This is a genomic window from Methylobacterium sp. DB0501 (genome assembly GCF_011043735.1).
Lineage (GTDB): Bacteria > Pseudomonadota > Alphaproteobacteria > Rhizobiales > Beijerinckiaceae > Methylobacterium > Methylobacterium alsaeris.
The window spans coordinates 222,623-336,372 of the sequence record NZ_JAAKGV010000001.1; the positions used below are offsets into that span (position 1 = coordinate 222,623).

The following is a 113,750-nucleotide window of genomic DNA, read 5'->3' on the forward strand; positions in this document are numbered from 1 at the left end:
CACCCGCTGGCACCTCGTCGAAATACGGCCAGCCGGGGCTCGTCTAAGCAGGAGAAGACTCTTGCTGTCTCCGGCCGTCGTCAGAGAAAAAGATCATCATGGCCTATCACGACCGCCGCGGCCTGCCCGTCTCGACCCGTTCCACCCCGGCCGCCGAGCATTACCGCGAGGGCGTCGACCTCATGCTCGCCGCCTGGCCGGGCGCCGCCGAGGCGCTCGACGCAGCGATCGCCGCCGATCCGGGCTTTGCTCTGGCGCATGCCGCCCGGGCCCGCCTGCACGCGATGCGCACCGAGCCGGCGGCGGCGCGGGCCCGCATCACCGCCGCCGCCCGGCGGGTGGCGGACGGCGCGACCGAGCGCGAGCGGAGCCACGTCGCGGTGCTGTCGCTGGCGATCGACGGCCAGTCGGGGCCGGCGCTCGCCCGGGCGCTTGCCCATCTCGATGCCTGGCCGCGGGACGCCCTGATCCTGTCGCTGCCGCTCGGCGCCTTCGGGCTGCTGGCCTTCTCCGGCCGGCCCGACCACGACCGGGCCCGGGTCGATCTCTGCGAGCGCCACGCCCACGCCTACGACCCCGACGACTGGTGGTTCGCGGTCTCCCGCGGCTGGGCCCACACCGAGAACGGGGCGGTGGCCCGCGGGCGGGCGCTGACCGAGCGGGGCTTCGCATTGCGGCGCCGGAACGCCAACGGCGCCCACGCCCTGTCGCACGCCCTGTTCGAGGACGGCGCCGGACCCGAGGCCGAGGCGCTGATCGCCGGCTGGCTGCCGGGTTACGACCGCTCCGGCATCCTGCACGGCCACATCGCCTGGCATGCCGCCCTCTCGGCGCTGGAGCGCGGCGATTCCGGCGGGGCGCTGGCGATCTACGACGCGCATGTGCGGCCCGGCGTGACGGCGGGCCTGCCGCTCAACGTGATCACCGACACCGTATCGCTGCTCTGGCGCCTGACCGCCTACGGCCACGCGGTCCCGGCCGGGCTGTGGGACGAGGTCCGGACCTATTCCGCGCCGTATTTCACCCGGGCCGGCTTCGGCTTCGCCGACGCCCATATGGGGCTGCTCGCCGCCGCGACCGGCGACCGCGCGGGGGCGCAAGCGCGCATCGATGCCCTCACCGCCCTGGTCGAGGCCGGCACGCTGGCGGCCGGGCCGGTGGTGCCGGCGATCTGCCGGGCGGCCCTGGCCTTCGCGGACGGGGACGACGCGGCCTGCGCGCGGATCCTCGAACCGGTCGCCGCGGAGATCGTGCGCATCGGCGGCAGCGGCGCGCAACGCGAGATGATCGAGGATACGCTCCTCGTCGCCCTGATGCGCGCCGGCGAGGCCGGCAAGGCCCGCGCCCGCCTCGACGCCCGCCTCCACCGCCGCCCCTCGCCGCGCGACGCGCGCTGGCGGGCCCAGCTCACCGCCTGAAAGGCAGACGATGTCGAACTCCGCCGCCCCGCCCGCCTTGCCCGACGCGACCGGCACCGGCAACGTCCTGCGCCTCGCGGTCGCGCAGGCGCTCGCCGGGGCCAACTCGGTCGTGGTCTTCGCCACCGGCGCCGTCATCGGCAACCGGCTGGCGCCGGATCCGGCGCTCGCCACCCTGCCGATCTCGATCTTCGTCGTCGGCATGGCGGCCTGCACCCTGCCGGCCGGGCGCATCGCCCGGGCTCGCGGCCGCCGCACGGCGTTCCTGGCCGGCACCGGGTGCGGCGTGCTGGTCGGGCTCCTGGCGGCGCTCGCCGTGGTGCTGTCGTCGTTCTGGCTCTTCTGCCTGGCGACCTTCTTCGGCGGCGCCTACGCCGCCGTGGTGCTGTCGTTCCGCTTCGCCGCCGCCGATTGCGTCGCGCCGGAGCGCCGTCCGCGGGCCCTCTCGGCGGTCATGGCGGGCGGGGTCTTCGCCGGGATCATCGGGCCGCAGCTCGTCAGCCACACGATGGACCTTTGGCCGTCCCACGTCTTCGCCGCCACCTTCCTCGCGCAAGCCGCGGTCGCGGCCTTGTCGGCGGTCGTGCTCCTGGGCGTGCGGCTGCCGGGGCCGAGCCGGGCCGAGATCTCCGGCGGGCGCCCGCTGATCGAAATCGCCCGCCAGCCCCGCTTCGTCACCGCGGTCCTGTGCGGGGTGGTGTCCTATCTCCTCATGAATTTCCTGATGACCGCCGCGCCGCTGGCGATGCACCTGTGCGGCTTCACCCAGGACGACGCCAATCTCGGCCTGCAATGGCACGTGATCGCGATGTACGCCCCGAGCTTCTTCACCGGGCGGCTGATCGCGCGGTTCGGCGCGCCCGCCGTGGTCGCGGCGGGGCTCGCGCTCACGGCGGTCGCGGCGACCGTCGGGCTGTCGGGCCTGGATCTCGCCCATTTCTGGGCCTTCCTGGTCCTGCTCGGCCTCGGCTGGAATTTCGGCTTCGTCGGCGCCTCCGCCATGGTGCTCGAGTGCCACCGGCCGGAGGAGCGGACCCGGGTGCAGTCGCTCAACGACTTCGTGGTGTTCGGCACGATGGCGATCGGCTCGTTCTCCTCCGGCGGGCTGCTCGCGCATTACGGCTGGGACGTGGTGCTGTGGGTGTCGTTCGGACCCCTCGCCCTGGCGGTCGCGGCGCTCGGCCTGGCGGCGGCGTCGCGCCCCGCCCCGGCGGCGGGCTGACCCGTCAGCGCCGCTTCGCCGGCTCGCGGCTCAGGTTCCGGGCCGCCAGCTCCTCCTCGTAGCGCGAAAAGCGCGTCGCCTGCTCCTCGCCGAGGCGGCGCAGGAAGTCGAAGGCGTAGATCCCGGTATCGTGCATGTCGTCGAAGGTGAGCTTGACGGCGTAGTTGCCGATCGCGGCCACCGACAGGATCTGGACCTCGCGCTTGCCCGGGATCCACTTCCGCTCGGAGGGCGCGTGGCCCTGCACCTCGGCCGAGGGGCTCTCGACCCGCAGGTACTCCGCCGGCAGGGCGTAGGCCGCGCCGCCGGCATAAGCGACGTGGAGGGTGCGCTTGTCGCGCGACAGCCGGATCTCGGTCGGCCAATCCGCCTCGTCGGTCTTGTGGGTGTCGGTCATGGGTGCGTCTCCCTGCACATCAGGCACAACTTGCCCGTCATCCCGGGAGCGCTCATATGCAGGCTGGCATCCGGCCGCCAGAGCCGCGTCCCGAGGAAGTTGATCGCATGTGGGGTCCCCGTACCGACGATCCGATGCCGGCCGTGCCCGTGCCGGCCCGGCCGGCGCCGCTGATCGATCCGTTCCAGCGAGCGATCACCTACCTGCGCGTCTCGGTGACCGACCGCTGCGACCTGCGCTGCGTCTACTGCATGTCCGAGGACATGACCTTCCTGCCCAAGCGCGATCTGCTCACGCTGGAGGAGCTGGACCGGGTCTGCTCGGTCTTCGTCGCCCGCGGCGTGAGGAAGCTGCGCATCACCGGCGGCGAGCCGCTGGTGCGCCGGGACATCATGCGGCTCTTTCGCAACCTCTCGCGCCACCTCGAATCCGGGGCGCTGGAGGAGATGACGCTGACCACCAACGGCACCCGCCTGCGCCAGCACGCCGCCGAGCTGGCGGCCCTCGGCATGCGCCGGATCAACGTCTCGCTCGACACCCTGGACCCCGGGAAGTTCCGGGCGATCACCCGGCGCGGCGACCTCGACACGGTGCTCGACGGCATCGCGGCGGCGCGCGAGGCCGGCCTGAAGGTCAAGATCAACGCCGTGGCGCTGAAGGGCGTCAACGAGGACGAGATCCCAGGCATGCTCGACTGGGCCCACGGGCTCGGCATGGACATGACGCTGATCGAGGTGATGCCGCTCGGCGACATCGAGCCCGAGCGCGTCGACCAGTTCCTGCCGCTCTCGGTGGTGCGCGAGCGCCTGTCCGAGCGCTACAGCCTCACGCCGCTGCCCGACCGCACCGGGGGGCCGGCCCGCTACGTGCGGGTGGAGGAGACCGGCGGGCGCCTCGGCTTCATCACCCCGCTCACCCATAATTTCTGCGAGAGCTGCAACCGGGTGCGCCTGACCTGCACCGGCCAGCTCTACCTGTGCCTGGGCCAGGAGGACGCCGCCGACCTGCGGGCGGCTTTGCGCGCCTCCCCCGACGATGCCGTGGTGGCCGAGGCGATCCGGGAGGCGATCACCCGCAAGCCGAAGGGCCACGACTTCGTCATCGCCCGCGCGGCGAAGCCCGCGGTGCCGCGGCACATGAGCACGACGGGGGGCTGACGGCCGCCGTCAGATCCGGAACCCCATCCTGAGCGCTCCCCAGTGCCGCCCATGGACCCGGATGGGGCTCGCGACCTCGCGCAGGGGCGGCCGGCCGGCCTCGTCCTGCGGGCAGGCCTGGACCAGGAAGGCACGGGTCGAACGGGCGGCGGACAGGCCGATGCGGTCGTCGTAGAGCCGGCGCTGGCGGGCGTGCAGCGCGTTCCAGGCCGGGTCGCCGGTCCGCGGCACCTGCGACCGGGCGCGATTGTGGACCGGGGCGTAGCCGTTGCGGTCGACGGGGAAGCAGAAGGCGGTGCGCGGATCGGCCAGGAGCAGCGGCTCCAGGATCGGCGGCAGCAGATCCTCCAGGACCGGCACCGCGGCGGTGAGGTAATGCGGCGGCTCGATGCCGGCGACCGGGCGGTAGCTGGTGTCGAACAGCGCGTGGCGCAGGAGCCGGCCCTCGGCCAGGGCCTGCTCCAGGGCCGCGCCGACCGCCGCCGCGCCCCCCTGCGCCGCCGCGATGAGCGGCCGGTTCTCCTCCTCGACCGCCACCAGGGCGTCGCGCATCCGGGTCTCGGAGGTGGGATCGACGAGGGCGCAGTGCAGGCCGCGCGGGCTCGCCCCGGCGACCTGCACCTGCAGCCGGCCGATGCCCCGCACGTCGAGGGAGAGCCGGGCCCCGGCCGGCGCGCCGCAGCCCTCCGGCGGGGTCAGGAGCAGACCGCCCCGGCTCAGGTCGAGCACCCGCCCGAGGCCCCAATTGCCGACCCGCACCGCGAGGTCGACGGGATAGCGGTCGTGGACGCGCCGGTCGCCGATCTCCGCCTGGCGCAAGGACGCGACCGTGCGCAGGGCGAGTCCCCCGGCGAGGCCGGCGACGCCGGCGCCGACCGATTCGGCGGTCTCCATGCGCCGGGCCGCCTCGCCGGCGGCCGTCGCCGCGGACACGGCGTCCCGGCCGAACGCGTCGGTGGCCTCCGCGAGGTCTCGGGCGTCGTCGGCGAGGTACCGGGCGGCCGCCGCCTGGGCCTCGGCCGCCGCGCCGGTCGTGGCGAAGGCCGGGCGCAGGCAGGCCAGCGAGGTCGCGACGCTGCCCATCGCCACCGCGCCGGGGCCGGAGAGGCGGCGGCTCAGGGCCCGCACCTCCTCCACCGCCCGGGCCGCATCGGCCGACAGGAGCTTGAATTCCTCCGCCATGCGCCAGAGCGGCCCGCCGCCCGCGCCGGCACGCGCCGCCTCGACGGTGGCGTTGAGGGCGAGGCGATTGGCCTGCCGCGCCAGGGTGGCGGCGGCCTCGACGACGCGGGCGGCGTCCTGCGCGGCGCCCGCCATCTCGGCCTCGAGCACGCGGCTCTGGGCGTCGGTGCGGTCGAGGTGGCGGCCGGCCTGCACCAGCACGCCGGCGAGCCCCTCCGATTCGCTCGCGAGCCGGTCGGCCGAGACGCCGAGCGCCCGGCCGCGCCCGCCCGCCTCCTCGGCGCGATCCCCCAGGGCTTCGAGGCCGCGGGCGAGGGCGAGGGTGTCGGCGGCGACGGCGGCGGTCTCGGCGCAGCCGTCGCGGGCGGCGACCCCGACGGCGCGGGCGGCCCGCACCAGCTCCGCCTCGACCCGGTCGACGGCGTCGCGCCCGGCACGGCCCGCATCGCGGTCGGGCCCCTCGATCGCCGGCGCCGCCGCGGGGAGCGGCGGCAGGATCTCGACCGCGTCGCGGTCGCGGGACGATGGGGGCGGGCGGAAGCTCAGGCGCATGGCGGGATGAGAGCGCGGCGCGCTTAAAAGCCGGTTAACCCTGACGTAGGGTTATCGCCGGCTCTCCATCGGGCGCCCCGGGACGACGCGCGAGTTGCGCCGGAAGGCGAGGCCATGGCAGGGTCCGCTCACCGATCGACACGTCTTCCCCGTTTCATGAGAGACCGCCGCCGGATGAGCCGCCTGCTCTCCCGCCTCCTGCTCCTGTCGCTGCTGGCCGCCGGGCCCGCCCTCGCCGAGCAAGCCCCCGCCCCTTCGCCCTCCCCCCTCCCCTCCCCGGTGCGCATCGCCACCGAGGGCGGCCACCCGCCGTTCAACTACGTCGAGGACGGCAAGCCGGCAGGGTTCGAGGTCGAGCTGGCCCAGGCCCTGTGCGCGCAGGCCGGGCTCACCTGCACGATCGTGCTCCACCAGTGGGACGGCATCATCAAGGGCCTGGAGGCCGGCGAGTACGACGCCATCATGGCGGCGATGGCGATCACGCCGAAGCGGGCCGCCCGCATCGCCTTCACCAGGCCCTATCTGCGCATCCCGTTCACCTACGTGGCGCGGCGCGACGCCTCGCTGCCGCCCCCCTCGCCCGCCACCCTGCCGGGGCGGCGGATCGGCGTGGCGGCGCACGGGCCGCAGGTCGCCTACCTGGAGCAGCGGGTGCCGGGCGCCGAGATCCGCACCTTCGACAGCCTCGCCGACGCGACCCTCGACCTGCGGGCCGGCCGGGTCGACTTCGTTCTGGGCGACAAGCTCGACCTCGCGACATTCCTCGCCAGGCCGGAGGGCGAGGCCTGCTGCCTCCTCGTCGGCGACGTGCCGGCCGGCGAGCCCCTGCTCGGCGAGGGCGTCGGCATCGGCCTGCGCAAGGCCGACGGCGCCTTGCGCGCGGCGTTCGAGACGGCGCTCGCCGCCCTGATCGCCGACGGGCGCTACGACCGCATCCGGGCGAAGTACATTCCGTTCGACACGAAGTGACGGCCTCCTCGCCACGGGCGGGATCGGCCGTGGCGAGGAGGCGCGCTCGTTTGACGGGCACCGGGCCGGCTCACTACACCGGGGGCCGACCGCCGGGATAACGGCGTGGGAGGAACGAGCGCATGGCGAAGGTCGCGTTTCTGGGTCTCGGCGTGATGGGGGGCCCGATGGCCCGCCACCTCGCCGCCAAGGGCCACGACGTCACGGTCTACAACCGCACCAGGGCCAAGGCCGACGAGTGGGTGGGTGCCCATGGCGGCAAGGCGGCGGCAACGCCGCGCGAGGCGGCGGAGGGCCAGGAGATCGTCTTCGCCTGCGTCGGCAACGACGACGACCTGCGTCAGGTCACGACCGGGCCGGACGGCGCCTTCTCGGCGATGGGCAAGGGCACGGTCTTCGTCGACCACACCACCGCCTCGGCGGAAGTCGCGCGCGAGCTGGCGTCAGCGGCCGGGAAGGCCGGCTTCGGCTTCGTCGACGCCCCGGTCTCCGGCGGCCAGGCCGGCGCCGAGAACGGTGTGCTGACGGTGATGTGCGGCGGCGAGCCTGCCACCTTCGCGCGGGTCGAGCCGGTGATCGGGGCCTACGCCCGCGCCTGCCGGCTGCTGGGGCCGGTCGGCGCCGGCCAGCTCGCCAAGATGATGAACCAGATCTGCATCGCCGGCCTGGTCCAGGGCCTGTCGGAGGCGGTGCATTTCGGCAAGCAGGCCGGTCTCGACATCGAGGCGGTGCTCGACGTGATCTCCAAGGGCGCCGCCGGCTCCTGGCAGATGGAGAATCGCGGCAAGACCATGAACGAGGGCAAGTTCGATTTCGGCTTCGCCGTCGACTGGATGCGCAAGGATCTGTCGATCGTCCTGGCGGAAGCCCGCCGCAACAAGTCCAAGCTGCCGGTGACGGCCCTCGTCGACCAGTTCTACGCCGAGGTGCAGAGCATGGGCGGCGGGCGCTGGGACACGTCGAGCCTGATCGCGCGGCTGGAGAAGTAAGAGCGCGGTCGACGGGGTCGACTGCGCACAATAAGAGCCTCATTGTCATCCCGGGGCTCGCCGACGGTGAGAACCCGGGACACACAACCGCTGAAGATGCAGGCTTGAACGGATCGTGTTCCGCTTCGTCCTGGAACGTCGGCGGATATGGATCCCGGGTTCCGCTACGCGGCCCCGGGATGACTTAGTGGGCTGGAAACCTCGGCGAGACGATCCCTCTACTTCCCCACCAGGCAGCTCACCGCCTTGCGCCAGCCCGCCAGACGCCGCTCGCGCAAGGTCGGCTCCATCGCCGGGGTGAAGCGGCGCTCCAGGCGCCAATGGTCGGCGAAGTGCTCGGGCTCCGGGTAGAGGCCGCAGGCGAGGCCGGCGAGATAGGCCGCGCCCAGCGCCGTCGTCTCCTTCACCTCGGGCCGGTCCACGGGTGCGGCGAGCAGGTCGGCGAGGCGCTGCATCGTCCAGTCGGAGGCGACCATGCCGCCGTCGACCCGCAGCACCGTGGCGCGGCCGTCCCCGTCGGACCAGTCGGCCCGCATGGCGGCGAGGAGGTCCGCGGTCTGGTAGCAGACGCTCTCGAGCGCCGCGCGGGCGAGCTCGGCCGGTCCCGTGCCGCGGGTGAGACCGAACAGGGCGCCGCGGGCGTCGGGCTCCCAGTGGGGCGCACCGAGGCCGACGAAGGCCGGCACCAGATAGACGTCCTGCGCCGGGTCGGCCCGCTCGGCGAGCGCACCCGTCTCGGCCGCCGACTCGATGATTCCGAGCCCGTCGCGCAGCCACTGCACCGCGGCACCGGCGACGAAGATCGAGCCTTCCAGCGCATAGGTGCGCCGGCCGTTCAACTGGTAGGCGATGGTGGTGAGGAGCTTGTTCTTCGAGGCGACCGGCTGTGACCCGGTGTTGAGGAGGGCGAAGCACCCGGTGCCGTAGGTCGACTTGACCATGCCGGGCCGGAAGCAGGCCTGCCCCACCGTCGCGGCCTGCTGGTCGCCGGCCACGCCCCGGATCGGGATCGCGGCGCCGAACAGCTCCGGGTCGGTCTCGCCGAAATCGCCCGAGGAATCGCGCACCTCCGGCAGCATCGAGGCCGGCACGCCGAGGAGAGCCATCAGCTCGTCGTCCCAGGCGCCGCGATGGATGTCGAAGAGGAGCGTGCGCGAGGCGTTGGTGGCGTCGGTGACGTGCAGCCGGCCGCCGGTGAGGCGCCACAAGAGATACGAATCGACGGTGCCGAAGGCGAGCTCGCCGGCCTCGGCCCGGGCACGGGCGCCGGGCACGTTGTCGAGGATCCAGGCGATCTTGGTGCCGGAGAAGTAAGGATCGAGGATCAGGCCGGTCTTGGCCGTCACCATCGGCTCGTGGCCGGCCTCCTTGAGGCGGGCGCAGATCCCGGCCGAGCGCCGATCCTGCCAGACGATGGCGCGGTGCACCGCCTCGCCGGTGCGCTTGTCCCAGACCAGCGTCGTCTCGCGCTGGTTGGTGATGCCGATCGCCGCCACGTCCCGGGCCGTCACGCCCGCTTGTTTCATCGCCGCCCGACAGGTCTCGAGCGTCGTGCGCCAGAGATCCTCCGGCTCGTGCTCAACCCAGCCGGAGGCCGGGAAATGCTGCGGGAACTCGGCCTGGGCGAGGCCCGCGATCGAGGTATCGGGCCGGAACAAAAGGGCGCGCGAGGAGGTGGTGCCCTGGTCGATGGCGAGGATGAGGGAGGACATCGGAGGCTCTTTCGCGCGGTGCGTTAGAGGGGTGGCGGCTCCAGCGTGGCGAGGCCGATCGTGTCGGCCGCCCGGCGAAGCCGCGCATCGAAGGTGGCGAAGGGCAGACCGGTGACCTGGAGCAGCGCGAGATGCAGGGCATCGGGACCGCGCACGCCGAGGACGGCGTCCTCGACGATGGTGCGGGCGCGAACGAACATGTTCCGCGTGATGGTCATTGGGCGGCCGAGGGCCACCCGCCAGAACTCGAAGCGCGAGAAGATCGACCGAGCTTCAGCCGAATCCAGCTTGCGCTCACGGACCAACCGCGAAATCGCCGACGTAAATTCGAGAACGGTGAGGTCCGATATGACGATGGCGACGCTCGGATCGGCAACCCAGGCCTGGATGCGCACTGACGAGGCTTCCCGTACGAAGATCGCGATCACGATGTTCGCGTCGCAACAAACGCGGCTCACGCGCCTTCATCCCGCATCTGGCGGACGAGGGCGACCGCATCGATCGGCTCGCGCGGTGTCACGATGGTCTCGCGCAGCCAGTCGACTTCTTCCTTGGTCATCGGCCGCGGCTCGGTCGGTACGAGCTTGACGAGATCCTCGTCGAGGCGGGTGATGATCACCTCCTCGCCCTCGGTCGCCTTGGCAAGCAATTCGGGCAGGCGGGCGATGGCATCTTCCAGCGAGTAATAGGCCATGACAATCTCCGTGGCGGCATCGGCCGCCAGGATAGCGAAATCCGGCCGTCCGCGGACAGGAGAGCCGGGGCGCTGAAGCCCCGGCTCCCTCAGCTTCAGCCGCGCTTCGGCGGCGAGGCCGGCCAGCTCTTGATCAGGGTGTCGTAGTCGATCGTCTCACCCTTCGGCTTCTCGTCGGCGAGCTTGCGCTGGGGAGCGAGCGTGCCGTCCTTCTTGGCCTGCTCGTACCAGTGCTCGGCCGAGGTCTTGGGGTTGAGCTTCGGGCCGCACTCGCCCTGGACCTTCGAGCGCTCCAGGCGCGCCATCACGTCGTCCTGGGCGTTGGCGAGCGCGTCCATCGCCGCCTGCGGGGTCTTGGCGCCCGAGGAGGCGTCGCCGATGTTCTGCCACCAGAGCTGCGCGAGCTTGGGATAGTCCGGCACGTTCACGCCGGTCGGGGTCCATTGCACGCGGGCCGGCGAGCGGTAGAACTCGATCAGGCCGCCGAGCTTCGGCGCCCGCTCGGTGAAGGACTTGTCCCAGATGTCGCTCTCGCGGATGAAGGTGAGGCCGACATGGCTCTTCTTCAGGCTGACCGTCTTCGAGACGATGAACTGCTGGTAGAGCCAGGCCGCCTTGCGGCGCTCGAGGGGCGTGGACTTCAGCAGGGTGAGCGAGCCGGCATCCTGGTAGCCGAGCTTCATGCCCTCCTTCCAGTACGGCCCGTGCGGCGAGGGTGCCATGCGCCATTTCGGCGTGCCGTCCTGGTTCATCACCGGCAGGCCGGGCTTCACCATGTCGGCCGTGAAGGCGGTGTACCAGAACATCTGCTGGGCGACGTTGCCCTGCGACGGAACCGGGCCCGATTCCGAGAAGGTCATGCCGGCGGCCTGCGGCGGCGCGTACTTCTTCAGCCAGTCGACATACTTGGTGACGGCGTAGACCGCGGCCGGGCCGTTGGTGTCGCCGCCGCGCTCGATCGAGGAGCCGACCGGGCGGCAGCCCTCGATGCGGATCCCCCACTCGTCGACCGGCTTGCCGTTCGGGATGCCCTTGTCGCCGTTGCCGGCCATCGACAGCCACGCATCGGTGAAGCGCCAGCCGAGCGAGGGGTCCTTCTTGCCGTAGTCCATGTGGCCATAGACCTTGACGCCGTCGATCTCCTTCACGTCGTTGGTGAAGAAGTCGGCGATGTCCTCATAGGCCGACCAGTTGACCGGCACGCCGAGCTCGTAGCCGTACTTGGCCTTGAACTTCTCCTTGATGTCCGGACGGGTGAACCAGTCGTAGCGGAACCAGTACAGGTTGGCGAATTGCTGGTCGGGCAGCTGGTAGAGCTTGTTGTCCGGACCGGTGCCGAACGAACGGCCGATGAAGTCCTCGAGATCGAGGGTCGGAGAGGTGACGTCCTTGCCCTCGCCCTTCATGAAGTCCGACAGGGCGACGGTCTGGCCGTAGCGGAAATGAGTGCCGACGAGGTCGGAATCGTTGATCCAGCCGTCGTAGATGTTCTTGCCCGACTGCATCTGGGTCTGGATCTTTTCCACCACGTCGCCCTCCTGGAGGAGGTCGTGGCGCACCTTGATCCCGGTGATCTCGGTGAAGGCCTTCGCCAGGGTGCGGGCCTCGTATTCGTGCGTGGTCAGCGTCTCGGAGACGAAGTTGATCTCCATGCCGGCGAAGGGCTTCGCCGCATCGACGAACCACTGCATCTCCTTGAGCTGCTCGTCCTTCGACAGGGTCGAGGGCTGGAACTCGGAATCGACCCAGCGCTTGGCCTCTTCCATGCCGGCGAAGGCGTGGCCGGCGGCGAGGCTGAGCGCGAGGGCGCTCGCGGCCGTCAGCAGACGATGGCGTTTCATGATCGTGGTCCTCCCTCTGGTGGTTGTCGACCCGCCTGATGCCGGCTGGCTGCCGGACGTGGCGGCGGGGTCTCTACGCGAAGCGGAACATCACCGCCCCGTAAACGAGCGAGAGCGCGAGCGCCCATTCCAGGCTCGGGCCGACGAGGCCGAGCCAGGCGAGATTGATGAAGGCGGTCCCGACCAGCGTCAGGAACAGGCGGTCGCCCCGGGTGGTGGGGATGCGCAGGATCCCGACGCGCTCGGTCTCCGGGCGCCACACGGCGAGCGCCGTCATCAGGGCGAGCAGGCCGGCGATGACCGCGAAGAACGTCGCAGTCTGCCAGGTCCAGGCCATCCAGGCGAAATCGAGCATCGCTCAGAACTCCCCGATCACACCCGGCCGAGGGCGAAGCCCTTGGCGATGTAGTTGCGCACGAACCAGATCACGAGGGCACCCGGCACGATGGTCAGCACGCCGGCCGCCGCGAGCAGGCCCCAATCCATGCCGGCGGCCGAGACCGTGCGGGTCATGGTGGCGGCGATGGGCTTGGCATCGACCGAGGTGAGCGTGCGCGCCAGAAGCAGCTCGACCCAGGAGAACATGAAGCAGAAGAAGGCGGCAACCCCGATGCCCGACGCGATCAGCGGCATGAAGATCTTGATGAAGAAGCGCGGGAACGAATAGCCGTCGATCGCCGCGGTCTCGTCGATCTCCCGCGGCACGCCGGACATGAAGCCCTCGAGGATCCACACCGCCAGCGGCACGTTGAACAGGCAATGCGCGAGCGCCACGGCCCAGGGCGTGTCGAACAGGCCGACCGCCGAGTAGAGGTTGAAGAACGGCAGCGCGAACACCGCCGGCGGCGCCATCCGGTTCGACAAGAGCCAGAAGAACAGGTGCTTGTCGCCGATGAAGCTGTAGCGCGAGAAGGCGTAGGCCGCCGGCAAGGCGAGGCCGATCGACAAGACCGTGTTGATCGCCACGTAGGACAGCGAATTCAGGTAGCCGCCATACCAGCTCGGATCGGTGAAGATCCGGATGTAGTTGTCGAACGTGATGGCATGCGGCCAGAGCGTCATGCTGGTGTTGATTTCCTGGTTGGTCTTCAAGCTCATGTTCACGAGCCAGTAGATCGGGACCATCAGGAACAGCAGGTAGAGCGTCATCACGACGTGGCGCGGGCGCATCAGGCGGCCCTCCGGTCGAGCGGGATGGTGGTGGCGGGGGGCAGGCTGCCGACGGCACTCGCGTCGGCCGGGTCGCTGTCGGCCAGCACCGTCCGGTTGCCGGCATCCACGTTGGTCATCACGGTGTAGAACACCCAGCAGACGCTGAGGATGATCAGGTTGTAGACCAGCGACATCGCCGCCGCCCGGCCGAGGTCGAACTGCCCGAGCGCCAGCTTGACGAGGTCGATCGACAGGAAGGTCGTGGCGTTGCCGGGCCCGCCGCCGGTGAGCACGAAGGGTTCGGTGTAGATCATGAACGAGTCCATGAACCGCAGCAGGACGGCGATCAGCAGGACGCGGCGCATCTTCGGCAGCTGGATGGTGCGGAAGATCGCCCACTGGCTCGCCCCGTCGATGCGGGCGGCCTGGTAATAGGCGTCGGGGATCGACTTGAGGCCGGCATAGCACAGGAGCGCGACGAGGCTGGTCCAGTGCCAGACATCCATGGTCACGATCGTGACCCAGGCGGCGAGCGCGCTGCCAGCGTAATTGTAGTCGATGCCGATTCTATTGAGGAGCGAGCCGAGGAGCCCGATATCGGTGCGGGCGAAGACCTGCCAGATCGTGCCGACGACGTTCCACGGGATCAAGAGCGGCAGGGCCATCAGCACGAGGCAGAAGGCGACCGAGCGGCCCTCCCGCGGCATCGAGAGCGCCACCGCGATGCCGAGCGGCACCTCGATCGCCAGGATGATCGCGGAGAACAGCAGGTTGCGCCACAGAGAATCGAAGAAGCGCTCGCCGAACTGGGTCGACGGGTCGAGCAGTTCCTGGAACCAGCCGAGGCCGTTCCAGAAGAACTGGTTGTTGCCGAACGTGTCCTGGAACGAGTAGTTGACCACCGTCATCAGCGGCAGCACCGCCGAGAAGGCGACGACGGCGAAGACCGGCAGGACGAGGAGCCAAGCCTTCTGGTTAACGGTCTTGGTCATGCGGCGCCTCCGGGCAGGCCGGGCACCAGGGCGCCGTCGGCGTAGATGTGGATCTGGCGCGGATCGAGGGTCAGCGCCGCCTCGGCTCCATCGAGGCTCTGGCCCTCCGCCACCGTGGCGACCAGGGGCCGGCCGCCGAGTTCGACCCGGGCGAGGCGCTGGCGGCCGATATCGTCGATGCGCTTGACCTGCACCGGCAAGCCGAGGCCCTTGGGCGCGAGGTGCACGTATTCGGGCCGCACGCCCAGCTCGATGCGCTTGCCCACCGGCAGGTCCGGATAGTGCCGGGCGAGCGGGATGGCGTGGCCCTCGATCGTCGCGGTCGCGCCCTGCACTTGAGCGGGAAGCAGGTTCATGCCCGGCGAGCCGATGAAGTGGCCGACGAAGGTGTGGGCCGGGCGCTCGAAGAGTTCGTCCGGCGTGCCGGTCTGCACCACCGCGCCGTCATGCATCACCACCACCGTATCGGCGAAGGTCAGCGCCTCGGTCTGGTCGTGGGTGACGTAGATCATCGTCAGGTCGAGCTTGCGGTGCAGCTCCTTGAGGGTCGAGCGCAGCTGCCATTTCAGGTGCGGGTCGATGACGGTGAGCGGCTCGTCGAACAGGATCGCCGCCACGTCCGGGCGCACGAGGCCGCGGCCCAGCGAGATCTTCTGCTTCATGTCCGCCGTCAGGTTGTTGGCGCGGCGGTCGAGCACCCGGGTCAGGTCGAGGAGGCCGGCGATCTCCTCCACCCGCGACCGGATGGTGGCCGGCGCCACGCGGCGGTTCTTGAGCGGGAAGGCCAGGTTCTCCCGCACCGTCATGGTGTCGTAGACGACCGGGAACTGGAACACCTGGGCGATGTTGCGCCCCTCGGTCGGCACCGTGGTGACGTCGCGGTCGTCGAACAGGATGCGGCCGCGGGTCGGGACCACCAGGCCCGAGATGATGTTCAGCAGCGTGGACTTGCCGCAGCCGGAGGGGCCGAGCAGCGCATAGGCGCCGCCCTGGCGCCAGACGTGGTCGATCTCCTTGAGCGCGTAGTCCTGCGGGCCTTGCGGGTTCGGGCCGTAGGCGTGGGCGAGATGGTCGAGGGTGATGCGGGCCATGGATCCCCTCTCCTTCAGGCCGCCGCCGGCAGGTCGAGGGCGGCCGTGCGGCCGCTTTCGTCGAACACCAGGGCGTGGCGGGGGTCGAGGTAGGTCGTCACCGCCGTGCCGGGCTCCAGCCGGCGCACGCCGGCCACCAGAGCGATCAGGCGGCTCTCGCCGGCATCGACGTGGACGAAGCTCTCCGAGCCGGTGATCTCGGCGACCGAGACGGTGGCGGGCAGCGCGATCGCCTCGCCCGGCAGGGGATCGAGGGCGAGGTGGTGGGCGCGGAATCCGATCGTGTAGGCGCCGTCCGGCACGCCCGCGAGGGGGCCGGTCGCCCTAACCTGACCGCCGGTCGGGAGCGAGACCCGGCCGCCGGCCTTCATGACGCTCAACGTGTTGAGCGGCGGGTCGGAGAAGACCTTCGCGGTGACGAGGTCCTGGGGCCGGCGGTAGACGTCCGGTGTCGGTCCGACCTGAGTCACGCGGCCCTGGTGCAGGGTGGCGGTGCGCCCGCCGAGCATCAGGGCCTCGGCCGGCTCGGTGGTGGCGTAGACGAAGATCGCGCCCGTGGCCGCGAAGATGCGGGGCAGCTCCTCGCGCAGTTCCTCGCGCAGCTTGTAGTCGAGGTTCGCCAGCGGCTCGTCCATCAGCACGAGGTCGGCGCGCTTGCACAAGGCCCGGGCGATGGCGGTGCGCTGCTGCTGCCCGCCCGACAATTCGAGGGGCTTGCGCTTCAGGTAGGGCGTGAGCCGCAGCAGCCCCGCCGCCTCCTGCACCCGCGCCTCGATCTCAGCCTTCGCGATACCGGCGACCCGCATCGGCGAGGCGATGTTCTCGTAGACCGAGAGCGACGGGTAGTTGATGAATTGCTGGTAGACCATCGCGACGTTGCGGCGCTGCACCGGCAGCCCGGTCACGTCCTTGCCGTCGGCGACGATCCGGCCCTCGGTCGGCGCCTCCAGTCCTGCCATCAGGCGCATCAAGGTGGTCTTGCCGGCCAGAGTCTGGCCGAGCAGCACGTTGAGCGAGCCCTTGGGCAAAGCGAGGCTGACGTCGCGGATATGCGTCTCGGGTCCGACCCGCTTGGTGACGCTCTCCAGGATCAGGGTCATGGCGCCCTCCCGTCTCTTCCAGTCAGGCCGCGTTGGGGGCGGCGGCAGTGAGGCGCATGTAATCGTCGAGGGCGGCGGCCTCGGCGGGGGTGACCCTAAGGCCGAGCTTCGAGCGGCGCCAGAGCACGTCCTCGGCGCTGAACGCCCATTCGCGGCGCATCAGATGGCGCACCTCGCGCTCGGTGAGGTCGGCGCCGAAGAGCCGGCCGAGATCGGCGAGCGAGCGGGCGCCGCCCAGGATCTCCCGCGCGTCGGTGCCGTAGGCCCGCACCAGCCGGGCGACCAGCGCCTCGGGCACGCCCGGATGCTGGCGCACCAGCCCCGCCACGACCTCGTCGTAGCCCTCCTTCGGGAAGTTGCCGCCCGGCAGCACGGCGCCCGAGGTCCACGGGTCCTTCCGGGCCGCCGGCAGGTGGTCCTTCAGGCGCTCCAGCGCCGATTCCGCGAGGCGGCGATAGGTCGTGATCTTGCCGCCGAAGACCGAGAGCATCGCCGGCTGGCCGTCCGGCGCGTCGAGGGTCAGCACGTAGTCGCGGGTGGCTTCCTGCGCCTTCGAGGCGCCGTCGTCGTAGAGCGGGCGCACGCCCGAATAGGTCCAGACCACCTCGTCGCGGCTCACCGGCTCGCGAAAATACTCGCTGGCGGCAGCGCAGAGATAGGTGATCTCCTCCTCGCTCGCCTTCACGTCGGCGGGGTCGCCCTTGTAGTCGCGATCGGTGGTGCCGATCAGCGTGAAGTCGCGCTCGTAGGGGATCGCGAAGATGATGCGCTGGTCGGCGTTCTGGAAGATGTAGGCGCGGTCGTGCCGGAACAGGCGGCGCACCACGATGTGGCTGCCCTGGACGAGGCGCACGCCCTCGGTCGAGTTGGCCCGGGCGACGCCGGTGAGGACGTCGGCGACCCAGGGGCCGGCGGCGTTGACGAGGGTGCGGGCCCGCACGGTGTCGCGGGCGCCGGTCCGGCGGTCCTCCGCGGTGATCGTCCACAGCCCGTCGGCGCGGGCGACGGTGACGACGCGGGTGCGGGTGCGGATCACCGCGCCGCGCTCGGCGGCGTCGCGGGCGTTCAGCACCACGAGGCGCGAATCCTCGACCCAGCAATCCGAATATTCGAAGGCGCGGCGAAAGCCGGGTTTCAGCGGCTGGCCGGCGGGATCGCGCGTCAGGTCGAGGGTGCGGGTGGCGGGCAGGCGCTTGCGGCCGCCGAGGTTGTCGTAGAGCAGGAGACCTAAGCGCAGGAGCCAGCCGGGCCGCAGGCCGGAATGGTGCGGCAGCACGAAGCGCAGGGGCCAGACGATGTGGGGCGCCATGCCCCACAAAACCTCGCGCTCCATCAGGGCCTCGCGGACCAGGCGGAACTCGTAATGCTCCAGGTAGCGCAGGCCGCCATGGATCAGCTTGGTCGAGGTCGAGGAGGTGCCGCTCGCCAGGTCGTTCTGCTCGAACAGCACCACCGAGGCGCCGCGGCCCACCGCGTCGCGGGCGATGCCGCAGCCGTTGATGCCGCCGCCGATCACCGCGAGGTCGAACACCCCGCGCTCGTCGCCGGGCTGCTGCCTGGGGGCCAAGGCCACCTCCCTGTCGGAGCCCTTCGGCTCTTTCGTTTGCATCCTGGCGCGAATCTAGCCGCAGCCGGACGTTGACGCAAGCGAAACCGAAAGTAGGAAGGCGCGAATGAAAGCCGGACTCTTTCGGTTTGGCGACGTTTCGGTTTCGGCTATTCCGCAGCGTCGGAGGTCTCGTGCGCGGCCAGCCCGGCCTCGACCAGCTCGACGCGGTTCAGCGCGCACATCTCCCGTAAGGAGGCGGAGGGCATGGCGTCGGTGACGAAGTAGTCGAGCTCGCGCAGGTGGCCGACCCGGATCGGCGCCGAGCGGTCGAGCTTCAGCTTGTCGGCGACCAGGATCACCCGGCGGGCATTCTCGATGATGGCGCGGGCGACCCGCACCTCGCGGTAGTCGAAGTCGAGCAGCGTGCCGTCCTCGTCGATCGCCGAGGCGCCGATCACCGCGTAATCGACCTTGAACTGGTTGATGAAATCGACCGCCGCCGAGCCGATCACCGCCCCGTCGGCGCGCCGCACCGGCCCGCCGGCAACGATCAGGCTCATCTTCGGGTGGCGGTAGAGCAGGGTCGCGACGTTGAGGTTGTTGGTGATGACCAGAAGGTCCTCGTGGTCGCCGAGCGCCCGGGCGACCTCCTCGGTGGTGGTGCCGATGTTGATGAACAGGGACGCGCTGTTGGGGATCAGCCGCGCCGCCGCCTCGCCGATCGCCCGCTTCTCGCCGTGGGCGACGAGACGGCGCGCCTCGTAGGACACGTTCTCGACGCCCGACGCCACCACGGCGCCGCCATGGATGCGCGACAGGAGCCGGCTGTCGCACAATTCGTTCAGGTCCTTGCGGATCGTCTGCGGCGTCACCTCGAACCGCGCCGCCAAGTCCTCGACGCTGACCCGCCCGTGCAGGCGGGCGAGGGCGAGGATGTCCTGCTGGCGCTGGGAAACCTGGTCGATCACGGCGCGCTGCCTTGTTCTTGCCCGCGGGGGCGATTCTTGCCCGCGGGGGGGCGGGGGCGGGCATTGTCGGGGCAAGCGGAGGCGGGCGCAATCGGGGGTGGGGTACGGAGAGGCGCCTCGACCGGCTCGACGGGATTCATGCCCTCCGCGTCATTCCGGGCTCCGCTGCGCGGCCCCGGAACGATCCTGTGGGTGTCACCGACCGGGAGAGCAGAGGAAGTCCCCCTCACACGATTCCCCACGCCCGGTACCGCCGCCGCTCCGTCAATTCCCGCGGCCGGGCGGGCCCCAGCTCCGCCAGCATTCCCTCCACCGCCTGCGGGGTGACGGCGAGCGCCCGGGCGGCGCTCGCCACCGTGACGAGGGGCGTGGCGACGAACAGGTCGACGAGCTGCGGCAGCCGGGAGGTCCGGCGCTTGGCCACGCAGGCGCGCAGCATCACCTCGCGGGCCAGGGTCAGGCGGTCGAGGTCGCGCCCGGCGGCGCGGGCGGAGGTCTCGACCGCCCCGAGGAGGCCGGCCAGCCGGTCGGCGGGCGGCAAGGCCCGCGACCAGCGCGCCCGGCCCTCGCGCAGGCCCAGCGACAGGGCCGGCAGGTGGGCCCGGACCTTGCCGCGGGACCGCAGCAGGGCGGAGGCCGCGAGGGGCCCGCGATGGCCCAGGCGCGGGGCCGGATCGAGCACCAGCCAGGCATCGAGCGTCACCGCCGCGGCCAGCACCGCCGGCAGGTCGTGGGTGTCGTCGAGGACCCGCCGCCACGCCGTCATCGGACACGTCACGACCGGATTCTCGGGGAGCGGGCGCGAGGCCGGCCCGCCCGCCTCGACGCGGGCGAGAGTGCGGCTGGTGCGCAGGAGCAACCGGTCGATGGCGGCGAAGGCCGAGTCGGCGGCCTCGGCCCATTCGAACGCGTCCTCGTCCTCCGGCTCGGGCTCGGCCGCCTCGGGGTCGGGCCCGGCGAGCAGCGACCAGCCGGCGGGCGAGAAGGCCCAGCCCGGCGCGGCGGCCGCGAGGCGGCGGCGGTCGGCGAGCAGGGCGACAGCGCGGCCGAGCGCCAGGGTCGGGCGGCGCACATCCATCGCCGCCTCGTGCAGCACCAGATCCTCCAGGGCGACCAGCTCGCCGTCGAGATGCAGCGCGGCCTGGGCGTCGAACAGGTGCGCCCGCGCCCGCGCCCCGTCGGCCAGCACAGGCTCGGCCCGGGCAAGGCGTTCGTCGAGGCGGACCAGGGCATCGGAGGCCGATTCCAGCGGGCCGGCGAGGCGTCGCCACGCGGCGGGCAGGCGAAGCGAGTCGACATCATAAACCATTGCGGCGGCACGATACGGAAACGCAGTCCCAAGGGAAGTGCCCGTTCGCTTGGTCGACAGACGAGTGGCCCGCCGCCCACAGGCCGGGGGCACCGGCTTGACGTGGGCAATATTCCCACATAACCGGGGACCCGGCCGTTCGGCGTCCCGCCGGGACGGCTCCGCCGCAATTTCGCTGCCCGGCCGGCGCATGGACCCAACCCGCTCCAACGGCCCCAACCGCGACGAGGCCCCCGTGACCCACCCCGACGCCGCGCCGGATGCGTGCGTGCGCCAGCCCTCCGCCGGGAGAGCCTGCGAGACGATCCTGCCGACCTCCCCCTCGCCGGTCGCCATCGGCATCACGGTGTTCCGGCCGACGCCGGAGCAGGTCGCGGCCCTGCGCGCCCGGATCGAGGCGGAGCCGCGCCCGACGATCGTGTTCGACAATGGCGGCCTGCCGGCCTCGGCCGCGGCCGACCTTGCCCGGCGCGGCGCCCGGGTGCTGTCGGCGGGCGACAATATCGGGATCGGCGGCGCCCTCGACGCGATCGCCCGGGCGGCCACCGAGGCGGGCGCGGCCGGCCTTCTGCTCCTCGACCAGGACGCCGCCTTCACGCCCGCCCAGGTCTCGGAGCTGGAGGCGGCGCTGGCGCGCCTGAAGACCTTGAGCCAGCCTCCGGCCGTGGTCGGCCCCCGGCCGGAGGCGGCCCCCGGCCGCAAGGCGCCGGCCTATCCGCGCCGGCCGGAGATCCCGGATTTCGGCTCCCTCGTGCCGGTGGCGTTCCTGGCCACCTCCGGCTCGCTCATCGACCTTCAGGCCTATGCCCGGATCGGCCCGTTCCGGAGCGACTTCTTCATCGACGGCGTCGACCTCGAATGGTGCTTCCGGGCTTGGGGCCTGGGCTACGGCTGCTGGATGGAGACGCGGACCGCCCTCCCCCACCATGTCGGGGGCGGGGTGATCCGCTCGCGGTGGCTCGGCATCGAGATGCCGCGCCAGCCGCTCTTCCGGATGGCGGCCTACCTGCGCAACAGCGTCTATGCCTGGCGGCTGCCGCACGTGCCCCGGGCCTGGGCGTTGCGCCAAGCGGCGTACCTGCCGCTCCAGGCCCTGCTCTACTGGGCCGATTCCGGCTATCGCCCCCGCGTGCTGGCGCAGCTTGCCGGCGCCGTGCTCGACGGCCTGCGCGGCCGGCTCGGACGCCCCAAAGGACTGCCGAGAGATCTGGTATGACGGGGATTGCCGCGATGCCCGCCCCCTCCCCCGCCCTCGACGTGGTGATCGTCAACTGGAACGGCGGCGCCCTGCTGCGGGCCTGCCTCGCCAGCCTGGCGGCGGCGGAGGAACGCCTCGGCGACGCCTTGAGCCTGCACGTCGTCGTGGTCGACAACGCCTCGACCGACCGCTCCCTGGACGACCTGCCGCACCTGCGCCATGGACCGGGGATGGGACCGGCGGTGATCGCCAACCCGGACAATCAGGGCTTCGGCCGGGCCTGCAATGCCGGCGCGGCACGGGGAGAGGCCCCGGCCATCCTGTTCCTCAATCCCGATGCCCGGGTGACGGCCGAGAGCCTCGCCGGCGCCCACGCGGCCCTGATGGCGGATCCGGGCACCGGCATCGTCGGGGCGCAGCTCCTCGACGAGGCGGGACGCGTGCAGCGCTCCTGCGCCCGACGGCCGACCGCCGCCTCGCTCGTCGGGCAGGCGCTCCTCCTCGACCGGGCGCGGCTGGTGCCCTCGCACTTCATGACCGAGTGGGACCACGCCGAGGACCGGGCGGTCGACCAGGTGATGGGCGCCTTCCTGATGATCCGCCGGTCGCTGTTCACGGAGCTGGGCGGCTTCGACGAGCGCTTCTTCGTCTATTACGAGGATGTCGACCTCTGCGCCCGGGCGCAGGATGCGGGCTTCGCGGTGCGCCACCTCGCCGGTGTCAGCGTGCGGCACGAGGGCCAGGGCACGACGCGGGCGGCCAAGGCGCATCGCCTCGCCTGCTTCCTCGAGAGCCAGATCCGCTACGCCGCCAAGCATCACGGCCGGGCGACGGCGCTTGCCCTGGTGGCGACGGCTTTCGGCGCCCAGGTGCCGTTGCGCCTCGTCCAGGCCCTGGCGCGGCGCTCGGGCCGCGAGGCCGGCGAGACGTTGCGCGGCGCGGGCCTGCTCGCCCGGGCGCTGCCCGGCCTGCTGCGGGCGATCCGCGCGCACCCCGCCCGGTGAAGGCCCTTCCCTACGGTTTTGCGGCAACAGCCGGCGCTCAATCGTGCGCGAGGCCAGTTGCCGCCCTGGTAACCCAGCGCGAGGCTGCCTAGAGCGGACACAGTGAAGACTGGTTCGTCGCAGACAAGGCCTCACGATCGATACCCTGGATCGGCATCCGGCCGCCGCGCGACCGGGTTCCGTTCCGGACCAAGACGAAACGTCGGACTCACCATGCTGCACGGGAAGAAGATCGCCGTCGTCCTGCCGGCCTACAATGCCGCGGCAACCCTGCGGCGCACCTATGCCGAGATCCCCCTCGACATCGTCGACGACGTGATCCTGGTCGACGATGCCAGCCGCGACGAGACCGTGGCGGTGGCCGACGAGCTCGGCCTGACGACGATCCGGCACGCCCGCAATTGCGGCTACGGCGGCAACCAGAAGACCTGCTACCGCACGGCGCTCGCCCGCGGCGCCGACATCGTGGTGATGCTCCACCCCGATTACCAGTACGCGCCGCGCCTCGTCACCGCGATGGCCTCGATGATCGTCTCGGGCGAGTACGACGCGGTGCTGGCCTCGCGCATCCTCGGCAAGGGGGCGCTCGTCGGCGGCATGCCGCTCTACAAGTACGTCGCCAATCGCGGCCTCACCTTCGTGCAGAACATCCTGATGGGACAGAAGCTGTCCGAGTACCACAGCGGCTACCGCGCCTGGAGCCGCACGGTGCTGGAGAATCTTCCCCTCGACCGCTGCTCGGACGATTTCGTGTTCGACAACCAGATGCTGGCCCAGGCGATGGACGCCGATTACCGCATCGGCGAGATCTCCTGCCCGACCCGCTACTTCCCCGAGGCCTCCTCGATCAATTTCCGCCGCAGCGTCGTCTACGGCCTCGGCGTCCTCAGGACCTCGCTCGCCTACCGGCTGCACCGCTGGGGCCTGCGGAGCGACCCGCTCTTCCCCGCCCCGGCCGCGGGCGCCGTGCGGGTGCAGCCGTGAGGCGCCTCGCGCTCGCCGCCGGCCTCGCGCTCCTCGCGGCCCTGCCCTTCGGGCTCGGCCTCGTCGCGCCCGGCACGCCGGGGGACCTGATCGCCTGGCTCTCCGCCCTGTGCGCGCGCCAGGGCGCCGCCGGGCCGGCCCTGCTGGTCGCGGCCCAGACCCTGATCGCGGCGAGCGGCGTGCTGCCGGCCTCGCTGCTCGGCATCGCCGCCGGCACCCTGCTCGGGGCCGGCCCGGGCTTCGCCGCGGCGGCTGCCGGCACGATGGCGGGTGCGCTCCTGAGCTTCGGGATCGGCCGCGCCCTGCTGCGCGGGCGCCGGCCCGGCTTCCTCGCCGGCGGGCGCTGGACCGCGGCCCTCGACCGCTCGGTGGCGGCGGAGGGCTGGCGCCTCGTCTGCCTGATGCGGCTCTCGCCGGTGATGCCGTTCGCCCCGACGAGCTACGCGCTCAGCCTCAGCAGCGTGCGCCTTGCCGATTACCTGATCGGCACGCTGGCGGCCCTGCCGGCCCTTCTCGCCTACGTGATGCTGGGCGCGCTCGGGCGCACGGCCCTCGCCGACGAGGCGGAGTGGCTCCGCGGTGCCGTCCTGGTCCTCGGGCTGGGGGCCACACTGCTGCTGCTGCGCAAGCTGAAGCGCCTCGCCGGGACGCTCGCTCCCGAATCCCGGGCAACCGGATCCCTGTCGTCCGAATCCCTGGCTCCCGGGGCTCTGCCCGAGGGCGAGCGGCCGTGACCGGCCGCCTCGACGGAGCCCGGCCCTGGCTCGCCGCCTTCGCGGCGCTCGGCCTGCCGCTCTGCCTGATCCTCGCCTTCCTGGTGCCGCTCGGCGAGGTGGCGGACGAATCCGCCCATCTCCTGCGGGCGGTGGCCCTCCTCGACGGCCAGCTCGTGGGCCACCGCGAGACCGTGACCTATTCCGACGGCGTCGCCCGGCCGGCGGCCGGCGTCACCGTCGATCCGGCCTGGGAGATCGCGAGCCGGGGCCGTCCGCCGGCACCCGACAAGGTCCCGGTGCCGGACCCGATGCCGGCCCCCGGCCGCCCCGCCTTCCTGCCGCTCTACACCATCGGCACCTACTTCCCGGGCTTCTACGTCCCGGCGGCTCTGGGCCTCGGCGCCGGGGAAGCCCTGGGGCTGGGCCATGCCGGGGCCGCCCTCCTCGGGCGGCTCGCCAACGCGGCGGCCTATGGTGCGCTCGCGCTCGCGGCGCTCGCCCTCGCGCGGCGGGGCCGGGCGCTGCTGTTCGGGGTGCTGGTGCTGCCGATGGGCCTCTCGCTCGCGGCGTCCTTCAACCAGGACGCCCTGATGATCGCCGCCTGCGCGCTCGCCGCCGCGCTCCTGACCGGAGAGGAGGCGTGGCGCCGGCGCCTCGCCGCCCTGCTCATCGGTCTGGTGGTTCTGGCCAAACCGCCCTACGCGGCGATCGCCGCGATGCTGCTGGTGCCGCTGCCGCCGCGCTTCTGGGCGAGCCCGGTCTTCCGGCGCCGGGTCCTGGTCGCGGGGCTGGCGGTGCTGCCGGGCACGCTCTGGATCCTCTCGACCACCGCCTGGATCGCCACGCCGGTGCCGCGCCTCGCCTACGAGGCCGGCCCGCTCTGGACCGGTCCGCGCCCCGCGCCGTTCCTCGGCACCGACACGCGGGCGCAGGCGCAGATGCTCCTCTCCCATCCGGGCCTGCTCCTCACCCTGCCGGCGCAGTGCCTCTTCGGCGCCAAGCGCGCCCTGATGCTCGCCGCCGGCGCGATCGGCATCTTCGGCTGGATGGATCGGATGTTGCCGGCGGCGGTCTACGCCGCCTGGGGCGCGGGCCTCGCCGCGCTCGCGGTCCTGTGCGGGCGCTCCCTGCGGGTCCGCTGGGTCGATCTCACCCTGCTCGGGTTCGCGGGCCTGCTCACCGCCTGGCTGGTCGCCCTGTCGCAATACCTGTCCTGGACCGATGTCGGTGGCGTGCGGATCTACGGCCCGCAGGGGCGCTACTTCCTGCCGCTGATCCCGATGCTCGTCCTCGCCCTCGCGCCACGCCCCGCGCCGGCAACCGGGTTGCGCTGGGCCCTCGTCGTCGGTACCGCGGTGGCGGCCCTCGATCTGGTGGTGGTGCCGCTCGCGACCGCGCGGATGTTTTGACGCGGGACGGGCCGCCATCGCCGGGATGCGGGCCGGACAGTGTCTCACGCGCCGGATCCGTGCCTCCCCGGCGGATGCCGGGCCGTCCGGGAACAAGGCGAGGCGCGGGAATTCCCCTCTCCCGTGTGGGCGAGGGGCCGGGGGTGAGGGGGCCACGCTTCGGTATAAAGCACTGAGCGTTGTGCTCGCAGCGGCGCGGTCTGAGCCCGACTCGGAACCGTAGCGCCCCCACCCCTCCCCCTCTCCCACACCGGAGAGGGGATTCTGCGCCGATCCTTGCCCCGGACATCCCCGCCCGCGGGGAAAGGTGGAACCCGCGCCATCCCCGTCCCCGCACAGGATCGCATGCCCCCCTCCCCTCCCCCCGTGAGCACGCCATGCGCGCCCTGATCGACCTCCTCCGCGCCATGACCCCGCGCGAGCGCCGCCGCGCCGGGCTGATCGGGGCCGGGCTCGCGCTGGCGGCCCTGCTCGAAGTGGTCGGCGTCGCCTCGGTGGTGCCGTTCCTGACGCTGGTCGGCGATCCCGGGGCGGCGTCCCGCATTCCGGCGCTGGGCGCCATCCGCGACGGGCTCGGACTTGCCCACGATCGCAGCTTCCTGATCGTGGTCGGACTGGCGGCGCTGCTGGCGATCCTCACCACCTCCTGCGTCAATGCCGGGCTCACCTATGCCCAGCTGCGCTTCAGCCACGCCGTCGGCTACGGCTTCGCCCGCCGGCTGCTGTTCCGCACGATCGACCGCGAGCGGTTGTTCTTCACCACCGCCAACAGCGCCGAGCTCGCCAAGACCATCCTGAGCGAGACCGACCGCCTCGTCGTCGGCGTGCTGACGCCGGCCACCGTCATCGCCTCGCGGGCGACCTCGGCGCTCGCCGTCATCGCGTTCCTGCTCGTCGTCTCGCCGCGCCTGGCGCTGATCCTCGGTGCCGGCTTCGGCGGGCTCTATGTCGGGATCTTCCTGGTGGTGCGGGCGCGGCTCGCCCGCATCGGCGCGCGCGCCGTGGCCGGCAACGAGGCCCGCTTCCGGGTCGTGCACGAGACGATCGGCGGCCTGACCGAGCTGAAGCTCTACGGCAGGGCCGAGGCCTTCGCGAGCCGGTTCGAGGCGCCGGCCCGTGCCTACGCGCAGGCCAGCGCCGAGAGCCTGCTCACCGGGCAGCTGCCGCGCTTCATCATCGAGGCCCTGGCCTTCGGCGGCGTCATCGTGGTGGTGCTGTTCGCGCTCTCGCAGGGGCTCGACACCGCCGGCATCCTGCCGCTGCTGGGCCTGTTCGCCTTCGCGGGCTACCGGATGCTGCCGGCGTTCCAGAACGTGTTCAACGCGCTGGCGCTCCTGCGCTTCTACCTGCCGGCGGTGCGGCTCGTGGTCGACGGCCTCGCGGGCGAGCGCGCCACCACTCCCCGCGGTGCCGAGCGGCTGCCGTTCCGGGACGCGATCCGCCTGGAGGGAATCGGGTTCGCCTACGAGCCCGGCCGCGCGGCGCTGGACGGCATCACCCTCACGATTCCCGCCCATACGACGGTCGGCCTCGTGGGTCGCACAGGTTCGGGCAAGTCGACCCTGATCGGGCTGATCCTCGGCTTCCTGCAGCCCACGGCCGGCCGCATCGCGGTCGACGGCACGACTCTCGACGCCGCCACCCTGCCGGCCTGGCAGAATCGCATCGGCTACGTGCCGCAGGACATTTTTCTCATCGACGGCACCATCGCCGAGAACATCGCCTTCGGCCTCGATGCGATCGACGACGCGGCGGTCGAGCGGGCGGCGCGGCTCGCCGGCGCACACGACTTCGTCGCCGCCCTGCCGGACGCCTACGCCACCCGCGTCGGCGAGCGCGGCGCCCGGCTCTCCGGCGGCCAGCGCCAGCGCATCGGCATCGCCCGGGCGCTCTACCACGACCCCGACGTGATCGTGTTCGACGAGGCGACCTCCGCCCTCGACGACGAGACCGAGGGCGTGGTGATGCGGGCGGTGCAGGGGCTGTCCGGCACCCGCACGCTCATCATGATCGCCCACCGCCTCAGCAGCCTCGCGGGCGCCGACGCCGTGCACGTGCTCGAGGGCGGCCGGGTCGTCGCCTCGGGCCCGCCCGAGCAGGTGCTGCCGCAGGTGGCGGCGCGCGCGGGGGACCCGGGTCGGCCGGCGTGAGCAGGCATCGGTCCCAGGGCGCGTCCGCTTCGCCCCGACCGCCTCGCGACGCCCTTCTCGTCGGTTTTGGCCGCACGGCCCCGAGGCGACGAGAAGGGCTTGAGTGTCGCCGGCGCCTCGCGTCCGGGCGCCGGGGAAAACGACCGCGGGCCGAACCATCCGGCGCCGTCCCCGAGATCCCCTCCCCCCACCGCGCCTCCGGCAGGTCCGGCACGGGTCCGCGATCCGGCCCGCGGCGGCCGGTCGGTGCCGCCCGGCGAGGAGGCCGAACCGCCCCTCGGCCGAGCCGCCGCGGCGGTTCAGGACGCGGACGGCTCCAGCGCGCCGTAATCGTGGGTATAGGCGCCCGCCTCGAACCGGTCGAAGCTCTGGCTCCAGCGCCGGCCGGGCCAGAGGTAGTCGACGCGGCCCGCCGCCGGACGGTACACGGCGGTGTAGGCGGTGGTGAAGGCGGCCTTGCGCGAGTAGAGCGGCGCTTCGAGGAAGCGCGCCGTCAGCGTCTCCAGGGTCGTCGACGGCTCGGCCAGCGCCTCGTCGAGCACGCGCTGGCGCAGCGCCGAGCGGGAGGCGGCGGAGACCCGCTCCTGATGGTTGGTGCAGGTCCGCTGCTGCGTCACCGCCGCCTCGCGCCGGGGGCCGAGGAAGACCGTGGCATGCGCGCCGGTCCGGTCGAGGAGCGTGACGTTGTGGAGTTGCACCGCCGGCAGGCTGCGCAGCGCCTCGACCGCCTCCGCGACCGTGCCGCAGGTTTCCAGCACGTAGCGCAGCATCATGATGATGGCGAAGCCCTCGCCGCGCCGGGCGATGCCGCCGAGCGTGCAGCTGGCCACCAGCCCGTCGTCGTTCATCCCGTCGAGGCAGCCGCCCCAGGGCCGCTGGCCCATGCCGATCACCCTCCGCCGCGACCAGGCGGTCAGCTCGATGCGGCCGGTGATGGAGTGGAGCGGGTAATCGTAGTTGCGCACCAGCGCCGGGCCGTCCTCGCCGAGCCAGACCGCCTGGCTGCAGCCCTGCCGATGCGGAGCCGGGCGGTAATGGCTGAGGATGCGGTGGGCGAGATCGTCGTCGCCGACCAGCTCGCACACGTCGTCATAGTGCGGGACGAGCTCGGGCATGTGGCGCAGGAGGGCGGCGCGGCACGCGGCGGCCGACGGCGTCTCCGGCACGCCCTCGCCGAGGTACCACCGCGCGGCGTCGTCCCGGCCCTCGCGGAAGCGGGCGAGCCAAGCCGGACCCGGGCGGTTCTCGCACTCGGCGGTGAAGGTCTTCTGCATCGGGATCGTGTAGCGGGAACGCCGCCGACCTGACCACCGGCTCCCCGGGCGGTGCGTGGTCGCGGCGGCGGCGCCCGATCGGTCCCCTCCGGGGTATCGGCATCCTCCTCCGGTCGTTCTTCTCTGGTCGTTGCGGGGCCGCGGGCGGGAGTGACGTCCGTCACCAGGCTCCCATCGGCTCACCCCCGTCCGCCTCGATCCAGGCGAGGAACGCCGCCACCGCCGCCTCCTCCACCCGCCCGTCCCGCACATACGCGCAGTAGCGCCGGGCCGGCAGGCGCGGCCCGGGGAACGGCGCGACGAGGCGGCCCTCGGCCAGATCGTCGGCGATGAGCGCCGTCGGGCCCATGGCGAGTCCGATCCCGTCGAGGGCGGCCTGGAGCGTGAGGTAGAAGTGGTCCAGGGTCAGCGCCGCCCCGGGCTGGAGGCCCGGGATCCCGACCGCGGCGAGCCAGTCGTCCCAGAGCCGCGGCAGGCTTGAAGAGTGCAACAGGGTGTGGCGGCCCAGATCCTCAGGGCGGTGCAGCGGCACCCGGGCGAGGAGCCCGGGGCTGCAGACCGGCAGCCGCTCCTCGGACAGGAATGGCCGCGCCGTGATGCCGTAGAAGGTATCCGGCCCGCCGCGGATGACGACGTCGTACGGGACGGCCAGGGCCTCGAGCGGCTGGTTCGAGGTCTCGAGCCGGACCTGGATGGCGGGGTGCTGCGCGCGGAAGGCGGCGAGCCGCGGCACCAGCCAGCGCAGGGCGAAGCTCGCCGGCGCGTTGACGCTGAGCACGGCGCCCGCGTCGTGGCCGTATTGCGCGGTCGCGGCGGCGATCCGGTCGAGGGCGGGGCCGATCTCGGCGAGGTAGGTGCGAGCCGCCGGCGTGAGCACGACGCGCCGGTTGTGCCGCTCGAACGCCTTGGCCCGCAGCCAGTCCTCAAGCAGGCGCACCTGCTGGCTGACCGCACCGTGCGTCACCCCGAGCTCGTCGGCCGCGGCCTTGAAGCTGCCCAGCCGCGCGGCGGCCTCGAAGGCGCGGAGGGCATGGAGAGGAGGCAGCGCGCGCCGCATCTGGTCGAGTGTCCCGTTCGGGTGAGTTTTCCTGGCAAGTTCCGGTTGAACAAATGGTTTGTCGGCGCATCCGGCAAGGGGCACGCTGACCCGAGATCGTTCGCCGAAGGATCCGGCGAGGAACCCGCCGAGGAATCCCCATGCCCGACACCCCTCCCCGGGCCGCTCGATGACGCCCATCCTCCTCGCCGCCGTCACCGCGGCGGCGGTCCTGCATGCGGGCTGGAACGCCGCCCTGCGCGGCGGCAGCGACCGGCTGTGGTCGATGACCCTGATGATGGTGGCCGTGGCCGTGGTCACGGGGTCCGCGGCGTGGGTCCTGCCCTGGCCGAACGCGGCAAGCTGGCCCTACGTGATCGCATCGAGCCTGATCCATACCGGCTACAACCTGTCCCTCGTGCGGACCTACCGCACCGGCGATCTCGGCCAGACCTACCCGATCTCCCGCGGCTCCTCGCCGGTCCTGGTCGCCTTGGGCGCGATGGCGTTCGCGCACGAATCCGTCACCCTCGCCTCCGCCCTCGGCATCGCGCTCGTCTCCGGCGGGATCGTCTCGCTGGCGTTCCAGGGCCGGCATCTCCGGGCCGGCACCCTGCCTGCGGCGCTGACCACCGGCGTGCTGATCGGCGCCTACACGGTGGTCGACGGGATCGGGGTCCGCCTCGCGGGCGACAGCCTCGCCTATGCCAACGCCATGTTCCTCCTCTGGAGCCTGACGATGCCGCCGCTCTTCTGGGTGCTCCGCGGCCGCCCGCCGGCCTATACCGTGGCCGAGACCGCGATGGCGCTCGCCGGAGGCCTCGTGTCGATCCTCGCCTACGGCATCGTCATCTGGGCGATGCAGTCCGGCGCGATGGGCGTGGTGTCCGCCCTGCGCGAGACCAGCGTCGTCTACGCCGCGATCCTCGGCCGGGTCTTCCTCAAGGAGCGGCTGAGCTTGGGCCGGATCGGCTCCTGCCTGGCGATCGCCGCCGGGGCGGCCTGCCTCGCGGCGTGAGGCCTCACCACATCGTCTGCTTCGCCCGCTCGGCCCAGGTCGCGTCGTAGGTCTCGCCGCCGACGCGGCCGTCGCTCAGGCCGGCCAGGATCTGCCCGGGGGTCGGCAACGTCGTCGGATCGACCTGGGCGTCCGCCCGCCACAGGCCGGAGCGGATCAGCGCCCGGGCGCATTGGAAATAGACCTCGCCGACCCGGATCACCATCACGGTGCGCGGCGCTTCGCCATCGACGGCGAAGGAGGCGCACAGCTCCGGATCGTCCTCGATCACCGCCCGGCCGTTGACCCGGAGCGCATTGCCGATGCCCGGGATCAGGAACATCAGTCCGACTCTGGCATCGCGCAGGACGTTGCGCAGACTGTCGATCCGGTTGTTGCCGCGGCGATCCGGCAGCAGCAGCGTGTGCGGGTCGGCGACCCGAACGAAGCCCGGCCGGTCTCCCCGCGGCGAGCAATCCAGGCCCTCCGGGCCGCTCGTCGCCAGGGCGAGGAACGGCGCCGCCTCGACGAAGCGGCGATAATGCGGCGTGATGTGGTCGGCGACCTTCACGGTCGAGGCCTCGCCGACGGCACCGAACGCGCCGTAGATCCGCTCCAGATCCGCCTCGCTTCCCAGGATCGCCATCGTGTCGGCTCCAACCGTCGCAATGATCGAAGCGTAGGCGATCGGGCGGTCCCTGAACATCGACAAGAGCGCACCGCTTCGTGAGATCCGCTCACGGTGCGACCCTGTCCTCGTCCGGTTGCCAGCTGGCAACCGGGCGGTCCGATCGAAGCACGGCGTGCCGGGTTGCCACCTGGCAACCTCCGGCGCTGTCATGGTTAATCTGTGTTAACCAAAAACCGTTTGCCTCGCCACGGTCACGCTGGCATCGTCTTACGGAATTATTCCGTGATGCGCTTGGAAGCCGTAAATGCCCGATCAGCCGCAGGAGCAGGCGAGAGCCGCAGCCCCCGACCGAACCTCGATCACCCGGATCATCGCCGACGACGGCGGTGCCCTGTCGAACGAGCTGAACGCGCTCCGGCGCACGCTCTTCCCGCCGGCCTCGCACAAGCTGCTGCGCTCGTTCTCCTCCGGCGAGGCGGCGAAGCTGATCGGGGTGGCGGACGGCTACCTGCGCCAGCTCTCGCTGGCGAGCAAAGGCCCGCAGCCGGAGATCGGCCCCGGCGGCCGGCGCTCCTATACGCTCGCCCAGATCAACGAGCTGCGCCGGCTGCTCGACGACGGCCCGAAAGCCAAGGGTTACGTCCCGCACCGCTCCGGCGACGAGCATTGCCAGGTGCTCGCGGTCGTGAACTTCAAGGGCGGCTCCGGCAAGACCACCACGGCGGCCCATCTCGCCCAGTACCTGGCCTTGCGCGGCTACCGGGTCCTCGCCGTCGACCTCGACCCGCAGGCCTCGCTCACCGCGCTCCACGGCTATCAGCCGGAATTCGACGTCGGCCCCAACCAGACCCTCTACGCCGCGATCCGCCATGATGACGAGCAGAAGCCGCTCGCCGAGGTGGTGCGCAAGACCTACTTCCCGGGCCTCGACCTCGTGCCCGGCAACCTCGAACTGATGGAGTTCGAGCACGACACCCCGCGGGTGCTGGCCGACCGCAATGCCGAGCCGTTCTTCGGCCGCATCGCCACGGCACTCGGGAGCGTCGCCGACGATTACGACGTCATGATCCTCGATTGCCCGCCGCAGCTCGGCTTCCTGACGCTGGGCGCGCTCTGCGCCGCGACCGCGATGCTGGTGACGGTGCACCCGCAGATGCTCGACGTGATGTCGATGTGCCAGTTCCTGCTGATGGCCTCCGACCTGCTCGGGGTGGTGCAGGAGGCCGGAGCCGACCTCGATTACGATTTCCTGCGCTACGTCGTGACCCGCTACGAACCCTCCGACGCGCCGCAGACCCAGATGGTCGGCTTCATGCGCTCGCTGTTCCGCGAGCGGGTGCTGACCCACCTGATGCTGAAATCGACCGCCGTGTCGGATGCCGGCCTGTCGAAGCAGACCCTCTACGAGATCGGCCGCGAGAGCTTCACCCGGGCCACCTACGACCGGGCGATCGAGGCGCTCGACGGGGTGAACGGCGAGATCGAAAACCTGATGCACCGCGCCTGGGGACGCGTGCCGGCATGAAGCGCAAGGATGCCCTTCGGGCGGCGCTGAGCGCCCGCTCCCAAGAACCGCAACAGGAACCGCAAGCGGAGTTGCCAGCTGGCAACCCGGTCGAGACGGTGGACACGGTCCCCGAGGCGCCGCGGCCCCTGGTGCGCTCCGGCGCCGTCGGCGCCATGGGGCGCAGCCTCGGGCGCATCGCCAGCGCGGCGGCGGAGGCTCGCGCCATGGTCGCCTCCGGCGACCGGGTGGTCGAGCTCGATCCGGCGCTGATCGACGGCTCGTTCGTCAAGGACCGCCTGTCGGGCGATCCGGAGGAGCACGCCGCCTTCGTGGCGCTGATCCGCGAGCGCGGCCAGCAGGTGCCGATCCTGGTCCGGCCGCACCCGGGCGTCGAGGGGCGTTACCAGGTGGCCTACGGCCATCGCCGTCTGAGGGCGGCGGCCGAGCTCGGGCGGCCGGTACGGGCGGTGGTCAAGGCGCTCACCGACGAGGATCTGGTCGTCGCGCAGGGGCAGGAGAATTCGGCCCGGGCCGATCTCAGCTACATCGAGCGGGCGCTGTTCGCGATCGCGCTGGAGGATCGCGGCTTCGACCGTGCCACCATCATGGCGGCGCTGGCGGTGGAAAAGACCCAGCTGTCGCGCCTGATCGGCATCGGCCGGGCCGTGCCGGCGCAGGTCGTGGCGGCGATCGGGCCGGCGCCCAAGGCCGGGCGGCCGCGCTGGACCGCGCTCGTCGAGGCCCTGGCGCGGGACGGGGCAGGGGAGATGGTGACCCGCCTCCTGGCGGCGCCGGATTTCTCGGGTCTCTCCTCCGACGACCGCTTCGCCCGGCTGCTCGGCCATCTGACGGCAAAGCCGCCGCAACCGGCCCCGGCTCCGGCGGTCTGGACCAATCTCGGCGGCCGGCCGGTGGTGCGGATCGAGCGCGACCCGAAGCGGACCCAGCTCACCATCGACGACACGCTCGAGCCGGATTTCGCCGCCTATCTGATCCAGAGTCTTCCCCAGCTCTACGCCGCCTTCGCCGAGTCGAAGACCCGCGACGAGACCGATTAACGATCGATCCCATCGTCAACCGGCGGGACGAAGACTCTCCGGTTAGACACACAGATTCACAGGAATCTGGCGCTCTGCTTCGGGAATCGACCGGACTCGACTCTGCGGATTCGGGTTTCGCGCGTTACGACTCCGCCAAACAGAGTCACGATGCGCGCCTGATGGGCCCGCATCCCCGTGCGGAGCCCATTTGGTGGAGATGACGAACCCGCCGCAACCAGGCCAGGACCTCGCAGGCCAGGACCTCGCAGGCCAGGACCTCGCAGGGCAGGAGCCCGTCGAGGGCGTGCGCGACGCCGACCTCGTCGAGATCGTCGAGAAGGCACGCGGCAGCGTCGCCTACAAGGCGACGCTCGCCTTCGTGCGCGCCAGCCAGGCCAAGCGCGACGCCGAGCTGGAAGCGCGCGAGAAGCTGGTGGTGCTCAAGGCCGAGGCCGCGGCCGAGCGCGCCCGGCTGCCCCGCAACGCCCGCCGCCGCGACATGGTGCGCGAGGTGATCGAGAACGAGCCGGCGGCGCCGGAGAACATCCAGCACATCCACTCGGTCCTGGCGCTCTGCGGCCTGCCGTATCGCGAGCCGAAGGGCATGACCAACGTCTCGCGGGAATACGGCCGCAACACGCTCGCCATCAATGCCGGCCGGCTCATCAACCCGGCCACCGGCGAGATGGAGATGCAGGGGCTGCCCTACGGCCCGAAGGCGCGGCTCCTGCTGCTGCATCTCTGCACCGAGGCGGTGCGCCAGCGCAGCCCCAAGGTCGAGGTGGCGCAGAGCATGTCGGGCTTCATCCGCGACATGGGCTTCCCGGTCACCGGCGGCGAGCGCGGCACGCTCAAGCAGTTCAAGGAACAGCTCAACCGGCTCGCCGCCTGCTCGATGCAGATCGGCCTGTGGGACGGCACCCGCGCCTCGACCCTCAACGTGCCGCCGTTCAGGCAGATGGACGTGTGGCTGCCGCTGCACAACCACCCGGACCAGGGCCTCCTGTGGTCCTCGACCATCACCTTCCACCGCGAGTTCTACGACAACCTGATCCAGCACGCCCTGCCGGTCGATATCCGCGCCGCCCGCGCCTTCGCCGGCTCGGCGCGCAAGCTCGACCTGCTGTTCTGGGTCGGCTACCGGCTCTCGCGCCTCGAACGGCCTTTGCGGCTGACCTGGGACAACCTGTACAAGCAGTTCGGCAGCGAGAACGGCTCGATCCGCTCGTTCCGCCAGGAATTCCGCAAGGACGTCGCCCATCTCACCGAGGTGTTTCCCCGTCTGCGCTTGACCCTCGACGACGGCGGCATGCAGCTGCTGCCGTCCGATCCGAAGGACCTGCTGGTCCCTCCCAAGGCGGCTCTCGCGAATAAGCGAGCCCGGGCAAGGGCTTGATTCCGCCGAGTTCCCTACGAAGGGAGGGGGGATCGGGGCGGCGGGCGACGGTGCGCGCGGGGGTGCCGCGGAGGGACTGTACTTGCCGCGACCATGGATAGGATTATTTTCTTTAGACGGTGGCGTCTCCGCAATGGTGGAATTGTCTCTCCCCGTCCTGCGAGAGCCAAGGATCGTGTTTTCTCACCGTCGACCCCCATCTCAGGACGTGGTCGAGTCGGCCGATCCCGACCGAACCCTCCCCGTCATCCCGGGGCCGCGCAGCGGAACCCGGGATCCAAGACCGCTGACGGTGCCGAACCGGACGGAATGCGGGCCGCCTCATCCTTGAACGTCAGCGGTCTTGGATCTCGGGTTCTCGTCTTCGACGGGCCCCGGGCTGAATCTGTTTGTATACGATAGATCGATTGCAAAATAATTATATTATATCCGCAGACGACGTGCCGGGTAATATTTTTTATATCTTGATCAACTGATGAATCGAGCAATATCAATATTTTCATAGATCGATATCCGCTCAAAACATCTTGCCCAGCCGTGAAGTCGCACCCGGCCGCCACCGCCCCCCTACGCCGAGTTGCCTACGCCCCGCCATCGTCGGAAGCTCGCCGGGCCACGCTGAATCGCCTACGCGCCCCAACCTCCGCACGGCATCCCGAATCGACTGCTTCCCCATTGAGAGTCCACGGCTTTCATCGTCCTGCGCCCGCGCAGACCTGCCTACGGGACGTGAACGACTCCGCGCCGAATTGCCTACGCTCCAGCACGACCGGTCAGCCCATCGGTAACCGTCCGGCCCACCGGCTCCGAGAGTCACGGCAAAGTATTGCCCAGCTCCGATCAGGCGCCCGGAGTCGAGGATGAGTCCCGGATCGGGACGGCGAATCATCAGCCAGCGTACAGGCGAGTCGGTTCCACCGGCTCAAGCCTCGCCTCGACTCTTCCCCGGGGAAACGACTCGGGCTGATCTGGGCTTTGTCGGGCGAGGACTCGAGGGCCGCGAGTCTCCGACTCGAGAAGCGGTTGCCCAGGACTCCGGCGGAAGGGGAGGGGGACTCTCGCACCCCCTCGCCGCAGGCCGGGATCCGCATGCGCGCGGCTCACCCCGAAAAGCCCCTAACTTCCGATCCCCGAAAGCCTTTTTATGAAAGATTCAGACTCTAGATTCCGAGTCTGAATCCGTAGAGCTATATGGGTATTATATGGGGTGGCGATTTTGCGAGGCCCTGCAAGGGTTTAGCACCCTTTCGCGTAGGCAGGTCTGCGCATCCGCGTAGGCAACTCGGCGCATCTCCGTAGGCTGGTCTGCGCGGAATCGGGGGGTCGGCGAAGGCGACTCGGCGTGAGCGCGTAGGTTACTCAGCGCAGGCCCCCGATTAACAGCTTGGAAAGCTGTGTGAATCGCGGATGGCGCCGCGTAGGCAATTCGGCGTGCCTCAGGAGCCCGAAAACGAGGCCGAAACGCACCTCCGGGCGGCGCCGGATTCGCGAATCCGGAGGCCGCGGCGAGGCGGGCGCGCCGGCCACCCCGGATTCTCCGTCAGGAGGCCCGTGGAGGCCCGTCGCTCCCGGGTACCGTTGTACGGCACCTGCCGGCCTCGAATCCAGCTCAGCGAGGCTCCTGGCGGCTTTACGCGGGTTGTCCAACGGCTGTGCCCGCCGGCAACCCGCGCCGCGCCCCCGCCCGATCTCCTTGGGCCACCGGGCTTTCCGGGCGGCGCCGACCCGGCTATCCCCGCTGCCGTCAACAGGGCCCCGGTTCCGGCAGGCTCCGACGGCCCACTCGTCCACAGCCCCGATTGACACGCTCCTGAAACCGAACAAAACAAGAACGAGTTGTTGCTTCGGTTCGGTGATGGGCATGAGATGCGGCAGGCCGAGCGGGAATGGCAGCTCGCGGCGTTGCGCGAGCGGATCGGCGGGCTGGCGCCCGAGGGAGCGGGCCGTCCGGTCCTGCCCTTCGGCGTCGCTCCTCTCGACGTGCATCTGCCGGGCGGGGGCCTGCGCCTCGGCGCGGTGCACGAGGTCCTGGCGGCGGGGCCGGTGGACGGGGAGGGGGCGCTGGCGGCCCTGTTCGTCGCCGCGATCCTCGCCCGGCTCACCGGCCCGGTCCTCTGGTGCCTGCCCGGGCGCGACCTGTTCGCCCCCGGCCTCGCCGCGGTCGGCCTCCACCCCGACCGGGTGCTCTACGCCGAGACCCGGCGCGAGACCGAGGTGCTGCCCACCATGGAGGAGGGGTTGCGCCATCGCGGCCTCGCGGCGGTGGTCGGCGAGGCTGCCCGGCTCGGGCTCACCCCGTCGCGCCGGCTCCAACTCGCCGCCGAGGGCAGCGGCAGCCTCGCCCTGGTGATCCGTCGCCGGGCCGGCGCGATCCCGGAGCCGAACGCCGCCGCGACCCGCTGGGGCGTCACCGCGGCGCCCTCCGCCGCTCTTCCCGTACCGGGCCTGTCGCGGGCCCGGTGGACCGTGGCGCTCCTGCGCGCCCGGGGCGCCGAGCCCCGCACCTGGCTCCTCGAGGCTCCCGATGCGAAGGGTCGTCTGCGTGTTCCTGCCGACCTGGCCGACCGACCTGTGGCGGCGCCGGCGCGGCGGACCGCCGCCGGATGAGCCTCTGGCCGCGGTGGCGCAGGAGGGCCCGCGCCGGGTGCTGGCGGCCGTCGACCGCGCCGCCCGGTCCCTGCGCCTGCGCCCCGGCCTGGCGCTGGCCCAGGCGCAGGCGATGGTGCCGGGCCTCCACCTGATCGAAGCCGACCCGGAGGGCGACGCCGCGGCGCTCGCGCGCCTCGCGGCCTGGTGCCTGGCTTACGCACCCCTCGTCGCGCCCGACCCGCCGGACGGGATCTGGATCGACGTCGCGGGAGCCACCCACCTGCATGGCGGCGAGGCGGCCCTGCTGGCGGGCTTGCGCCGCCGCCTCGGCCGGGCCGGCTACCGGGTCCGGACGGCGCTCGCCGACACGCCCGGCGCCGCCTGGGCCGCCGCCCGCTGCCTGCACCCCGAAACCGTGCTGCCGCCGGGCGGCCAGCGCGCATTCCTCCTCGACCTGCCGCTCTGGAGCTTGCGCCTCGACCGGGAGATCGTGTCGGGCTTGGGCCAGCTCGGCCTGACCCGGATCGCGCATCTCGCCGGGCAGCCCCGGGGACCCTTGCGCCTGCGCTTCGGCGAGGCGCCCGGCCGCCGCCTCGACCAGGCGCTCGGCCACGCCCCCGAACCGCTCGCCACCCTGGCGCCGCCGGTGGCGCATATCGTGCGCCTCGCCTTCCCGGAGCCGATCGGCGCGCCCGAGACCCTCGCCCGGGTGACCGGGCGGCTGACCGCGATGCTCGCCGACGACCTGACCCGGCACGGCCTCGGCGCGCGCCGGCTCGACCTGGTGTTCCGCCGGGTCGACGGGCTCGACCAGTCGGTCAGCGTCGGCACCGCCCGGCCGAGCCGCGATCCCACCCACCTCGCCCGCCTGCTGTCGGAGCGGCTGGGCACCATCGATCCCGGCCACGGCCTCGACGAGGCGCGGCTCGCGGCGCCCCGGGTCGAGCGCCTGGAGGCGCGCCAGCTCGCCGCCCCGGGCGAGGAGCCGGACCCGGAGGCGATGGCGGAGCTCGTCGACCGGCTGGTGCTGCGCCTCGGGCCGGGCCGGGTGTTTCGCCGGGCCCCGGTCGAGAGCGAGTGGCCCGAGCGGGCGGTGCGCCGGGTCGCGCCCTTGAGCCCGGCCACCGGCGCGACCTGGCCCGCCGACCTGCCGCGGCCCGGCCGCCTGCTGCCCGTCCCGGAGCCGGTGGCGGTCCTGGCCGCGCTCCCCGACGCCCCGCCCTCCGCCTTCACCTGGCGCGGCACCCGCCGCCGGGTGGCGCGGGCCGACGGGCCGGAGCGGATCTTCGGCGAGTGGTGGCTGACCGAGGACGAGGTTTCGGCCACCCGCGACTATTACCGGGTCGAGGACGAGACCGGCGCCCGCTACTGGCTGTTTCGCGATTGCCTGACACCGGAGGGTGCGCGCTGGTGGCTGCACGGTCTGGGGGAAGCGTGATGAGCCCGGCCTGCCCATGACCGTCGAGCTTCAGGTCACCACCCATTACTCGTTCCTGCGCGGCGCCTCCTCGCCGGAGGAGCTGTTCTCTGCCGCCGCTCTCCTGGGCATCCGGGCGCTCGCCGTCACCGACCGCAACTCGCTCGCCGGGATGGTGCGGGCCCACGCCGCCGCCCGCACCACCGGCTGCCGCCTCGTCGTCGGCTGCCGCCTCGACCTCGTCGAGGGCTGGAGCCTGCTGGTCTACCCCACCGACCGGGAGGCCTATGGCCGGCTGTGCCGGCTCCTCACGATCGGCCGCTCGCGCGAGCGGGCGCCCCACGGCGGTTGCCAGCTGGCAATCGCCGACGTCGCCGCATGGAGCCGGGGCCTGCTCGCGGTGCTGCCGGCCGACCGGCCGGACGATACGCTCACGGAGCGCCTGGGCATCCTGAAGGCGATCTTCGGCAGGCACCTCTCCTGCGGCCTGTCGCGCCGCTTCGGCGTCAACGACCACCTGCGGCTGGACGGCATCGCGACGCTCGCCCGGGCCGCCCGGGTGCCGACCGTCGCCCTCGGCGACGTGCTCTACCACGTGCCGGAGCGCCGGATGATGCAGGACGTGGTCACCTGCATCCGCCTGAAGACCACCATCGCGGCTTCGGGCTTTTCCCGCGAGCGCCATGCCGGGCGCCACCTGCACGATCCGGACGAGACCGCGCGGCTGTTCGCCCGCCACCCGGAGGCCCTGGCCCGGGCCGTTTCCATCGCCGAATCCTGCTGCTTCTCGCTGGATGAGCTGACCTACACCTACCCGGACGAGGCCGGGGAGGACGGCCGGCCGGCTCAGGTGCGGCTGGCCGCGATGACCTGGGAGGGGGCGGCGAGGCGCTACCCGGCCGGGGTGCCGGAGGCGGTCCGCCGGCAGCTCTGGAACGAGCTCGAGCTCGTCGCCAAGAAGGGCTACGCACCGTACTTCCTCACCGTCGAGGCCATCGTCCGCTACGCCCGGAGCCAGGGCATCCTGTGCCAGGGCCGCGGCTCGGCGGCGAATTCGGCGATCTGCTGGTGCCTCGGCATCACCGCCATCGATCCGGTGGCACAGGGCCTGCTCTTCGCCCGCTTCATCAACGAGACCCGCGACGAGCCGCCCGACATCGATGTCGATTTCGAGCACGAGCGCCGGGAGGAGGTGATCCAGTGGATCTACGCCACCTACGGCCGCGAGCGCGCCGCACTGACCGCCACGGTGATCCGCTACGGCGCCCGCGGCGCGGTGCGGGAGGTCGGCAAGGTGCTGGGCGTGCCGGAGGACGTCACCGGGGCGCTCGCCCGCCTGGTCTGGGGCTGGTCGCGCGACGGGGTCGGCGAGCGCGAGGCCAAGGCGCTGGGCCTCGACCTCTCCGAGCGGTCCTTGCGGCTGACGCTGGAGATCGGCCGGGCGCTGATCGGCACGCCGCGCCATTTCGGCCAGCATCCGGGCGGCTTCGTCCTGACGCTCGACCGGCTCGACCTCCTCTGCCCGGTGGTCCCGGCCCGGATGGAGAACCGCCAGATCATCGAGTGGGACAAGGACGACATTGAGGCCTTGCGGTTCATGAAGGTCGACGTGCTCGGCCTCGGCATGCTCGGCTGCCTGCGCCGGGCCTTCGCCCTGCTGGCCGAGCATAAGCCGGAGACCAAACCGCCACGGGAGATCGCCGATATCCCGCCCGACGACGGCCCGACCTACGAGATGATCCGGCGTGCCGACACGGTCGGGGTGTTCCAGATCGAGAGCCGGGCCCAGATGGCGATGCTGCCGCGGATGCAGCCGAGAGATCTCTACGACCTCACCATCGAGGTCGCGATCGTGCGGCCGGGCCCGATCCAGGGCGACATGGTCCACCCCTACCTGCGCCGCCGCCGTGGCCTCGACCCCGTCACCTACCCGACCGAGGAACTGAAGGCGGTGCTGAAGCGGACCCTCGGCGTGCCCCTGTTCCAGGAACAGGCGATGCAGGTCGCGATCGTCGCCGCCGGCTTCAGCCCCGCCGAGGCCGACGGCCTGCGCCGGGCCATGGGCACCTTCAAGGGCGACGGCACGATCGGTCTCTACGAGGAGAAGCTGATCGGCGGCATGATCGCCAACGGCTACGACCCGGATTTCGCCGCCCGCACCTTCCGCCAGCTCGAAGGCTTCGGCTCCTACGGCTTCCCGGAGAGCCACGCCGCCTCCTTCGCCCTCATCGCCTACGCCTCGTCCTGGCTGAAATGCCGGCATCCCGAGGTTTTTTGCTGTGCCCTCCTCAACGCCCAGCCGATGGGCTTCTACGCCCCGGCCCAGATCGTGCGCGATGCCCGCGCCCACGGCGTCGAGGTGCGGCCGATCGGCATCAACGCCTCGCGCTGGGACTGCACCCTGGAGCCGGCGGGCGACGGGCGCCTCGCGGTGCGGCTGGGCCTGCGGCTGGTGCGCGGCCTCCCCAACCAGGACGGCGCCCGCATCGCCACGGTGCGCGAGGCCGACCTGTTTCGCTCGGTCGAGGACCTGTGGCGCCGGGCCGGGCTGTCGCTCAAGGGCCTGCGGAGTCTCGCCGCCGCGGACGCCTTCGCGTGCTTAGGGCTTGAGCGGCGCGAGGCCCTGTGGGCGATCCGCGGCCTTGCCCCCGAGCCGCTGCCGCTCTTCGCGGCGGCAGACCGGCGCGAGGCCGCGCCCCTGCCCGAACTCGACGAGCCGCCCGTGCGCCTCGCAGCCCTCGGGGAGGGGGCCGCCGTGGTGGCGGATTACCGCGCCGCGGGCCTCAGCCTCGGCCGCCACCCGCTCGCCTTCCTGCGGGCGGAGCTGTCGCGCGACGGCGTCTCGGCCTGCGCCGCCTTGCGCCGCCTGCGCGACGGCGCCCGGGTGACGGTGGCGGGGCTGGTGCTGGTGCGCCAGAAGCCGGGCTCGGCCAAGGGCGTGATGTTCATCACCCTCGAGGACGAGACCGAGGTCGCCAATCTCGTCATCTGGCCCTCGCTGTTTACCCGCCAGCGCACCCTGATCCTCCAGGCCGGCCTGATGGCCGCCCGCGGCCGGGTGCAGCGCGAGGGCGAGGTGATCCACCTCGTCGCCGAGCACCTGATCGACCGCTCGGACCTCTTGGTCCGGGTGGCGGAGGATACGGGCGAGCCGCTGGCGGTCGATGGCGGGCGGGGGGACGAGGCGCGGCGCGGGGGGGCGGATGCACGGGGGGCGGCGCGGCCGTTGCGGGTGGGGAGCCGGGATTTCCGGTGAAGGGTGCACTGCCGGTCGCAGCCGCTCGTGCCTGCTCGCCAGCCACGAGGCGGACGCTTGAGCTTGCCGAGCACGGCGGCGGCGTCGGGATCCGCGACGGCATGATGCTCGATTCGGCGCTGGAGCGGCCTCGGAACCGTCACGATCTCGGCGGTTGCACCGATCTCTGCGAACTTGCGGCCTGCTACGCTTTCGGCCTGGCTCGCAATCACGGTTTCCTGGACGGCAACAAGCGGGTCTCGGCCGTGGTGACCGAGCTTTTCCTCGCCCTCAACGGCTACGAGGTGACCGCGTCCGACGACGATGTCGTCAGACGTGGATGGCCATCGCCGCGGGAGAGATGACGGAGGAGGACGTCACCGCCTGGATCGGCCGCTTCGCCTCGGCTTCTCCCTAGTCCTGGACATATCGATTGCCGCTCACGGCGAGGGTCACGATCCGCGATCTCGATACCTGGGTCGAAGAGGCGCTGCGACTGCGCGCCGCGTGCAACGGCCGCTCCGTCGAGGCGGAGGCGAGGGCCCTCCTCGTCGCGACCGTCGCGCCAGCTCCGCCGCCCGACACGGTCGATCTCGCCGAGGTGATCCGCAGCCGCTTCGGGCCGCTCGGCGGGGTCGAGCTTGAGCCGCATCCGCCGGTGGCTACTGGTCGGCCGCCACGGTTCGAGGATCGATCGTCCGCGACCACGTCGTCTGATCCCGGGCGGATGCAGCCCGAACGACACCTCAATGCGCCGACACCCCCCGCGCCGGCACGATGTCGTTGGCGATCACCTCGCCGAACGGGCCGTCGTTGCGGGCCCCCGTCGCCGCCGTGCCGGTGGTGCTGCGCAAGGGGAGCTTGGGGAAGACCAGCTCGGCGAAGCGGTAGGCCTCCTCCAGGTGCGGGTAGCCGGAGAGGATGAAGCGGTCGATGCCGAGGTCGATGTATTCCTTCATCCGGTCGGCGACCTGGTCGGGGGAGCCGACGAGGGCGGTGCCGGCCCCGCCGCGCACCAGGCCGACGCCGGCCCAGAGGTTCGGCGACACCACCAGCTTGTCGCGCCGGCCGCCATGGAGCTGCATCATCCGGCTCTGGCCGACGGAATCCTGGCGCGCCAGGGTCGCCTGCGCCTTGGCGATGGTGGCGTCGTCGAGGCGCGAGATCAGCGACTCGGCCGCCTCCCAGGCGGCGGATTCCGTTTCCCGCACGATGACGTGCAGGCGGATGCCGTAGGAGAACGTCTTGCCGCGCTTCTCGGCCGCCTCGCGGGCCCGGGCGATTTTTTCCGCCACGCCGGCCGGGGGCTCGCCCCAGGTCAGGTAGACGTCGCAATGCTCGGCCGCGACCTCGATCCCGGCCGGCGACGAGCCGCCGAAATAGAGCGGCGGATAGGGCTTCTGCACGGGCGGGAAGATCAGCCGGCCGTCCTCCAGCCGCAGGTGCTCGCCTGCATAGGTCACGGTCTCGCCGGAGAGCAGCCCGCGCCAGATCCGCAGGAACTCGTCCGTCACCGCGTAGCGCTCGTCATGGCCGAGGAACACGCCGTCGCCGCGCAGCTCGACGGGATCGCCGCCCGTGACGACGTTGATGAGCAGCCGCCCGTCCGAGATCCGGTCGAGGGTCGCGGCCATGCGGGCGGCGGTCGAGGGCAGTTGCAGGCCCGGCCGCACCGCCACCAGGAAGCGCAGGCGCCGCGTCAGCGGCACCAGCGCCGAGGCGACGACCCAGGAATCCTCGCAAGAGCGTCCGGTCGGCAGCAGCACGCCGAAATAGCCGAGCTCGTCCGCGGCCTGGGCGATCTGGCGCAGGTAGGGCAGGGTGACGGCCCGCGCGCCCTCCTGCGCGCCGAGATAGCGGCCGTCGCCGTGGGTGGGCAGGAACCAGAGGACGTCGGTCTGGCCGGTCATGGGGACTCCGGGGGAGAGGGGGGCCTGTCGGCGTGCGGGGAGCAGGACGGGGACGTACCGAGCTCGACACGTCTCGACGTCATCCCGGGGCTCGGCGCAGCCGAGACCCCGGGACGACGCGGAGGGGGGCGGTTTCGTCGGGCGAATTACGTTCGCCCGTCGAGCAGATGATCGAGGATCCGCCCCTCCAGGGCGGCCAGCTCCGGGTCGCCGCGCCGGCGCGGGCGGGGCACCGCGACGGGCACGTCGAGGGCGATGCGGCCGGCCTCGACGACCAGGATGCGGTCGGCGAGCGCCACCGCCTCGGCGACGTCGTGGGTGACCAGGAGCGCGGTGAAGCCTTGCGCACGCCAGATCCGCTCGATCATCGCCTGCATGTCGATGCGGGTCAGCGCGTCCAGCGCACCGAGGGGCTCGTCGAGGGCGAGCAGCCCCGGGCCGCTGACGAGGGCGCGGGCGAGCGCCACCCGCTGGCGCTGGCCGCCCGAGAGGGTAGCGGGCCATTGCCCGGCCTTCTCGGCGAGGCCGACCTCTTTGAGCGCCGCCGCGGCCCGCTCCCGCCGCTCCGCCGCCGGGCCGCCGCGGCTCAGGCCCACCGCGACGTTGTCGAGGACCCGCGCCCAGGGCAGGAGCCGCGGCTCCTGGAACATGATCCGGCGCGGGGCCTCTCCCCCCTCGACGGCGACGCGCCCGGCGCTCGGCGTCTCGAGGCCGAGGATCAGCCGCAGCAGGGTGGACTTGCCGCAGCCCGAGCGCCCGACCACGGCGACGAACTGGCCCGCCGGGATATGCAGGTCGAGCCCGTCGATGACCGGCCTGTCGCCGTCGAAGGACTTGGACAGGCCGCGCAGGGTGAGGCCGAGGCCGGCGCCGTTGCGGGCGGTCTCCCGGACGGCCTCACGGTCGATGATCTCGCGGCGCGGGCGGGCGGGGGTGGCGGGGGCGAAGCCCTCGAACCGTCGGAGGGTGCTGGCGATCATGGAGGGGAATCCTGGACGCGGGGGCTGAGGATCAGGCCGAGCGGTAGGCCGGGTTCCAGGCAAGGCAGGTGCGCTCCAGCCGGCGGGTCGCGAGGTCGGCGACCTTGCCGAGCAGCGCGTAGATCAGGATCGCCAGCACCACGACGTCGACCAGCATGAACTCGCGCGCCTGCATCGCCATGTAGCCGAGCCCCGAGGAGGCCGAGATCGTCTCGGCGACGATGAGCGTCAGCCACATGATGCCGAGCGCGTAGCGCAGGCCCACGAAGATCGACGGCAGGGCGCCCGGCAGCACCACGCGCCAGAACAGCTCGGGTCTCGACATGCCGTAGATCCGGCCCATCTCGACCAGCTGCGGATCGACCGAGCGGATGCCGTGCAGGGTGTTGGCGTAGATCGGGAAGAACACCCCGAGGGCGACCAGGAAGAGCTTGGCCTCCTCGCCGATGCCGAACCACAGGATCACCAGCGGGATCAGCGACAGGTGCGGGATGTTGCGGATCATCTGCACGGTGGTGTCGGTGAGGCTGTCCGACAGGCGCGACAGCCCGTTGGCGAGCCCGAGAGCAAAGCCGATGCCGCCGCCGATCAGGAATCCGCTCGCCGCCCGCAGGAAGCTGACGCCGAGATTGGTCCAGAGCTCGCCGGTCTCGGCGAGGCGCCAGCCGGCGGCGGCCACGTCGAGGGGGGCGGGCATCAGCCGGGTCGAGACCAGCCCGGCCGAGCCGGCGATTTGCCAGCCGACGAGGATCGCGGCCGGCAGGAGCCAGGGGGCGAGGCGCCGCGCGGCGGCCCCGGGGGAGGGGAGAGCGAGAGCAGGCATGGAGGGGATTCAGCCGTTCTGGGCGACGGGCGTGCGCAGCGCGTCGGCGATCTTGATCGGGCGCGGGATCAGCGAGAGCGCGTGGAAGCGGTCGGCGACGCGCTGCTGCTCGGCCACCGCGCTCGGGCTCATCGGCCCGATGACGTAGTCGGTGCGGTCGACCGCCCGGCGGGTCGCAGGCAGCGGCACGCCGGTGCCCTTGGAGAGGAGCGCCGCCACCTCGCCCCGGTTGGCCTCGCACCAGCGCGCCACGCCGGACAGCGCGTCGAGCGCCGCGTCGAGCACGGGCCCACGCTCGGCAGCGAGGCTGCGATGGGCGAGGAAGAAGTTGTTGGGCTTGGCGATGTCGGTGGCGAGCGCCAGCACCCGCGTCGTCGGCTGCATCTCGGCGATGGCGAAGTAGGGGTCCCAGATCGTCCAGGCATCGACGCTGCCGCGGGCGAAGGCCGCCGCGGCGTCGGCCGGCGCCAGGGTCACCGGCTCGATGTCGCGGTAGGTCAGCCCCGCCTTCTCCAGGGCCGCGATGGTGAGGTTGTGCGCGCTCGACGCCTTGGCGAAGGCGACGCGCTTTCCCTTCAGGTCCGCGAGGGAGCGGATGGGGGAGTCCCTCTGTACCAGGATCGCCGCGCCCGAGCCCGCGGCCTCCTGCGCCGCCACGTAGGTGATGGGGCTGCCGGCGGCTTGCGCGAAGATCGGCGGCGCGTCGCCGGTCTGGCCGAGATCGATGGCCCCTAAGCTGATCGCCTCGAGGAGCGGCGGGCCGAACGAGAACTCGACCCAGGAGACGCCGACGCCGAGGGGTTTCAGCTTCGCCTCGATCGCGCCCTGCTGCTTGGCGACGACCAGGATGCCGTTCTTCTGGTAGCCGATGCGCAGGGTGTCGGAGCCGGCGGCCCGGACCGGCCGAGCGGCCGGCAGGGCGGTGCCCGCCAGCGCCGCCGCGAGGAGCGTGCGACGGTCGATCACCGGGCGCCCCCGGCGATGCGGGCAAGCGGGGCGACCGCGGCGGCGCGGGCGCCGGCGAGGCTGGCGAGCTGGCTGCCGGCTTCCGTCACCCGCTGGCGGATCGCCGCCGAATCGAGGCCGCCATCGCGAAAGTCGGGGTCGGAGGCGTAGACCGCCGTCGGCACCGTCAGCGCGGTGAAGAAGCCGAAGAGCGGCCGCAGGCTGTGCTCGACCACGAGGGCGTGGCGCGGCCCGCCGCCGGTGGCGGTGAGCGCCACCGGCTTGCCGGCCAGGGCCTCGGGCGAGACGAGGTCGAACAGGTGCTTGAACAGGCCCGTATAGGCGCCCTTGTAGACGGGGGTGCCGACCACGAGGGCGTCGGCCTCCTCCACCGCCTCGACGATGCGCCGGGCCGGCAGGGAGAGCTGGTCGCGGGAGAGCGCACCGAGGCCGGGCCCGGCATCGACGAGATCGAAGATCCGCACCTCGACCGGCAGCCGTACGGCCGCCTCGGCGGCGACCGCCTCGACCAGGGTGCGGGTCTTCGAGGGCCGCTGGATGTTGGCGGAGAAGCCGACGAGGCGCAGTCGCGTCATGGAAGGGTCCGATCCGGAGGTCAGGAGCAGCGGCACGGCCGGGGCGTCGCAGCCCCCGTGCTCGATGCCGCTTACGATGCGGCCGGATCCGAGATCAGTCAATGAAATGAGATTTTAAATGAGCGTATAGCGGGAGTTGATCTTGCTATGGCGGCACAAGAAGAGAGAAAATGTCGCTTCCTTCCCGATGAAACATGAGACAATCGCGGACGATCCGAGGTGCGTGCCGTTGACGGGGCTTGGATCATGGGGATCGGGCACGGTGCCGAGGGTCGCGCCCGTCGACGCCGTCGGCCGGACCGGCACCGCCGACCCCGGATGCCGCGCCGCAACCGATCCGGCTTTTCAAAGCATCGCCCGGGGATTAAACCCTCGGATCGAACGTATATAGGATAACGAGGCGCTTATATGGGAGCGCGGACCGCCCAACGGAAGGCTTGGCAGGAGAAAAATACTCGCGCTCGACCGGCCCGCGGACGATCGACACCGCCGCGGCATTGCGGTAATCGACGGCTGCGCGGATGCACCACTTCAGCATTCCGCCAGAGAATTTGCCAGGGGCCCCCGACGATGTTCAACATGTTCAAGTCGCAGACCTCGCTCGACCTGACGCCGCGGACCTGCCTCGCGGTCTCGCTGATCTACTGCATGAGCGCCGACGGCGAGATCGACCCGGAGGAGGTCGGCCACCTGATGTCGGTGCTCGGCCGCAGCGCGACGCGCCAGCAGCTCGAATCCGCCGTCAAGTACGCCCGCTCGACCCAGCCGGCCCAGTTCCTAGCCGACGCGGCCCCGCGCCTGCGCCCCGACCAGCGGCTCTGCATCATCCTCAACATGATCGACAGCGCCATGGCCGACGGCGAGGCCGAGCCGGCCGAGCAGCAGCTCATCATGCAGTTCTCGCAGGCCTTCGGCCTGTCGGAGAACGACCTGACCCCGTACTTCAAGGCCCTGGTGGCGAAGAACGACCGGGCGGTGCTGGATCGGTGAGAGCAGGGCCGGGCGTGGTCTGATCCGCTCGGCTTCCGGAATAGGCGCGCGTCCCCCCTCTCCCCGCAGGCGGGGAGAGGGGGGACGCGCGCGATCGTCGTGCGAGCATGAACCCCGGTCGAGGCGCGTATCTCCCCGAGTTCGGCCCCTCATGCGATTTCCGACTGATTGCCTCGCAATGCGGAAATCGGCGTCGCTCAGACGCCGCGCGGGCTGGTGATACGAAATCCGGACGTGATCTTCCGGATTTCGTATCACACCACCGGATTCAACAGCTCCTCCCCCCGCCGCAGCCGCCCGAGATTCTCGATGAGCAGGTCGACGACCCGGCCCTCGTAGAGGTTCGTCTCCCCGGCGCTGTGGGGCGTGACGATGACGTTCGGCATCCCCCAGAACGGCGCCTCCGGCGGCAGCGGCTCCTCGTGGAAGCAGTCGAGGCCGGCGCCGGCGATCCGGCTGTCCGCGAGCGCACGCGCCAGGGCGTCCTGGTCGACCACCCGGCCGCGGGCGACGTTGATCAGCAGCGCGTCCGGCCGCATCGCCGCGAGCGCCGCCTCGTCGATCAGCCCCTCGGTCTCCGGCGTCAGCGGGCAGGCGAGCGCCACCACGCCGGCCTGGGCCAGGGCCTCGTGCAGCCGGTCGGGGGAGAACACCGCCGCGACCGGGTCGCCGGGCTCGATCGGGCGGCGGCGCAGGCCGATCACTCGCATGTCGAACCCTCGCGCCAGCCGGGCGATGCGGGTGCCGATGCGCCCGAGGCCGATCACCAGCAGCGTCCGCCCGCCCAGTTCGCGCTCGCGGAGGGCCGGGTCGGCGATCATCGGCCGCCACGTCGCGGCGGCCTGGTGGCGCAGCGCCTCCGGCAGATGGCGGGTCAGGCCGAGCATCAGCGCCAGCGCGTGCTCGGCCACCGCGCGCTCGTTGCCGCCTTGTGCGCTGGCGAGGCGGATGCCGCGCTCGCGCAAGGCGTCCTTCGGGAACTGGTCGGTGCCGGCGCTGATCGACTGGATGAAGCGCAGGCGCGGTGCCCGCTCCAGCAGGGAATGGCGCCAGAGCCCCGAGACCACCAGCACCTCGGCCTCCGCGACCGCGTCGTCCAGCGCCGCGAGATCGCGCACCTCGACGAAGGGCTGCGGCGCGCCCCTGGCCGCGTAGGCGTCGCCGAGGCGATAGGCGGCGTGGGCGAGGACGATGGGGCCGGAGAGGGTGGGGGCGGTCATCGGCGGGCGGCTCGGGCGCGTGCGGGGAAGCGGGGCCGCGGGAGTTCACACCGGGGTCGGGCAGGAGGCAAGCCGTAACGCCACAAACGGAAGCCCGCCCCCGCTTGCGCAGGGACGGGCTTCGCCGGCTCGCGAGAGACAGGGTCCCGAACGGGGCGGAACGGGACCCCGGCTCGATCAGCGGCCGTAGACGTAAGGCGCGGCCGGGGCGTAGCCCGGGGGCACCTCGCGGACCAGCACGCCGCGGTCGCCACGCGGATAGACGACGACGCTGCCGGTGCTGTCGACGGCCGGGGCGCCGCCCGGGGCGCCGTAGGCGCGCTCCGCGCCGGCCAGCGGGCCGCCGGCCTGCGAGCCCGAGCGGTTGTAGGGCGAGCCGCCCTGGGCGAAAGCGGGGGCGGCGGCGACGGTCAGCAGGGCCGCGGCGAGGGCGAGGCGGGTCTTCATTGGAGATCCTGTCAGTCGAGGGGGACCGCTGGGCGGTTTCGCAGCGTCAACAGATGGGCCGGCAAAAGGTTCGCCGCGACATGTGCGCTGCCGCACGCCGCCGCACGCCGCCGCACCTGGGCGCTTCAAGACGCTGGATTAGTTTGGACACGGTCTAGCCTGGAGGATACCGCATGAGCGTCGACATCGTCCTGACGGTGAACGGCACGAGGCGTACGATCCCGCTTCCTGACCTGCGCACGACCCTGCTCGACCTCCTGCGCGAGGGCCTGCATCTCACCGGCGCCAAGAAGGGCTGCGACCGCGGCCAGTGCGGCGCCTGCACGGTGCTGGTCGACGGGCGTAGGATCAATGCCTGCCTCGCCCTGGCGATCAGCCTCGACGGCGCCGAGATCCTGACCATCGAGGGATTGGCGGAGGGAGACCGCCTGCATCCGGTGCAGGAGGCCTTCATCGCCCATGACGGGTTCCAGTGCGGCTTCTGCACCCCGGGCCAGATCATGAGCGCGGTCGGGCTGATCCGCGAGGCCCAGGCCGGGAACGATCCCGAGCGGGTGCGCGAGGCGATGAGCGGCAACCTGTGCCGCTGCGGCGCCTACGCGGGCATCACCGAGGCGGTGCTGGAGGCGCAACAGGCCATGATCCAGCAATCGACGGGCCAGCGACCGGCCGGTCGGCAGGGAGAGGCGGCATGATCCCGTTCGAGTATGTCCGCGCGACCGACGTCGCCGGTGCGGTCGCGTCGGGGGCCGAGCCCGGCGCCGCCTATCTCGCCGCCGGCACCAACCTCCTGGACCTGATGAAGGGCGGCGTCAGCCGGCCCACCCGCCTCGTCGACATCACCCGGCTTCCCGGCCTCGCCGCCGTGGCGCGCCGGGACGACGGATCGGTGCGGATCGGGGCGCTCGCCCGCAACAGCGACCTCGCGCACGATCCCGCCTTCGCCGGGGCCTATCCGGCGGTGGCCGAGGCGCTGCTGTCGGGCGCCTCGGCGCAGCTGCGCAACGCCGCGACCGCGGCCGGCAACGTCATGCAGCGCACCCGCTGCCCCTACTTCGCCGACACCGCCAGCGCCTGCAACAAGCGCCGGCCCGGCACCGGCTGCGACGCGCAGGGTGGCGAGACGCGCCTGCACGCGATCCTCGGCTGGAGCGAGGCCTGCATCGCCACCCACCCGTCGGATTTCTGCGTGCCCCTCGTGGCGCTGGATGCGCGCGTCGAGATCGCGGGGCCCGCCGGCACCCGCACCGTGCCGCTCGAATCCTTCCACCGCCTGCCCGGCGACGCGCCGGAGCGCGAGACGGTGCTGGAACCCGGCGACCTCATCACCGCCCTCGTCCTGCCGCCGGAGGCCGCGGGCTTTTCCGGCCACAGCCGCTACCTGAAGGTCCGCGACCGCACGTCCTACGCCTTCGCGGTGGTCTCGGCCGCCGTGGGCCTGCGCCTCGAGGGCGGGCGCATCGCCGAGGCGCGGCTGGCGCTCGGCGGCGTCGCCCTGAAGCCCTGGCGGGCCCGCGAGGCGGAAGGCCTGCTCGCCGGCCGTGCGCCCGACGAGTCCGCCTTCCGGGACGCGGCCGACGCCGCGCTGACCGGCGCCGAGCCGTCCGGCGACAACGCCTTCAAGATCGAGCTCGCCCGCCGGCTCGTGGTGCGGGCGCTCCACCGCGCCGCTGCCGGTACGCCGGAGCGCCTGCCGGCCCTGCCGGGTTCCGTCCTCGCCCCCGCCCCGGAGGCCCCCCATGCCTGAGACCGCTCCCCGCCCGATCCGCCACGGCTCCAGCATCGGCCAGCCGCTCACCCGCCGGGACGGGATCCTGAAGGTGACCGGCGCCGCCGCCTATGCCGCCGACCATCACCCGCCCGGGATGCTCTACGCCGTGATGGCGGTGAGCCGCATCGCCCGCGGCCGCGTCACGCATCTCGACGTCGCGGCGGCGAAAAGCCATCCGGGCGTCGTCGCCGTGATGACGCCGCAGAACAAGCCGGCCCTCGCCCGCCACCCGGACGAGAAGACCGACGGGTTCACCTTCCGGCTCGACCTGCTGCAGGACGACCGGGTGCGCTACGCCAACCAGCCGGTCGCGGTGGTGATCGCCGAGACGCTGGAAGCCGCGACCGAGGGCGCCGCCCTGCTCGATCCGGCCTACGAGGCCGAGACCCCGGCGGTCGGGCTCGATTCATCCGAGCCCTTCACCCCGCCGGCGATCGGCGTCGGCGATCCGGCCGACATGGCGACGGGCGACGTCGAATCCGGCCTCGCCGCGGCCTCGCGCCGGATCGAGGCGACCTACGAGACGCCGGCCCAGTACCACAACGCCATGGAGCCCCACGCCGTCGTCGCGACCTGGGACGGCGACACGCTCGACCTCGACATGCCCTCGCAGGGGCTCGCCATGGCGCAAGCGCGCATCGCCGGCCTGTTCGGCATCGCTCCGTCGGATATCCATATCCGCAGTCCGTTCCTCGGCGGCGGCTTCGGCTCGAAGGGGATGATCGCCGGGCCCCAGGTGCTCGGCATCATGGCGGCCCGCCTCGTCGGCCGGCCGGTGAAGCTCGTCATGAGCCGGCCGCAGATGTTCGGCCCGGTCGGCCACCGCGCCCCGACCCGCCAGAACCTCCGTCTCGGCGCCGCCGAGGACGGGGGCCTCACCGCCCTCGACCACGAGACGCTCACGGCGACCAGCACCTTCGACGACTTCATCGAGCCGAGCGGCGGCGTCTCGCACACTCTCTACGCCGCGCCGGCGCTCGCCACCCGCCACCGGGCGGTGCGGCTCGATACCGGCACGCCGCTCTTCATGCGCGCGCCCGGCGAGGCCTCGGGCAGCGTGGCGCTGGAGGGCGCCATCGACGAGATGGCCGAGGCCTGCGGCATGGACCCGCTGGCGTTCCGCCTGCGCAACTACGCCGAGACCGAGCCGGCCTCCGGCAAGCCGTTCTCCTCGAAGGCCCTGCGCGAATGCTACGCGCGTGGCGCGGAGGCGTTCGGCTGGAGCAAGCGCCCGCTTGCGCCGGGGCGGATGCGCACCCCCGACGGCCTTCTCGTCGGCTGGGGGGTCGGTACCGCCACCTTCCCGGCGCTGATGTTCCAGGCCGAGGCGCGGGCGGTGCTGACGGCGACCGGCGAGGCGGCGGTCGCGATCGGCGCCATCGACATGGGGCAGGGGGCCTGGACCGCCCTGGCCCAGATCGCCGCGGAGGAGCTCGGCCTCTCCATCGAGGCGATCGATTTCCGCATCGGCTCCTCGGACCTGCCGAATGGCGGCATCGCCGGCGGCTCGGCCCACACCGCCACCGCCGGCACGGCGATCAAGGCGGCGGCGGCGGACGCGATCGCGCAGCTCACGGCCCTCGCGACGCAGGACCGGCGCTCGCCCCTCTACGGCGCCGGCAATGCCGGGGTGATCGCCCGCGGCGGCCGCCTGGTGCGACGCGACGACGAGACCCGGTCCGAGGCCTTCGCCGAAATCCTGGCAAGGGCCGGGCGCGACGCGGTCGAGGGCAAGGGCGCGGCCGGGCCCGATGCGGCGCGGGAGCACTACGCCATGCACGCCCACGGCGCGGTCTTCGCCGAGGTGACGGTCGATCCCGATCTCGGCCAGATCCGGACGACCCGCCTCGTCGGCGCCTTCGCGGCCGGGCGGATCATCAATCCGCGGCTGGTGCGCAGCCAGTATTACGGCGGGATGATCTGGGGCGTCTCCTTCGCCCTGCACGAGCAGGCGGTGATGGACCCGCGCACCGGCCGGCCGATGAACGCCAACCTCGCCGAGTACCACGTGCCGGTGAACGCCGACGTGCCTGCCCTGGAGGCGATCCTGGTCGAGGAGGAGGACCCGCACGTCAACCCGCTCGGCATCAAGGGGGTGGGCGAGATCGGCGTGACCGGGAGCGCCGGTGCGATCGTCAACGCGATCTGGCACGCGACCGGCAGGCGGGTGAGGACGTTGCCGGTGACGCTGGACAAGCTGCTATGAGCTGGGTGCGATCTTTCCTGCCGCCCTGACATCGCGGCGACTCTGCCGGCTTCGGACACGCTCCGAGACCGGCAAAGTTGTCGCCTTTGAGAATTCGGTAGCGTTAAGGCTTGAAGATCCTGAAGAGCGTAAAAGCCAAGCCCGCGGCGCCACCGAGAGACAGCCCGACGGCACCGAGCATGAGCGTGATCATAGCGGACGTTGTCGGGAGATGCGCGATCTTCCCGTCTACCGCCGCAATCTTGGCTTCGAGCGGCGTGAGGTCGGACTTGGCCGCCCTCGACTCGAGGGTTTTCTCGATTCCGGTGAGGCGGCCTTCGATGGTCCCCAGGCGCTCGGAAGTTTTCAAGCCGAAGCCATTAACGAGCTCAGTGAGCCTGTCGATCTTGCCTTCCAGCTTCTGCATGCCCTTCTCGAGGGCTTCGACACGCTGCTGCAAGTGGCCGCCTCCCGGACCGTCGCCGCCTCCATCCTGGCTATGATGTAATTCCGTCGCGGGGGTTTCGTCAGGAGCATTGAGCCTTTCGCCATCCCTGGTAACGAGCTGAAGTCCGGCCGGAGGACGTATCGTCTCTGCCATCAGAGGAGCGCCTCGGAGTAGATCGTATAGTGAAGCAGTGCTGTATGTTTTTCTTCTGATCCAATCGCCTGAAAAACTAAATTCATCAGGTATAAATGCTTGTCATCACTTGCAACTACAACGTCTTTAGAAAAAGCAGATGTATTGAGAGATGTCCAATTTCTCTCAAGGGTAAGTACGACATTATTTTGATCTTTAGTTGCAATATGAATCTGAGTCTTTACCTCGATAGAAAATCGATATTTAAAATATATCTTATAATCAGGTGCATTAGTAAAAGGGGCAATATGTATTAAACTATTGCTTGGTGCAACAATAATGCCGGACGATATTATGGGATTTTCATCTATGTAAGAATTGAAACTTGAGTTTTTAGAAATGAAAGGGCGAGATGCATCTCCGTTTTCGTTATCAGACATCTTCGGTCTCGTCTCAGGCTGACATTGCATGCTGCAACCCGCGAATTTGGAGAGCTTACCTTCCAATTTCGCATCACTCCCTTACCCTTCCCGGCGATCGAGACCGGAAAGGGAGTTGCCTCGATCGTTATCACAGTTTCGCTTCGTGCGCCCTCGAAGTCGGCGCACGCGCATTTGGCCGATGGGCCGTGTTACGTCCCCACCTTCCCCCCACCCCGCTTCGTGATCGCCAGCACCGCCGGGCGCGGCGGCAGGGCGGGGTCGAAATCGGGCCAGCGGGTCGCCGGGTTCTCGAAGGTGGCCGGCTGGGCGTTCGGGTCCTCCTCGTCGGCCTCGCCGGGATGCTGCACGGCGACGAAGAAGGTGGTGTCGTCGGGGGTGAAGTAGGGGCCGCACATCTCGGCCCCCAGCGGCACCTGGAAGAAGTGCTTGGCGGTGCCGCGGCGGGCGCCGTCGGTCTCCATCGCCCAGATGCCGTCGGCGCGGCCGGTCTTCGACGGCGAGTTGCCGTCGGTGGCGACCCAGAGGCGGCCCTCGCCGTCGACGGCGCAATTGTCCGGCATGCCGAACCACCCGTCCTTCGTCGTTGCGGAGGAGAAGGTGGCGCCCACTGCCGCGACCGAAGGATCGCCGCAGCGCACCAGCACCTCCCAGGCGAAGCGGTCGGCCGCGAAGTCGCCGCCCTCGGGCGACAGCTCGACGATGTGGCCGAAGCGGTTGTCCGGCCGCGGGTTCGCGGCGTCGACCTGGTCGGCCTTGCGGCGCGTGTTGTTGGTCAGCATCACGTAGACCTTGCCGGTCTTCGGGTTGGCCTCGACGTCCTCCGGCCGGTCCATCTTGGTGGCGCCGAGGAGATCGGCGGCCCGGCGGGTCTCGATCAGCACGTCGGCCTGGTCGCGAAATCCGTTCTCCGGCGTCAGCGGGCCCTGCCCGAACACGACCGGCAGCCAGGTGCCGCGCCCGTCCGCGTCGAAGCGGGCGACCGACAGCGTGCCGGAATCGAGGATGTCGCGGTTCGCCGACCTGTCGGCGGTGTTTACCGCGTCCTTCGTGACGAAGCGGTAGACGTAGTCGAAGCGCTCGTCGTCGCCCTGGAACACCACGTAGCGGCCGTTCTTCGCCATCGCGCCCGCCGCACCCTCGTGCTTGAAGCGGCCCATGGCGGTGCGCTTGACCGGCACGCTCGTCGGGTCGAAGGGATCGATCTCGACGACCCAGCCGAAGCGGTTCGGCTCGTTCGGCTCCCGTCCGAGGTCGAAGCGCTCGTGGAAGCGGGCCCAGCCGTAGAGGTTGCCCGGCATGCCGAGGCGCTTGTGGTTCTTCGCCTCGGCCGAGCCCTCGGGCAGGCGGCCCTCGAAGTAGTAGTTGACGTTCTCCTCGCAGGTCAGCCACGTGCCCCAGGGCGTGACGCCGCCCGCGCAGTTGTTGAGCATGCCGAGCACCGTCTTGCCCTCCGGGTCGGCGCTCGTGCGCAGGCGGTCGGAACCGGCGGCGGGGCCGGCGAGCCGCATCGGGGTCGTCGCGGTGATGCGGCGGGCGTAAGGCGAGTTCGGCACGACGCGCCAGCGCCCGCCCTCGCGCATCACCTCGATCACCGAGCCGCCATGGGCCGCCATCTCGATGTCGACGAGGTCGCGGTTCATGCCGGCGAACGCGGCCTTGCCGTCCTGCCGGCCGAGGCCGGGAAACATCAGCTCCTCGTTCGTGTATTCGTGGTTGACGACGAGGAGGCCGTGCCCGGCGGGATCGCGCGCGCCGGGCAGGGGGAAGAACCCCAGGAAGTCGTTGTTGTAGCCGAATTGCTGCGCTTGCGCGGCGGCGCTCTGCCGATGCGGGTCGAAGGCCGGAGCGCCGGGCAGGACCGGATCGCCCCAGCGGATCAGCACCTCGGCGTCGTGGCCCTCGGCCACGTGGTGGCGCTCGTCGGCGCCGGCCGGCAACTCGCGGAACGGGAAGGTCTCGGGCGCGCTCTCCGCCGCCGCCACGGCCCGGGGCCCCAGCGTCGCCGAGATCGCCGCGACGGCAAGGCTCCCGGCCAAGCCCCCGCGCAGGATCTCGCGCCGGTCGAAGCGCCGGGCCACGACCTCGCCGAGGGTCGGGTTCGGGCTCGGGTTCGAGCCGGCATCCTCGGCCGCTTCGGCCTGCTGCGATCGGTTCAGCGACGGCTGTGTCATCGGGTCCCCTCGGCGCTCCCGCTGTGTCGACGAGCCGCGAGCTTACCCTGGGGACCGTGGCGGCCGGATGACGATGGGCGCCGCCGCGTCCGCGACGATGACCAACGCCGCATCCGCGACGATGATCAACGCCGCATCCGCGGCCGGGCCGGGAGGGCGCGCAAGGACCCCGTGGTCTCGGGCACGAACCACGGCGCCGGCCGGTCGAGCGGGCGGGCCTCGGCGGGGGAGCGGGCGGTGGCGTAGGGGTTGGTGACGTAGCTGCTCATGAAGGCGCCGCCGGCCGGCTCGCGGTCGCCGCCATGGGCGTGGGCGGCGGAGAGGGGCAGGACGGCGAGGGCGACCGCGGCGGCAGCCGTGACGAACCGGGACGAGGTGAAGCGGGACATGGCGACCTCCGGCCGCATCCGATCCGGCGTCTCACATGGGCGCGGCGGGCGCGTAGGGGCCCCCAGCGGGCTCGGGCGGCACGGGTGGAATATGGGGCCGGCGCGTGCGAATCCCTGTGCGCGGGCGCACCCGGTCGATCAACGGCCGGAAGGCCTTCTTCCATCAACGGCTTGGGCCCCGTATCACGCCCGCCTCACGGCAACAGGTGCGCGTCCAGCCAGGGCCGGGGAGCGGGGGGCGGCAGGCGGTCTGCGATCCAGTCGGTTCCTGCGTCCGGGGTGTCGAACAAAGGCGCGCGGGCCAATCCTTCGCAGGGGCCGTAGGTCTCGGTCACCCGCCACTTGTGCCGGTGCTCGGGCGCGTGCGGCGTGCCGGGCTCCAGGCGGACCAGCACCGAGACGAGCTCGTCACCGAGATAGATCAGGCAGCCATCCTGCTCCGTCCCGCCACGGTTCATCTGAACGTGGCGCCGGGTCAACCTGTCCGCCGGGATCCTCTGGGTGCGCTGCCCGAACATCGTGCTCCTCGCATGCCGTCTCCATGATCTAACACATCGAGCCTAAGGAATATTGAAATGAAATCGAACAATTCTCCGGAGCCGTAGCCGCCCCCGCTCGACTTCACGTTTCCTTGCGCCAGCGAGGCATCGGCGACGGATTTTGCAACCAGAAATTGGTTAAACAACCGTAAATAGTAACATCTCGATTGATCGTGGCACAACTCGATCGCGCGCTCAAGCCTGGAGACCTGGACGCTCGATTGCCGAGCCCGGCCCTGCCTGCCGTCCCGTTCTCGCCATGACTGGCCGCGCGGCGCCGGAACGAAGCGGATTTCCGATCGCTCGGCGATTGCGTCGCAATCGCCGAGCGATCGGAAATCGTATGAAACCTGCTAAGCACCCGGCCGGGCACCGGAATGCCGGGCCGGCGGGAGGAGCGGATGGACGACGAGACGTTTCGGGCCTGGGCGCACCGGGCCGCCGACTGGTCGGTGGATTACCTGTCGAGCGTCGGCGAGCGGCCGGTGCGGGCCCAGGTGGCGCCGGGCGAGATCTTCCGCCAGCTTCCCGCGACCCCCCCGGCGGCGGGCGAGGCGATGGAGCGGATCTTCGCCGACCTCGACCGGGTGGTGATGCCGGGCATGACCCACTGGCAGCACCCGCGCTTCTTCGCCTATTTCCCGGCCAATGCCAGCCCGCCCTCCCTGGTGGCGGAGTTCGTCACCGCGGCGCTCGCCGCCCAGTGCATGCTCTGGCAGACTTCGCCGGCCGCGACCGAACTCGAGACCCGGGTGATGGACTGGCTGCGCCAGATGATCGGCCTGCCCCAAAGCTTCTCCGGCGTGATCCAGGATTCGGCGTCGGGGGCGACGCTCGCCGCCCTCCTCACCGCCCGCGAGCGGGCGCTCGGCTTCACCGGCAACGCGCAGGGGCTTGCCGGCGGGCCGACCTTGCGGGTCTACGCCTCCGAGCAGGTGCATTCCTCGGTCGACAAGGCGGTCCGCATCGCCGGAATCGGCGATGCCAACCTGGTGCGGATCCCGGTCTCGGGGCCTCTCTACGGCATGAACCCGGACGCCCTCGACGCGGCGATCCGGGCCGACCGCGAGGCGGGGCACGTGCCGGCCGCGATCGTCGCGTGCCTCGGCGGCACCGGCATCGGCGCCTGCGACCCGATCGAGGCCGTTGCCGCCGTGGCGCGCCGGCACGGCGTCTTCCTCCACGTCGACGCCGCCTGGGCCGGCAGCGCGATGATTTGCCCCGAATTCCGCGACCTGATGCGCGGCGCGGACGCCGCCGACAGCCTGGTCTTCAACCCGCACAAGTGGCTGTTCACCCATTTCGACTGCTCGGCCCATTTCGTGCGCGATCCCAAGGCCCTGACCGACACGCTGGGCCTGCGGCCCTCCTACCTGCGCACGCTGGGCCATGACGGCGTCGTCGACTACAACGAGTGGTCGATTCCCCTCGGCCGCCGCTTCCGGGCGCTGAAGCTGTGGTTCGTGATCCGCTCCTACGGCGTCGAGACGCTGCAGGGCATGATCCGCGACCACGTCGCCTGGGCGCGGGAACTGGCGGGGATCATCGACGCCGATCCCGACTTCGAGCTGACCTCGGCGCCGATCCTGTCGCTGTTCAGCTTCCGCTACGCCCCCGCCGGTGCCGACGACCTCGACGCGCTCAACGCCCGCCTCGTCGAGCGCATCAACGACGACGGCCGCACCTACCTGACCCAGACCCGGCACGACGGCCGCTTCGTCATCCGCTTCCAGGTCGGCCAGACCACGACGACGCGGGCGGACGTGATGACCGCGTGGGACGCGGTGCGGGAGATCGCGGCGGGGTTGCGGGCGGGGTGAGTGGGGCCCGCCGGGGCAGGTTCGCGGGCTGGCCGTGTCGCATCCGGGAAGGTGCGGGCGGCCGGCCCTCCCGCGGCGAGCGTCGTCCCGCCCGCCCGAGGTCGACCGGCCGAGTCGCCCGGCGGACGGTGCGATGCGTGTTGCGGCCGGCCGGGGCCCCGCATGAGCCAAGTCGATGAATTGATTCGCCCATGACCTCTCCGTCATCGCCGGCGCCAAGGCTTCTTGGAAACAAAAAGAAACGATATTAAATAATATCATTGCTATTTTGCAAATATTATTGCAATAACATGTCAATAAATGCATATTTATGTATTTATTACAAGCAATAAATTTACAATATACAAAATATATTGGATAACATTGAACGATCTTGTCGAATTATTATAGCAAAACGTGACGCGGCATGCTGATTTAGATAGTCAATTAACAGTAAAAAATGTGAAAATATGCTTTATATATCCAGAAATTAATTTTATGATAATGATGCATGGGAGTATTCCAATGTCGATCGAAATCGTCGTGCGTCCGAGCGTGGACAGCGTGCTCATCGCTTGGAACGTGGACTTCATCGCAGGCTGTCGCGGCTTCGCCCTGACCCGACGGGTGAAGCGGGGAGCCGCCAGCCCACCGAGCCCGACGGCGACCGCGCCGGACGCCGAGGGGTTCGCCATCGAGGTGGTGTCGAGCTGGGTCGGGTTCGCGGGTGGGCCATCCGTCGATTCCGGCACGCGCAAGCCGACGACGGAATGGCCGATCCAGAAATATCTGTGGTCCGACTTCATGGTCGATCCGGGCGACCAAGTCGCCTACCGCGTGACGCCGATGCTCGGGGCAGCCGGTGCGCTCACCGAGGACACGGCGAACGCCTCTGCCTGGAGCGAGGTGGTCGAGGTCGGCGCCGAGACCGCGGGACGGATCTCCTGCTCCTTCAACCGCGGCATCGTGGCGAGCCAATGGCTCGCGCGACTGCTGCCGGAGGCCCATCCCGACCAGGCGCTGCGCGAGATCATCGCCACTCCGGGCAACAAGATCCGCAACTTCCTCGGCGGTCCGGTGCGCGACAGGCTGACCGGCCTGCTCGCGGATACCGACAAGAGCGGCGGGCACGTCTTCGCCGCCCTGTTCGAACTCGACGACCCGGAGCTGATCCCGCTGCTTCAGGCCTTCGGCACGCGCGCGCACATCGTGCTCGGCAACGGCAGCGTGAAGCACAAAGGCGACGACGAGAACGCCGGTGCGCGCGCCGATCTCGCGATGTGCGACCTCCATGACCGGATGACCTCGCCGCGAGCGCTCGCGCACAACAAGTTCCTGGTGATCTGCGACGCGCACCAAACGCCGTCGGCGGTCTGGACCGGCAGCACCAACTGGACGAAGACCGGTCTGTGCACCCAGGCCAACAACGCGGTCCTGGTGCGCAACCCCGCCCTGGCGCACCAGTATCTCGAGCAGTGGAAAACGCTGGTCGCTTGCGAGGATGCGTCGCCCGCCAGCCTGCTGACCGCGAACGGCATGCCGCGCACCGCGGGCGACCTCGCCGGTACCACGCTCTGGTTCACGCCCATGCATGGCCAGCTCGACCTCGAGCAGGCCGGCGAGATCATCCGGGGCGCCAAGGACGGCATCCTGTTCCTGATGTTCAATCCCGGCCCACGCGGGACGCTGTTCAACGACATCGTCGATCTCGCCTCGCCGAGCGGCCAGCATTACGACCCCGACCTCTACATCCAGGGCGTGCTGAACCAGGATCCCGGTACCGCGAAGAATCCGGTCACCCTGTTCAACCGCGGCGACAGGATCGACGCGAATGCCGATGTCGTCCTGCCGGCCGCCATCAAGGACCCGTTCGCGTATTGGCACGACGAGCTGCTCAAGCTGCCGCGCACCTTCGCCATGGTGCACAGCAAGGTCATCGTCGTCGATCCGTACGGCGAGCGTCCGGTGGTGATGACGGGATCGCACAACATGGGGCCGAAGGCGAGCGGGGTGAACGACGAGAACCTGCTCATCATCGAGGGCGATCGCGATCTGGCGAGCCAGTACGCGGGCCACATCATGCAGGTCTACAGCCAGTACCGCTGGCGCCAGTCGGTGCAGGCGGAGGACGGCAGGCCGCGCTGGGCCGGCCTCGCCGACGATGATTCGTGGCAGATCGGTGCTCCCGCATCGGATGCCGGTGCGAACAGGCGGCGCGAGCGCGAACTCCAGTTCTGGTTCGGCACGGCGACGGGGAGCTGACGGTGACCGCCACCTGCACGAAGCTCATGATCATCCGCCACGCCGAGAAGCCCGACAAGCTCGCCGGGATCTCCGGCGTCACCGAGGCCGGCGAGACGGATCGGGACGACCTGACCGTCAGGGGCTGGCAGCGGGCGGGGGCGCTCGTCCACTTCTTCAATCCCGCGACGCCGGTCGGCCCGACGCCGGGCCTCGCCGTGCCGGGAGCGATCTTCGCCACATCGCCGAACGGGGACAGTCCGAGCAAGCGGCCGCTGCACACGGTCTCCCCGCTCGCAGCCGATCTCGGACTCCGCGTGCGCACGGATTTCACCGTCCATCAGGAGAACGACCTGATCGCCGCCGCGCTCCGCGCCGCGAAGACGGTCCTGGTCTGCTGGCATCACGAGCGCATTGCGAAGCTCGCCGCGCCACTCGGCATCACGATCGCGCCGTGGCCGGACGACGTGTTCGACCGCGTGCTGCTCTTCGATGCCGCCGGTGCGGGCTGGAGCACCGGCACGCTTCGACAGCATCTGCTTCCGGGCGACGCCTGATGATCCCGGGCGGGCCGGCGCCCACACTACCCCGGGCCATGTCGCGTCCTGGCCGCTCCTCCGTCCCACCCGCCCCGGCGGGCGGCGCAACACCGCCTCCACCTCCTCGCGGGTCTCGCCCCGCACCGCGTAGCCCATCGCCTCGACGCGCGCGATCGGCGCCGGGCTGTCCTCGGCCGCGCAGGCAGCCCAGGCCGCCAGCCGCTCGTTCATCGTGTGGAGTTCGGCGGACGGGTTGCGGTGAGGGACGGTCGTGTCGCCCATGAGACGGCCTCATTCCCGGCAGGATCTTGCCGGCGTGACGACACAGGGTCAACGCGCCGGCAGCCGTCATGGTTGTGTCGTCATGGCGTTCCGCCCTCACTCCATGGTGGGCGCCAGCTTCTTCACCCCCGGCACGTCCTCGCCGAGCCAGGCGGCGTTCTTGGCGGTGCCGTCGAAGGTGGCACTCGTCTTGAACAGCTCGTATTTGCCCTCCAGCGCGTAGGGACGGCTGCGGTTCAGGAGTTCCGCCACCGTCGCCTTGTCCATCGGCGCGAAGGTCTTCACCGCCTCGAAGGCCTGGTCGAGGTCGCGCTGGTTCTGGATGCCGGTGATCACCACCGAGGTCGGCAGGTTGAGCGAGAAGTGCAGGTACTCGATCGGCTTGATCGGCGCGTCGCTCTTCAGGATCACCCCGTCGCCGAAGGTCTTCATGGCCAAAGCCGCGATGCCGTTCTGGACGAGGTAGGGCAGGACGAGGTGGCCGAAGCTGCGGAAATGCGCGTCCATGACGTTCAGCGGCATCTGCACCGAATCGAAGTGGAAGCCGCGCTCGGCCGCCACTTCGAGCATCTGCAGGTGGATGCGCGGATCCTTGTGGCCGGTGAAGCCGATATAGCGCAGCTTGCCGGCCTTCCTGGCCTCGACGAACGCCTCCATGGCGCCGCCCTCGGCGAAGACCCGGTCGGGATCGTCGTAGCGCAGGATCTCGTGGTGCTGGACGAGGTCGATCCGGTCGGTGCGCAGGCGGCGCAGCGACTGGTCGATCTGCTTCATGGCTTCCTGCTTGGTCCGCCCGTCCATCTTGGACATCAGGAAGACCTTGTTGCGGTACCCGTTCTGCTCGAGGGCGATGCCCATCCGCTCCTCCGAGCGGCCCTCGTTGTAATCCCAGCAATTGTCCATGAAGGTGATGCCGCGGTCGATCCCCTCATGGATCAGCCGGGTCGCCTCGGCGTCGGTCACGGCGCTCTTGCCGAGATGGAAGCCGCCCATGCCGATGGCCGAGATCTTTTCGCCCGCGCGCCCGAAGGAGCGGTAGAGCATCTCGCCCCGGCGCTCGCCCGGATCGGTGACGAGCGGCAGGTCGGCGGGGTCGGCGGGCCGGGTGCCGGGGAGGGGAGGGGGCGGGGCCGCGTTGTTCACGGCCGCCCCCGCGCTGCCCGAGACCGCGAGACCGGCCCCGAGGGCCGCGCCCTGCAGGAAGCTGCGACGTTCCATGGCGATTCTCCTGGGATAGGGGTCATCGGACTGCCTCCGCGAGCCGGTTTGCCGCGTGGAGCAGGCGCAGGGCCGCGCAGGCCGCGCCGTAGCCGTTGTCGATGTTGACGACCGCGATGCCGGGGGCGCAGCTCGCCAGCACCGCGTCGAGGGCGGCGCGCCCGCCCTCGGCCACGCCGTAGCCGACCGAGGTCGGCACCGCGATCACCGCCCCGGCGACGAGGCCGCCGAGCACGCTGGGCAGGGCGGCATCCATGCCGGCGGCGCAGATGACGACCGGATGGGCCCGGATCTCCTCGATCCGCCGGGTCAGCCGCCACAATCCCGCGACGCCGACATCGGCGATCAGCGTCGTGGCGTGACCCTGGTAGGCGAGCGTCCGCTCGGCCTCCCGCGCCACCGGCACGTCCGAGGTGCCGGCCGCCACGATGGCGATGCGCGCCTGGCCCGCGACGGGCCTGGCCGCGCCGAAGAACGCGGTGCGCGAGACCGGGCAGTAGTCGAGCCGCTCCCGGTAGCGGAGGGCGGCGTGGCGCTCCGGATCCAGGCGGGTGACGAGGAAGCGGGCGCCGCGCTCCTCGGCCGCCGCCAGGATGGCGTCGATCTGGGCCGGCGACTTGCCGGCGGCGAACACCGCCTCCTCGAGGCCGATCCGCTCAGGTCGGGCGAAATCGAGGGTGAATTCGTCCTGGATGCTCACCGTGGCGATCCTCCGGATCGCAACGCTCCCACCAGGAAAGCGCTGCCGGTGCGGTAGGGCGCGAAGGAGACCGGCGCCGCGGCGAGCCCGGCCGGGGCGCACGCGGCGATGCGGCGGCCGAGATCGCTCTTCGCCGGCTCGGTCAGGCCGGCGAGGCTGTGCGAATCGAGCTCGACCACGATGCCGGCGGCCCGTACCCGGCAGCGCACCGCGCTTCTGGATCCGGTCACGTCCAGGTCGGCGCCGACCAGCCGCTCGACGGCGTGGATGAAGGCCAGGGTCTCGGGCTCGATGCGGATCCCGGTCTCGACCCGGCTCGACAGGCAGGGGGCGGCGGGCAGCTCCGCCACCGCGCCGAGGCCCAGGTCGCGGGCGAGCGCCCGCACCATCGCCTTGCTGAATCCCGCCTCCACGAAGGGGTGGCGCACCCCGTGCTCGCGGGCGGCGTCGAGGCCCGGGCGGTACTCGCCGAGGTCGTCCAGGTTGGCGCCGGACACGATCTGCCGGTCGGTGACGCGCCGGATCGCCCCGTAGAGGTTGGTCTTGCAGAAGAAGCAGCGGTTGACCGGATTCTCCCGGTAGGCCGGGTCGGCGAACTCGCCGGCCTCGATCACCCGCAAGGTCCAGCCCTCGCGGGCGGCCTCGGCCCGCACCCGCCCGGTCGCCTCGCCCGGCACCGCGGGGGAGACGGCGTGGACCATCAGGGGCGGCTCGGGCGCGGTCCGATGCGCGATCGTCGCCAGCGTCAGGCTGTCGACCCCGCCGCTCACCGCGACGGCGATGGACCCGAGGCCGGACAGGGCGTGTTCCAGGGCCGCGCTCACCGCTCGTCCTCCGGCAGTCGAAGAGCCAGCCGCTCGGCCTCGCGGCGCAGGGCCTGGCGGGCGGCGTGGCCCTCGGTCGCCAGGGCATCGTCGGATTCCGCCTTGGCGGTGCGCCCGCCCGGCCGGTCCACGCTCTTCACCCTGACGGTCTTCCCCGCCACCGCCACGGTGTCGAGGCGCCGCGTCAGCGCCGCGCCCGAGACGGTGTGGTGGCGCAAGCCGATGGTCGTGGTCTCGCGGAAGCAGGCCTCGATCGCCTCCTCGATGGCGTCGGCCCGGGCGAGCGCCCGGACATGGGTCATCATCCGGCCCTTCTTGCCGAAGACCGGCATCTGCACGACGTCGAAGATCTTCTCGTGCGCCCGCAGGCGGTCGAGCCCCGTGGCGAGGTCCTCCGCCGACTGGTCGTCGACCTCGAACTCGATGATGCCGAGCTCGCGATGGCCGGGCGATCCGGTCTCGCCCTGCTCCTCGAAGGCGAGCACCCGCAGCACGTTGCTCAGGCCCGGCAGCACCCTGGTGCCGAAGCCGAGGCCGCTGCGCAGGAGCCGGCGCGGGCCGCCCTTCCGGGGTTCGCCGCCGCAGAGATGGCGCAGGATCGCCGCGCCCGTCGGGGTCACGCGCTCGCCCGGCACGCCGTCGTCGAGGATGAGGAAGCCCTCGAGCAGGAGCGCGGTGGCCGGTGCCGGGACGGGGAGGGGCCCGTGCTGGGTCCGCACCCGCCCGGAGCCGAGCGGCACGGCCGAGACGGACCAGCCGGTCGCCCCGATCGCGTCGACGAGGTGGGCGGCCGCCACGATGTCGGCGATCGAATCCCAGGCCCCGACCTCGTGGAACGCCACCTCCTCGACCGGGATGCCGTGCACCCGCGCCTCGGCCTCCGCGAGATGCCCGAAGATCGCGAGCGCATGGGCGAGCACCCCGGGCGCGAGCCCGCTCGCCTCCAGGTCGCGGCGGATGCCGGACCAGTGCCGGTGCGCGTGGTGGCCGCCGTGGTGGTGATGGTGGTTGTGATCGTGGGCGTGGTCGCCGTGATGATCGTGATGATGATGGGCGGGCTCGTCCGCCGGCCGCTCCGGCGCCTCGCCCTCCGGGCCGGTGACCGCGAAACGCCGGCCCTGGAGCACGCCGTCGCCGTGGGCGAGGAGCGCGCAGGCGGTGCGGCCGCGGCTCGCCCGCGCCACGCTCTCGCGCACCCCCGCCTCGTGCTCCGGAAAGGCGTCGAGGAGCGCCGCCGCGAACATGTCGCCGGCCACCCCGCCGACGGCGTCGAGATGAATCTGCATCGCGTCCTTCGTCGCGGCGTCGGACCGGACGCCGGTTCGGGGCACATCGGCCCGTGAGGGCCGACGGCAAGCGCCCCGGACAGACGGTCGCAGCGGGCGGACGCGGATGAATGCGGCGGATTTTTCTTTGCGCCCCGGTGGATCACCCGATACCCGCCGGGGCATAAGCCCGCTCAACATCGCCCCACAGGAGAGGACGCCCCCATGCCCATCACCGGAGAGAACCTGATCGGCGCCGCCGCCCGCCGCGGCGAGGGCGAGACCTTCCGGGCCGTCGAGGCCGCGACCGGCACCGGCCTGGAGCCGGCCTTCGCCGCGGCGACGCCCGCCGATGTGGAGCGGGCCTGCGCGCTCGCCGCCGAGGCCTTCGACACCTACCGCGAGACCTCGCTCGAGGACCGCGCCCGCTTCCTGGAGGCCGTGGCCGACGCCATCCTGGCCGTCGGCGACGAGCTGATCGTGCGCTGCATGGCCGAGAGCGGCCTGCCCCGCGCCCGGCTCGAAGGCGAGCGCGGCCGCACCGTGGGCCAACTGAAGATGTTCGCCGGCGTGGTGCGCGACGGCGGCTTCCTCGAGGCCCGCATCGACCCGGCGCAACCCGAGCGCAAGCCGCTGCCGCGTCCCGACCTGCGCCTGCGCCAGATCGCCGTCGGCCCGGTCGCGGTGTTCGGCGCCTCGAACTTCCCCCTCGCCTTCTCGGTCGCAGGCGGCGACACCGCCTCGGCCCTCGCCGCCGGCTGCCCGGTGGTGGCCAAGGCCCATCCGGCCCATCCGGGCACCTCGGAGCTGGTCGGCCGCGCGGTGCAGGCGGCGGTCGAGCGATGCGGCCTGCCCGAGGGCGTGTTCTCGCTCCTCATGGATGCCGGCATCTCGGTCGGCCAGGCCCTCGTTGCCGATCCGCGCATCGCGGCGGTCGGCTTCACCGGCTCGCGCCGGGGCGGCGTCGCGCTGATGCAGGCCGCCGCCGCCCGCCCGGTCCCGATCCCGGTCTATGCCGAGATGAGCAGCATCAATCCGGTCGTCCTGCTGCCGGCGGCGCTCGAGGCCCGGGGCCGCGACATCGGCCGCGCCTTCGTCGGCTCGCTCACCCTCGGCTCGGGCCAGTTCTGCACCAATCCCGGCCTGATCCTGGCGGTCGAGGGCGCGGGCCTCGACGGCTTCGTCGAGGCGGCCTCCGCCGCCCTGAAGGAGACCCAGGCCGCCACGATGCTGACGCCCGGCATCCACAAGGCCTATTGCGCCGGCGTCGCGGCGCTGGAGGCCAACCCCGCCGTGACCACGCTCGCCCGCGGGCTCGCCGGCGGCACCCACCAGGGCCAGGCGGCCCTGTTCTCCACCACCGCGGAAGCGTTCCTCGCCGACCATACCCTGGCCGAGGAAGTGTTCGGCGCCGCCTCGCTGGTGGTGCGCTGCCCCGACCTCGCCACGATCCGCGCGGTGCTGGAGCGACTGGAAGGCCAGCTGACCGCGGCCCTGCACCTCGACGAGGCCGATCACGACGCCGCCCGGGCGCTGCTGCCGGTGCTGGAGCGCCGGGTCGGGCGCATCCTGGTCAACGGCTTCGGCACCGGCGTCGAGGTCGGCCACGCCATGGTGCATGGCGGGCCGTACCCCGCGACCTCGGACGGGCGCACCACCTCGGTCGGCAGCCTGGCGATCCACCGCTTCCTGCGCCCGGTGAGCTACCAGGATCTGCCCCAGGCCTTGCTGCCGGCCTCCTTGCGCGATGACAATCCGCTCAAGCTGTGGCGCCGGGAGGACGGGAAAGCCGTGGCGCCGGGCGCCTGAGGCCGCAAAGCCCGGGAGGCCTCACCGCCTCCCGGGACCCGGAACCCGCCCCCTGTATCCTCGTTGATCGCGGCACCAGAAGGAGCGCGCGATGATCGATCCCAGCAGCATCAAGGAGCACATGCCGGTCGTCGGCTCCGACGGCGGCCATGTCGGCACCATCGATCATCTCGACGGGCAGCGGATCAAGCTGACCAAGACCGACCCGGCGGCCGGCGGCCACCACCACTTCATCCACGTCGATTCCATCGCCAGCGTCGAGGGCGGGCAGGTGCGCCTCAACCGCACCACGGCCCAGGCCAAGGACGAATGGGCGACGGCCTAACGGGCCGCGCGTCCCGGCCGGAGCGCCTTTCGGCGGAACGGCAGACTGCCAACGGATGATGCAACCCAAAGCTCGGATTTGAGTTAGGTTAACAATCCTGGACGAAAAAGGGCCGCCCTGAAGAAGGCGGCCCGAGTCTAGGGAGGAAACGCCCGAGGAGGGCGCGAGCAGCGCAGCGGCATCGCCACCGCCCTGCACAGGACAAACCCGGTCCGCTGCCGCGTGGTTCCCGGGCGTGCACTGATACCAAGGTCCGCCTCGGCGGGCCTTTTTTTTGCCGCGATCGGCTGAACGCCTCGATCGGTGTCCGCCCTGGTACGATTCGTGCTGGCGAGGCTCCGGCTGCGACGCCCAGAACGGCCCCGCGGCCAATTTGTTAGCTCTTAAGCCGTAAGTCCCGAACCCATGCCCGAGATCGACACCGACGCCTTCCTGCGCGACCTGCACGAGCTGCGCGCGATCGGCCGCTTCCGCACCGGCGTGCACCGCCCGACCTATTCCCCGCAGGACATGGAATCCCGGCGCTGGCTGATGCGGCGCCTGGACGAGTGCGGGCTTGAGCCCACCATCGACGGCGTCGGCACCGTGCTCGGGCGCCATCGAGGCGCGGGGCCGCATCTCCTCGTCGGCAGCCACATCGAGAGCCAGAACGAGGCCGGCTGGCTCGACGGGGCGCTGGGCGTGGCGGCGGGGGTGGCGCTCGCCCGGGCCGGGCTGCCGGTCGATGTCTGCGCCTTCGCGGACGAGGAGGGGCATTTCGACATCGGCTTCCTCGGCAGCCGCTCCGCCATCGGCGAGGTGACCGAGGCCGAGATCGACGGAAGCCGCAACCGCACCGACGGCACCCCCTTGCGCGAGGCGCTCGCCGCCGCCGGCCTCGCCGGCCTGGAGCGGATGCACCTGGAGCCGAAGCGGTATCGCGGTTTCCTCGAGATGCATATCGAGCAGGGCACGCAACTCGAATCGACGGGCCTGCGCCTCGGCATCGTCACCGGCATCGTGGCGATCTGGCAGTGGCGGATCGTGATTGCGGGTGCGCAGGACCATGCCGGCGGCACCACCATGGCGGAGCGCCGCGATGCCGGGCTCACCGCCGTGCGCCTGCTCGCCGCGATCGACGAGGCCTTCCCCGGGATCTGCGGCGAGCGCAGCACCTGGACCACCGGCCGCATCACCCTCGATCCCGGCGCGCCGAGCATCATCCCGGGCCGGGCCGAGATCCTGTTCCAGGTCCGCGACGTCGCGATGCCGGTGCTGGAGCGGATGGAGTCGACGCTGCGGGCGCTGATCCGTGAGAGCAACCGGCGCGAGCGCTGCATCGCGACGCTCGAAGACATCTCCCGCAACACCCCGGCCCTGTGCGATCCCGGCTTGATGGGGGCCCTCTCGGCGGCGGCCGAGGCCCTGTGCCCGGGCGGCTGGCAGACGATGCCCTCCGGCGCCGGCCACGACGCCCAGACCATCGCCAAGGTGATGCCCGCCGCGATGCTGTTCGTGCCCTCGATCGGCGGCATCAGCCACCACTGGTCCGAGGATACCAAGGAGGAGGATCTGGTGCTCGGCCTGCGGGTGCTGGCGGAGGCGGCGGAGCGGGCGCTCGCCTGAGCGGCCCTGCCGCCTTCCCTCGCCGGCCGCACCGGCGGAACGGCCAGCGCTATCGTTTGTAGTTATTAAAATGAATATTTGTTGCTCCACAAATGGAGTTTCATTCTCATCGTGTCTGCATGTTGACGGTCGATGTCGCGTGCCGTAGGGCGACGCCAAGCGTAGCCGTTGATGTAGATCCTTGCCGTGACCGTGAAAACTTTCCGGGGGCGCGCCGCCGTGGCGGCGGCCCTGTCGATGACCTGTGCGCTTCCCGGCATTGGCCTGAAGCCGCAGGCGGCGGCGGCTCAGGCCGCGGCCGACGTCTCGCCGGAGATCCAGCTCGACGAGATCTCGGTCGCCGGCAGCGGCGGCGGCAACCCCTTGAAGACCGAAGGGTATCTCGCCCGCACCACGGTCAGCGCGACCCGCACCGACACGCCGCTGCGCGAGGTGCCCCAGACCGTCGTGCCGGTGCCGCGGCAGGTGCTGGAGGATGCGGCGGCGACGCGGATCGATACCGCCCTGGATCTGGCCGGCGTCGGCCGTGCGAACAATTTCGGCGGCCTCGGCCTCACCGAGTTCACCATCCGGGGCTTCGCCACCGGCGAGTATTACCGCAACGGCTTCCCGATCAACCGCGGCTACCCGAACTCGCCCGACATCGTGTCGATCGAGCGGATCGAGGTGCTGAAAGGCCCCTCGGCCTTCCTGTACGGCCGCGGCGATCCGGGCGGCACCTTCAACATCGTGACGAAGCAGCCGAGTGCCGAGCGTTCCTTCGCGATCGGCACGCAATTCGGCAGCGACAACGCCAAGCGCAGCACCTTCGACGCCACCGGCGCTCTCGACGAGGGCGGCACGGTGCTCGCCCGCCTCACCGGCGCGGTCGAGGACAACGGCAGCTTTCGCGATTTCGTCCACGGCGACCGCTACTACCTCGCCCCCGTCATCGCCTGGAAGCCGAATGCCGACACCACGGTGACGCTGGAGGGCGAGTTCATCAGCGGCAGCCAGATCTTCGATCGCGGCATCCTGCCGTTGCGCGGCGACCTGCGGGCGGTGCCGCGCAGCCGCTACATCGGCGAACCGGGGCTGCCGCCGTTCCGCAATGACAACGCGCTCGGCCAGTTGCGCGTCGAGCATCGGCTCAACTCCGACTGGGTCATCAATGCAGGCGCGCAGCTACTGGCCGGCAACCTCGCCGGACAGGCGGTCCAGGCCACCGGGACCGTCGCGAACAATGGCGTGTTCTCACGCACCTACGACCGGCGCGAGCTGACCTGGTCGGACCTCGATCTACAGATCAACCTCGCTGGCAAGTTCGAGACCGGCGCCTTCCGCCACACCCTGCTCGTCGGCCTCGAGCGCGACTCCCTACGCTACCGCGAGGCCATCCCCCTCATCTCGAACCCCACCATCAATCCCTTCGCCCTCAACCTGCTGGCGCCGGTCTACGGCCAGCCGCTTCCCGTCCCCACGCGGCTGTTCAGCAATTTCCTGCAGAACACCACCAGCTATGCCGGCTACGTCCAGGACCAGATCGACCTGACGCCGAAGCTCCACGCCCTCGTCGGCGTGCGCGTCGAGGACATCGCCCTCGATACGGTGAACTACATCAACGGTACGACCACGCGGCAGCGGGGAAATGCGGCGACGCCGCGCATCGGCCTCGTCTACGACGTGACCGAGATCGCCTCGATCTTCGGCAACTACTCGCAGTCGTTCCGGCCCAATGCCGGCACCGACCGCACCGGCCGGCCCTTCCCGTTCCAGCAGGCCGAGAGTGTCGAGACCGGGGTCAAGCTGAGCCTCCTCGATGGGCGGTTGGATGCCACCGCCGCCTTCTTCGACATCCGGCGCACCAATCAGCTCGTCACCGATCCGGTCGACACGAACTTCCAGGCCGCAGCCGGGGCGGCGCGGAGCCGCGGCTTCGACATGAGCGTGGCGGGCTTCCTCGCCCCGGGCTGGCGGGTGATCGGCACCTACGCCTTCGTCGATGCCGCGCTCACCAAGGCCACCACCGCCCCGGTCGGCGCCCGGCTCGCCAACATCCCGCAGAACAGTTTCGCGGTTCAGAGCGTCTACGAGTTCCAGGACGGGCCCTTGCGCGGCCTCGGGCTCGGCGGCGGCATCACCTATGTCGGGTCGCGCTTCGCCGGCGAGACCCGGCCGACCTTCAAGCTGCCGGAATACACGCTCGCCAACCTGATCTCGTACTACCGGATCACGCCCGACGTGCGGGTGTACCTCAACGTCGACAACCTGTTCGACGAGCGCTACTTCGACCGCTCGTGGCAGAACCGCTACGCGACGCCGGGCCTGCCGCGCACGATCATGGGCGGTGTCGCGGCCCGGTTCTGAGGCTGACGCCTGGAAGGGGCTCGGGCATAAGGCGGGGATGACCACGGTCCACGACTTCGCCCCCGCCACCCCGGACGGCACCCCTCACCCGCTGGCGCAGTACCGGGACAAGGTGCTGCTCGTCGTCAACACCGCCTCGGCCTGCGGCTTCACCCCGCAATATGCCGGGCTCGAGGAGCTGTGGCGCCGCCACCGCGACGCCGGCCTCGTGGTCCTGGGCTTTCCCTGCAACCAGTTCGGTGCCCAGGAGCCCGGCGACGCCGCCGAGATCGCCCGGTTCTGCACGCTGACATACGACGTCACCTTCCCGCTGCTGGCCAAGGTCGAGGTGAACGGGGCGCGGGCCGAGCCGCTTTTTTCCCACCTGAAGCAGGAAAAGCCGGGGCTTCTCGGCACCCGGGCGATAAAGTGGAACTTCACCAAGTTCCTGGTCGGCCGCGACGGCCGGGTGGTCGGGCGCTTCGCCCCGCGGGTGAAGCCGGAGGCGCTGGAGAAAGCGGTGGTGGAGGCGCTGGCGGAGACGGCGTGAGGCCATCATCCGGCCAAAATGGCCGAGCTAGACCTATGGCGTGACGAGGTCCCGTCGCCCCGGAAGTCCGCCCATGTCCCTGTCCCGCCGCACCCTGCTCGCCGCCTCCCTGGCGGCCGTTCCCGCCCTCGCCACCGGGGCCCTCGCGCAGCAGGACGGCCAGTGGCGGGCGGTGACCGGCGACAACGGCCAGCCGATCCCCAACACCCGCCTGCCGGGCGAGCTCGCCTCGGAGATCGGCCGGTTGCGCGGCGTGACCTGGCTCGGGCCGCGGGAGGCCTCGGTCACGCTTTACGAGTTCTTCGACTACAATTGCCCGTGGTGCCGGGCGGCGGCGCGCGACCTCGACGACCTCGTCAAGGCCAATCCGGACCTGCGCATCGGCCTCGTCAACAACCCGATCCTGTCGGTGCAGTCGGCCCAAGCCGCCAAGGTGGCGCTGGCGGTGCAGCGCGCCGGCGGCTCGCCGGCGACCGCGGCGCTCTATGCCGCGCTCCTCGGGCCCGGCACGTCGGGCCGGATCGACGGGCCGCGCGCCCTGGAGGCGGCCGCCCGCCTCGGCCACGACCGGGCGGGCATCGAGCGGGCGGCGGATTCCGACGAGGTGCGCGAGGCCCTCACGGCGCAGATGCGGCTCGCCGCCAATCTCGGCCTGCACGCCACCCCGTCCTACGTCGTCGGCACCTCGGCGCTGCTCGGCTATCCGGGTCCCAAGAGCCTCGGCCGGGTCCTCGCCAACGTGGCCGAGTGCGACGAGATCGCCTGCGCGAGCTGACCGCAAGCCACACCGCAAGTCCCTCCGCAAGTCGCCAGCCCGTCACCGGACGGACATCGTTCGGAAACCGCGGCGAAATTTTCGCGTGTCGGCCTGCCCGGGCGGATCCGGGGAGCGGAGCCCGCATCCCGGCGCAATCCGACCATCGTCGAAGGGGCGGTGCCGGATGCCGCCCGACCGGATTAAACTCAGGGCCCGCCTCGCGATTGGCGCGCGCTCGCGCTCGCCTTGCGCCCCCCGAAAACCCATGCTAGGCCGGCGCCGCGCCGGGGGAGGGGGCTGTCTTCTCGCGCCGGAGCCTTTCCCATCATCGACGGGCCGCGCGCCACCGCCGCTCATTTCCAGACCGGCGCGATCGGCCGGACCCGTCGGGCCAGGACATGAAGAGAGAGCGCTGGTGGCTCAGAACGCATCGGAATCGGGTTCTCCCCTGGCGGGCGTCGCCGGGCGGTACGCCTCGGCGTTGTTCGAGCTCGCGCGCGACGAGCGGGCCGTCGACGCGGTGGCCGAGGGGCTCGACCGGTTCGACGCCCTGCTGACCGAGAGCGCCGACCTGCGGCGCCTCGTGCGCAGCCCGGCCTTCTCGGCCGAGGACCAGGTCAAGGCGATCGAGGCGGTGCTGGCCAAGGCCGGCATCGGGGGCCTCGCCGGCAACTTCATCCGCCTGTCGGCCGCCAACCGTCGCCTGTTCGCCCTGCCGGACATGATCCGCGGCTACCGCGAGCTGGTGCGCGAGTCGAAGGGCATCGTCCGCGCCGAGGTGCGGCTCGCCGAGCAGCCCTCCGACGCGGTGCTCCAGGACATCAAGGCGTCCCTCAAGGACGTCGCGAAGGCCGAGATCGACCTCGACCTGCGCATCGACCCGAGCCTGATCGGCGGCATCGTCGTCAAGCTCGGCAGCCGCATGGTCGACGCCTCCTTGCGCACCAAGCTCAACAGCATCCGCCTGGCGATGCAGGGCGCCCGCTAAGGGCTCCGACGCACCCGCCGCTTCCAGAACAACGCCCGACACGAACGAACGAGGGAAGGTCCAGATGGACATCCGTGCCGCCGAGATCTCCGCCATCCTGAAGGAGCAGATCAAGAACTTCGGCCAGGAGGCCGAGGTCACCGAGGTCGGTCAGGTCCTGTCGGTCGGCGACGGCATCGCCCGCGTCTACGGCCTCGACAACGTCCAGGCCGGCGAGATGGTCGAGTTCGAGTCGGGCGTGCGCGGCATGGCCCTGAACCTCGAGCAGGACAATGTCGGCGTCGTGATCTTCGGCTCCGACCGCGAGATCAAGGAAGGCCAGACCGTCAAGCGCACCGGCGCCATCGTGGACGTGCCGGTCGGCAAGGGCCTGCTCGGCCGCGTCGTCGACGCCCTCGGCAACCCGATCGACGGCAAGGGCCCGATCGTCGCCGAGAAGCGCAGCCGGGTCGACGTGAAGGCCCCGGGCATCATCCCGCGCAAGTCGGTGCACGAGCCGATGGCGACCGGCCTCAAGGCGATCGACGCCCTGATCCCGATCGGCCGCGGCCAGCGCGAGCTGATCATCGGCGACCGCCAGACCGGCAAGACGGCGGTAGCCCTCGACACCATCCTGAACCAGAAGCCGGCCCATGCCGGCACCGACGAGAAGGCCAAGCTGTACTGCGTCTACGTCGCGGTCGGCCAGAAGCGCTCCACCGTCGCCCAGTTCGTGAAGGTGCTCGAGGATAACGGCGCCCTCGAATACTCGATCGTCATCGCGGCCACCGCCTCGGACGCCGCCCCGATGCAGTTCCTGGCGCCCTTCGCCGGCTGCGCCATGGGCGAGTATTTCCGCGACAACGGCATGCATGCCGTGATCGTGTACGACGACCTGTCGAAGCAGGCCGTGGCCTACCGCCAGATGTCGCTGCTGCTGCGCCGCCCGCCGGGCCGCGAGGCGTATCCGGGCGACGTGTTCTACCTGCATTCCCGCCTGCTCGAGCGCGCCGCCAAGATGGGCGACGCCGCCGGCAACGGCTCGCTGACCGCGCTGCCGGTCATCGAGACCCAGGCCAACGACGTCTCGGCCTACATCCCGACCAACGTGATCTCGATCACCGACGGCCAGATCTTCCTCGAGACCGACCTGTTCTACCAGGGCGTGCGCCCGGCGGTGAACGTCGGCCTCTCGGTGTCGCGCGTCGGCTCCGCCGCCCAGACCAAGGCGATGAAGTCGGTCGCCGGCAAGATCAAGGGCGAGCTGGCGCAGTACCGCGAGATGGCGGCCTTCGCGCAGTTCGGTTCGGACCTCGACGCCTCGACCCAGAAGCTGCTCAACCGCGGCGCCCGCCTGACTGAGCTCCTGAAGCAGCCGCAATTCTCGCCGCTGAAGATGGAAGAGCAGGTCGCGGTGATCTATGCCGGCGTGAACGGCTACCTCGACGCGATCCCCGTGAACCGGGTCCGCGCCTTCGAGGACGGCCTGCTCTCGACCCTGCGCACCAAGCACGCCGACCTGCTCGACGCGATCCGCTCCTCCAAGGAGCTGTCGGCCGACAGCGGCGCCAAGCTGAAGGGCGTGGTCGAGTCCTTCGCCAAGTCCTTCCAGTAAGCCCCCGGCTCGACACCAAAGGACCCTCCGATGGCGAGTCTGAAGGACCTGCGCAATCGCATCACCTCGGTGAAGGCGACCCAGAAGATCACCAAGGCGATGCAGATGGTCGCCGCCGCCAAGCTGCGCCGGGCGCAGATGGCGGCGGAGAGCGCCCGGCCCTACGCCGAGCGCATGGCGCAGGTGCTCGGCAACCTCGCCGCCAACCTGACCCCCGGGGCGGAGACGCCCCGGCTGCTCTCCGGCACCGGCCAGGACCACACCCACCTGCTCGTCGTCTGCACGGCGGAGCGCGGCCTGTGCGGCGCGTTCAACTCCTCGATCTCGCGGCTGGCCCGTGACCATGCCCGGCGCCTCATGGCGCAGGGCAAGACGGTCAAGATCATCTGCGTCGGCAAGAAGGGCTACGACGTCCTGCGTCGCGAGTTCCGTGACCAGATCGTCGAGCTGATCGAGCTGCGCGGCGTGCGCCAGCTCGGCTTCGAGAACGCGGAAGGCATCGCCCGCAACCTGCTCGGCCGCTACGACGCGGGCGAGTTCGACATCGCCACCCTGTTCTACTCGCGCTTCCGCTCGGTGATCGCCCAGATCCCGACCGCGCAGCAGATCATCCCGGCCGAGATCGCCCCGACCGAGGCCGCCTCCGGCGCCTCGGCCGACGCGGTCTACGAGTACGAGCCGGGCGAGGGCGAGATCCTGGCGGCTTTGCTGCCGCGGAACCTCACCGTCCAGATCCTCCGGGCGCTCCTGGAAAACGCCGCCTCCGAGCAGGGCGCGCGCATGGGTGCCATGGACAGCGCCACGCGCAACGCCGGCGAGATGATCAAGAAGCAGACCTTGATCTACAACCGGACGCGCCAGGCGATGATCACCAAGGAGCTGATCGAGATCATCTCGGGCGCCGAGGCGCTCTGACCGCACGCAATCAGGGATTAGCATCATGGCGAACACTGCCACCCCCGGCGCCGGCTCGAACAAGGTCGGCCACATCACCCAGGTCATCGGCGCGGTCGTCGACGTGAAGTTCGAAGGCCACCTGCCCGAGATCCTGAACGCCCTCGAGACCAAGAACAACGGCAACCGCCTCGTCCTCGAGGTCGCCATGCAGCTCGGCGAGAACACCGTGCGCTGCATCGCCATGGACACCTCCGAGGGCCTGGTCCGCGGCCAGGAGGTCTCCGACACCGGCTCGCCGATCCGCGTGCCCGTCGGCGCCAACACGCTCGGCCGCATCATGAACGTCATCGGCGAGCCGATCGACGAGGCCGGCGAGATCAAGACCGAGTCGCTCCGCGCCATCCACCAGCCGGCCCCGTCCTACGCCGAGCAGTCGACCGAGGCGCAGATCCTCGTCACCGGCATCAAGGTGGTGGACCTGCTGGCGCCCTACGCCAAGGGCGGCAAGATCGGCCTGTTCGGCGGCGCCGGCGTCGGCAAGACCGTGCTCATCATGGAGCTCATCAACAACATCGCGAAGGCCCACTCGGGCTACTCGGTGTTCGCGGGCGTCGGTGAGCGCACCCGCGAAGGCAACGATCTCTACCACGAGATGATCGAGTCCAAGGTGAACATGGACCCCAAGGAGCACGGCTCCGCGGAAGGCTCCAAGTGCGCCCTGGTCTACGGCCAGATGAACGAGCCCCCGGGCGCCCGCGCCCGTGTGGCGCTCACCGGCCTGACCGTCGCGGAGCATTTCCGCGATGAGGGCCAGGACGTGCTGTTCTTCGTCGACAACATCTTCCGCTTCACGCAGGCAGGATCGGAAGTGTCGGCGCTGCTCGGCCGCATCCCCTCGGCGGTGGGCTACCAGCCGACGCTCGCCACCGACATGGGCGCGCTGCAAGAGCGCATCACCACCACCACCAAGGGCTCGATCACCTCGGTGCAGGCGATCTACGTGCCGGCCGACGACCTGACCGACCCGGCGCCCGCCACCTCGTTCGCCCACCTCGACGCCACGACCGTGCTGTCGCGCTCGATCGCCGAGAAGGGCATCTACCCGGCGGTGGACCCGCTCGACTCGACCTCGCGCATGCTGTCGCCGGCGATCCTCGGCGAGGAGCACTACACCGTAGCCCGCCGCGTCCAGCAGGTGCTGCAGCGCTACAAGGCGCTCCAGGACATCATCGCGATCCTGGGCATGGACGAGCTGTCCGAGGAGGACAAGCTCACCGTCGCCCGCGCCCGCAAGATCGAGCGCTTCCTGAGCCAGCCGTTCCACGTCGCCGAGATCTTCACCGGCTCGCCGGGCAAGCTCGTGGCGCTCGAGGACACCATCAAGGGCTTCAAGGGCCTGGTGGACGGCGAGTACGACAACCTCCCCGAGGCCGCCTTCTACATGGTCGGCTCGATCGAGGAGGCCAAGGAGAAGGCCCAGCGCCTCGCCGCCGCGGCCTGATCGGCAGCGCCATGACGGGCCCGGCCGCGAGGCCGGGCCCTTTCGCGCAAAGCCCCTTCTTGCGTCTGCCGAAACCGGAAACGACCTGACCCCATGGCCACCTTCCAGTTCGACCTCGTCGGCCCCGAGCGGATCCTGTATTCCGGCGCGGTCGATGCCGTGCAGCTGCCGGGCTCCGAGGGCGAGATGACGGTGCTGCCCGGGCACGCGCCCGTGCTCACCACCCTCAAGACCGGCATGCTGGTCATCACCGAGAGCCCGCAGCACGGCAAGCGGGTGCTGGTGCGCGGGGGCTTCGCCGAGATCAACGCCACCTCCCTGACGGTGATCGCCGAGCGTGCGACCCCGCTCGAGGAGCTGACGCCCGCGATCATCGATGCCGACATCGCGGCGGCGGAACTCCTCTACGACGCCACCGACGATTACGACCGCAAGCTCGAGATCGAAGGCCAGATCGCGCAGCTGCGCGAGGCCAAGGTGGCGCTGAGCTTCTGATCGCCGTTCACGCGGACAACGAACTGTTCGTCGGGGAGGGGCGGCGGGGCCGAGATGGCTCCGCCGCCCCTCTTCGCGTTCACGGCTGGACGGCGGCGGTCGCCACGGCGAGCGGCGCGAGGCGGATCCACGGAACCCGGCCGGGCTCGAACGCGTCGCGGGCCGCCCGTCGCCAGAGCGGCGGGGCGTGGTCGCCGACGAGCAGGATCTCGGTGCCCGGATGGGCGAGGGCGAGCCGCGCCACCGCCGCGAACACGTCCTGCCAGGTCTCCACCATGGCGCAGACCTCCGGGTCGGCGAAGGGGCTGTCGGCCTGCCCGCAATGCTGCCGCGGCGTCGCCCGGCCCCGCGGCACCGGTACGTGCGAGTTCAGGGTGAGCCAGTAGACGAAGGACGGCTCCGCCGCCGCCAGTTCGGCGTCGATCACCTGCGCCAGGTCTGTGTCGCAGAGGCCCCGGAAGGGGCCGCCGCAGCGTCGCGCGAAGCGGGGCGCCAGAGTCTCTCCGAACAGGCTGCGCCGGAAGCCTGCCAGCGGGTACCACTCCGCACGGGCGTAGAAGCCGGAATGGAACCCGTGCACCGCGACCGTCCGGTAGCCGCGATCGGCGAACCGCTCCGGCAGGCAGGCCGGACTCTCCGCGGTGAGGACTTGGTACGACGCATGGGTGCGGCAGAGCTCGCGCATCTCGCCGGATGCGGTAGCGCCGAAGAACGTGCTGGTGCCGGTCGTGACCGCGTAGAGCTTGCGCAGGACCGGGTCCTCGAACGGCGCGGTCAGGAGCGCGCGGCGGTCCGGATCGCGCAGGACGCCCAGGCTCTCGACCATCACCATGAGGGCGCGCCGCGGCGGCCGCGCCTGGTCGGGCAGCGCGTCGAACCCGGACCCCGTGGCGGCGGATTCGAACGGCCGGCCGACGCTCGCCAGGGAGCCCAACTCGTAGCTGGGCGAGCCGTTGACCGCGACGTCGCCGAGGAGGGCGAGCGCGGTGGCCGCCGCGAAGACCGGGCGGCTGCCCCGGCGCATCGCCGGCCCGGCCCGCACCAGGAACGTCAGGTAGGCGGCCGCGAAGGCCACCGCGGCGACCGCGCCGGCGGCATAGGCGGGCGTGCCGAGGAGATTCGTCAGCAGGCCGGCATCGACCAGGGGCAGCAGCGTCTCGAGATCGAGGAAGAACGTGCGGCCGATCGCCAGCAGGAGGTCGAGCACCACCGCTCCCGCACCGAGCAGCGCGAGGACCCGGCCCGGGATCCGCCCGGCCAGCAGGGCGAGGGCGGCGTAGAGCGCGATGGCGCCCGTCCGGGACGGCACGCCGGCGACCAGGCCGGCCGTCAGCGCGAGCGCGTTCGGCAGGACGAGGCCGCCCGCGAGCAGCACGAGGCTCGCCCGATCCGGCACGAGGCCCGCCGGCCCGCGTCGCACCCGCCGCAGGATCTTTCCGAGGTTCACCGTGGCACAGCGCGGGAGCATGACGGAGTCGTACCCAACTCCAACGGTAAGGCAATCCTCCAGGCCGATGACAACGAGCTCTAACTGCGAGAGCCCGAGCGATCATCGTGAAGAGAATTTGTTCTTATCTTTCGATCGGTAGCCATTGTCTGGTGCGCAACGATCTGTCGGGGCGAGATCGGTAGAGTCCGTCCGGCGGCATCGACCCGGCAGGCGTCGGTTCGTCGCGAGCCACCGCCTTCTCCCCGGATGACGGAGACGCCGTCCGCAGGAATCCATTCGGGACGCGTCTCACCGGCCCGCGACGGTGGAGCTTTGCTCCGCATGCTTGCGCGAAGCTGGTTTCCGCATCGCTCGGCATCGCGCGACAATCGCCGAGCGATCAGGCCGGTTGCCGGACGAAACGACGTGGGCGGGGATCCGGGACAGGGCGGGGCTTGCCGGGCACCCGTCGATGCCCGGGGGGCGGGCCGGGCCGGTCACGCCTCGTCGCGCAGCACCCGCCGGATGATCTTGCCCGTGGTTGTGAGCGGCAGGTTCGCCCGGAAGGCGATCTCGCGCGGGTATTCGTGGGCGGAGAGCTGCGTGCGCACGAAGGCCTGGATCTCGGCGGCCAGCGCCTCGGAGGCTTTGTGCCCGGGGCGCAGGACCACGAACGCCTTGACGATCTCGGTGCGCACCGGGTCGGGCTTGCCGACCGCCGCGGCGAGCGCCACGGCCGGGTGGCGCAGCAGGCAATCCTCGATCTCGCCGGGGCCGATCCGGTAGCCCGACGAGGTGATGACGTCGTCGTCGCGCCCGACGAAATGGACGTAGCCGTCCCCGTCCATCCGGCCCTGGTCGCCGGTGGTCATCCAGTCGCCCGAGCCTTCATCGCTCAGGAACTTGCGCGTCGTCGCCTCGGGATCGTTCCAGTAGCGCAGGAACATCACCGGATCGGGCCGGGCGATGGCGATCTGGCCGGTCTCGTCGGGGGCGGCAGGGCTGCCGTCGGGTCGGATCACCGCGACCCGGTGGCCCGGCACCGGGCGCCCGGTCGAGCCCGCCCGCGCCACCCCGAGCGCGGCACAGGAGGCCAGGACCAGATTGCACTCGGTCTGGCCGTAGGCCTCGTTGACGGTCAGCCCGAGCGAGCTCTTCGCCCAGTGGAAGGTCTCCGGCCCCAGCATCTCGCCGGCCGAGGCCAGGGTGCGAAGGCGGCGCAGGTCGAAGCGCCCGCGCGGATCCTCGACCGTGCGCAGCATCCTGAGCGCCGTCGGCGGCACGAAGGCGTTGGCGACCGAGAGGTCGGCCATCAGCCGGAAGGCTTCCTCGGGATCGAACTTCTCCGCCTTGCGCGCCACCACGGCGACGCCGTGATGCAGGCTCGGCAGCAGCGCGTTGAGGAGGCCGCCGGCCCAGGCCCAGTCGGCCGGGGTCCACATCCGGTCGCCGGCCTTCGGCATGAACTCGTGCATCATGCAGAAGCCCGGCAGGTGGCCGAGCAGCACCCGGTGGCCGTGCAGCGCGCCCTTCGGCGGGCCGGTGGTGCCGGAGGTGTAGATCATCAGGGCTGGGTCGTCGGCCCCGGTATCGACCGGGATGAAATGGTCTGAGGCCGCCGCCAGGAGGTCGGTATAGCCGAGCGCGCCGTCGGCCGCCCCGTCGGTCGAGACGACGAAAGCGAGGTCGGGCAGCGCGTCCCGCAAGGGGCCGAGCTTGGCGACGCCGCCGGCATGGGTCACGACCGCCTTGGCGCCGGCATCGCCGAGGCGGTGGAGCAGGGCCTCCGGACCGAACACCACGGCGAGCGGCAGGGCGATCGCGCCGAGCTTGTAGACCGCGAGATGGGCCACCACCACGGCGGGGGATTGCGGCAGCAGCACCGCCACCCGGTCGCCGGCCCGCACGCCGTGGGCCCGCAACGCGTTGGCGAAGCGATTCGAGGCCTCGCGGAGGGCGGCGAAGCTCCAGGCCTCGATGCGGCCGGTCGCGGCGATGTCGAGGATCGCCGGGCGCTCCGGATCGGCCGCGGCCCAGCGGTCGCAGACGTCGACCGCGATGTTGTAGCGCTCCGGGATCCGCCAGCGGAACCCGGAGCGCCAAGCGTCGTAGGAGGTCGGGCTCACGCCTCGCGCGGCGGGAATCCGCCCTCGAACGTGAAGTCGGACAGCGGGTGGCGGCCGTTCGGGGTCTCGCGGGCGCGGGTCTCGTCCGGCAGGGTCGCGGGATCCGCCTTGCGGCCGACCGCGAAGGCGGCCTCGACCCGGTGGTGGGGCGGCAGGTTCAGCGCGGCCGGCGCCCGCTCGTGGTCGAAGCCGGTCATGCCGTGGGCGTGCCAGCCCATCCTCACCGCCTGGAGCTGGAACAGGGCCGAGGCCGTGCCGGTATCGAAGGAGGCGCTGTAGGAGGGCTTCAGCCCGTCGGGGGTCTTCATCATGCCGTTCGAGGCCAGGAACACCAGCGCCCCGGCCTTCTTCACCCAGCCCTGGTTGAACGGCACCAGGAGCCCGAACAGCGTCTCCCAGGCGGGGGTGTCGCGCAAGCCGTAGACGAAGCGCCAGGGCTGCGAGTTGTAGCCCGAGGGAGCCCAGCGCGCCGCCTCGATCATCGTCATCAGGTCGGCCTGCGGCACGGCCTCGCCGGTGAAGGCGCGGGGCGACCAGCGCTCGAGGAACTGTGCGTCGATCGGATGGTCGGCGGTACGGGAATTGGCGGACGTGGTCACGGGCGGACGGTCTCCGGGGATGTGGCGCCGTCCTGCCAGCAAGCGCGGCGGTTGTCACGGGGCTCGGGCCCCCGGGCGGAGCTGACCCGCGGAAACCTCATACCCCCGCCGGTGTTGTCTTCGACACGAGCGACACGCCGCGACGGGAGAAACTTATGGCCAAGATGGATCAGGCGCGGCCCTCGCTGCGCGACTTCGACCCCTATACCGACCGCAACGGGCAGGACATGGGGCAGGACTCGCCCCTCGATGTCGGCGTGCCGTCGCGGACGCAAGGAGACCTGGACCACGATCCGATGGGCCAGGCCCGCGACGCCCGGGTGGCCTCGGATTTCAACCGCCGCGACGCGATCGGCGCCACCGACGGCAGCCAGGCGACCGAGGACGAGACCCCGCCGGAGAATCTGCGCCGGATCAGCGACCCCTCGACCGGCGGTCCCGCCACGCAGGATCCCGCCGCCCGGGAGGCGATCGACCGGGCGACGGCGGCCGTCGGCAAGGACGAGGGGGAGTGAGGCCATGACGCGCAAGCCCGACGACGCGGTGGGCAGCCGGGGCGAGCCGGCGGTCGGCGGCGGTCACCAGACCCCCGAGCAGGAGGCGATCACCCGCCAGGAGGGCGGCGGCCGCGACGAGGCCGAACTGAAGCGGGAATGGTCCTCGGCCGGCACCCCCGGCCGGCCGCCGGTCTCGGTCGGCGGCAGCTCCGGCGGCCATTCCGACCAAGTCGCCGCGCAAGGTCCCGGCGAAGGGAAGAAGGTGGCGGACGGCGAGTACCGGACCGAGAAGGCCCAGGGCAAGACCGACTGATAGGAGCGCTGCATGACGGACGATCAGGACGAGCGGAGCGGCAAGCACGACGATAAAATCACCGCCGACGATCTGAAGGGCGTCGCCGCGGTGCCGAAGGACGGCGACGGCAAGGACAACAAGTCCGGCGCCCATGCCGGGGACCGGCAGGGCGACGAGGTCGATCCCGGGACGGGCTGAGAGGCGGCATGGGCGCCGCGGGCGCTCCGGCGGCTTCGGCCGTCTTCATGTCCCTCCCGGTCGTGCCGGGCTCCGCTATGACCGGGAGGGAGGCATTTCCAGCAGAGCCCATCGAACAAGCCCCGGAAGCGGCATGGGAGAAGCCCGCATGACCCCATCACCCGATCGATCGATCGTCCGGCGCGACACGCCGCGGGCCGACCTCGTCGCCTTCGAGATCAAGGACAAGATCACGCGCGAGGACATCGAGTGGATGTCGTCGATCACCGACGCGGCCATGAAGGCGCACGGCAAGATCGACCTGCTGCTCATCATGTCGAACTACGAGGGCTCGGAGCTGGGCGCCCGGTTCGACGGCTACGCCAACGGGGTCATGGCGCGCTCGGTCGCGCATATCCGGCACTACGTCGTGGTCGGCGCGCCGCTCTTCGCCCGCGCGATGATCACGCTGTCGGGCGCGATCCTGCCGGTCGAGACCAAGACCTTCGACCTCGCCGACGAGGCGGCCGCCTGGGCCTATCTCGCCGAGGCCGGTCCGGCGGCGGGCTGACGGCGCGGGCCGCCTGACGTATCCCGCTCGGCGCATCCGGAGCCGGGATGCGGTCGCAGGGCGAGGTGAGCATGGATTGGGGAGCGGCAGCCTACCGGGCGCGCCGGCTGGTCGGGGTTCGAAAGCGGATGGTCCCGGAGCACCTGTCCCTCGCGCTGGTTGACGCCTTCGCCGAGCGCCACACCCTGACCGCGGCCGAGATGCGGCAGCACGGATCGGCCGAGACCGTCGCCACCATTCTCCGCCTCGTGACGACGGCCGTCCACGGCAGGGGGCATGTCCCGGCGGTCAACGGGTGGTACCGGCGGGAGGAGAACGGGACGGGCTACGTCATCGATCCGGGCTTCGCCATCGCCTGGAGGGCGGCGCGGGCCTGCGACGTGCCGCTGTCACGGGCTTGAGGCTGCGCGCAATCCCGCGGCGGGCCGAGATGCGACCCGCGGCCCGGCACCGCGTTGTCCGGCAGGCTGACGGTCAGCCTTTCAGAGGACGACGATGACGAAGCTCTTCATCGCAAGGGTGCGTGGATCGGCCGGGGAGCGCCCGCTCGTCACGGTGCGCGCCGCGGCCGAGGGCGAAGCGAGGCTGTTCCTCGAGGCGGCCTATCCGGAGGACGAGGTGGTCGAGGTCGCCGAGCCCGGCGACTGGGTGAGCACCTCCGATACCGGCACGAAGGCCGGCGACGTGCGCGAGCATCCCGGCGTCGCCTGGCAGGCGCCGACGACGGGTCCTGGCTGAGCCCGCGTCCCGGGGACCTCGCGGGCTTGAGCGCCGGCCCGCCCCCCGGCATAGGGGCGGCATGTCAGCCCTCTCCGACGTCCCCCGCCTCATCCCCCGCCCGCACCAGGTCGAGGCGATCCGGGCCATCCTGGCGGCGCGGGCGGCGGGGCGGCCCGGCTTCCTCCTCGGCGACATGACCGGGCTCGGCAAGACCTTGTCGGTCTGGGGTGCGGTCGCGGCGATGCCCGAGCGGGCGGTGCTGATCGTCTGCCCCAAGGGGGCGATGCCGCAATGGCGCCGCACGATCCGGGATTCGGCGCTGGCGGACAAGGACGTGACGCTCCTCAACTACGAGCGCACCAAGTCCCTGCTCGCCCTGCCGGCGGCGAGCGGCCGCCGCTCGGTGCGGGCGAAGAACAACGAACTCGCCAAGCTCGGGCAGCCGAAGCGGGTCTGGCCGATCGTGGTGTTCGACGAGGCGCACCGCCTGCGCAACCCGAACTCGCAGCAGGGCCAGGCCTGCCGGCGGATGGCCGAGGCCGCCGCGTTCACGATCTACGCCAGCGCCACCGCCGGCCAAGCGCCGCACGAATTGTCCTATCTCGGCGCGCTGCTCGGCGACGCCGTCGGCCGCCCGGTCGAGACCCCGGCCGATTTCCGCGCCCTGATGCAGCACCTGAAGATCGGCCGGGTCAAGGGGCGCTGGCAGAACTGGTCGTGGGAGCCGAACGCCCGCGACCAGGCGGTGATGGCCGACCTGCTCTATCGCGGCGACAGGGCGATCGGGCTGCGGCGGCGGCCCGCCGACATCGCCGGCTGGCCGGAGGTGCAGCGGGAGCTGGCCCCCACCGCCCTCGATGCGCCGGCCAAACGCCTCTACGACGCGACCTGGCGCGAGTTCCGCCGCGAATGGGGCCTGACCGGCGGCTCGAACCGCCGCGCCGCCGGCTGGGCGGCGGATCTGCGCTTTCGCCAGAAGGCGAGCCTGATCCGCGTCGCCGGCACGCTCGACCTCGCCGAGGACCTCCTGGCGACCGGCGAGCAGGTCGCGGTCTCGGTGGCGTTCCTCGAGACCGGCGCGGCCCTGGTCCAGGCCTTCACCGGCCGCGGCTGGCGCGCCGGCACCATCGACGGGACGCAGAATGCGGAGGCCAACGAGGCGGTGCGGGTCGCCTTCCAGCGCGGCGACCTCGACGCGGTGGTGTTCACCGTCACCGAATCGATCTCGCTCCACCGCAACGAGTTGCCCGGCGGCGGGCGACCGCGCAGCCTGATCGTCCACGACATGCGCCACAGCGCGATCCAGCTCAGCCAGATCGAGGGCCGCTGTCACCGCGACGGCGAGCGCGCCGCGATCCTGTTCGCCTATGCGGAGGGCACCGTCGAGGAGCGGGTGGCCGCGACCGTGATCGCCCGCATGGCCGGGATGGACAGGATGGCCGGCGAGGATACCTCCCTCCTCGACGCCATCGGGCGGATTATCGATGGTGAGGCGGAGTAGGGAGGCAACCGATGGTCACGCGAGGGTTCACGGGGCGCCGTCCGCCGCGGCCGGAGGCCGAGCGCCTGCCGCCGGGCCAGTACCTGACCGAGGATTTCCCGGTGCTGCAGCTCGGGCCGACACCGAAGATCGACCTCGCGCGCTGGCGCTTCACCCTGCGGGAGGGATCGAAGCCCCTGAAGAGCTGGAGCTGGACCGAGTTCGAGGCCCTGCCGCGCACCCGCTGGAAGGGCGACATCCACTGCGTCACCAAGTGGTCGAAGTTCGACACCGCCTGGGAGGGCGTGACCATCGACGACCTCATGGCCGCGGCCGGGATCGAGGCCCCGACCCCCTACCTCCTCGCCGAGGGCTACGACGACTACACCACCAACGTGCCGGTGGCCGACCTCGCCGGGGGCAAGGCCATGGTGGCAACCCGCTACGCCGGTGCGCCGATCCCGCCCGACCATGGCGGTCCCGCCCGCCTCCTGGTGCCGCACCTCTATTTCTGGAAGAGCGCCAAGTGGGTGAAGGGGCTGCGGTTCACCCAGAAGGACGAGGCCGGGTTCTGGGAGCTGCGCGGCTACCATATGTACGGCGATCCGTGGCGCGAGCAGCGGTTCACCGGTGATTGAGCGATCGTTCGGCGTGACCGGCTCCTCTCTTCCCGCCTCGACCTCATCCTGAGATGCCCACGCCGTTGACCTGGCAGGACGCCACGATCACCGCCGCCGTGCCCGAGACGCCGCGCGTGCGCCGGCTCACCCTGGCGGTCGGCTGGCCCGCGCCGTTCCGGGCCGGCCAGCACGTCGACGTGCGGTTGACCGCGCCGGACGGCTACCAGGCCCAGCGCAGCTACTCCATCGCCTCCTCGCCGACGACGCCGGAGACCATCGACCTCCTGATCGAGCGCCTCGACGACGGCGAGGTCTCGGGGTTCTTCGCCGACGTGGCCGAGCCCGGCGACGCGATCGAGCTGCGCGGGCCGATCGGCGGCGCCTTCGTGTGGGATCCGCGGATGGGCGGGCCGCTGCTCCTCGTCGCCGGCGGCTCCGGAGTGGTGCCGCTGCTCAGCATGCTGCGCCACCGGGCGGAGGCCGCACCCGGGGTCCCGGCGCTGCTGCTCTATTCCGCCCGCACGGCCGAGGACGTGATCGCCCGCGACGAGCTGCTGCGCCGGGACGCCGAGGAGCCGGGATTCCGCCTGATGCTGGCCCTCACCCAGGGCCCAAGCGGTCGCCGGATCGATGCCGGCCGGATCGCCGGGGCGCTCGCCGCCCTCGGGATGCCGGCCCACACCTTCGTGTGCGGGGGAAACCCGTTCGTCTCGGCGATCTCCGACCTCCTGGTCGAGGCCGGATTGCCCGCCCGCACGATCCGCACCGAGCGCTTTGGAGGATGACCCCAGCGATGCCCGAGATCACCGGCCATACCCGCGTCTTCGCGATCCTCGCCGACCCGATCGCCCAGGTGAAGGCGCCCCAGGGGCTCAACCGCATCATGGCCGAGCGCGGGGTCGACGGGGTGATGGTGCCGCTCCACGTCGCGGCGGCCGACCTCGCGACGGTGCTGGCCGGCCTGCGGGCGGTGCGGAGCTTCGGCGGCGCCATCGTCACGGTGCCGCACAAGACCGCGATCGTGCCGCTCCTCGACGGCATCAGCGACGCGGCGCGGCTGGTCGGCGCCGTCAACGCCGTGCGGCGCGAGCCCGACGGCCGCCTCGTCGGTGAGATCCTGGACGGGGCCGGCTTCGTCGCGGGATTGAGGGCGGCGGGCCACGACGTGCGAGGCCGCAGCGCCTACCTCGCCGGGGCGGGCGGCGCGGCGAACGCCATCGCCTTCGCGCTGGCCGAGGCCGGGGTGGCCCGGCTCACCGTGCACAACCGCACGGCCGCGCGGGTGGAGGACCTGTTCTCGCGCCTGCGCCGCCTGGCCCCCGACCTGCCGCTCGCCGCAGGCGGTCCCGATCCGGCGGGGCACGACCTCGTGGTCAACGCCACCTCGCTGGGTCTGCGGCCCGACGATCCCCTGCCCCTCGATCCCGCCGGGCTCGCGCCGGATCAGCTCGTGGCCGAGATCATCATGCAGCCGGCCGAGACCGCGCTGCTCCGGCACGCGGCGGCGCGGGGCTGCCGCACCCATCCGGGCCTGCCGATGCTGGACGGGCAGCTCGCCCTGATGGCGGATTTCTTGCGGATGCGGCCCTGACCCGCGCCCGCCCTACAGGCCCAGCCGCATGGCGGTGCGCAACGGTGCCATCACGCCGTAGCCGAGGCCGGGATTCCAGCTCGACGGGCCGCGGCGGCGGGCGTCGGTGCGCAGGGCCACGGTGAGATCGCGGGGGCCGAGGGCGGCGTGCGGCACCCGGGTCCGCAAGGCGGCGACGCAGCCGGCGGCGACCGGGCAGGCGGCGGCGGTCCCGGGATCGGGCGCGCCGGGCCCAAGTGCCTCCGAGCCGAGGAAGCCGGCATAGCTCGCGAGGTCCGGCTTGGCGTAGACCATGCCGGGGATGCCGGGCCCCTGGGCGGCCTCGCCGGTCCGCCGTCCCCGCACCGTCACCCCGGTCACCGTGATGACGTCCGGATGGGCGCTGGCCCCGACGATGGCCGGGCGGGAGGCGCCTTGGCCGCGCGGGCCGGGCCGGGCCGGAAGCGCGTTGCCGGCCGCGAACAGGATGTCGACGCCGTAGCGGCTGAGCGCCCCGACGATCAGGTTGAAGGGGTGGCCGGGATTGTCGACGTAGCGGCCGGGATGGCCGGCCGGGAAGTCCGCCTCCGGCTCGGCCAGGCCCCAGGAATTGGTGACGACGAGCGCCTTGAAGCGCGGCCTGTCCGCCCGCATGGCGGCGAGCAGCCGCGCATAGGCCTGGAGCGCGTCGCTGAGGAGGCCGCTCCGCCCGGGATACGGGATCGGCCAGGGTGGCCCGGAAAACCGAGGACCGGAGGACGCCGCCGCGGATGAGGGCAGGATCGGCGAGGGCAGGATGGGAAAGTCGAGCAGCGTCGCCCGCGGGGCGGCGATGAGGGCGGCGTAGGCGCTCATCGTACCGGGACCGACCGGGTGCAGGCCCGGCCCTTCCGGCAGGGGCGGCCAGGTGAGGGCGGCGTCCAGCTCCGCCTCGATGCCCCGGGCTTCGAGATGCGCGAGGTTGATCCCGGTATCGACCACCGCGACGGCGACGCCGGCCCCGTCGAGCCGGCGTGCGGACAGGCCGGGCACGCCGAGCCGGAGTTCCACCTCCGCCCGGGTGCCGGAGGCGGCGGCGCCCGTCGTCCGTGCGACCTGTGCGAGTGCGACATGAGCGAATGCGACGTGGGCGATCGGCGGATCGGAGAAGATCGCCGCGCCCTCGGTCGTCAGCGTCGGGATCTCGGCATCGCCGTCGATCGTCGCCCGGACGGCGTAGTGCGAACCGCCATCGGCCCGCGAGACCGAGAACGGCGACGGGGAATGAATGTCGCCGAGCGGAATCGCAGAAAAGCTCGTGTCGATCACCGCTCGCGCCGGGATCCCGGTCAGACGGCGACCGATCCGGCTGTTATTGCTCAGCCTCATCATGGCGGAGTCGTGCAGGGCTTCCTGCGTCGGCAGTACGAGAATCACACGCCGCTCGGCCATCGACGAATCCGCCTGAAATCTATCCAATGGCTTATCGTATTTTTACTAGGATGCAAGTATTTTCCGTTGCGTGATGTGGGTGCTTTCGCGCGGATCTTCGATGACCGCCGGCGGGCGGCCAGCACGGCGAGACGCATCTTCTCATCCCGGATGGATCGGGCCGCAGGGCTGCGGCGACGATGCCCCGCGCCCCGCGCGGGCTTGACCCCGGCTGTCATCCGGGCGAGGCCGGCACCACCATGCTGCTTGTCGTCTCCTTTGCCGCGCGACCCACCGGAGGACGCCGATGACCCTTCCGGCCACCCCCATCCCGCCGGGCGACCTGATCGCCCGCCTCGGGCAGCGCCTCGGCCCCGCCGGCCTCCTCACCGACGAGGCCGACATGGCGCCCTTCGCGATCGACTGGCGGCGGCTCTTTCCGGGCCGGCCGGCCTGCGTGGTGCGGCCGTCGAGCACCGCCGAGGTGGCCGACGTGGTGCGGCTGTGCGCCGAGGCCGGGGCCGCCCTGGTGCCGCAGGGCGGCAATACCGGGCTCGCCGGCGGCGCGGTGCCGGACGGCTCGGGCCGGGAGGTGGTGCTGTCGCTCGCCCGCATGACCGCGATCCGGGGGATCGACCCGGTCGGCCTGACACTGACCGCCGAGGCCGGCTGCGTCCTCAAGCTGGCGCAGGATGCCGCCGAGGCCACCGGGCGGCTCCTGCCGGTGAGCTTCGCGGCCGAGGGCTCGGCGCTGGTCGGCGGCGTGATCGCCACCAATGCGGGCGGGATCAACGTGGTGCGCTACGGCATGACCCGCGGGCTCGTCCTCGGCCTCGAAGTGGTGCTCGCCGACGGCAGCGTCGTCGACGGCCTGCGGGCGCTCCGCAAGGACAATGCCGGCTACGACTGGAAGCAGCTCTTCATCGGCACCGAAGGGACGCTCGGCATCGTCACGGCGGCGGTGTTGCGCCTCGTGCCCAGGCCGCGCCACAGCGCGACGGCCCTCCTCGCCGTGCCCGATCCCGCGGCGGCCCTGCGGCTGTTCACCCTGGCGCAGGAGGAGATCGGCGACAGCATCCAGGCCTTCGAGCTGATCTCCGGCACCTCGCTCGGACTCGTCGAGACGCATGCGGGCCTCAAGAGCCCCGTGGGGGCGGCCGGCTGGACCGTGCTGATCGAGGCGGCCTCCTCGCTCTCCGGCCTGCGCGAGGCGATGGAGGGCGTGCTCGGCACCGCGCTCGAGCGCGAGGACGCCACCGACGGGGTGCTGGCCGAATCCGGCCGCCAGGCCGCCGATCTCTGGGCCCTGCGCGAGCACGTGACCGAGTGCGAGGCCCGCGCCGGCAAGAGCGTCAAGCACGACGTCTCGGTGCCGATCACCGCGATCCCGGCCTTCCTCGACGAGGCCGCCCGGGTGCTGGCGGCGGGCGCCCCCGGCACCTGCGTCAACGCCTTCGGCCACATGGGCGATGGCAACATCCACTACAACGTCCTGATCGGGCCGGACCATTCCTCCGAGGCGATCAACGGCCTCGTCCACGGCGTGGTAGACCGCTACGGCGGCAGCATCTCGGCCGAGCACGGCATCGGCCAGTACCGCGTCGCCGAACTCGCCCGCCACCGCCACCCGGACGAGATGGCGCTGGCGCGGCGGATCAAGGCGGCGCTGGATCCGGACGGGGTGTTGAATCCGGGAAAAGTGCTGGCGCGAGGGTAGGAGGGACGCGCACCAAAAAACGCTCCCCCCTTCTGCGGGGGAGGGTGCCCCACGGCGGGTGCGAAGCACTCGTGCTGGGGCGGGAGAGGGCAACCAGGCTTCCGGATGAAGCGGACCGTTCCGGAGGGCTTCCCCCGGATCAACGTCGCGCTGCCCCCTCCCGGCCCCTGCCGACGCAGGGACCATCCGCCGGCAGAAGGGGGAGGGCGACGGAGCGGACCCGATAACGACAAGAATGCACCCGAGGGAGGACCATGGACGCGTTCGACTTCGTCATCGTCGGCGGCGGCACGGCGGGCTGCGTGCTGGCGAACCGCCTGAGCGAGAGCGGCCGCCACAGCGTGCTGCTGCTCGAAGCGGGCGGGGAAGGAAAAGGGTTCTGGGTCGGCATCCCGGCGGGGTTCCCGAAGCTCCTCACCGGCGAGGCGTTCAACTGGCGCTTCGCCACCGAGCCGGAGCCCAACACCCACGACCGCACCATCGTGGTGCCGCGCGGCAAGGGGCTCGGCGGCTCGACGCTGATCAACGGCATGATCTTCGTGCGCGGCCAGCCTCAGGATTTCGACACCTGGGCCCAGGCCGGCAACCGCGGCTGGTCCTGGGACGAGGTGCTGCCGTACTTTCGCAAGCTCGAGCATTTCGAGGGCGGCGACCCGCATTTGCGCGGCCGCAACGGCCCCCTCCACGTCACCCGGGTCGGGGTCAGGAACCCCCTCGCCGACGCCTTCATCCGCGCCGGGACCGAGGCCGGCTACCCTGAGAACCCCGACTACAACGGCGCCTCGCAGGACGGTTTCGGCTACTACCAGGCCAACCAGCGCACCGGCCGGCGCTGGAGCGCCCGGGACGCCTACCTGCAGCCGGCCCGGGGCCGCCCCAACCTCACGGTGCGCACGAACGCCCACGTCCTGCGCCTCGACTGCGACGGCCATCGGGTGACCGGCGTCACCTATCGGCGCCAAGGTCAAGGTCAACGCGAAGGGCGCGAGGAGCGGGTGAGCGCCCGCGCCGAGGTGATCCTGGCCGCCGGCGCCGTGCAGTCGCCGCACCTCCTCGAACTCTCCGGCATCGGCCGGCCGGAGGTGCTGGCGGCGGCCGGGATCCCGGTCCGCCACGCCCTGCCGGGGGTCGGCGAGAACTATCGCGATCACTATGCCACCCGGATGAACTGGCGCGTGACGGTGCCGGTGACCCTCAACGAGCTGACCCGCGGCTGGCGCCTCGGCCTCGCGGTCGGGCAATATTTCCTGACCCGCCGGGGCATCCTGACCCTCGGCACCGGCCTCGCCCACGGCTTCGTGCGCACGAGGCCGGAACTCGCCGGCCCCGACGTGCAGTACTTCTTCATGCATGCGAGCTACGCCAACGCCGCCGACCGCACCCTCGATCGCGAGCCCGGCATGACGATCGGCGTGACGCAACTGCGGCCGGAGTCCCGCGGCACCATCCACGCGACGTCCGCCGATCCGAGACGTCCCCCGGCGATCCGCCCGAACTTCCTCAGCGCCCGCACCGACCGGGAATCCCTGATCGCCGGCATGCGCATCGCCCGGCGGGTGATCGCGCAAGCGGCCATGGATCCCTACCGCGCCCGCGAGCTCAATCCCGGCGACGGGGTGCAGACGGACGACGAGTGGCTCGACTTCGCCCGCCGCAACGGCCAGACCATCTACCACCCGGTCGGCACCTGCAGCATGGGACAGGGCCCGGAGGCGGTGGTGGACGAGCGCCTGCGGGTGCGCGGCCTCGACGGCCTGCGGGTGATCGACGCCAGCGTGATGCCGACCGAGGTCTCGGCCAACACCCAGGCCGCCGTGATGATGATCGCCGAGAAGGGCGCCGACCTGGTGAAGGCCGACCGGCGCTGAGCGGACATCCGCCTCGACTCGGGATCGGAGGAGACCCCGCGGCCTCGCCCCCGCGACGGCCGTCCCTCAATTCACCGACGGCTCGTCCAGCCGGAACGCGAAGGTCGCCGTGTAGACGTCCTCGTCGGCGAGCGTCGGGGTGGCGGAGGGGCTCACCGTCTGGCTCACCGTGAGCACCTGGCTGCCGGCCTTGCGGATCGGCACCGTGGCGATGCCGTCCGGGTCGGTGGTGTAGGCCGGCACCCCGGCGCGCTCCGGCTCCATGCCGCTGTCGCCGTAATAGAGGTCGGCCCCCGGCAGCGGCGCGCCGCGAAACAGCACCCGCACGCGGATCGCCCCGGCGGTCGGACCCGGGATCTCGACCGGCACGATCTCGAGCGTGTGGCCGACCACCCGCAGCCACGGCGCGCCGGGGCCGAACGCCGCCTTGGCGTATTTCACCGACCAGAAGCCGGAGCGGGCCTGCGGCACCAGGCGCCGGCTCGCATTGAGGCGGGTGCCGTCGCGAAGGATCGTCCAGTAGCCGGCATCGTAGGTCGCGGCGACGAGGGTGCGGCCGGGCTTGGCGCCGAGCGGCGCCAGCAGGGCGGGCGGCACCTCCGGCGGGGCGGGCTTGAGGGCGCCGCGCAGGCTGGCGGTCCCGTCCTGCGTCAGGGCGAGAAGGTCGATGAGCTGGGGCAGCGCCGGCGCCTCGCGCTTCGACACGTGGCCGTAATTCACCCGGACCTGCGGCACGGATTCGACGGTGCTGAGCGTCAGCCACAGCTCCTGCGCCCGGCCGGGCCCTGCGGCTCCCAGGACGAGGCCGGCGACCAGGGCAGTGCGGAGCAGGGACGGCATCGATGGTCGAACTCCTCGGGCGGCACCCCGTCCCGTCCCGGATGGACGGGCCGGGGGCGCCGCGCGCCGATGGATGCGGGGCACGAAGGCAGACCCTCGGCGACCCCGCAGCGGCCAGGCATGATAACCCATCCGGCGCCGAACCGATCCCTCGCCGGACGGTATCGTCCGGGGCGCCGTCACGCGGGGCCGGCACCGTGTGAACCGGCGGCGCCATCACCGGTTCCGCGCGAAGCCGCGAGGGCCAGCGCCTTGAGGCGCGCCTTCGCCGCAGGGTCGGTCGGGCAGCCGGCGTCGAGCCAGGCCCGGCGCGCCGCCGCGAGGCCCCGGCCGAGGCCGCGGCCGGGATAGGCTCCCGCCGCCACCAGGGCTGCCCCCGTGACGGGAAAGACCGGCACCGGCTCCTCGCCCGCGGCGAAGCGCGAGAGCAGGTCGGCGGCGTCCGGCCCGAGGACCGGCCGCGGCTCGCCCCGCGTCACCAGGGCGGCGTCCGTGACCGCGCCCGCCCCGTGAACCGCCACCAGGCGCCGCAACTCCGCCGGCACCAGGGGTTCTCCCGCCCCGTGCAGGGCGGCCTCGGCGCCCGCATAGGCCGCGAGCCGTGCGTGCTCGGCCTTCGACAGGCGCAGGGACTCGCGCAGCCGCTCGGCATCGGCGCCCGAGCGCACCGCCAGCGCGGCGAGGCGGCGCACCGGGTCGGGCTCGGCCTCCGCGGCGGCGACGCGCGCGAGCCGGCCGAGATCGCCGACCCCGCCGATCAGGCGCAGCAACAGCCCCGTGTCCTGCATCACCGCCGCGACGGCGGGCGCCCCGGGGGCGGCGAGCAGCTTCAGGAGTTCCCCCCGCACCCGCTCGCGGGAGAGAAGCGCCAGCCCGTCCCGGGCCTCGATCGCGGCGGCAAGGCCCTCCGGGTCGGGGGCGCCGGTGCCGAAGCGGGCGTGGAAACGGAAGAAGCGCAGCACCCGCAGGTAATCCTCGCGGATGCGCTGGCGCGCCTCGCCGATGAAGCGCACCCGGGATGCGGCGAGGTCGGCGAGGCCCCCGACCGTGTCGTGCACCGCCCCGTCCGGCGTGACCGAGAGGGCGTTGACGGTGAAGTCGCGCCGCGCGGCGTCGCGGGCGAAGTCGCGACCGAAGCTCACCACGGCGTGGCGCCCGTCGGTCTCGATGTCCTCCCGCAGGGTCGTGACCTCGAACGGCTCGCCCTCGGCGACCACCGTCACGGTGCCGTGGGCGATGCCGGTCGGCACCGGCTTCAGGCCGGCCCCGCCGGCCCGCCGCACCACCTCGTCGGGCAGCAGGGTGGTGGCGAGGTCGATATCGGCGACCGGGCGGCCGAGCAGCGCGTCGCGCACCGCGCCGCCGACGAGGCGGGTCTCCTCGCGGGCGTCGGCCAGGGCATCGAGCACCCGGACGAGGCGCGGTCGCGCCAGCACCGCCCGCAAGGCGGCCTCGTCGAGGGGCGGGCTCACCGGAACTGCCCGGGCACCACCCGGCCGTTCTCGATATGGGTCGGCACGAAGCCGTCCTGGTGCCGCTCGGCGGTGAGGGCCACCACCACGAAGGAGGCGATGACGAGGGCGGCACCGGCGATGGCCAGCCGCAGGGACTGGTCGCTCCAGGCCGCCCAGCGCAAGGGGTTGCGCCGGCTGAGCACCAGCCAGAGGCCGAAGGCCGCGAAGGGCAGCAGGAACAGCAGCATGTCGTCGATCAGCGCGCGGGCCATTCGGTTCACTCGTCCGCGTCGCGGAGTCGGTCGTAGAGGTTGCGCACGATGCCGGCGGTCACCCCCCAGATGTAACGCTCGCCGAAGGGAATCGCGTAGTAGCGCCGCTGGCGCCCGCGCCATTCCCGGCTGTGCAGGGCATGGTTGGCGACATCCATCAGGAAGTCGAGCGGTACCTCGAACGCCTCCGCCACCTCGTGCGGGTTGAGGGTGAGGGACGCGTCCGGCGCCACCAGCCCGACCACCGGCGTCACCAGGAAGCCGGTGCCCGACAGGTACGGGTCGAGGTAGCCGAGCGGCGTCACCGCCGCCGGGTCGAGGCCGATCTCTTCCTGCGCCTCCCGCAGGGCCGCCGCGAGGGGGGAGGGGTCGCCGGGATCGATCTTGCCGCCCGGGAAGGCGATCTGGCCGGAATGGTCGCGCAGGTGCGGCGACCGGAGGGTGAACAGCACCGAGACGGCGTCGTCCCGGGGCACCACCGGCACCAGCACGGCGGCGAGCCGCGGCGGACGCGACAGGGCGGCCTCCAGCACGTCGGGCTCGAGGTCGTGGTCGCCGCGGGGGGGCGAGGGCGGTGGATTCGCGGTCTCGTCCTGCGGGCCCGGCGGCTCGGGGCGCAGGCGGGTCCGGGCGCGCTCCAGGAAGAGGTCGAGCGCGAGGGAGCCTTGGGCGGTGGAGGCGGCGAGATCGGTCACGACAGTTCGGACGATCGGGCGATGCGGTGGAAGCGCCCGCCGGCGGCAAGCCCGAACCAGCTCTCGCCCTGGTCCTCGCGCTCCTCGCAGAGTTCGACGAGGTCGTAGGTGAGCGCCCGGGTGACCCGGGCCCAGAGGCCGTGGCGTACCGCGACGTAGGGCTTGAACCCGCCCTCCGGATCGCGCTCGAAGCGCAGGGGATGGTCGTCGTCGAGGGGGACGACGTCGTCGAGGTTGGTGCGGAACGCGACGGCGCGGGCGTCGCCCTCGCCCTCCACCGCCATCTCGACCGCCAGGAAGGCCGCGTCCTCGACCTCGATCCCGACCCGCTCCACCGGCGTCACCAGCACCGTGCGCCCGTCCGAGTCGCGGCGCAGGATGGTCGAGAACAGCTTGACCAGGGCCGGCCGGGTGATCGGGCTGCCGTTGTAGTGCCAGGTCCCGTCGGCGGCGATCCGCATCGGGATCTCGCCGCAATAATCCGGGTTCCAGCGTTCGACCGGCGGCGGGCCGCGCCGGCTCCCCTCGGCCCCGAGGGCGGCGGTCAGGCGTTCGAGGACCCCACCGGGCGGGGTGCCGTTCGGATCGTGCGTCATCCGGCTCTACATAGCGGATCGGGGCGGCTTGTGTACGGGCGGACGCGACCGGGCGTTCTTCGCTACGGGCTTTCTTGCCTGACGGGCATTCTTGCCTCACGGGCTTTCTTGCGGCCGCCGGCGCAGGATCTTCCACACCCCGGTGGCGGTGGCGACGATGCGGCCCTCGCACCGCGCATCGCCGCGCAGGAAGACCAGGCTGCTGGTGCGCTGCACCACCTCGGGCGTCATCGTGATCGTCTCGCCGATCCGGCCGGCGGACACGAACTGCATCTCGAACTGCACCGTGACGCAGTTCGCCCCGCCGGCGGCCCGCATGGCGGCGAAACCGAGCGCCCGGTCGGCGAAGGTCATCATCATGCCGCCCTGCACCACGCCGATCAGGTTGGCGTGCTTGGGCTCGGCCCGGAACGCGAAGCTCACCGCCTCGCCCTCCTCGCGCAGCATCACCGGGCCGACGAGGGAGAGGAAGCCCGGATCGTCGAAGGGGCGCCAGCCGGTCAGGTCGGGTGCGGTCATGGGGTCTCGGGGGTGAGGGCGCTGGACAGCGCGGCCGTGGCCGTGCCTCAAGGTCTTTACCAAGAAAATCGCCAGGGAGGGGCCCGTGACGGAACAGACACCCGATGCGCGCGTGCGCGCCAGCTTCGACAAGCAAGGCCTGATGCGGACCCTCGGCGCGACGCTGGACGCGGTGTCGCCCGGCGCGGTCGCGATCGCGCTGGTGCCCGGGCCGGCGGTATCGCAGCAGCACGGCTTCGTCCATGCGGGGGCGGTGAGCGCCATCGCCGACAGCGCGGCGGGCTACGCGGCCCTGACGCTGATGCCGCCCGGCGCCGGGGTGCTGACGGCGGAGTTCAAGATCAACCTGCTGGCCCCCGCCGCAGGCACGCGCATCCTGGCGCGGGGCCGGGTGGTGAAGGCGGGGCGGACCCTGACGCTCGCCCAGGCGGAGGTCTTTGCGGAGGATGACGGGCGCGAGAAGCTGGTCGCGCTCCTCACCGCGACCCTGATGGCGGTGCAGGGGCGGGACGGCGTCGGCGACTGAGCCGCAGGTTCCGGCAATCCGGCCCCGGCGGACGCCGCCGGAGCCGGATACGGGCTTACTTCTGGGTCTCGAGGTAGGCCTCGAGATCTTTGATCTTCTTGTCGTCCTTGACGCCGGCGAAGATCATCTTGTTGCCGGGCACCTTGGCCTTCGGGTCCTTGATGTATTCCATGAAGGTGACCGAGTCCCAGGTCAGGCCGGAATTCTTCATCGCGGCCGAGTAGTTGTAGCCCTCGTGGGTGCCGGCCTTGCGGCCGATGAGGCCCTTGAGATCCGGGCCGACGCCGTTCTTGCCGAAGGCGTGGCAGGCCTTGCACTGGGCGAAGACCTTCTCGCCGGCGGCGGCGTCCTGGGCCTGGGCGGCGAAGGGGAGAAGGGCCGCCAGGGCGGCACCGAGGATGAGCTGACGCATGAGGTTCCCTCCAACGGACGTCGTTCGCGACCGGCCACCGGGATATGGCCCAGCCTGCAATTTGGTACAGTTAAAAACGCCGGCGGTTCGCGACGGGTCCCGTGCGGCGAAAAGAAGCTGTGCCGCGGTTCCGCGCAATCGGACGAAGGTGCGGGGCGACGGGACGGATGGGCGCGCTCCCTCGCCTGCCTTATGATGGGGCACGAGCGACCGCCCGACCGGTCGGACAAGAATCCCGAGACTCCCGAGGACACGCCATGACCATCGCCTTCCCGCTTCCGGATCCCGCGATCCTCGCCCGCCGCGACGCGATCCTGGACGGCCTGCGGGGCCTGGTGGCGCCGGAGGCGCTGGTGACCAGCGAGGACGAGCGCCGCGCCTTCGAGACCGACGGCCTCACCGCCTACCGCAAGATGCCGCTCGCCGTGGTGCTGCCCTCGACGACCGCCGAGGTCTCCGCCGTGATGCGCTACTGCCACGAGGCCGGGGTCAAGGTGGTGCCGCGCGGCGCCGGCACCTCGCTCGCCGGCGGCGCCATCGCGCAGGAGGACGCGGTGATCCTCGGCGTCGCCAAGATGAACCGGGTGCTCGACGTCGATTTTCCCAATCGCACCGCCCGGGTCCAGGCCGGCATCACCAACCTCGCCATCAGCGCGGCGGTGGCCCACGAGGGCTTCTTCTACGCCCCCGACCCGTCGAGCCAGCTCGCCTGCACCATCGCGGGCAACATCGCGATGAATTCGGGCGGGGCGCATTGCCTGAAATACGGCGTCACCACCAACAACCTGATGGGCGTGACCCTGGTGATGGTCGACGGCACGGTGGTGGAGATCGGCGGCGACCACCTCGATTCCGCCGGCTACGACCTGCTCGGCCTCGTCTGCGGCTCGGAAGGCCAGCTCGGCATCGTCACCGAGGCGACCGTCAGGATCCTGCGCGCCGCGGAGGGCGCGCGGCCGGCGCTGATGGGCTTCGGCACGGTCGAGGATGCGGGCGCCTGCACGGCGGCGATCATCGGCGCCGGCATCATCCCGGTGGCGATCGAGTACATGGACCGCGAGGCGATCACGATCTGCGAGGCCTTCGCCCATGCGGGCTACCCGCTCGATGCCGAGGCGATGCTGATCATCGAGGTCGAGGGCTGCCAGGAGGAATGCGACGCGATGCTCGCCCGCATCGTCGAGATCGCCAAGCCCTTCAACCCGACGAGCCTCAAGGTCTCGCAATCGGAGGCCGAGAGCGCCGCGATCTGGAAGGGCCGCAAGTCGGCCTTCGGCGCGACGGGGCGCATCTCCGACTACATCTGCATGGACGGCACCATCCCGACCGGGCAATTGCCGCGCGTGCTGGAGCGGATCGGCGAGATCACCAAGTCCTACGGTCTGCGCTGCGCCAACGTCTTCCATGCCGGCGACGGCAACCTGCACCCGCTGATCCTGTTCGACATCAACACGCCCGGCGAGATGGAGAAGGCCGAGGCCGCCGGAGAGGAGATGCTGAAGCTCTGCGTCGAGGTCGGCGGCTGCCTCACCGGCGAGCACGGCGTCGGCATCGAGAAGCGCGACCTGATGACTTATCAGTACAACCCGGAGGACCTGCACCAGCAGATGCGGGTGCGGGCGGTGTTCGATCCGGCCTGGCTGATGAACCCGGCCAAGGTGTTTCCGCTGGAGGGACGGATCGCGGCTTGAGGGGGAAGCAGGGTGGCGCGACGAGCCTGCCGGGCGCGTCCGCGATCAAGGCGCTCGCCGACCCGAAGGTGGTCGAGCGCGGCCGCGAGGTGATGCGCTCGGGTGCCGTCTCCGACCTCGTGCGGCGCGGCGACCAGATCACCGCCGCGGTCACGGGCAGCGAGGACGAGCCCTACCGGGTGACGGTCCGGCTGACGGAGCGCGGCGTGGCGGATTACCGCTGCACCTGCCCCTACGAGTGGGGCGGGGGCCTGCAAGCACGTCGTCGCGACCCAGCTCGCGGCGAGCAAGCCCGGTGCCGTGGCCGAGCGGCCGACCCTGCGCGAGATCCTCGACGGCCTGCCGCGCGAGGCCCTGGCCGACCTGCTCCTGCGCCGGGCCGAGGCCGATCCCGACCTCGCCGGCTGGATCGAGGTCGAGCTGGCCGTCACCCCGGGCCGCAGCGCGGTCGATCCGGCGCCGACCGCCGCACAGGCTCGCACGCTCCTCGCCCGCAAGGCCCGGACCTATTGGGACGACTACGAATCCACGGGCCCGTCCGACGAGCTGCACGAACTGGTCGAGAAGGCGGTGCCGTTCCTGGAAGCCGGCGACGGGCGCAACGCCCTGCGCGTCCTCGTGGCCGTGGCCGAGCCGTTCATCGAGCAATGGGCTCGGCGAGATGGCCGAGACCGACGAGGACATGTACCTGCTGTTCGAGGATCTCGGGCGGATGATCGCCGAGGCGGTGCTGATGGGCGACCTCTCGGAGGACGAGCGCGACGACCTGTTCGAGACGGTCGAGGGCTGGCAGGTTGAGCTCAGCGAGTACGGACCCGAGGGCCTCGCCATCACCATCGCGGCGCTCGCCGCCGGTTGGGAGGTGCCCGCGCTGACGGCCGTGCTCTCCGGCAAGACAGCGTCCCTGCCGGAGAGCGAGACGGACCTCGTCGCCGTGCGCCTGCGGGTGCTCGCGGCCTCGGGGCGCACCGACGAATACCTGAACCTCGCCCGGGCCGTCGGTGACGACGCGGCCTATGCCGGGATGCTGGTGCGCCTCGGCCGGATCGACGAGGCCGTGGCCCATGCGGCGACGCACCTGACGGATCCGGGCGACGTTCTCGACCTCGCCCGGCACTTGCGTGAGGCCGGGCATCCCGACCATGCGCTCGACCTGGCGCGGTCGGGTCTCCACCGCCCCGATCTGACGGAGAGCGGCGTGACCGCCGTCTTGGCGCGCTGGCTGCGCGATGAGGCCGCCGCGCTCAAGCGCCGGGACCTCGCCCTCGAAGGAGCCCGCGCCGCCTTCGTGGAGAGCCACGCCCTCGACGACTATACCGCGGCCCGAACGATCGGCCGCAAGGGCTGGGATCGCGTCCGCGACGATCTCCTGACGATCCTCGCCGAGGCCGATGTCGCCGACGACCGGATCGCGATCCTGCTCGAGGAGGGGCTGGTCGGGGACGCCATGAAGGCCGCCGAGGTCAGCCGCGAGGATCACGTCGACGAGGCGGTGCTGCACCGCTTGGCCGAGGAGGCACTGAAGCGGAATCCCGCCTGGGTCGCCCATGCGAAGCGGGCCTATCTCGCGCGGGGCCAGAGGGCGGAATGGGCCGCTCGAATCGAGGCGCTGATCACCGAGAACAAGCGGCGCCACTCGCTCAGGCCGAAGCTGGAGGCGTTGCGTGAGAGCACGCCTCGTCGCCGACGAGGCGTGCTTCCCGCGCGGCGGCGAGGCGGGCGCGGGCCACCGGCACCACGAGCCCGTTCGCCAGCACGAGGCGCAGGTTGCGGCCGTCGCGCCGGCAGCCGGTCACGGCCTCCCGCGCCACCCACCACGAGCGATGCACGATGAGACCCGGCAGGGGCTCCAAGGCCCGGACCGCCTGGCGCAGGGGCATCAGCACGAGGGCCGATCCGGCGCGGGTATGTACCCGGACGTAGTGGTCCTCCATCTGCAACGCCACGACATCCCGGCCGAGCTGCGGCGGCAGCCGGTCGAGCAGGCCGCTCGCGGTCGGAGGCGACACCGGCGGTGGAGGCGGTGGCGCCGCGGTCCGGTCGAGCCCGGCCAGGATGGCCCGGCCCGCCGCCAGCCCGACCAGGACCAGCAGCGTCTGGCCGTACCATTCCCAGGGCGGAACCCGGGCGATCGGTCCGGGCCACAGCCCGGCCGCGATCAGGCGCGACAGCAGCGCGGCCGGCACCGATGCGAGCAGCACGGCGAGGATCAGGCTGGCGGACACGGCGCCACGCCGTTCGGCCCATCGCCCGGTCCATGGCCGCATCATCGTCCCGACGCCGATCAGCAGGCCGGCGGCGCCCCACAGACAGGCCATCCAATAGGCGGCCACTACGATGGGTGATCCGTTCAGATAGCTGCCGAACGGGCCGAGCAGCCCAAGGACGAGACCGGCTGCCGTGAGCAGGACGGTGTCGCGCGTCAGGCCGTGGTCGAAGCGGGGCAGGTGCAGCGCGGGCATGGCGCGCAGCATAGGGGCGCCGCTCCACCGACGGAAGCGAACCCTCTCGCCCATCCGCGAACCCGCTCGCCCGTTCGCGCAACGCCGGCTGCGGCCCCGGCGCCCCGGTGACAGGAGGAGGACGCGGCCGAGGATGCGGGACGATGGGACGAGCGTGGATGTGGACTATGTGCCTTGCGATGGGGAGCCTGTCCGGGCCGGCCTCGGCGGGATCGGTCGGGTTCCGAACGATCGCTGTCGTGGACGGCACCGGAGCGCCCCTGGAGGTCGCGATCTGGTATCCGACTAAGGCCGCGCCGCGACCGACGCGGATCGGGCCCCTCGTCCAGGACGTCGCGCCGGATGCCGCCACCGCGGGGCGCGACCTGCCCCTGGTCGTCCTGTCGCACGGCACCGGCGGTGGTCTCACGAGCCACGCCGACACGGCGCTGGCGCTTGCCGAGGCCGGTATCGTCGCGGCGGCCCTGGACCATGCCGGCGACGATTGGCGCGATCGCAGCCGCGTGCTGGATCTGGACGGCCGGGTCGGGCAGTTCACGACCGTCGCCGCCGCCCTGGTCGCCGGGCAGGGAGGCCTGGGCATCGATCCCGCAAGGGTCGGCGCGTTCGGGTTCTCGGCCGGCGGCTTCACGGTCCTGGCTGCGGCGGGCGGACGGCCGGATCTCGACCGGATCGGCCCACATTGCGCGACCCTCCCCGACTTCTACGATTGCCGCCTCCTCGCGCAGGAGACCGGCCAGGGGCGCTGCTTGCGGCCGGTCGTGCCCGCGCCCGCTCCGCCCCTCGCCGCCTTGGTCGTCGCCGCGCCCGCCCTCGGCTTCACCTTCACCCGACCGGGCCTCGCCGACGTCTCGATGCCAGTTCAGCTCTGGCAGGCCGGTGACGACGAGATCCTGCCTGCGCCGCATTACGTCGAGCCGGTGGCCGCCGCGCTGCCGCACCCGCCTGACCTGCATGTCGTCGAGGGCGCACGCCACTACGATTTTCTCGTGCCGTGCCCGCCCGATCTGGCGAGGACGGTTCCCGAGATCTGCCAGAGCGCTCCCGGCTTCGACCGGGCCGCGTTCCACGCCCGCTTCAACGCCGCCATCGTCGCCTTCTTTGATCAGGCCTTGGCGCGGGCTCCTCAAGCCGGCGGCCCGAGCGGGGCGCAGCGGAACGCGCCGTAGCCGCCTTGCGCCAGGCGTTCGGCAAGGGCCGGCAGGACCGCGTCGGCCTCCTCGCGCAAGGTCCAGGGCGGGTTGACCACGATGAGCCCGCTGCCGCTCAGGCGCATCGGGTCGGGCCGGTGGATCAGGAGGTCGAGGCGAAGCGCCGGGCGCGGGAGGGCGGCGTCGAGGGTCGCGGCGAGGCGGTCGATCGCCGGGGCGTCCTTGATCGGATACCAGGCGAGGTAGGTGCCGGTCGCCCATTTTCCTACCGCCTTCAGGAGTTCGCGGCCGAGGCGGTCGATCTCGCCCGGCACCTCGTAGGGCGGGTCGATCAGGACGAGGCCGCGGCGCTCCTTCGGGGGGATCAAGGCGGGCAAAGCCGTCCAGCCGTCGAGGGCCAGCACCTTGGTGCGCGGATCCTGGTTGTAGCGGGCGTGCAGCACCGCGCCGTCGGCCGGGTGCAGTTCCACGAACACGCCCTGGTCGCCGGGGCGCAGGAACTCGCGGATCAAGGCCGGCGAGCCCGGATAGACCGTCTCGCCGTGGCGCGTCCGCACCGCGGCCACCGCCTGCCGGTAGGGGGCGAGCAGCGCCTCGACCGCATCGGTGAAGGGCGCGTCGAGCCGGCCGATGCCGTCATGCCACTCGCCGGTGCGCCCGGCCTCGTCGGCGGTCAGGTCGTAGAAGCCGAGGCCGGCATGGGTGTCGATCGCCCGGAACGGCGTCGCCTTGCGCTGGAGATGCGCCAGCACCCGGGTCAGCACCCAGTGCTTGAGCACGTCGGCGTGGTTGCCGGCGTGGAAGGCGTGGCGGTAATTCACGGGTCTCACGGTCCTCGTCTCGCCGTCCCGCGTGGGAAGCGGCGCAAGAGGCACTATCATCATCCCATGCGCCGCGACGAGATCCTTGCCCGCTTGAAATCCACCGAGCCCGCCCTGCGGGCGGAGTCGCCGCACTTTACCTGTTCGGCTCCCATGCCCGTGACGATTCGGACATCGACGTGTTCGTCGACCCGGCGCCGGGCGTGACGGTCGGCTTCCTGCCCTCCGTGGCCGCCTACGAGGTGATCGAGGCTGCGGTGGGAGGCCCGGTGGATTACGGCATGCGCAGCGGTTTGCACCCGATCTTGCGCCCGCAGATCGAACGGGATGCGGTCAGGGTGTTCTGAGGACCGGCGGCGCGCTCTACCGCCCCGCCCCCACCGTCACTTCGCCGGCCCGGCAATTCTGGCGCGCCACCTCGGGACAGGCGGTGAAGCCGCGCAGGTCCTTGGTGAAGCAGATCCGCACCTCCTGGAGCTGCCCGGACCGGCAGGTGACCGCCATCATGTCCGGGCGCAGGCCCGGATTGGCGGCGACGAACTGGCGGGCGATGTCGATCGGGGCGGCGCGCAAGCCCTCCGCGGGCTTGACCAGCGCGGCGGGGATCGTCACCGCGTCGCGGGCCTTGGCGGTCGCGCGGAAATAGGCGGCGGGGTCGAGGCCCGAGCAGGTGCCGTGCTGGCGCCATTCGTGCCGGGCCAGGCCCTCGCTCGGGAAGACGCCCTCGGCCTCGGCCATCGCCGGGCGGCTCGGGCTGCGGGGAAAGGCGCCGCACTCGCTCGGGAAGCCGCGGTCGTATTGCGGCCACAGGCCGTGGACCACGAAGCCCGGGTTGCGGCCCGTGTCGCATTGCCGGTCGTTCCGGCGCTCGCCGGTGAGCGCGCAATAGGTCGGCGACCAGGAAAGCGACAGGACGTAGAAGTCGAACGAGCCGGGCTCGCCCCCGCGCCCCTGCGCAGCGGCCGGGCCCGCGAACGCCGCGAGCGCGAGGAGGGCGGCGGCGAGCCGGGAGCCGCGCCCGATCGCGTTGCGTTCGGACGCCCCTCCCGGTGTTTGAGTGTGCCGCATTTTCTGCGACGAACCGGTATCCACTTCGTCGGAAAATGCTCTCGTCATCAGGGCCGCGCCTCGCGGCAGGACGAGGCCGAGGCGTAGGCATAGGCGAGGTTGCGGTCGAGGCCGTGGACGCAGAACTCGACGCCGTAGGTCGCCCCGATGATGCCGAGGCTCTCGCGCACCGAGTAGTCGACCCGCCGGCGCACCCCGTCCGAGGTGGTGGCGACGGCGGTGCAGAAGCGCCGGGGAATGAAGTCGACGCCCCAGGGCCGCCAGGCGGTGCGCTCGATGCTGTCGTAGGCCGCGATCGTCAGCGTCGAGTTCCAGAACTTCGCCTCCTTCTCGGCGAACTGGTAGGTGATCTTCTCCAGCACGCCGGCATCCTGGCAGCCGGGGATCTGGGCGTCGAACGGGAACTCGCGCTCCTCGGCCGGGGCGATCTCCTGGCGGGCCGAACGGGCTTGCGCCGCCGACAGGCCGGCGGTGACGGCGAGCCCCGCGAGGAGGGCGGCGAGGAAAGGTGTCTTGCGGAAGGGCGTCTTGCGCATGGGCCGGTCCTTGGACCCGGGGGCGGGCGCGGGGCCCGAAGCCTTCCGGGTGAATGACGGTTGCTCTCTCGAGCCTGACACCAGGCTTCCGCCCGCGCCAAGTCAAGCTTTCGGCAGGCGTCCGGGCGGGTCCACCGGCGCTTTCGCGGCGTCTGGTGTGTCGGGGGCACACCCATTCCCGGGGAGCGCGCCCGCGCCGCGGTTTGCCTCGCCCCGGCGACGCACTAAGACGGGTCTCACACGTCCGCCGAAAAGATGTCAGCCCGCATGAGCACCGAGACCGCCCCCGAGACGAAGCCCGTCGGCCCCGGCGATCAGGTGCTCCTGGTCGACGGCTCGTCGTTCATCTTCCGGGCCTACTTCCAGTCGATCAACCAGCCGGAGCGCTACAATTTCCGCCCCTCCGACGGTTTGCCGACCGGGGCGGTGCGGCTGTTCTGCGCCAAGCTCGCCCAGTTCGTGCAGGAGGGTGCGGCTGGCGTCGTCCCGACCCATCTCGCCATCGTGTTCGACAAGTCCGAGGGCTCGTTCCGGAAGGAGATCTTCCCGGACTACAAGGGCCACCGGCCCGACGCCCCCGACGACCTCAAGCGCCAGATGCCCCTGATGCGCGACGCGGTGCGGGCCTTCGGCCTCCACCCGATCGAGTTGCAGCGCTACGAGGCCGACGACCTGATCGCGACCTATTCCCGCCAGGCGGAGGCGCGGGGGGCGGGCGTCATCATCGTCTCGTCCGACAAGGACCTGATGCAGCTCGTCGGCGACCTCGTGCGGTTCTACGATTTCGAATCGGGCCAGAAGGGCAAGCCGGGCTACCGGCCCGAGCGCAACCTGGACCGCGCCGCCATCCTGGAGCGCTGGGAGGGCCTGGGTCCGGAGCAGATCGGCGACGCGCTGGCGCTGATCGGCGACACCTCCGACAACGTGCCGGGCGTGCCGGGCATCGGGCTCAAGACCGCGGCTTCCCTCATCAAGGAGTTCGGCAGCCTGGAGGCGCTGCTGGAGAGGGCCGCGACGATCAAGCAGCCCAAGCGCCGCGAGACGCTGCTGGCCAATATCGACCAGGCCCGGCTGTCGCGCCGCCTCGTCGCCCTCGACGAGCAGGTGCCGGTGCCGGTGCCTCTCGACGCCCTTGGCCTGCCGAAGCCCGATCCCGAGCGCCTGGTCGGCTTCCTGAAGGCGATGGAGTTCAACACCCTGACGCGCCGCATCGCCCAGATGCTGCACGTCGACCCCGAGGCGGTGCGCCCCGATCCCGCCCTGTTGCCGGAGGGCGCCGATACCGGCTTCTCCAACGAGAAGGGCGGCAGCGACGTCACGCCGTTCTTCGGCGACACGCCCGACGGCGCGCCGGCCGAGGCCAAGGCGGAGGTCGATCCCTTCGCCGATCTCGCCCTGCCGGATGCGCCGCCGAAGCCCAGGGCGCCCGCCGAGGCGACCCCCACCACCCTGGTCGCGGCCCGGGCGGCCGAGGCGGTGAAGCCCTTCGACACGGCGTCCTACGAGACCGTCACCACCGTCGAGAGCCTGGAGGCCTGGATCGCCGAGGCGGTCGAGGCCGGGGTGCTGGCGGTCGATACCGAGACCACGGCGCTCGATGCCAACAAGGCCGACCTCGTCGGGGTGTCGCTCGCCACCGCGCCGGGGCGCGCCTGCTACATCCCGCTCAGCCATCGCGGCGGCGAGGACCTGTTCGGCGGCGGCCTGCTGCCCGGTCAGCTCTCCTGGGAGGCCGTGAAGGAGCGCCTGAAGCCGCTCCTCGAGAATCCGGCGGTGCTCAAGGTCGGCCAGAACATCAAGTACGACTGGCTCGTGCTCGCCCGCCACGGCATCGAGGTCCGGCCCTTCGACGACACGATGCTGATCTCCTACGTGCTCGATGCTGGCAAGGGCTCGCACGGCATGGACGAACTGGCCCGCCGCCATCTCGGCCACCAGCCGATCACCTTCGCGGACGTCGCCGGGACCGGGCGCCAGAAGGTGACGTTCGACCGCGTCGCCCTCGACAAGGCGACGGCCTACGCGGCCGAGGACGCCGACGTGACGTTGCGGCTGTGGCGGCTGATGAAGCCGCGGCTCGCCGCCGAGCGCCGCGCCTCCGTGTACGAGACCCTGGAGCGGCCGCTCGTGCCGGTGCTGGCCCGGATGGAGCGCGAGGGCATCAAGGTCGACCGCCAGATGCTGAGCCGGCTGTCGGGCGATTTCGCCCAGTCGCTGGCGCGGCTCGAGGATGAGATCCAGGAGATGGCGGGGGAAAAGTTCTCCGTCTCCTCCCCGAAGCAGATCGGCGACATCCTGTTCGGCAAGATGGGCCTGCCCGGCGCCAAGAAGACGCCGTCCGGCCAATGGGCGACGCCCGCGACGCTCCTGGAGGAACTGGCCGGCCAGGGCCTCGAACTGCCGCGGAAGATCCTCGACTGGCGCCAGCTCTCGAAGCTGAAATCGACCTATACCGACAGCCTCCAGGAGCATGCCGACCGGGCGACCGACCGGGTCCACACCTCCTTCGCGCTCGCCGCGACGACCACGGGGCGGCTCTCCTCCTCGGATCCGAACCTGCAGAACATCCCGGTCCGCACGGAAGAGGGCCGGCGCATCCGCCAGGCCTTCGTGGCCGATGCCGGGCACAAGCTGATCTCGGCCGATTACAGCCAGATCGAGCTTCGCCTGCTCGCCCACATCGCCGACATTCCGCAGCTGCGCCAAGCCTTCGAGGACGGCATCGACATCCACGCGGCCACCGCCTCGGCGATGTTCGGCGTGCCCCTCGACCAGATGACCCCGGACCTGCGCCGGCGCGCCAAGACGATCAATTTCGGCATCATCTACGGCATCTCGGCCTTCGGCCTCGCCGACCGGCTCGGCATCCCGCAGGGCGAGGCCTCGGCCTTCATCAAGCAGTATTTCGAGCGCTTCCCCGGCATCCGCGCCTATATCGACGACACCAAGAAGATCTGCCGCGACAAGGGCTACGTCACGACGCTGTTCGGCCGGGTCTGCCACTACCCGCAGATCCGCTCCAACAACCCGCAGGAGCGCGCCTCGGTCGAGCGCCAGGCGATCAACGCGCCGATCCAGGGCACCGCCGCCGACATCATCCGCCGGGCGATGGCCCGGATGGAGGGGGCCCTGTCGGAGGCCGGCCTCTCGACCCGGATGCTGCTCCAGGTCCACGACGAACTGGTCTTCGAGGCACCCGACGACGAGGTCGATCGGGCGCTGCCGATCATCGCCCGGGTGATGGAGGAGGCGCCGCATCCGGCGGTGAGCCTGCGGGTGCCGCTCGCCGTCGAGGCCAAGGCGGCGACGAACTGGCAGGAGGCGCATTGAGGCGCTTGCGACGCGGCTGAAGCGTCGATCCGGCCCTGCGACCTCATCCCGACGTGCCGGCCGACCGAAGGTCGGTTGGCCTCGAAGGAGGGCTCCCGAAATCTCCGGGCGATCGGGAGCCCTCCGTCCAGGCTCACTTCGTTCGCGCCTCAGGATGAGGGTGTGGGTGAGGGGCCGAGGCACGTGCAGGATGACGGGGCGAGTCGTTTCTCGTTAAGTCTCCCCTGTCCCGGATCTCCTTGCGCTGTCGCTCCGGTCGTCCGGGAAAGGGTGGCTTACAGCGGTACGGAGGTCGCTCCGCGCCGGGCCGCTCACGCCGGGACCCGCCTCACGCCACATCCAGCCCCAGATCGACGATCGGTGCGCTGTGGGTGATCCAGCCGGTCGAGATCAGGTCCACCCCCGTCGCCGCGACGGCGCCGACGGTCTCGCGGCTGATCCGGCCCGAAGCCTCGCTGATCGCCCGCCCGTCGATCATCGCCACTGCCCGGCGCAAGGTCTCGGGCGTCATGTTGTCGAGCAGCACCGCATCGGCGCCGACCGACAGGGCCTCGTCGAGCTGGGCCAGGGTGTCGACCTCGACCTCGATCTTCACCAGATGCCCGATTCCGGCTCGCGCCCGCCGCACCGCCGGGGCGACGCCGCCAGCCACCGCGACGTGGTTGTCCTTGATGAGCACCGCGTCGTCGAGGCCGAAGCGGTGGTTGGCGCCCCCGCCGGCCCGCACGGCGTGCTTCTCGAGAATCCGCAGGCCCGGCGTGGTCTTGCGGGTGCAGACGATGCGAGCTTTCCCATGCGGCCGGGCGGCCTCGACCAGCGAGGCGGTGGCGGTGGCTACCCCCGAGAGGCGGCAGAGCAGGTTGAGGGCGACGCGCTCGGCCGAGAGGATCGCCCTCGCCGGACCGTCGAGGGCGATCACCGCCTCGCCCGGAGCGATCCGGCTGCCGTCCGGTCGCAGCACCCGGACCGTCACGGCCGGATCGAGCAGCGCGAAGGCGAGGGTTGCGGCCTGCGTACCGGCGACGACGCCGTCCTGGCGCGAGACGATCGCACCGGAGAAGCGGGCCTCGACCGGCACGATGCCGTCGGTGGTGAGGTCGCCGGCGCGGCCGAGATCCTCGAGGAGCGCCGCCCGCACGATCGGCTCGATCATGAGCCGGGGCAGGGGAGGGGGCAAGGGAGGAAGCAAGGGCGGGGACAGGATCGTGTCGGTCATCGGGCCTCCTGCGGGATGGGGCCGGCGACGGCGTCCGCCGCGGCCAGGGCCTGGGCCAGGGTGATCTCGGTGGAGCGGGGCGCGGCCTGCCCCGGATGGTCGGCGCGCCAATGGGCGCCGCGACTCTCCCGGCGGCCGAGGGCGGCGGCTGCGACGAGCAGGCCCGCCACCGCCTCCGCCGAGCCGGCCCGGGCGAGGGCGGCGAGCCGCCCGACCGCCCGGGTGAGGCCGGCCACGTCGCGCACCAGCCCGACCTCCGCCTCCATCAGGGCGCGGATCTCCGGCCGGGCGTCCGGGGCGGGCACCGGGCCCGGGGCGCGGCCCGGGCCGGCGGCGCGGTCGTCAGTCTCCCGGATGTCCGCCGCGATCAGCTCCGCGAAGGCCATCGCCTCGAGGAGCGAGTTGCTGGCGAGGCGGTTCGCCCCGTGCAGGCCGGTCGCCGCGACCTCGCCGCAGGCCCAGAGGCCGGGGAGCGAGGAGCGTCCGCGCCCGTCCACCCGGA

General features: G+C 71.5%; 105 protein-coding genes and 1 pseudogene (1 of these 106 cut by a window edge). 56 read left to right on the forward strand and 50 right to left on the reverse strand.

The window, feature by feature from the left end; all coding sequences use genetic code 11:
• The first annotated feature begins 98 nt into the window (after positions 1–98).
• Entirely contained in the window at positions 99–1,418 is a 1,320-nt protein-coding gene (locus G4G93_RS01045; protein ID WP_165080417.1) for a tetratricopeptide repeat protein, read from the forward strand.
• Between the two features lie 10 nt (positions 1,419–1,428).
• On the forward strand, positions 1,429–2,640 hold the full coding sequence (locus tag G4G93_RS01050; protein ID WP_165080419.1) for an MFS transporter: 1,212 nt from the start codon (positions 1,429–1,431) through the stop codon (positions 2,638–2,640).
• A 4-nt stretch (positions 2,641–2,644) separates the two neighbouring features.
• Here G4G93_RS01050 and G4G93_RS01055 read toward each other — a convergent pair whose 3' ends face one another.
• A complete protein-coding gene (locus tag G4G93_RS01055) occupies positions 2,645–3,037 on the reverse strand; it encodes a gamma-butyrobetaine hydroxylase-like domain-containing protein (RefSeq protein WP_165080421.1) in 393 nt (130 codons plus the stop codon).
• 107 nt (positions 3,038–3,144) lie between these two features.
• Between G4G93_RS01055 and moaA the strand changes: the two genes are divergently transcribed.
• On the forward strand, positions 3,145–4,194 hold the full coding sequence (moaA, locus tag G4G93_RS01060; RefSeq protein ID WP_165080423.1) for a GTP 3',8-cyclase MoaA: 1,050 nt from the start codon (positions 3,145–3,147) through the stop codon (positions 4,192–4,194).
• Between the two features lie 9 nt (positions 4,195–4,203).
• Here moaA and G4G93_RS01065 read toward each other — a convergent pair whose 3' ends face one another.
• Positions 4,204–5,928, reverse strand: a complete 1,725-nt coding sequence (locus G4G93_RS01065) for a chemotaxis protein (protein ID WP_165080425.1) — start codon at positions 5,926–5,928, stop codon at positions 4,204–4,206.
• Between the two features lie 174 nt (positions 5,929–6,102).
• On the opposite strand from G4G93_RS01065, the gene G4G93_RS01070 reads away from it, so the two are divergent.
• Together G4G93_RS01070 and G4G93_RS01075 are read left to right on the forward strand one after the other, a co-directional pair.
• On the forward strand, positions 6,103–6,897 hold the full coding sequence (locus G4G93_RS01070; protein ID WP_165080427.1) for a transporter substrate-binding domain-containing protein: 795 nt from the start codon (positions 6,103–6,105) through the stop codon (positions 6,895–6,897).
• Positions 6,898–7,019: 122 nt separating this feature from the next.
• Entirely contained in the window at positions 7,020–7,886 is an 867-nt protein-coding gene (locus G4G93_RS01075; RefSeq protein WP_165080429.1) for an NAD(P)-dependent oxidoreductase, read from the forward strand.
• A gap of 218 nt (positions 7,887–8,104) precedes the next feature.
• Here G4G93_RS01075 and glpK read toward each other — a convergent pair whose 3' ends face one another.
• From glpK to G4G93_RS01135, 12 genes are all read right to left on the reverse strand, one after another.
• A complete protein-coding gene (glpK, locus tag G4G93_RS01080) occupies positions 8,105–9,598 on the reverse strand; it encodes a glycerol kinase GlpK (protein ID WP_165080431.1) in 1,494 nt (497 codons plus the stop codon).
• Positions 9,599–9,621: 23 nt separating this feature from the next.
• Positions 9,622–10,056, reverse strand: coding sequence for a type II toxin-antitoxin system VapC family toxin (locus G4G93_RS01085; protein WP_206289413.1), 435 nt, complete (start codon positions 10,054–10,056; stop codon positions 9,622–9,624).
• On the reverse strand, positions 10,053–10,292 hold the full coding sequence (locus G4G93_RS01090; protein WP_165080435.1) for a type II toxin-antitoxin system Phd/YefM family antitoxin: 240 nt from the start codon (positions 10,290–10,292) through the stop codon (positions 10,053–10,055). Before G4G93_RS01090 ends, G4G93_RS01085 begins: the two co-directional genes overlap by 4 nt.
• A 95-nt stretch (positions 10,293–10,387) precedes the next feature.
• Positions 10,388–12,133, reverse strand: a complete 1,746-nt coding sequence (locus tag G4G93_RS01095; RefSeq protein WP_165080437.1) for an ABC transporter substrate-binding protein — start codon at positions 12,131–12,133, stop codon at positions 10,388–10,390.
• A 73-nt stretch (positions 12,134–12,206) separates the two neighbouring features.
• Positions 12,207–12,488, reverse strand: a complete 282-nt coding sequence (locus G4G93_RS01100) for a DUF2160 domain-containing protein (protein ID WP_165080439.1) — start codon at positions 12,486–12,488, stop codon at positions 12,207–12,209.
• A gap of 17 nt (positions 12,489–12,505) precedes the next feature.
• Complete coding sequence (locus G4G93_RS01105; RefSeq protein ID WP_109957804.1) at positions 12,506–13,303, reverse strand: carbohydrate ABC transporter permease; 798 nt, start codon at positions 13,301–13,303, stop codon at positions 12,506–12,508.
• Positions 13,303–14,277: a carbohydrate ABC transporter permease gene (locus G4G93_RS01110; protein WP_165080441.1), complete on the reverse strand. Its 975-nt coding sequence runs from the start codon at positions 14,275–14,277 to the stop codon at positions 13,303–13,305. The genes G4G93_RS01105 and G4G93_RS01110 overlap by 1 nt, the downstream gene beginning before the upstream one ends.
• The gene (locus G4G93_RS01115; protein ID WP_165080443.1) at positions 14,274–15,368 is read right to left on the reverse strand and encodes an ABC transporter ATP-binding protein; all 1,095 of its coding nucleotides are present in this window, start codon (positions 15,366–15,368) and stop codon (positions 14,274–14,276) included. Before G4G93_RS01115 ends, G4G93_RS01110 begins: the two co-directional genes overlap by 4 nt.
• A gap of 14 nt (positions 15,369–15,382) precedes the next feature.
• Positions 15,383–16,468: an ABC transporter ATP-binding protein gene (locus G4G93_RS01120; protein WP_165080445.1), complete on the reverse strand. Its 1,086-nt coding sequence runs from the start codon at positions 16,466–16,468 to the stop codon at positions 15,383–15,385.
• A 22-nt stretch (positions 16,469–16,490) separates the two neighbouring features.
• On the reverse strand, positions 16,491–18,035 hold the full coding sequence (glpD, locus tag G4G93_RS01125) for a glycerol-3-phosphate dehydrogenase (protein ID WP_395410141.1): 1,545 nt from the start codon (positions 18,033–18,035) through the stop codon (positions 16,491–16,493).
• 149 nt (positions 18,036–18,184) lie between these two features.
• Complete coding sequence (locus tag G4G93_RS01130; RefSeq protein WP_165081300.1) at positions 18,185–18,982, reverse strand: DeoR/GlpR family DNA-binding transcription regulator; 798 nt, start codon at positions 18,980–18,982, stop codon at positions 18,185–18,187.
• 229 nt (positions 18,983–19,211) lie between these two features.
• Complete coding sequence (locus G4G93_RS01135) at positions 19,212–20,294, reverse strand: RHE_PE00001 family protein (RefSeq protein WP_165080449.1); 1,083 nt, start codon at positions 20,292–20,294, stop codon at positions 19,212–19,214.
• Positions 20,295–20,529: 235 nt separating this feature from the next.
• Between G4G93_RS01135 and G4G93_RS01140 the strand changes: the two genes are divergently transcribed.
• The 6 genes from G4G93_RS01140 (at position 20,530) to G4G93_RS01165 (ending at position 27,755) form a co-directional block, all read left to right on the forward strand.
• Positions 20,530–21,510: a glycosyltransferase family 2 protein gene (locus G4G93_RS01140; protein WP_312891607.1), complete on the forward strand. Its 981-nt coding sequence runs from the start codon at positions 20,530–20,532 to the stop codon at positions 21,508–21,510.
• Complete coding sequence (locus G4G93_RS01145) at positions 21,507–22,496, forward strand: glycosyltransferase family 2 protein (protein ID WP_165080451.1); 990 nt, start codon at positions 21,507–21,509, stop codon at positions 22,494–22,496. Before G4G93_RS01140 ends, G4G93_RS01145 begins: the two co-directional genes overlap by 4 nt.
• Positions 22,497–22,709: 213 nt before the next feature.
• Positions 22,710–23,480 (forward strand): glycosyltransferase family 2 protein, encoded by a 771-nt coding sequence (locus tag G4G93_RS01150; protein WP_165080453.1) that lies wholly within the window; start codon positions 22,710–22,712, stop codon positions 23,478–23,480.
• Positions 23,477–24,214, forward strand: a complete 738-nt coding sequence (locus G4G93_RS01155; protein ID WP_165080455.1) for a VTT domain-containing protein — start codon at positions 23,477–23,479, stop codon at positions 24,212–24,214. Before G4G93_RS01150 ends, G4G93_RS01155 begins: the two co-directional genes overlap by 4 nt.
• A complete protein-coding gene (locus G4G93_RS01160; protein ID WP_165080457.1) occupies positions 24,211–25,605 on the forward strand; it encodes a DUF2142 domain-containing protein in 1,395 nt (464 codons plus the stop codon). Before G4G93_RS01155 ends, G4G93_RS01160 begins: the two co-directional genes overlap by 4 nt.
• 377 nt (positions 25,606–25,982) lie before the next feature.
• Entirely contained in the window at positions 25,983–27,755 is a 1,773-nt protein-coding gene (locus tag G4G93_RS01165; protein WP_165080459.1) for an ABC transporter ATP-binding protein, read from the forward strand.
• Positions 27,756–28,054: 299 nt separating this feature from the next.
• Here the strand turns inward: G4G93_RS01165 and G4G93_RS01170 are convergent, their stop codons facing one another.
• Positions 28,055–29,029, reverse strand: coding sequence for a C45 family autoproteolytic acyltransferase/hydolase (locus G4G93_RS01170; RefSeq protein WP_165080461.1), 975 nt, complete (start codon positions 29,027–29,029; stop codon positions 28,055–28,057).
• A gap of 160 nt (positions 29,030–29,189) precedes the next feature.
• Positions 29,190–30,086 carry a transcriptional regulator GcvA gene (gene gcvA, locus G4G93_RS01175; protein ID WP_165080463.1) on the reverse strand — a complete coding sequence of 299 codons (897 nt, stop codon included), beginning with the start codon at positions 30,084–30,086 and terminating at the stop codon, positions 29,190–29,192.
• A gap of 169 nt (positions 30,087–30,255) precedes the next feature.
• On the opposite strand from gcvA, the gene G4G93_RS01180 reads away from it, so the two are divergent.
• Positions 30,256–31,083 carry an EamA family transporter gene (locus G4G93_RS01180; protein WP_165080465.1) on the forward strand — a complete coding sequence of 276 codons (828 nt, stop codon included), beginning with the start codon at positions 30,256–30,258 and terminating at the stop codon, positions 31,081–31,083.
• A 4-nt stretch (positions 31,084–31,087) separates the two neighbouring features.
• On the opposite strand, the gene G4G93_RS01185 is transcribed toward G4G93_RS01180, so the two are convergent.
• Positions 31,088–31,708, reverse strand: a complete 621-nt coding sequence (locus tag G4G93_RS01185) for a pyridoxamine 5'-phosphate oxidase family protein (protein ID WP_165080467.1) — start codon at positions 31,706–31,708, stop codon at positions 31,088–31,090.
• Positions 31,709–31,997: 289 nt separating this feature from the next.
• Between G4G93_RS01185 and repA the strand changes: the two genes are divergently transcribed.
• From repA to G4G93_RS36670, 8 genes and pseudogenes are all read left to right on the forward strand, one after another.
• A complete protein-coding gene (gene repA / locus G4G93_RS01190; RefSeq protein WP_165080469.1) occupies positions 31,998–33,218 on the forward strand; it encodes a plasmid partitioning protein RepA in 1,221 nt (406 codons plus the stop codon).
• Positions 33,215–34,258: a plasmid partitioning protein RepB gene (repB, locus tag G4G93_RS01195; RefSeq protein ID WP_165080471.1), complete on the forward strand. Its 1,044-nt coding sequence runs from the start codon at positions 33,215–33,217 to the stop codon at positions 34,256–34,258. Before repA ends, repB begins: the two co-directional genes overlap by 4 nt.
• Positions 34,259–34,457: 199 nt before the next feature.
• Positions 34,458–35,636, forward strand: coding sequence for a replication protein RepA (locus G4G93_RS01200; RefSeq protein ID WP_165081304.1), 1,179 nt, complete (start codon positions 34,458–34,460; stop codon positions 35,634–35,636).
• A 1,866-nt stretch (positions 35,637–37,502) separates the two neighbouring features.
• Positions 37,503–38,243, forward strand: coding sequence for an ImuA family protein (locus G4G93_RS01205; protein WP_165080473.1), 741 nt, complete (start codon positions 37,503–37,505; stop codon positions 38,241–38,243).
• Positions 38,161–39,663: a DUF6504 family protein gene (locus G4G93_RS01210; protein WP_165080475.1), complete on the forward strand. Its 1,503-nt coding sequence runs from the start codon at positions 38,161–38,163 to the stop codon at positions 39,661–39,663. The genes G4G93_RS01205 and G4G93_RS01210 overlap by 83 nt, the downstream gene beginning before the upstream one ends.
• Before the next feature lie 16 nt (positions 39,664–39,679).
• Entirely contained in the window at positions 39,680–42,898 is a 3,219-nt protein-coding gene (locus G4G93_RS01215; RefSeq protein WP_165080477.1) for an error-prone DNA polymerase, read from the forward strand.
• Complete coding sequence (locus tag G4G93_RS01220; protein WP_312891609.1) at positions 42,895–43,242, forward strand: type II toxin-antitoxin system death-on-curing family toxin; 348 nt, start codon at positions 42,895–42,897, stop codon at positions 43,240–43,242. The genes G4G93_RS01215 and G4G93_RS01220 overlap by 4 nt, the downstream gene beginning before the upstream one ends.
• A gap of 68 nt (positions 43,243–43,310) precedes the next feature.
• Positions 43,311–43,424 (forward strand): annotated as a pseudogene (locus G4G93_RS36670) (FitA-like ribbon-helix-helix domain-containing protein); the annotation flags it as partial.
• 199 nt (positions 43,425–43,623) lie between these two features.
• Here the strand turns inward: G4G93_RS36670 and ssuD are convergent.
• The 5 genes from ssuD to msuE all read right to left on the reverse strand — a co-directional run bounded on the left by ssuD (position 43,624) and on the right by msuE (position 48,131).
• Complete coding sequence (gene ssuD / locus G4G93_RS01225) at positions 43,624–44,787, reverse strand: FMNH2-dependent alkanesulfonate monooxygenase (RefSeq protein ID WP_165080479.1); 1,164 nt, start codon at positions 44,785–44,787, stop codon at positions 43,624–43,626.
• 146 nt (positions 44,788–44,933) lie between these two features.
• Positions 44,934–45,767: an ATP-binding cassette domain-containing protein gene (locus G4G93_RS01230; RefSeq protein ID WP_165080481.1), complete on the reverse strand. Its 834-nt coding sequence runs from the start codon at positions 45,765–45,767 to the stop codon at positions 44,934–44,936.
• A 31-nt stretch (positions 45,768–45,798) separates the two neighbouring features.
• Positions 45,799–46,590 carry an aliphatic sulfonate ABC transporter permease SsuC gene (gene ssuC, locus G4G93_RS01235; RefSeq protein WP_165080483.1) on the reverse strand — a complete coding sequence of 264 codons (792 nt, stop codon included), beginning with the start codon at positions 46,588–46,590 and terminating at the stop codon, positions 45,799–45,801.
• Between the two features lie 9 nt (positions 46,591–46,599).
• On the reverse strand, positions 46,600–47,556 hold the full coding sequence (locus G4G93_RS01240; RefSeq protein ID WP_165080485.1) for an aliphatic sulfonate ABC transporter substrate-binding protein: 957 nt from the start codon (positions 47,554–47,556) through the stop codon (positions 46,600–46,602).
• Entirely contained in the window at positions 47,553–48,131 is a 579-nt protein-coding gene (msuE, locus tag G4G93_RS01245; protein WP_165080487.1) for an FMN reductase, read from the reverse strand. Before msuE ends, G4G93_RS01240 begins: the two co-directional genes overlap by 4 nt.
• A 579-nt stretch (positions 48,132–48,710) precedes the next feature.
• On the opposite strand from msuE, the gene G4G93_RS01250 reads away from it, so the two are divergent.
• Complete coding sequence (locus tag G4G93_RS01250) at positions 48,711–49,121, forward strand: TerB family tellurite resistance protein (protein WP_246736465.1); 411 nt, start codon at positions 48,711–48,713, stop codon at positions 49,119–49,121.
• 254 nt (positions 49,122–49,375) lie between these two features.
• Here the strand turns inward: G4G93_RS01250 and G4G93_RS01255 are convergent, their stop codons facing one another.
• Positions 49,376–50,341: a D-2-hydroxyacid dehydrogenase gene (locus tag G4G93_RS01255; RefSeq protein ID WP_165080491.1), complete on the reverse strand. Its 966-nt coding sequence runs from the start codon at positions 50,339–50,341 to the stop codon at positions 49,376–49,378.
• A gap of 177 nt (positions 50,342–50,518) precedes the next feature.
• On the reverse strand, positions 50,519–50,788 hold the full coding sequence (locus G4G93_RS01260) for a hypothetical protein (protein WP_165080003.1): 270 nt from the start codon (positions 50,786–50,788) through the stop codon (positions 50,519–50,521).
• A 173-nt stretch (positions 50,789–50,961) separates the two neighbouring features.
• On the opposite strand from G4G93_RS01260, the gene G4G93_RS01265 reads away from it, so the two are divergent.
• From G4G93_RS01265 to G4G93_RS01275, 3 genes are read left to right on the forward strand one after another with little or no spacing between them, the layout of a single operon-like run.
• A complete protein-coding gene (locus tag G4G93_RS01265) occupies positions 50,962–51,483 on the forward strand; it encodes a (2Fe-2S)-binding protein (protein ID WP_165080493.1) in 522 nt (173 codons plus the stop codon).
• Complete coding sequence (locus tag G4G93_RS01270; RefSeq protein ID WP_165080495.1) at positions 51,480–52,535, forward strand: FAD binding domain-containing protein; 1,056 nt, start codon at positions 51,480–51,482, stop codon at positions 52,533–52,535. The genes G4G93_RS01265 and G4G93_RS01270 overlap by 4 nt, the downstream gene beginning before the upstream one ends.
• On the forward strand, positions 52,528–54,765 hold the full coding sequence (locus G4G93_RS01275) for a xanthine dehydrogenase family protein molybdopterin-binding subunit (RefSeq protein WP_165080497.1): 2,238 nt from the start codon (positions 52,528–52,530) through the stop codon (positions 54,763–54,765). The genes G4G93_RS01270 and G4G93_RS01275 overlap by 8 nt, the downstream gene beginning before the upstream one ends.
• 103 nt (positions 54,766–54,868) lie before the next feature.
• Here the strand turns inward: G4G93_RS01275 and G4G93_RS01280 are convergent, their stop codons facing one another.
• From G4G93_RS01280 to G4G93_RS01300, 5 genes are all read right to left on the reverse strand, one after another.
• On the reverse strand, positions 54,869–55,204 hold the full coding sequence (locus G4G93_RS01280) for a hypothetical protein (protein ID WP_165080499.1): 336 nt from the start codon (positions 55,202–55,204) through the stop codon (positions 54,869–54,871).
• 140 nt (positions 55,205–55,344) lie between these two features.
• Positions 55,345–55,764, reverse strand: a complete 420-nt coding sequence (locus tag G4G93_RS01285) for a hypothetical protein (protein ID WP_165080501.1) — start codon at positions 55,762–55,764, stop codon at positions 55,345–55,347.
• Positions 55,765–55,955: 191 nt separating this feature from the next.
• The gene (locus G4G93_RS01290) at positions 55,956–57,938 is read right to left on the reverse strand and encodes a PhoX family phosphatase (protein ID WP_165080504.1); all 1,983 of its coding nucleotides are present in this window, start codon (positions 57,936–57,938) and stop codon (positions 55,956–55,958) included.
• Between the two features lie 125 nt (positions 57,939–58,063).
• Positions 58,064–58,327 (reverse strand): hypothetical protein, encoded by a 264-nt coding sequence (locus G4G93_RS01295; RefSeq protein ID WP_165080506.1) that lies wholly within the window; start codon positions 58,325–58,327, stop codon positions 58,064–58,066.
• Positions 58,328–58,521: 194 nt separating this feature from the next.
• Positions 58,522–58,845, reverse strand: a complete 324-nt coding sequence (locus tag G4G93_RS01300; protein WP_165080508.1) for a hypothetical protein — start codon at positions 58,843–58,845, stop codon at positions 58,522–58,524.
• A 422-nt stretch (positions 58,846–59,267) separates the two neighbouring features.
• On the opposite strand from G4G93_RS01300, the gene G4G93_RS01305 reads away from it, so the two are divergent.
• The 3 genes from G4G93_RS01305 (at position 59,268) to G4G93_RS01315 (ending at position 63,463) form a co-directional block, all read left to right on the forward strand.
• Complete coding sequence (locus G4G93_RS01305) at positions 59,268–60,686, forward strand: pyridoxal phosphate-dependent decarboxylase family protein (RefSeq protein ID WP_165080510.1); 1,419 nt, start codon at positions 59,268–59,270, stop codon at positions 60,684–60,686.
• Between the two features lie 396 nt (positions 60,687–61,082).
• Positions 61,083–62,927, forward strand: coding sequence for a phospholipase D-like domain-containing protein (locus G4G93_RS01310; RefSeq protein WP_312891614.1), 1,845 nt, complete (start codon positions 61,083–61,085; stop codon positions 62,925–62,927).
• 2 nt (positions 62,928–62,929) lie between these two features.
• Positions 62,930–63,463, forward strand: coding sequence for a hypothetical protein (locus G4G93_RS01315; RefSeq protein ID WP_165080512.1), 534 nt, complete (start codon positions 62,930–62,932; stop codon positions 63,461–63,463).
• A gap of 360 nt (positions 63,464–63,823) precedes the next feature.
• Here G4G93_RS01315 and G4G93_RS01320 read toward each other — a convergent pair whose 3' ends face one another.
• Genes G4G93_RS01320 through G4G93_RS01335 form a run of 4 tightly spaced genes read right to left on the reverse strand, consistent with a single transcriptional unit; the run spans position 63,824 to position 67,755 of the window.
• Positions 63,824–64,945: an aldo/keto reductase gene (locus G4G93_RS01320; RefSeq protein ID WP_165080514.1), complete on the reverse strand. Its 1,122-nt coding sequence runs from the start codon at positions 64,943–64,945 to the stop codon at positions 63,824–63,826.
• Between the two features lie 22 nt (positions 64,946–64,967).
• On the reverse strand, positions 64,968–65,645 hold the full coding sequence (gene larB / locus G4G93_RS01325; protein ID WP_312891615.1) for a nickel pincer cofactor biosynthesis protein LarB: 678 nt from the start codon (positions 65,643–65,645) through the stop codon (positions 64,968–64,970).
• Positions 65,642–66,469, reverse strand: coding sequence for an adenine nucleotide alpha hydrolase (locus G4G93_RS01330; protein WP_165080516.1), 828 nt, complete (start codon positions 66,467–66,469; stop codon positions 65,642–65,644). The genes larB and G4G93_RS01330 overlap by 4 nt, the downstream gene beginning before the upstream one ends.
• Positions 66,466–67,755: a LarC family nickel insertion protein gene (locus tag G4G93_RS01335; RefSeq protein ID WP_165080518.1), complete on the reverse strand. Its 1,290-nt coding sequence runs from the start codon at positions 67,753–67,755 to the stop codon at positions 66,466–66,468. The genes G4G93_RS01330 and G4G93_RS01335 overlap by 4 nt, the downstream gene beginning before the upstream one ends.
• 204 nt (positions 67,756–67,959) lie before the next feature.
• Here G4G93_RS01335 and G4G93_RS01340 point away from each other — a divergent pair, with 204 nt between their 5' ends.
• From G4G93_RS01340 to atpC, 11 genes are all read left to right on the forward strand, one after another.
• The gene (locus tag G4G93_RS01340; protein WP_165080520.1) at positions 67,960–69,543 is read left to right on the forward strand and encodes an aldehyde dehydrogenase (NADP(+)); all 1,584 of its coding nucleotides are present in this window, start codon (positions 67,960–67,962) and stop codon (positions 69,541–69,543) included.
• Positions 69,544–69,634: 91 nt separating this feature from the next.
• On the forward strand, positions 69,635–69,868 hold the full coding sequence (locus G4G93_RS01345; protein WP_165080522.1) for a DUF2171 domain-containing protein: 234 nt from the start codon (positions 69,635–69,637) through the stop codon (positions 69,866–69,868).
• 405 nt (positions 69,869–70,273) lie between these two features.
• Positions 70,274–71,473: a Zn-dependent hydrolase gene (locus G4G93_RS01350; protein WP_165080524.1), complete on the forward strand. Its 1,200-nt coding sequence runs from the start codon at positions 70,274–70,276 to the stop codon at positions 71,471–71,473.
• A gap of 237 nt (positions 71,474–71,710) precedes the next feature.
• Positions 71,711–73,819, forward strand: coding sequence for a TonB-dependent siderophore receptor (locus G4G93_RS01355; protein WP_165081320.1), 2,109 nt, complete (start codon positions 71,711–71,713; stop codon positions 73,817–73,819).
• 37 nt (positions 73,820–73,856) lie between these two features.
• Entirely contained in the window at positions 73,857–74,348 is a 492-nt protein-coding gene (locus G4G93_RS01360) for a glutathione peroxidase (RefSeq protein ID WP_165080526.1), read from the forward strand.
• A gap of 73 nt (positions 74,349–74,421) precedes the next feature.
• Entirely contained in the window at positions 74,422–75,123 is a 702-nt protein-coding gene (locus G4G93_RS01365; protein WP_165080529.1) for a DsbA family protein, read from the forward strand.
• A gap of 397 nt (positions 75,124–75,520) precedes the next feature.
• Entirely contained in the window at positions 75,521–76,093 is a 573-nt protein-coding gene (locus G4G93_RS01370; protein WP_165080531.1) for a F0F1 ATP synthase subunit delta, read from the forward strand.
• Positions 76,094–76,157: 64 nt separating this feature from the next.
• Positions 76,158–77,687: a F0F1 ATP synthase subunit alpha gene (atpA, locus tag G4G93_RS01375; protein ID WP_165080533.1), complete on the forward strand. Its 1,530-nt coding sequence runs from the start codon at positions 76,158–76,160 to the stop codon at positions 77,685–77,687.
• Positions 77,688–77,717: 30 nt separating this feature from the next.
• Positions 77,718–78,602 (forward strand): F0F1 ATP synthase subunit gamma, encoded by an 885-nt coding sequence (locus G4G93_RS01380; RefSeq protein WP_165080535.1) that lies wholly within the window; start codon positions 77,718–77,720, stop codon positions 78,600–78,602.
• Positions 78,603–78,627: 25 nt separating this feature from the next.
• Positions 78,628–80,085 carry a F0F1 ATP synthase subunit beta gene (atpD, locus tag G4G93_RS01385; protein ID WP_165080537.1) on the forward strand — a complete coding sequence of 486 codons (1,458 nt, stop codon included), beginning with the start codon at positions 78,628–78,630 and terminating at the stop codon, positions 80,083–80,085.
• A gap of 93 nt (positions 80,086–80,178) precedes the next feature.
• Positions 80,179–80,580, forward strand: a complete 402-nt coding sequence (gene atpC, locus G4G93_RS01390) for an ATP synthase F1 subunit epsilon (protein ID WP_048451079.1) — start codon at positions 80,179–80,181, stop codon at positions 80,578–80,580.
• A 79-nt stretch (positions 80,581–80,659) separates the two neighbouring features.
• Here atpC and G4G93_RS01395 read toward each other — a convergent pair whose 3' ends face one another.
• The 3 genes from G4G93_RS01395 to G4G93_RS01405 all read right to left on the reverse strand — a co-directional run bounded on the left by G4G93_RS01395 (position 80,660) and on the right by G4G93_RS01405 (position 84,734).
• Positions 80,660–82,048, reverse strand: coding sequence for a sulfatase-like hydrolase/transferase (locus tag G4G93_RS01395; RefSeq protein WP_165080539.1), 1,389 nt, complete (start codon positions 82,046–82,048; stop codon positions 80,660–80,662).
• Between the two features lie 458 nt (positions 82,049–82,506).
• Positions 82,507–84,135: an AMP-binding protein gene (locus G4G93_RS01400; protein ID WP_165080541.1), complete on the reverse strand. Its 1,629-nt coding sequence runs from the start codon at positions 84,133–84,135 to the stop codon at positions 82,507–82,509.
• Complete coding sequence (locus G4G93_RS01405) at positions 84,132–84,734, reverse strand: nitroreductase family protein (protein WP_165080543.1); 603 nt, start codon at positions 84,732–84,734, stop codon at positions 84,132–84,134. The genes G4G93_RS01400 and G4G93_RS01405 overlap by 4 nt, the downstream gene beginning before the upstream one ends.
• A gap of 155 nt (positions 84,735–84,889) precedes the next feature.
• Here G4G93_RS01405 and G4G93_RS01410 point away from each other — a divergent pair, with 155 nt between their 5' ends.
• The 10 genes from G4G93_RS01410 (at position 84,890) to G4G93_RS01455 (ending at position 90,685) form a co-directional block, all read left to right on the forward strand.
• A complete protein-coding gene (locus tag G4G93_RS01410; protein WP_165080545.1) occupies positions 84,890–85,249 on the forward strand; it encodes a hypothetical protein in 360 nt (119 codons plus the stop codon).
• Between the two features lie 4 nt (positions 85,250–85,253).
• A complete protein-coding gene (locus G4G93_RS01415) occupies positions 85,254–85,544 on the forward strand; it encodes a hypothetical protein (RefSeq protein WP_165080547.1) in 291 nt (96 codons plus the stop codon).
• A 12-nt stretch (positions 85,545–85,556) separates the two neighbouring features.
• Positions 85,557–85,724, forward strand: coding sequence for a hypothetical protein (locus G4G93_RS01420; protein ID WP_165080549.1), 168 nt, complete (start codon positions 85,557–85,559; stop codon positions 85,722–85,724).
• A 148-nt stretch (positions 85,725–85,872) separates the two neighbouring features.
• The gene (locus tag G4G93_RS01425) at positions 85,873–86,274 is read left to right on the forward strand and encodes an STAS/SEC14 domain-containing protein (protein ID WP_165080551.1); all 402 of its coding nucleotides are present in this window, start codon (positions 85,873–85,875) and stop codon (positions 86,272–86,274) included.
• Between the two features lie 71 nt (positions 86,275–86,345).
• On the forward strand, positions 86,346–86,675 hold the full coding sequence (locus G4G93_RS01430; RefSeq protein ID WP_165080554.1) for a hypothetical protein: 330 nt from the start codon (positions 86,346–86,348) through the stop codon (positions 86,673–86,675).
• Positions 86,676–86,769: 94 nt separating this feature from the next.
• On the forward strand, positions 86,770–87,012 hold the full coding sequence (locus G4G93_RS01435) for a hypothetical protein (RefSeq protein ID WP_165080556.1): 243 nt from the start codon (positions 86,770–86,772) through the stop codon (positions 87,010–87,012).
• A gap of 61 nt (positions 87,013–87,073) precedes the next feature.
• Positions 87,074–88,495, forward strand: a complete 1,422-nt coding sequence (locus tag G4G93_RS01440; RefSeq protein ID WP_165080558.1) for an SNF2-related protein — start codon at positions 87,074–87,076, stop codon at positions 88,493–88,495.
• 11 nt (positions 88,496–88,506) lie between these two features.
• Entirely contained in the window at positions 88,507–89,112 is a 606-nt protein-coding gene (locus G4G93_RS01445) for a sulfite oxidase-like oxidoreductase (protein ID WP_165080560.1), read from the forward strand.
• Positions 89,113–89,165: 53 nt separating this feature from the next.
• On the forward strand, positions 89,166–89,879 hold the full coding sequence (locus tag G4G93_RS01450) for a ferredoxin reductase (protein WP_165080562.1): 714 nt from the start codon (positions 89,166–89,168) through the stop codon (positions 89,877–89,879).
• Between the two features lie 8 nt (positions 89,880–89,887).
• The gene (locus tag G4G93_RS01455; protein ID WP_165080564.1) at positions 89,888–90,685 is read left to right on the forward strand and encodes a shikimate dehydrogenase; all 798 of its coding nucleotides are present in this window, start codon (positions 89,888–89,890) and stop codon (positions 90,683–90,685) included.
• Positions 90,686–90,697: 12 nt separating this feature from the next.
• Here G4G93_RS01455 and G4G93_RS01460 read toward each other — a convergent pair whose 3' ends face one another.
• A complete protein-coding gene (locus tag G4G93_RS01460; protein ID WP_165080566.1) occupies positions 90,698–92,032 on the reverse strand; it encodes a S8/S53 family peptidase in 1,335 nt (444 codons plus the stop codon).
• A 349-nt stretch (positions 92,033–92,381) separates the two neighbouring features.
• On the opposite strand from G4G93_RS01460, the gene G4G93_RS01465 reads away from it, so the two are divergent.
• Together G4G93_RS01465 and G4G93_RS01470 are read left to right on the forward strand one after the other, a co-directional pair.
• The gene (locus tag G4G93_RS01465; RefSeq protein WP_165080568.1) at positions 92,382–93,791 is read left to right on the forward strand and encodes an FAD-binding oxidoreductase; all 1,410 of its coding nucleotides are present in this window, start codon (positions 92,382–92,384) and stop codon (positions 93,789–93,791) included.
• 254 nt (positions 93,792–94,045) lie between these two features.
• On the forward strand, positions 94,046–95,659 hold the full coding sequence (locus tag G4G93_RS01470; protein ID WP_165080570.1) for a GMC family oxidoreductase: 1,614 nt from the start codon (positions 94,046–94,048) through the stop codon (positions 95,657–95,659).
• Between the two features lie 66 nt (positions 95,660–95,725).
• On the opposite strand, the gene G4G93_RS01475 is transcribed toward G4G93_RS01470, so the two are convergent.
• The 6 genes from G4G93_RS01475 to G4G93_RS01500 form a co-directional block, all read right to left on the reverse strand.
• On the reverse strand, positions 95,726–96,499 hold the full coding sequence (locus G4G93_RS01475) for a DUF4198 domain-containing protein (RefSeq protein ID WP_165080572.1): 774 nt from the start codon (positions 96,497–96,499) through the stop codon (positions 95,726–95,728).
• A 179-nt stretch (positions 96,500–96,678) separates the two neighbouring features.
• Complete coding sequence (locus G4G93_RS01480) at positions 96,679–97,971, reverse strand: CCA tRNA nucleotidyltransferase (protein WP_165080574.1); 1,293 nt, start codon at positions 97,969–97,971, stop codon at positions 96,679–96,681.
• A complete protein-coding gene (locus G4G93_RS01485) occupies positions 97,968–98,225 on the reverse strand; it encodes a DUF6111 family protein (protein ID WP_165080576.1) in 258 nt (85 codons plus the stop codon). Before G4G93_RS01485 ends, G4G93_RS01480 begins: the two co-directional genes overlap by 4 nt.
• 5 nt (positions 98,226–98,230) lie before the next feature.
• Positions 98,231–98,920 (reverse strand): CoA pyrophosphatase, encoded by a 690-nt coding sequence (locus tag G4G93_RS01490; RefSeq protein WP_165080578.1) that lies wholly within the window; start codon positions 98,918–98,920, stop codon positions 98,231–98,233.
• Positions 98,917–99,516, reverse strand: a complete 600-nt coding sequence (locus tag G4G93_RS01495) for a DUF1285 domain-containing protein (protein WP_165080581.1) — start codon at positions 99,514–99,516, stop codon at positions 98,917–98,919. Before G4G93_RS01495 ends, G4G93_RS01490 begins: the two co-directional genes overlap by 4 nt.
• Positions 99,517–99,612: 96 nt before the next feature.
• On the reverse strand, positions 99,613–100,035 hold the full coding sequence (locus tag G4G93_RS01500) for a PaaI family thioesterase (protein ID WP_165080583.1): 423 nt from the start codon (positions 100,033–100,035) through the stop codon (positions 99,613–99,615).
• A gap of 85 nt (positions 100,036–100,120) precedes the next feature.
• On the opposite strand from G4G93_RS01500, the gene G4G93_RS01505 reads away from it, so the two are divergent.
• Positions 100,121–100,561 (forward strand): PaaI family thioesterase, encoded by a 441-nt coding sequence (locus tag G4G93_RS01505; protein ID WP_312891619.1) that lies wholly within the window; start codon positions 100,121–100,123, stop codon positions 100,559–100,561.
• Positions 100,562–100,616: 55 nt separating this feature from the next.
• Here the strand turns inward: G4G93_RS01505 and G4G93_RS01510 are convergent, their stop codons facing one another.
• A complete protein-coding gene (locus G4G93_RS01510; RefSeq protein WP_165080585.1) occupies positions 100,617–100,973 on the reverse strand; it encodes a cytochrome c family protein in 357 nt (118 codons plus the stop codon).
• A gap of 257 nt (positions 100,974–101,230) precedes the next feature.
• Here G4G93_RS01510 and G4G93_RS01515 point away from each other — a divergent pair, with 257 nt between their 5' ends.
• Entirely contained in the window at positions 101,231–102,664 is a 1,434-nt protein-coding gene (locus tag G4G93_RS01515) for an FAD-linked oxidase C-terminal domain-containing protein (protein ID WP_165080587.1), read from the forward strand.
• Between the two features lie 300 nt (positions 102,665–102,964).
• Entirely contained in the window at positions 102,965–103,462 is a 498-nt protein-coding gene (locus tag G4G93_RS01520) for a hypothetical protein (protein WP_165080588.1), read from the forward strand.
• 842 nt (positions 103,463–104,304) lie between these two features.
• Here G4G93_RS01520 and G4G93_RS01525 read toward each other — a convergent pair.
• Positions 104,305–105,138: a LytTR family DNA-binding domain-containing protein gene (locus G4G93_RS01525; protein WP_165080589.1), complete on the reverse strand. Its 834-nt coding sequence runs from the start codon at positions 105,136–105,138 to the stop codon at positions 104,305–104,307.
• Positions 105,139–105,365: 227 nt separating this feature from the next.
• On the opposite strand from G4G93_RS01525, the gene G4G93_RS01530 reads away from it, so the two are divergent.
• The gene (locus G4G93_RS01530) at positions 105,366–106,295 is read left to right on the forward strand and encodes an alpha/beta hydrolase family protein (protein ID WP_312891620.1); all 930 of its coding nucleotides are present in this window, start codon (positions 105,366–105,368) and stop codon (positions 106,293–106,295) included.
• On the opposite strand, the gene G4G93_RS01535 is transcribed toward G4G93_RS01530, so the two are convergent.
• Complete coding sequence (locus G4G93_RS01535; protein WP_165081324.1) at positions 106,253–107,098, reverse strand: 23S rRNA (adenine(2030)-N(6))-methyltransferase RlmJ; 846 nt, start codon at positions 107,096–107,098, stop codon at positions 106,253–106,255. The two genes, G4G93_RS01530 and G4G93_RS01535, sit on opposite strands and share 43 nt — an antisense overlap.
• Before the next feature lie 179 nt (positions 107,099–107,277).
• Here G4G93_RS01535 and G4G93_RS35675 point away from each other — a divergent pair, with 179 nt between their 5' ends.
• Entirely contained in the window at positions 107,278–107,445 is a 168-nt protein-coding gene (locus G4G93_RS35675) for a hypothetical protein (RefSeq protein WP_246736467.1), read from the forward strand.
• A 16-nt stretch (positions 107,446–107,461) separates the two neighbouring features.
• Here the strand turns inward: G4G93_RS35675 and G4G93_RS01545 are convergent, their stop codons facing one another.
• Both G4G93_RS01545 and G4G93_RS01550 read right to left on the reverse strand, forming a co-directional pair.
• Positions 107,462–108,166, reverse strand: a complete 705-nt coding sequence (locus G4G93_RS01545; RefSeq protein WP_165080593.1) for a ribonuclease T2 family protein — start codon at positions 108,164–108,166, stop codon at positions 107,462–107,464.
• Between the two features lie 47 nt (positions 108,167–108,213).
• Positions 108,214–108,702 carry a hypothetical protein gene (locus G4G93_RS01550; protein ID WP_165080595.1) on the reverse strand — a complete coding sequence of 163 codons (489 nt, stop codon included), beginning with the start codon at positions 108,700–108,702 and terminating at the stop codon, positions 108,214–108,216.
• A 267-nt stretch (positions 108,703–108,969) separates the two neighbouring features.
• Here G4G93_RS01550 and polA point away from each other — a divergent pair, with 267 nt between their 5' ends.
• Entirely contained in the window at positions 108,970–112,032 is a 3,063-nt protein-coding gene (gene polA / locus G4G93_RS01555; protein ID WP_165080597.1) for a DNA polymerase I, read from the forward strand.
• Positions 112,033–112,360: 328 nt separating this feature from the next.
• Here the strand turns inward: polA and nadC are convergent, their stop codons facing one another.
• Together nadC and G4G93_RS01565 are read right to left on the reverse strand one after the other, a co-directional pair.
• The gene (nadC, locus tag G4G93_RS01560; protein ID WP_165080599.1) at positions 112,361–113,248 is read right to left on the reverse strand and encodes a carboxylating nicotinate-nucleotide diphosphorylase; all 888 of its coding nucleotides are present in this window, start codon (positions 113,246–113,248) and stop codon (positions 112,361–112,363) included.
• A protein-coding gene (locus tag G4G93_RS01565) for an L-aspartate oxidase (protein WP_165080601.1) crosses the window boundary here: on the reverse strand, positions 113,245–113,750 show its final stretch. Its footprint extends 1,003 nt past the window's final position; the window shows 506 of its 1,509 coding nt (coding positions 1,004–1,509); its start codon lies beyond the right edge, outside the window — the gene reads right to left on this strand; its stop codon occupies positions 113,245–113,247. The genes nadC and G4G93_RS01565 overlap by 4 nt, the downstream gene beginning before the upstream one ends.

Coding starts and splice junctions, on each gene's coding strand:
- G4G93_RS01045 (WP_165080417.1), top strand. CDS start 99: ATGGCCTATCACGACCGCCGCGGCCTGCCCGTCTCGACCCGTTCCACC.
- G4G93_RS01050 (WP_165080419.1), top strand. CDS start 1,429: ATGTCGAACTCCGCCGCCCCGCCCGCCTTGCCCGACGCGACCGGCACC.
- G4G93_RS01055 (WP_165080421.1), bottom strand. CDS start 3,037: ATGACCGACACCCACAAGACCGACGAGGCGGATTGGCCGACCGAGATC.
- moaA (WP_165080423.1), top strand. CDS start 3,145: ATGTGGGGTCCCCGTACCGACGATCCGATGCCGGCCGTGCCCGTGCCG.
- G4G93_RS01065 (WP_165080425.1), bottom strand. CDS start 5,928: ATGCGCCTGAGCTTCCGCCCGCCCCCATCGTCCCGCGACCGCGACGCG.
- G4G93_RS01070 (WP_165080427.1), top strand. CDS start 6,103: ATGAGCCGCCTGCTCTCCCGCCTCCTGCTCCTGTCGCTGCTGGCCGCC.
- G4G93_RS01075 (WP_165080429.1), top strand. CDS start 7,020: ATGGCGAAGGTCGCGTTTCTGGGTCTCGGCGTGATGGGGGGCCCGATG.
- glpK (WP_165080431.1), bottom strand. CDS start 9,598: ATGTCCTCCCTCATCCTCGCCATCGACCAGGGCACCACCTCCTCGCGC.
- G4G93_RS01090 (WP_165080435.1), bottom strand. CDS start 10,292: ATGGCCTATTACTCGCTGGAAGATGCCATCGCCCGCCTGCCCGAATTG.
- G4G93_RS01095 (WP_165080437.1), bottom strand. CDS start 12,133: ATGAAACGCCATCGTCTGCTGACGGCCGCGAGCGCCCTCGCGCTCAGC.
- G4G93_RS01100 (WP_165080439.1), bottom strand. CDS start 12,488: ATGCTCGATTTCGCCTGGATGGCCTGGACCTGGCAGACTGCGACGTTC.
- G4G93_RS01105 (WP_109957804.1), bottom strand. CDS start 13,303: ATGCGCCCGCGCCACGTCGTGATGACGCTCTACCTGCTGTTCCTGATG.
- G4G93_RS01110 (WP_165080441.1), bottom strand. CDS start 14,277: ATGACCAAGACCGTTAACCAGAAGGCTTGGCTCCTCGTCCTGCCGGTC.
- G4G93_RS01115 (WP_165080443.1), bottom strand. CDS start 15,368: ATGGCCCGCATCACCCTCGACCATCTCGCCCACGCCTACGGCCCGAAC.
- G4G93_RS01120 (WP_165080445.1), bottom strand. CDS start 16,468: ATGACCCTGATCCTGGAGAGCGTCACCAAGCGGGTCGGACCCGAGACG.
- G4G93_RS01135 (WP_165080449.1), bottom strand. CDS start 20,294: ATGGTTTATGATGTCGACTCGCTTCGCCTGCCCGCCGCGTGGCGACGC.
- G4G93_RS01145 (WP_165080451.1), top strand. CDS start 21,507: ATGACGGGGATTGCCGCGATGCCCGCCCCCTCCCCCGCCCTCGACGTG.
- G4G93_RS01150 (WP_165080453.1), top strand. CDS start 22,710: ATGCTGCACGGGAAGAAGATCGCCGTCGTCCTGCCGGCCTACAATGCC.
- G4G93_RS01165 (WP_165080459.1), top strand. CDS start 25,983: ATGCGCGCCCTGATCGACCTCCTCCGCGCCATGACCCCGCGCGAGCGC.
- G4G93_RS01170 (WP_165080461.1), bottom strand. CDS start 29,029: ATGCAGAAGACCTTCACCGCCGAGTGCGAGAACCGCCCGGGTCCGGCT.
- gcvA (WP_165080463.1), bottom strand. CDS start 30,086: ATGCGGCGCGCGCTGCCTCCTCTCCATGCCCTCCGCGCCTTCGAGGCC.
- G4G93_RS01180 (WP_165080465.1), top strand. CDS start 30,256: ATGACGCCCATCCTCCTCGCCGCCGTCACCGCGGCGGCGGTCCTGCAT.
- G4G93_RS01185 (WP_165080467.1), bottom strand. CDS start 31,708: ATGGCGATCCTGGGAAGCGAGGCGGATCTGGAGCGGATCTACGGCGCG.
- repA (WP_165080469.1), top strand. CDS start 31,998: ATGCCCGATCAGCCGCAGGAGCAGGCGAGAGCCGCAGCCCCCGACCGA.
- repB (WP_165080471.1), top strand. CDS start 33,215: ATGAAGCGCAAGGATGCCCTTCGGGCGGCGCTGAGCGCCCGCTCCCAA.
- G4G93_RS01200 (WP_165081304.1), top strand. CDS start 34,458: ATGACGAACCCGCCGCAACCAGGCCAGGACCTCGCAGGCCAGGACCTC.
- G4G93_RS01205 (WP_165080473.1), top strand. CDS start 37,503: ATGCGGCAGGCCGAGCGGGAATGGCAGCTCGCGGCGTTGCGCGAGCGG.
- G4G93_RS01210 (WP_165080475.1), top strand. CDS start 38,161: ATGCGAAGGGTCGTCTGCGTGTTCCTGCCGACCTGGCCGACCGACCTG.
- G4G93_RS01215 (WP_165080477.1), top strand. CDS start 39,680: ATGACCGTCGAGCTTCAGGTCACCACCCATTACTCGTTCCTGCGCGGC.
- ssuD (WP_165080479.1), bottom strand. CDS start 44,787: ATGACCGGCCAGACCGACGTCCTCTGGTTCCTGCCCACCCACGGCGAC.
- G4G93_RS01230 (WP_165080481.1), bottom strand. CDS start 45,767: ATGATCGCCAGCACCCTCCGACGGTTCGAGGGCTTCGCCCCCGCCACC.
- ssuC (WP_165080483.1), bottom strand. CDS start 46,590: ATGCCTGCTCTCGCTCTCCCCTCCCCCGGGGCCGCCGCGCGGCGCCTC.
- msuE (WP_165080487.1), bottom strand. CDS start 48,131: ATGACGCGACTGCGCCTCGTCGGCTTCTCCGCCAACATCCAGCGGCCC.
- G4G93_RS01250 (WP_246736465.1), top strand. CDS start 48,711: ATGTTCAAGTCGCAGACCTCGCTCGACCTGACGCCGCGGACCTGCCTC.
- G4G93_RS01255 (WP_165080491.1), bottom strand. CDS start 50,341: ATGACCGCCCCCACCCTCTCCGGCCCCATCGTCCTCGCCCACGCCGCC.
- G4G93_RS01260 (WP_165080003.1), bottom strand. CDS start 50,788: ATGAAGACCCGCCTCGCCCTCGCCGCGGCCCTGCTGACCGTCGCCGCC.
- G4G93_RS01265 (WP_165080493.1), top strand. CDS start 50,962: ATGAGCGTCGACATCGTCCTGACGGTGAACGGCACGAGGCGTACGATC.
- G4G93_RS01270 (WP_165080495.1), top strand. CDS start 51,480: ATGATCCCGTTCGAGTATGTCCGCGCGACCGACGTCGCCGGTGCGGTC.
- G4G93_RS01275 (WP_165080497.1), top strand. CDS start 52,528: ATGCCTGAGACCGCTCCCCGCCCGATCCGCCACGGCTCCAGCATCGGC.
- G4G93_RS01285 (WP_165080501.1), bottom strand. CDS start 55,764: ATGTCTGATAACGAAAACGGAGATGCATCTCGCCCTTTCATTTCTAAA.
- G4G93_RS01290 (WP_165080504.1), bottom strand. CDS start 57,938: ATGACACAGCCGTCGCTGAACCGATCGCAGCAGGCCGAAGCGGCCGAG.
- G4G93_RS01295 (WP_165080506.1), bottom strand. CDS start 58,327: ATGTCCCGCTTCACCTCGTCCCGGTTCGTCACGGCTGCCGCCGCGGTC.
- G4G93_RS01300 (WP_165080508.1), bottom strand. CDS start 58,845: ATGTTCGGGCAGCGCACCCAGAGGATCCCGGCGGACAGGTTGACCCGG.
- G4G93_RS01305 (WP_165080510.1), top strand. CDS start 59,268: ATGGACGACGAGACGTTTCGGGCCTGGGCGCACCGGGCCGCCGACTGG.
- G4G93_RS01320 (WP_165080514.1), bottom strand. CDS start 64,945: ATGGAACGTCGCAGCTTCCTGCAGGGCGCGGCCCTCGGGGCCGGTCTC.
- G4G93_RS01335 (WP_165080518.1), bottom strand. CDS start 67,755: ATGCAGATTCATCTCGACGCCGTCGGCGGGGTGGCCGGCGACATGTTC.
- G4G93_RS01340 (WP_165080520.1), top strand. CDS start 67,960: ATGCCCATCACCGGAGAGAACCTGATCGGCGCCGCCGCCCGCCGCGGC.
- G4G93_RS01345 (WP_165080522.1), top strand. CDS start 69,635: ATGATCGATCCCAGCAGCATCAAGGAGCACATGCCGGTCGTCGGCTCC.
- G4G93_RS01350 (WP_165080524.1), top strand. CDS start 70,274: ATGCCCGAGATCGACACCGACGCCTTCCTGCGCGACCTGCACGAGCTG.
- G4G93_RS01355 (WP_165081320.1), top strand. CDS start 71,711: ATGACCTGTGCGCTTCCCGGCATTGGCCTGAAGCCGCAGGCGGCGGCG.
- G4G93_RS01360 (WP_165080526.1), top strand. CDS start 73,857: ATGACCACGGTCCACGACTTCGCCCCCGCCACCCCGGACGGCACCCCT.
- G4G93_RS01365 (WP_165080529.1), top strand. CDS start 74,422: ATGTCCCTGTCCCGCCGCACCCTGCTCGCCGCCTCCCTGGCGGCCGTT.
- atpA (WP_165080533.1), top strand. CDS start 76,158: ATGGACATCCGTGCCGCCGAGATCTCCGCCATCCTGAAGGAGCAGATC.
- G4G93_RS01380 (WP_165080535.1), top strand. CDS start 77,718: ATGGCGAGTCTGAAGGACCTGCGCAATCGCATCACCTCGGTGAAGGCG.
- atpD (WP_165080537.1), top strand. CDS start 78,628: ATGGCGAACACTGCCACCCCCGGCGCCGGCTCGAACAAGGTCGGCCAC.
- atpC (WP_048451079.1), top strand. CDS start 80,179: ATGGCCACCTTCCAGTTCGACCTCGTCGGCCCCGAGCGGATCCTGTAT.
- G4G93_RS01395 (WP_165080539.1), bottom strand. CDS start 82,048: ATGCTCCCGCGCTGTGCCACGGTGAACCTCGGAAAGATCCTGCGGCGG.
- G4G93_RS01410 (WP_165080545.1), top strand. CDS start 84,890: ATGGCCAAGATGGATCAGGCGCGGCCCTCGCTGCGCGACTTCGACCCC.
- G4G93_RS01415 (WP_165080547.1), top strand. CDS start 85,254: ATGACGCGCAAGCCCGACGACGCGGTGGGCAGCCGGGGCGAGCCGGCG.
- G4G93_RS01420 (WP_165080549.1), top strand. CDS start 85,557: ATGACGGACGATCAGGACGAGCGGAGCGGCAAGCACGACGATAAAATC.
- G4G93_RS01425 (WP_165080551.1), top strand. CDS start 85,873: ATGACCCCATCACCCGATCGATCGATCGTCCGGCGCGACACGCCGCGG.
- G4G93_RS01430 (WP_165080554.1), top strand. CDS start 86,346: ATGGATTGGGGAGCGGCAGCCTACCGGGCGCGCCGGCTGGTCGGGGTT.
- G4G93_RS01435 (WP_165080556.1), top strand. CDS start 86,770: ATGACGAAGCTCTTCATCGCAAGGGTGCGTGGATCGGCCGGGGAGCGC.
- G4G93_RS01440 (WP_165080558.1), top strand. CDS start 87,074: ATGTCAGCCCTCTCCGACGTCCCCCGCCTCATCCCCCGCCCGCACCAG.
- G4G93_RS01445 (WP_165080560.1), top strand. CDS start 88,507: ATGGTCACGCGAGGGTTCACGGGGCGCCGTCCGCCGCGGCCGGAGGCC.
- G4G93_RS01450 (WP_165080562.1), top strand. CDS start 89,166: ATGCCCACGCCGTTGACCTGGCAGGACGCCACGATCACCGCCGCCGTG.
- G4G93_RS01455 (WP_165080564.1), top strand. CDS start 89,888: ATGCCCGAGATCACCGGCCATACCCGCGTCTTCGCGATCCTCGCCGAC.
- G4G93_RS01460 (WP_165080566.1), bottom strand. CDS start 92,032: ATGAGGCTGAGCAATAACAGCCGGATCGGTCGCCGTCTGACCGGGATC.
- G4G93_RS01465 (WP_165080568.1), top strand. CDS start 92,382: ATGACCCTTCCGGCCACCCCCATCCCGCCGGGCGACCTGATCGCCCGC.
- G4G93_RS01470 (WP_165080570.1), top strand. CDS start 94,046: ATGGACGCGTTCGACTTCGTCATCGTCGGCGGCGGCACGGCGGGCTGC.
- G4G93_RS01475 (WP_165080572.1), bottom strand. CDS start 96,499: ATGCCGTCCCTGCTCCGCACTGCCCTGGTCGCCGGCCTCGTCCTGGGA.
- G4G93_RS01485 (WP_165080576.1), bottom strand. CDS start 98,225: ATGGCCCGCGCGCTGATCGACGACATGCTGCTGTTCCTGCTGCCCTTC.
- G4G93_RS01495 (WP_165080581.1), bottom strand. CDS start 99,516: ATGACGCACGATCCGAACGGCACCCCGCCCGGTGGGGTCCTCGAACGC.
- G4G93_RS01500 (WP_165080583.1), bottom strand. CDS start 100,035: ATGACCGCACCCGACCTGACCGGCTGGCGCCCCTTCGACGATCCGGGC.
- G4G93_RS01510 (WP_165080585.1), bottom strand. CDS start 100,973: ATGCGTCAGCTCATCCTCGGTGCCGCCCTGGCGGCCCTTCTCCCCTTC.
- G4G93_RS01515 (WP_165080587.1), top strand. CDS start 101,231: ATGACCATCGCCTTCCCGCTTCCGGATCCCGCGATCCTCGCCCGCCGC.
- G4G93_RS01525 (WP_165080589.1), bottom strand. CDS start 105,138: ATGCTGCGCGCCATGCCCGCGCTGCACCTGCCCCGCTTCGACCACGGC.
- G4G93_RS01545 (WP_165080593.1), bottom strand. CDS start 108,166: ATGCGGCACACTCAAACACCGGGAGGGGCGTCCGAACGCAACGCGATC.
- G4G93_RS01550 (WP_165080595.1), bottom strand. CDS start 108,702: ATGCGCAAGACGCCCTTCCGCAAGACACCTTTCCTCGCCGCCCTCCTC.
- polA (WP_165080597.1), top strand. CDS start 108,970: ATGAGCACCGAGACCGCCCCCGAGACGAAGCCCGTCGGCCCCGGCGAT.
- nadC (WP_165080599.1), bottom strand. CDS start 113,248: ATGACCGACACGATCCTGTCCCCGCCCTTGCTTCCTCCCTTGCCCCCT.